This is a genomic window from Enterobacter cloacae (genome assembly GCF_011078175.1).
Taxonomy (GTDB): Bacteria; Pseudomonadota; Gammaproteobacteria; order Enterobacterales; family Enterobacteriaceae; genus Enterobacter; species Enterobacter cloacae_Q.
On record NZ_JAALCJ010000004.1, the window covers coordinates 281,215 to 393,541 of the forward strand.

At 55.6% G+C, this 112,327-nt stretch carries 118 protein-coding genes, 2 tRNA genes, 3 other RNA genes and 1 riboswitch (2 of these 124 running past the window's edge); of the genes, 51 read left to right on the forward strand and 72 right to left on the reverse strand.

Annotation, left to right across the window (positions count from 1 at the left end; all coding sequences use genetic code 11):
• On the forward strand, nt 1–208 hold the 3' portion of the coding sequence (ldtC, locus tag G6Q29_RS11030; RefSeq protein ID WP_165465634.1) for a L,D-transpeptidase LdtC. 758 nt of this gene lie to the left of the window's left edge; 208 of the gene's 966 nt are visible here — the last part of the coding sequence; the start codon falls outside the window, past its left edge; its stop codon occupies nt 206–208.
• Between the two features lie 77 nt (nt 209–285).
• Here ldtC and bhsA read toward each other — a convergent pair whose 3' ends face one another.
• Complete coding sequence (bhsA, locus tag G6Q29_RS11035; protein ID WP_006809234.1) at nt 286–543, reverse strand: multiple stress resistance protein BhsA; 258 nt, start codon at nt 541–543, stop codon at nt 286–288.
• A 245-nt stretch (nt 544–788) separates the two neighbouring features.
• Between bhsA and G6Q29_RS11040 the strand changes: the two genes are divergently transcribed.
• On the forward strand, nt 789–1,424 hold the full coding sequence (locus tag G6Q29_RS11040; RefSeq protein WP_165465635.1) for a TetR/AcrR family transcriptional regulator: 636 nt from the start codon (nt 789–791) through the stop codon (nt 1,422–1,424).
• A 59-nt stretch (nt 1,425–1,483) separates the two neighbouring features.
• Here the strand turns inward: G6Q29_RS11040 and G6Q29_RS11045 are convergent, their stop codons facing one another.
• The 8 genes from G6Q29_RS11045 to hinT all read right to left on the reverse strand — a co-directional run bounded on the left by G6Q29_RS11045 (nt 1,484) and on the right by hinT (nt 7,567).
• Nucleotides 1,484–2,023 (reverse strand): glycine zipper 2TM domain-containing protein, encoded by a 540-nt coding sequence (locus G6Q29_RS11045; protein WP_017384715.1) that lies wholly within the window; start codon nt 2,021–2,023, stop codon nt 1,484–1,486.
• A 193-nt stretch (nt 2,024–2,216) separates the two neighbouring features.
• The gene (locus G6Q29_RS11050) at nt 2,217–3,521 is read right to left on the reverse strand and encodes an NAD(P)/FAD-dependent oxidoreductase (RefSeq protein WP_017693633.1); all 1,305 of its coding nucleotides are present in this window, start codon (nt 3,519–3,521) and stop codon (nt 2,217–2,219) included.
• Nucleotides 3,522–3,757: 236 nt separating this feature from the next.
• Nucleotides 3,758–4,300: an alpha/beta hydrolase YcfP gene (gene ycfP / locus G6Q29_RS11055; protein WP_006809239.1), complete on the reverse strand. Its 543-nt coding sequence runs from the start codon at nt 4,298–4,300 to the stop codon at nt 3,758–3,760.
• A 31-nt stretch (nt 4,301–4,331) separates the two neighbouring features.
• Entirely contained in the window at nt 4,332–5,357 is a 1,026-nt protein-coding gene (gene nagZ / locus G6Q29_RS11060) for a beta-N-acetylhexosaminidase (protein WP_165465636.1), read from the reverse strand.
• A gap of 11 nt (nt 5,358–5,368) precedes the next feature.
• Entirely contained in the window at nt 5,369–6,193 is an 825-nt protein-coding gene (gene thiK / locus G6Q29_RS11065; RefSeq protein ID WP_165465637.1) for a thiamine kinase, read from the reverse strand.
• The gene (gene lpoB / locus G6Q29_RS11070) at nt 6,174–6,818 is read right to left on the reverse strand and encodes a penicillin-binding protein activator LpoB (RefSeq protein ID WP_085929697.1); all 645 of its coding nucleotides are present in this window, start codon (nt 6,816–6,818) and stop codon (nt 6,174–6,176) included. Before lpoB ends, thiK begins: the two co-directional genes overlap by 20 nt.
• Before the next feature lie 13 nt (nt 6,819–6,831).
• Nucleotides 6,832–7,206: a YcfL family protein gene (locus tag G6Q29_RS11075; RefSeq protein ID WP_165465638.1), complete on the reverse strand. Its 375-nt coding sequence runs from the start codon at nt 7,204–7,206 to the stop codon at nt 6,832–6,834.
• 1 nt (nt 7,207) lies between these two features.
• A complete protein-coding gene (gene hinT, locus G6Q29_RS11080) occupies nt 7,208–7,567 on the reverse strand; it encodes a purine nucleoside phosphoramidase (protein WP_006809243.1) in 360 nt (119 codons plus the stop codon).
• A gap of 353 nt (nt 7,568–7,920) precedes the next feature.
• Between hinT and fhuE the strand changes: the two genes are divergently transcribed.
• On the forward strand, nt 7,921–10,110 hold the full coding sequence (gene fhuE, locus G6Q29_RS11085; RefSeq protein WP_165465639.1) for a ferric-rhodotorulic acid/ferric-coprogen receptor FhuE: 2,190 nt from the start codon (nt 7,921–7,923) through the stop codon (nt 10,108–10,110).
• 141 nt (nt 10,111–10,251) lie between these two features.
• Here the strand turns inward: fhuE and ptsG are convergent, their stop codons facing one another.
• The 14 genes from ptsG to yceD all read right to left on the reverse strand — a co-directional run bounded on the left by ptsG (nt 10,252) and on the right by yceD (nt 22,577).
• Nucleotides 10,252–11,685, reverse strand: coding sequence for a PTS glucose transporter subunit IIBC (gene ptsG, locus G6Q29_RS11090; RefSeq protein ID WP_006809245.1), 1,434 nt, complete (start codon nt 11,683–11,685; stop codon nt 10,252–10,254).
• Between the two features lie 296 nt (nt 11,686–11,981).
• A complete protein-coding gene (locus G6Q29_RS11095) occupies nt 11,982–12,776 on the reverse strand; it encodes a metal-dependent hydrolase (protein WP_165465640.1) in 795 nt (264 codons plus the stop codon).
• A 10-nt stretch (nt 12,777–12,786) separates the two neighbouring features.
• Complete coding sequence (holB, locus tag G6Q29_RS11100; protein ID WP_165465641.1) at nt 12,787–13,791, reverse strand: DNA polymerase III subunit delta'; 1,005 nt, start codon at nt 13,789–13,791, stop codon at nt 12,787–12,789.
• Entirely contained in the window at nt 13,788–14,429 is a 642-nt protein-coding gene (gene tmk, locus G6Q29_RS11105; protein ID WP_165465642.1) for a dTMP kinase, read from the reverse strand. Before tmk ends, holB begins: the two co-directional genes overlap by 4 nt.
• On the reverse strand, nt 14,419–15,441 hold the full coding sequence (gene yceG, locus G6Q29_RS11110; protein ID WP_165465643.1) for a cell division protein YceG: 1,023 nt from the start codon (nt 15,439–15,441) through the stop codon (nt 14,419–14,421). Before yceG ends, tmk begins: the two co-directional genes overlap by 11 nt.
• A 2-nt stretch (nt 15,442–15,443) precedes the next feature.
• Entirely contained in the window at nt 15,444–16,253 is an 810-nt protein-coding gene (gene pabC, locus G6Q29_RS11115; RefSeq protein ID WP_165465644.1) for an aminodeoxychorismate lyase, read from the reverse strand.
• 120 nt (nt 16,254–16,373) lie between these two features.
• Nucleotides 16,374–17,615 carry a beta-ketoacyl-ACP synthase II gene (fabF, locus tag G6Q29_RS11120; protein WP_165465645.1) on the reverse strand — a complete coding sequence of 414 codons (1,242 nt, stop codon included), beginning with the start codon at nt 17,613–17,615 and terminating at the stop codon, nt 16,374–16,376.
• A 91-nt stretch (nt 17,616–17,706) separates the two neighbouring features.
• Nucleotides 17,707–17,943 (reverse strand): acyl carrier protein, encoded by a 237-nt coding sequence (acpP, locus tag G6Q29_RS11125; protein WP_003857954.1) that lies wholly within the window; start codon nt 17,941–17,943, stop codon nt 17,707–17,709.
• 154 nt (nt 17,944–18,097) lie between these two features.
• Entirely contained in the window at nt 18,098–18,832 is a 735-nt protein-coding gene (gene fabG, locus G6Q29_RS11130) for a 3-oxoacyl-ACP reductase FabG (protein ID WP_165465646.1), read from the reverse strand.
• Nucleotides 18,833–18,844: 12 nt separating this feature from the next.
• A complete protein-coding gene (fabD, locus tag G6Q29_RS11135; protein WP_165465647.1) occupies nt 18,845–19,774 on the reverse strand; it encodes an ACP S-malonyltransferase in 930 nt (309 codons plus the stop codon).
• Between the two features lie 15 nt (nt 19,775–19,789).
• Nucleotides 19,790–20,743 carry a beta-ketoacyl-ACP synthase III gene (locus G6Q29_RS11140; protein WP_165465648.1) on the reverse strand — a complete coding sequence of 318 codons (954 nt, stop codon included), beginning with the start codon at nt 20,741–20,743 and terminating at the stop codon, nt 19,790–19,792.
• Nucleotides 20,744–20,749: 6 nt separating this feature from the next.
• Complete coding sequence (gene plsX / locus G6Q29_RS11145; protein WP_207309791.1) at nt 20,750–21,784, reverse strand: phosphate acyltransferase PlsX; 1,035 nt, start codon at nt 21,782–21,784, stop codon at nt 20,750–20,752.
• 81 nt (nt 21,785–21,865) lie between these two features.
• Nucleotides 21,866–22,039: a 50S ribosomal protein L32 gene (gene rpmF, locus G6Q29_RS11150; protein ID WP_003857964.1), complete on the reverse strand. Its 174-nt coding sequence runs from the start codon at nt 22,037–22,039 to the stop codon at nt 21,866–21,868.
• Nucleotides 22,040–22,055: 16 nt separating this feature from the next.
• A complete protein-coding gene (yceD, locus tag G6Q29_RS11155; RefSeq protein ID WP_126543712.1) occupies nt 22,056–22,577 on the reverse strand; it encodes a 23S rRNA accumulation protein YceD in 522 nt (173 codons plus the stop codon).
• A 140-nt stretch (nt 22,578–22,717) separates the two neighbouring features.
• On the opposite strand from yceD, the gene G6Q29_RS11160 reads away from it, so the two are divergent.
• Complete coding sequence (locus tag G6Q29_RS11160; protein ID WP_032653209.1) at nt 22,718–23,302, forward strand: Maf family protein; 585 nt, start codon at nt 22,718–22,720, stop codon at nt 23,300–23,302.
• A gap of 83 nt (nt 23,303–23,385) precedes the next feature.
• On the opposite strand, the gene rluC is transcribed toward G6Q29_RS11160, so the two are convergent.
• Nucleotides 23,386–24,333, reverse strand: a complete 948-nt coding sequence (rluC, locus tag G6Q29_RS11165) for a 23S rRNA pseudouridine(955/2504/2580) synthase RluC (RefSeq protein ID WP_165465650.1) — start codon at nt 24,331–24,333, stop codon at nt 23,386–23,388.
• Nucleotides 24,334–24,903: 570 nt separating this feature from the next.
• Between rluC and rne the strand changes: the two genes are divergently transcribed.
• Nucleotides 24,904–28,035, forward strand: coding sequence for a ribonuclease E (gene rne, locus G6Q29_RS11170; RefSeq protein WP_165465651.1), 3,132 nt, complete (start codon nt 24,904–24,906; stop codon nt 28,033–28,035).
• A 40-nt stretch (nt 28,036–28,075) separates the two neighbouring features.
• Here the strand turns inward: rne and G6Q29_RS11175 are convergent, their stop codons facing one another.
• Entirely contained in the window at nt 28,076–29,014 is a 939-nt protein-coding gene (locus G6Q29_RS11175) for a LysR family transcriptional regulator (protein ID WP_165465652.1), read from the reverse strand.
• Between the two features lie 109 nt (nt 29,015–29,123).
• Here G6Q29_RS11175 and G6Q29_RS11180 point away from each other — a divergent pair, with 109 nt between their 5' ends.
• The gene (locus G6Q29_RS11180) at nt 29,124–30,335 is read left to right on the forward strand and encodes an MFS transporter (protein WP_165465653.1); all 1,212 of its coding nucleotides are present in this window, start codon (nt 29,124–29,126) and stop codon (nt 30,333–30,335) included.
• 74 nt (nt 30,336–30,409) lie between these two features.
• Here G6Q29_RS11180 and flgL read toward each other — a convergent pair whose 3' ends face one another.
• The 11 genes from flgL to flgB form a co-directional block, all read right to left on the reverse strand.
• Nucleotides 30,410–31,363: a flagellar hook-associated protein FlgL gene (gene flgL / locus G6Q29_RS11185; protein WP_165465654.1), complete on the reverse strand. Its 954-nt coding sequence runs from the start codon at nt 31,361–31,363 to the stop codon at nt 30,410–30,412.
• 15 nt (nt 31,364–31,378) lie between these two features.
• Nucleotides 31,379–33,019, reverse strand: coding sequence for a flagellar hook-associated protein FlgK (gene flgK, locus G6Q29_RS11190; protein WP_165465655.1), 1,641 nt, complete (start codon nt 33,017–33,019; stop codon nt 31,379–31,381).
• A 74-nt stretch (nt 33,020–33,093) separates the two neighbouring features.
• Nucleotides 33,094–34,047, reverse strand: a complete 954-nt coding sequence (flgJ, locus tag G6Q29_RS11195) for a flagellar assembly peptidoglycan hydrolase FlgJ (protein ID WP_165465656.1) — start codon at nt 34,045–34,047, stop codon at nt 33,094–33,096.
• Nucleotides 34,048–35,145 (reverse strand): flagellar basal body P-ring protein FlgI, encoded by a 1,098-nt coding sequence (locus G6Q29_RS11200; RefSeq protein WP_165465657.1) that lies wholly within the window; start codon nt 35,143–35,145, stop codon nt 34,048–34,050.
• 12 nt (nt 35,146–35,157) lie between these two features.
• Nucleotides 35,158–35,856, reverse strand: coding sequence for a flagellar basal body L-ring protein FlgH (gene flgH, locus G6Q29_RS11205; RefSeq protein ID WP_126513963.1), 699 nt, complete (start codon nt 35,854–35,856; stop codon nt 35,158–35,160).
• A gap of 57 nt (nt 35,857–35,913) precedes the next feature.
• Nucleotides 35,914–36,696, reverse strand: a complete 783-nt coding sequence (flgG, locus tag G6Q29_RS11210) for a flagellar basal-body rod protein FlgG (protein ID WP_000625853.1) — start codon at nt 36,694–36,696, stop codon at nt 35,914–35,916.
• A gap of 11 nt (nt 36,697–36,707) precedes the next feature.
• Nucleotides 36,708–37,463, reverse strand: a complete 756-nt coding sequence (locus tag G6Q29_RS11215) for a flagellar basal body rod protein FlgF (protein WP_165465658.1) — start codon at nt 37,461–37,463, stop codon at nt 36,708–36,710.
• Nucleotides 37,464–37,483: 20 nt separating this feature from the next.
• The gene (gene flgE / locus G6Q29_RS11220) at nt 37,484–38,692 is read right to left on the reverse strand and encodes a flagellar hook protein FlgE (RefSeq protein ID WP_165465659.1); all 1,209 of its coding nucleotides are present in this window, start codon (nt 38,690–38,692) and stop codon (nt 37,484–37,486) included.
• 26 nt (nt 38,693–38,718) lie between these two features.
• Nucleotides 38,719–39,429 carry a flagellar hook assembly protein FlgD gene (gene flgD / locus G6Q29_RS11225; protein WP_165465660.1) on the reverse strand — a complete coding sequence of 237 codons (711 nt, stop codon included), beginning with the start codon at nt 39,427–39,429 and terminating at the stop codon, nt 38,719–38,721.
• An 11-nt stretch (nt 39,430–39,440) separates the two neighbouring features.
• Nucleotides 39,441–39,845, reverse strand: coding sequence for a flagellar basal body rod protein FlgC (gene flgC, locus G6Q29_RS11230; RefSeq protein ID WP_003857997.1), 405 nt, complete (start codon nt 39,843–39,845; stop codon nt 39,441–39,443).
• Between the two features lie 3 nt (nt 39,846–39,848).
• Nucleotides 39,849–40,265: a flagellar basal body rod protein FlgB gene (flgB, locus tag G6Q29_RS11235; RefSeq protein WP_003857999.1), complete on the reverse strand. Its 417-nt coding sequence runs from the start codon at nt 40,263–40,265 to the stop codon at nt 39,849–39,851.
• 157 nt (nt 40,266–40,422) lie between these two features.
• On the opposite strand from flgB, the gene flgA reads away from it, so the two are divergent.
• The 3 genes from flgA (at nt 40,423) to flgN (ending at nt 41,899) form a co-directional block, all read left to right on the forward strand.
• Complete coding sequence (gene flgA, locus G6Q29_RS11240) at nt 40,423–41,082, forward strand: flagellar basal body P-ring formation chaperone FlgA (RefSeq protein ID WP_165465661.1); 660 nt, start codon at nt 40,423–40,425, stop codon at nt 41,080–41,082.
• A 93-nt stretch (nt 41,083–41,175) separates the two neighbouring features.
• A complete protein-coding gene (gene flgM, locus G6Q29_RS11245; RefSeq protein WP_165465662.1) occupies nt 41,176–41,469 on the forward strand; it encodes a flagellar biosynthesis anti-sigma factor FlgM in 294 nt (97 codons plus the stop codon).
• A gap of 4 nt (nt 41,470–41,473) precedes the next feature.
• Nucleotides 41,474–41,899 carry a flagella biosynthesis chaperone FlgN gene (flgN, locus tag G6Q29_RS11250; protein WP_003858003.1) on the forward strand — a complete coding sequence of 142 codons (426 nt, stop codon included), beginning with the start codon at nt 41,474–41,476 and terminating at the stop codon, nt 41,897–41,899.
• 59 nt (nt 41,900–41,958) lie between these two features.
• Here flgN and murJ read toward each other — a convergent pair whose 3' ends face one another.
• The 4 genes from murJ to rimJ form a co-directional block, all read right to left on the reverse strand.
• Nucleotides 41,959–43,494 carry a murein biosynthesis integral membrane protein MurJ gene (gene murJ, locus G6Q29_RS11255; RefSeq protein WP_165465663.1) on the reverse strand — a complete coding sequence of 512 codons (1,536 nt, stop codon included), beginning with the start codon at nt 43,492–43,494 and terminating at the stop codon, nt 41,959–41,961.
• 129 nt (nt 43,495–43,623) lie between these two features.
• On the reverse strand, nt 43,624–44,547 hold the full coding sequence (locus G6Q29_RS11260) for a Gfo/Idh/MocA family protein (protein WP_165465664.1): 924 nt from the start codon (nt 44,545–44,547) through the stop codon (nt 43,624–43,626).
• A gap of 2 nt (nt 44,548–44,549) precedes the next feature.
• Nucleotides 44,550–45,200 (reverse strand): YceH family protein, encoded by a 651-nt coding sequence (locus tag G6Q29_RS11265; RefSeq protein ID WP_165465665.1) that lies wholly within the window; start codon nt 45,198–45,200, stop codon nt 44,550–44,552.
• Between the two features lie 9 nt (nt 45,201–45,209).
• Nucleotides 45,210–45,794 carry a ribosomal protein S5-alanine N-acetyltransferase gene (rimJ, locus tag G6Q29_RS11270; RefSeq protein WP_165465666.1) on the reverse strand — a complete coding sequence of 195 codons (585 nt, stop codon included), beginning with the start codon at nt 45,792–45,794 and terminating at the stop codon, nt 45,210–45,212.
• Nucleotides 45,795–46,030: 236 nt separating this feature from the next.
• Between rimJ and mdtH the strand changes: the two genes are divergently transcribed.
• The 9 genes from mdtH to G6Q29_RS11315 all read left to right on the forward strand — a co-directional run bounded on the left by mdtH (nt 46,031) and on the right by G6Q29_RS11315 (nt 52,693).
• Entirely contained in the window at nt 46,031–47,239 is a 1,209-nt protein-coding gene (gene mdtH, locus G6Q29_RS11275) for a multidrug efflux MFS transporter MdtH (protein WP_165465667.1), read from the forward strand.
• Nucleotides 47,240–47,338: 99 nt separating this feature from the next.
• Nucleotides 47,339–47,899 (forward strand): lipoprotein, encoded by a 561-nt coding sequence (locus G6Q29_RS11280; protein ID WP_023305855.1) that lies wholly within the window; start codon nt 47,339–47,341, stop codon nt 47,897–47,899.
• A 128-nt stretch (nt 47,900–48,027) separates the two neighbouring features.
• A complete protein-coding gene (gene pyrC, locus G6Q29_RS11285; protein WP_165465668.1) occupies nt 48,028–49,074 on the forward strand; it encodes a dihydroorotase in 1,047 nt (348 codons plus the stop codon).
• A 74-nt stretch (nt 49,075–49,148) separates the two neighbouring features.
• Nucleotides 49,149–49,394, forward strand: a complete 246-nt coding sequence (dinI, locus tag G6Q29_RS11290; protein WP_165465669.1) for a DNA damage-inducible protein I — start codon at nt 49,149–49,151, stop codon at nt 49,392–49,394.
• 275 nt (nt 49,395–49,669) lie between these two features.
• The gene (gene bssS, locus G6Q29_RS11295) at nt 49,670–49,924 is read left to right on the forward strand and encodes a biofilm formation regulator BssS (protein ID WP_015570838.1); all 255 of its coding nucleotides are present in this window, start codon (nt 49,670–49,672) and stop codon (nt 49,922–49,924) included.
• Between the two features lie 113 nt (nt 49,925–50,037).
• Nucleotides 50,038–51,156, forward strand: coding sequence for an N-methyl-L-tryptophan oxidase (solA, locus tag G6Q29_RS11300; protein ID WP_165465670.1), 1,119 nt, complete (start codon nt 50,038–50,040; stop codon nt 51,154–51,156).
• Nucleotides 51,157–51,206: 50 nt separating this feature from the next.
• Nucleotides 51,207–51,320 (forward strand): YceO family protein, encoded by a 114-nt coding sequence (locus G6Q29_RS11305; protein ID WP_063449457.1) that lies wholly within the window; start codon nt 51,207–51,209, stop codon nt 51,318–51,320.
• A gap of 226 nt (nt 51,321–51,546) precedes the next feature.
• The gene (locus G6Q29_RS11310; RefSeq protein ID WP_165465671.1) at nt 51,547–52,113 is read left to right on the forward strand and encodes a cytochrome b; all 567 of its coding nucleotides are present in this window, start codon (nt 51,547–51,549) and stop codon (nt 52,111–52,113) included.
• A 1-nt stretch (nt 52,114) separates the two neighbouring features.
• Nucleotides 52,115–52,693, forward strand: coding sequence for a YceI family protein (locus tag G6Q29_RS11315; protein ID WP_017384744.1), 579 nt, complete (start codon nt 52,115–52,117; stop codon nt 52,691–52,693).
• A gap of 38 nt (nt 52,694–52,731) precedes the next feature.
• Here G6Q29_RS11315 and G6Q29_RS11320 read toward each other — a convergent pair whose 3' ends face one another.
• Nucleotides 52,732–53,781: a rhodanese-related sulfurtransferase gene (locus G6Q29_RS11320; protein WP_165465672.1), complete on the reverse strand. Its 1,050-nt coding sequence runs from the start codon at nt 53,779–53,781 to the stop codon at nt 52,732–52,734.
• A gap of 218 nt (nt 53,782–53,999) precedes the next feature.
• Here G6Q29_RS11320 and G6Q29_RS11325 point away from each other — a divergent pair, with 218 nt between their 5' ends.
• From G6Q29_RS11325 to G6Q29_RS11335, 3 genes are all read left to right on the forward strand, one after another.
• Nucleotides 54,000–54,926 carry a Kdo(2)-lipid IV(A) acyltransferase gene (locus G6Q29_RS11325; protein ID WP_165465673.1) on the forward strand — a complete coding sequence of 309 codons (927 nt, stop codon included), beginning with the start codon at nt 54,000–54,002 and terminating at the stop codon, nt 54,924–54,926.
• A gap of 141 nt (nt 54,927–55,067) precedes the next feature.
• Nucleotides 55,068–56,303, forward strand: coding sequence for a multidrug efflux MFS transporter MdtG (gene mdtG, locus G6Q29_RS11330; protein WP_165465674.1), 1,236 nt, complete (start codon nt 55,068–55,070; stop codon nt 56,301–56,303).
• A 79-nt stretch (nt 56,304–56,382) separates the two neighbouring features.
• Nucleotides 56,383–56,757, forward strand: a complete 375-nt coding sequence (locus tag G6Q29_RS11335; RefSeq protein WP_003858026.1) for a MysB family protein — start codon at nt 56,383–56,385, stop codon at nt 56,755–56,757.
• Between the two features lie 7 nt (nt 56,758–56,764).
• Here G6Q29_RS11335 and G6Q29_RS11340 read toward each other — a convergent pair whose 3' ends face one another.
• The 3 genes from G6Q29_RS11340 to mdoG all read right to left on the reverse strand — a co-directional run bounded on the left by G6Q29_RS11340 (nt 56,765) and on the right by mdoG (nt 61,130).
• Nucleotides 56,765–56,992, reverse strand: a complete 228-nt coding sequence (locus tag G6Q29_RS11340; RefSeq protein ID WP_165465675.1) for a YceK/YidQ family lipoprotein — start codon at nt 56,990–56,992, stop codon at nt 56,765–56,767.
• Between the two features lie 63 nt (nt 56,993–57,055).
• Nucleotides 57,056–59,584 (reverse strand): glucans biosynthesis glucosyltransferase MdoH, encoded by a 2,529-nt coding sequence (gene mdoH / locus G6Q29_RS11345; RefSeq protein WP_003858032.1) that lies wholly within the window; start codon nt 59,582–59,584, stop codon nt 57,056–57,058.
• Nucleotides 59,577–61,130, reverse strand: coding sequence for a glucans biosynthesis protein MdoG (gene mdoG / locus G6Q29_RS11350; RefSeq protein ID WP_165465676.1), 1,554 nt, complete (start codon nt 61,128–61,130; stop codon nt 59,577–59,579). Before mdoG ends, mdoH begins: the two co-directional genes overlap by 8 nt.
• A 255-nt stretch (nt 61,131–61,385) precedes the next feature.
• On the opposite strand from mdoG, the gene mdoC reads away from it, so the two are divergent.
• Nucleotides 61,386–62,525 carry a glucans biosynthesis protein MdoC gene (gene mdoC, locus G6Q29_RS11355; RefSeq protein WP_165465677.1) on the forward strand — a complete coding sequence of 380 codons (1,140 nt, stop codon included), beginning with the start codon at nt 61,386–61,388 and terminating at the stop codon, nt 62,523–62,525.
• A gap of 41 nt (nt 62,526–62,566) precedes the next feature.
• On the opposite strand, the gene ymdB is transcribed toward mdoC, so the two are convergent.
• The 5 genes from ymdB to csgB form a co-directional block, all read right to left on the reverse strand.
• Nucleotides 62,567–63,103, reverse strand: a complete 537-nt coding sequence (gene ymdB / locus G6Q29_RS11360) for an O-acetyl-ADP-ribose deacetylase (protein WP_165465678.1) — start codon at nt 63,101–63,103, stop codon at nt 62,567–62,569.
• Nucleotides 63,104–63,183: 80 nt separating this feature from the next.
• Nucleotides 63,184–63,504, reverse strand: coding sequence for a type 1 fimbrial protein (locus G6Q29_RS11365; RefSeq protein WP_003858038.1), 321 nt, complete (start codon nt 63,502–63,504; stop codon nt 63,184–63,186).
• Nucleotides 63,505–63,657: 153 nt separating this feature from the next.
• Complete coding sequence (gene csgC / locus G6Q29_RS11370) at nt 63,658–63,990, reverse strand: curli assembly chaperone CsgC (protein ID WP_165465679.1); 333 nt, start codon at nt 63,988–63,990, stop codon at nt 63,658–63,660.
• A 56-nt stretch (nt 63,991–64,046) separates the two neighbouring features.
• Nucleotides 64,047–64,502 carry a curli major subunit CsgA gene (csgA, locus tag G6Q29_RS11375; protein ID WP_003858043.1) on the reverse strand — a complete coding sequence of 152 codons (456 nt, stop codon included), beginning with the start codon at nt 64,500–64,502 and terminating at the stop codon, nt 64,047–64,049.
• A 39-nt stretch (nt 64,503–64,541) separates the two neighbouring features.
• Complete coding sequence (gene csgB, locus G6Q29_RS11380; RefSeq protein ID WP_165465680.1) at nt 64,542–64,997, reverse strand: curli minor subunit CsgB; 456 nt, start codon at nt 64,995–64,997, stop codon at nt 64,542–64,544.
• A gap of 744 nt (nt 64,998–65,741) precedes the next feature.
• Between csgB and csgD the strand changes: the two genes are divergently transcribed.
• From csgD to csgG, 4 genes are read left to right on the forward strand one after another with little or no spacing between them, the layout of a single operon-like run.
• Nucleotides 65,742–66,392, forward strand: a complete 651-nt coding sequence (gene csgD / locus G6Q29_RS11385; RefSeq protein ID WP_165465681.1) for a biofilm master transcriptional regulator CsgD — start codon at nt 65,742–65,744, stop codon at nt 66,390–66,392.
• Between the two features lie 4 nt (nt 66,393–66,396).
• Entirely contained in the window at nt 66,397–66,786 is a 390-nt protein-coding gene (gene csgE / locus G6Q29_RS11390) for a curli production assembly/transport protein CsgE (RefSeq protein WP_165465682.1), read from the forward strand.
• Between the two features lie 26 nt (nt 66,787–66,812).
• On the forward strand, nt 66,813–67,229 hold the full coding sequence (gene csgF / locus G6Q29_RS11395; protein ID WP_006809295.1) for a curli production assembly/transport protein CsgF: 417 nt from the start codon (nt 66,813–66,815) through the stop codon (nt 67,227–67,229).
• Nucleotides 67,230–67,255: 26 nt separating this feature from the next.
• Nucleotides 67,256–68,089: a curli production assembly/transport protein CsgG gene (gene csgG, locus G6Q29_RS11400; protein WP_003858055.1), complete on the forward strand. Its 834-nt coding sequence runs from the start codon at nt 67,256–67,258 to the stop codon at nt 68,087–68,089.
• A gap of 43 nt (nt 68,090–68,132) precedes the next feature.
• Here the strand turns inward: csgG and G6Q29_RS11405 are convergent, their stop codons facing one another.
• The 4 genes from G6Q29_RS11405 to ghrA form a co-directional block, all read right to left on the reverse strand.
• A complete protein-coding gene (locus tag G6Q29_RS11405; RefSeq protein ID WP_165465683.1) occupies nt 68,133–68,615 on the reverse strand; it encodes a DUF1097 domain-containing protein in 483 nt (160 codons plus the stop codon).
• A 96-nt stretch (nt 68,616–68,711) separates the two neighbouring features.
• Nucleotides 68,712–69,266 carry a TorD/DmsD family molecular chaperone gene (locus tag G6Q29_RS11410; protein ID WP_165465684.1) on the reverse strand — a complete coding sequence of 185 codons (555 nt, stop codon included), beginning with the start codon at nt 69,264–69,266 and terminating at the stop codon, nt 68,712–68,714.
• A gap of 19 nt (nt 69,267–69,285) precedes the next feature.
• Nucleotides 69,286–70,023 (reverse strand): phosphatase, encoded by a 738-nt coding sequence (locus G6Q29_RS11415; protein WP_165465770.1) that lies wholly within the window; start codon nt 70,021–70,023, stop codon nt 69,286–69,288.
• Nucleotides 70,024–70,106: 83 nt separating this feature from the next.
• Nucleotides 70,107–71,045 carry a glyoxylate/hydroxypyruvate reductase GhrA gene (gene ghrA, locus G6Q29_RS11420; protein ID WP_165465685.1) on the reverse strand — a complete coding sequence of 313 codons (939 nt, stop codon included), beginning with the start codon at nt 71,043–71,045 and terminating at the stop codon, nt 70,107–70,109.
• 229 nt (nt 71,046–71,274) lie between these two features.
• On the opposite strand from ghrA, the gene G6Q29_RS11425 reads away from it, so the two are divergent.
• From G6Q29_RS11425 to G6Q29_RS11435, 3 genes are all read left to right on the forward strand, one after another.
• A tRNA-Ser gene (locus G6Q29_RS11425) sits at nt 71,275–71,362 on the forward strand.
• Nucleotides 71,363–71,406: 44 nt separating this feature from the next.
• Nucleotides 71,407–71,542, forward strand: a non-coding RNA gene (locus tag G6Q29_RS11430) — RtT sRNA.
• Nucleotides 71,543–71,587: 45 nt separating this feature from the next.
• Nucleotides 71,588–71,725, forward strand: a non-coding RNA gene (locus G6Q29_RS11435) — RtT sRNA.
• A 119-nt stretch (nt 71,726–71,844) separates the two neighbouring features.
• Here the strand turns inward: G6Q29_RS11435 and G6Q29_RS11440 are convergent.
• Nucleotides 71,845–72,750: a LysR family transcriptional regulator gene (locus G6Q29_RS11440; protein ID WP_165465686.1), complete on the reverse strand. Its 906-nt coding sequence runs from the start codon at nt 72,748–72,750 to the stop codon at nt 71,845–71,847.
• A gap of 109 nt (nt 72,751–72,859) precedes the next feature.
• Between G6Q29_RS11440 and G6Q29_RS11445 the strand changes: the two genes are divergently transcribed.
• The 4 genes from G6Q29_RS11445 to G6Q29_RS11460 all read left to right on the forward strand — a co-directional run bounded on the left by G6Q29_RS11445 (nt 72,860) and on the right by G6Q29_RS11460 (nt 74,823).
• A complete protein-coding gene (locus tag G6Q29_RS11445; protein ID WP_003858066.1) occupies nt 72,860–73,720 on the forward strand; it encodes a pirin family protein in 861 nt (286 codons plus the stop codon).
• 19 nt (nt 73,721–73,739) lie between these two features.
• Nucleotides 73,740–74,417 (forward strand): isochorismatase family protein, encoded by a 678-nt coding sequence (locus tag G6Q29_RS11450; protein ID WP_003858068.1) that lies wholly within the window; start codon nt 73,740–73,742, stop codon nt 74,415–74,417.
• 137 nt (nt 74,418–74,554) lie between these two features.
• A tRNA-Ser gene (locus G6Q29_RS11455) sits at nt 74,555–74,642 on the forward strand.
• A 44-nt stretch (nt 74,643–74,686) separates the two neighbouring features.
• Nucleotides 74,687–74,823: non-coding RNA, RtT sRNA (locus G6Q29_RS11460), on the forward strand.
• A 294-nt stretch (nt 74,824–75,117) separates the two neighbouring features.
• Here G6Q29_RS11460 and phoH read toward each other — a convergent pair.
• The 4 genes from phoH to efeU form a co-directional block, all read right to left on the reverse strand.
• A complete protein-coding gene (gene phoH / locus G6Q29_RS11465) occupies nt 75,118–75,906 on the reverse strand; it encodes a phosphate starvation-inducible protein PhoH (RefSeq protein ID WP_207309792.1) in 789 nt (262 codons plus the stop codon).
• A gap of 499 nt (nt 75,907–76,405) precedes the next feature.
• Entirely contained in the window at nt 76,406–77,689 is a 1,284-nt protein-coding gene (efeB, locus tag G6Q29_RS11470; protein ID WP_165465687.1) for an iron uptake transporter deferrochelatase/peroxidase subunit, read from the reverse strand.
• 3 nt (nt 77,690–77,692) lie between these two features.
• Nucleotides 77,693–78,820, reverse strand: coding sequence for an iron uptake system protein EfeO (gene efeO / locus G6Q29_RS11475; protein ID WP_165465688.1), 1,128 nt, complete (start codon nt 78,818–78,820; stop codon nt 77,693–77,695).
• A 40-nt stretch (nt 78,821–78,860) separates the two neighbouring features.
• Nucleotides 78,861–79,694, reverse strand: coding sequence for an iron uptake transporter permease EfeU (gene efeU, locus G6Q29_RS11480; protein WP_165465689.1), 834 nt, complete (start codon nt 79,692–79,694; stop codon nt 78,861–78,863).
• 251 nt (nt 79,695–79,945) lie between these two features.
• On the opposite strand from efeU, the gene G6Q29_RS11485 reads away from it, so the two are divergent.
• Complete coding sequence (locus tag G6Q29_RS11485) at nt 79,946–81,130, forward strand: NupC/NupG family nucleoside CNT transporter (RefSeq protein WP_165465690.1); 1,185 nt, start codon at nt 79,946–79,948, stop codon at nt 81,128–81,130.
• Nucleotides 81,131–81,212: 82 nt separating this feature from the next.
• On the opposite strand, the gene G6Q29_RS11490 is transcribed toward G6Q29_RS11485, so the two are convergent.
• Nucleotides 81,213–81,632 (reverse strand): DUF3574 domain-containing protein, encoded by a 420-nt coding sequence (locus G6Q29_RS11490; protein WP_165465691.1) that lies wholly within the window; start codon nt 81,630–81,632, stop codon nt 81,213–81,215.
• 72 nt (nt 81,633–81,704) lie between these two features.
• Nucleotides 81,705–83,213, reverse strand: coding sequence for a sodium/proline symporter PutP (gene putP / locus G6Q29_RS11495; protein ID WP_165465692.1), 1,509 nt, complete (start codon nt 83,211–83,213; stop codon nt 81,705–81,707).
• Between the two features lie 422 nt (nt 83,214–83,635).
• Between putP and putA the strand changes: the two genes are divergently transcribed.
• The gene (putA, locus tag G6Q29_RS11500; protein WP_165465693.1) at nt 83,636–87,598 is read left to right on the forward strand and encodes a trifunctional transcriptional regulator/proline dehydrogenase/L-glutamate gamma-semialdehyde dehydrogenase; all 3,963 of its coding nucleotides are present in this window, start codon (nt 83,636–83,638) and stop codon (nt 87,596–87,598) included.
• 100 nt (nt 87,599–87,698) lie between these two features.
• Nucleotides 87,699–88,091 (forward strand): lysozyme inhibitor LprI family protein, encoded by a 393-nt coding sequence (locus G6Q29_RS11505; protein ID WP_165465694.1) that lies wholly within the window; start codon nt 87,699–87,701, stop codon nt 88,089–88,091.
• 52 nt (nt 88,092–88,143) lie between these two features.
• Here G6Q29_RS11505 and rutR read toward each other — a convergent pair whose 3' ends face one another.
• A complete protein-coding gene (rutR, locus tag G6Q29_RS11510; protein WP_165465695.1) occupies nt 88,144–88,782 on the reverse strand; it encodes an HTH-type transcriptional regulator RutR in 639 nt (212 codons plus the stop codon).
• 244 nt (nt 88,783–89,026) lie between these two features.
• On the opposite strand from rutR, the gene rutA reads away from it, so the two are divergent.
• The 7 genes from rutA to rutG are packed head-to-tail and all read left to right on the forward strand — an operon-like array spanning nt 89,027 to nt 94,465.
• Entirely contained in the window at nt 89,027–90,118 is a 1,092-nt protein-coding gene (gene rutA, locus G6Q29_RS11515) for a pyrimidine utilization protein A (protein WP_165465696.1), read from the forward strand.
• Entirely contained in the window at nt 90,118–90,807 is a 690-nt protein-coding gene (gene rutB / locus G6Q29_RS11520; RefSeq protein ID WP_165465697.1) for a pyrimidine utilization protein B, read from the forward strand. The genes rutA and rutB overlap by 1 nt, the downstream gene beginning before the upstream one ends.
• Nucleotides 90,808–90,818: 11 nt before the next feature.
• Nucleotides 90,819–91,205, forward strand: coding sequence for a pyrimidine utilization protein C (rutC, locus tag G6Q29_RS11525; protein WP_032608979.1), 387 nt, complete (start codon nt 90,819–90,821; stop codon nt 91,203–91,205).
• Nucleotides 91,206–91,212: 7 nt separating this feature from the next.
• Nucleotides 91,213–92,013: a pyrimidine utilization protein D gene (gene rutD / locus G6Q29_RS11530; protein ID WP_165465698.1), complete on the forward strand. Its 801-nt coding sequence runs from the start codon at nt 91,213–91,215 to the stop codon at nt 92,011–92,013.
• Nucleotides 92,014–92,022: 9 nt separating this feature from the next.
• Nucleotides 92,023–92,613 (forward strand): malonic semialdehyde reductase, encoded by a 591-nt coding sequence (locus G6Q29_RS11535; RefSeq protein ID WP_165465699.1) that lies wholly within the window; start codon nt 92,023–92,025, stop codon nt 92,611–92,613.
• A 13-nt stretch (nt 92,614–92,626) separates the two neighbouring features.
• Nucleotides 92,627–93,121: an NADH-dependent FMN reductase RutF gene (gene rutF / locus G6Q29_RS11540; RefSeq protein WP_165465700.1), complete on the forward strand. Its 495-nt coding sequence runs from the start codon at nt 92,627–92,629 to the stop codon at nt 93,119–93,121.
• A 21-nt stretch (nt 93,122–93,142) separates the two neighbouring features.
• Nucleotides 93,143–94,465 carry a pyrimidine utilization transport protein G gene (gene rutG, locus G6Q29_RS11545; protein ID WP_165465701.1) on the forward strand — a complete coding sequence of 441 codons (1,323 nt, stop codon included), beginning with the start codon at nt 93,143–93,145 and terminating at the stop codon, nt 94,463–94,465.
• A 110-nt stretch (nt 94,466–94,575) separates the two neighbouring features.
• Here the strand turns inward: rutG and G6Q29_RS11550 are convergent, their stop codons facing one another.
• The gene (locus G6Q29_RS11550) at nt 94,576–95,496 is read right to left on the reverse strand and encodes a DMT family transporter (RefSeq protein WP_165465702.1); all 921 of its coding nucleotides are present in this window, start codon (nt 95,494–95,496) and stop codon (nt 94,576–94,578) included.
• 116 nt (nt 95,497–95,612) lie between these two features.
• On the reverse strand, nt 95,613–95,783 hold the full coding sequence (locus G6Q29_RS11555) for a general stress protein (RefSeq protein ID WP_001273664.1): 171 nt from the start codon (nt 95,781–95,783) through the stop codon (nt 95,613–95,615).
• 391 nt (nt 95,784–96,174) lie between these two features.
• On the opposite strand from G6Q29_RS11555, the gene wrbA reads away from it, so the two are divergent.
• Complete coding sequence (gene wrbA / locus G6Q29_RS11560) at nt 96,175–96,771, forward strand: NAD(P)H:quinone oxidoreductase (RefSeq protein ID WP_165465703.1); 597 nt, start codon at nt 96,175–96,177, stop codon at nt 96,769–96,771.
• 18 nt (nt 96,772–96,789) lie between these two features.
• Entirely contained in the window at nt 96,790–97,017 is a 228-nt protein-coding gene (locus tag G6Q29_RS11565; protein ID WP_006809324.1) for a YccJ family protein, read from the forward strand.
• A gap of 32 nt (nt 97,018–97,049) precedes the next feature.
• On the opposite strand, the gene agp is transcribed toward G6Q29_RS11565, so the two are convergent.
• A complete protein-coding gene (gene agp, locus G6Q29_RS11570; protein ID WP_165465704.1) occupies nt 97,050–98,291 on the reverse strand; it encodes a bifunctional glucose-1-phosphatase/inositol phosphatase in 1,242 nt (413 codons plus the stop codon).
• 153 nt (nt 98,292–98,444) lie between these two features.
• On the opposite strand from agp, the gene G6Q29_RS11575 reads away from it, so the two are divergent.
• Together G6Q29_RS11575 and G6Q29_RS11580 are read left to right on the forward strand one after the other, a co-directional pair.
• A complete protein-coding gene (locus G6Q29_RS11575; protein ID WP_047650821.1) occupies nt 98,445–98,888 on the forward strand; it encodes a winged helix-turn-helix transcriptional regulator in 444 nt (147 codons plus the stop codon).
• Nucleotides 98,889–99,013: 125 nt separating this feature from the next.
• Nucleotides 99,014–99,808: an SDR family NAD(P)-dependent oxidoreductase gene (locus tag G6Q29_RS11580; protein WP_165465705.1), complete on the forward strand. Its 795-nt coding sequence runs from the start codon at nt 99,014–99,016 to the stop codon at nt 99,806–99,808.
• A gap of 48 nt (nt 99,809–99,856) precedes the next feature.
• Here the strand turns inward: G6Q29_RS11580 and G6Q29_RS11585 are convergent, their stop codons facing one another.
• The 6 genes from G6Q29_RS11585 to G6Q29_RS11610 all read right to left on the reverse strand — a co-directional run bounded on the left by G6Q29_RS11585 (nt 99,857) and on the right by G6Q29_RS11610 (nt 105,468).
• Nucleotides 99,857–100,360, reverse strand: coding sequence for a DedA family protein (locus G6Q29_RS11585; protein WP_165465706.1), 504 nt, complete (start codon nt 100,358–100,360; stop codon nt 99,857–99,859).
• Nucleotides 100,361–100,432: 72 nt separating this feature from the next.
• A complete protein-coding gene (locus G6Q29_RS11590) occupies nt 100,433–101,752 on the reverse strand; it encodes an NAD(P)/FAD-dependent oxidoreductase (RefSeq protein ID WP_165465707.1) in 1,320 nt (439 codons plus the stop codon).
• A 248-nt stretch (nt 101,753–102,000) separates the two neighbouring features.
• Nucleotides 102,001–102,690 (reverse strand): GntR family transcriptional regulator, encoded by a 690-nt coding sequence (locus tag G6Q29_RS11595; protein ID WP_165465708.1) that lies wholly within the window; start codon nt 102,688–102,690, stop codon nt 102,001–102,003.
• A gap of 83 nt (nt 102,691–102,773) precedes the next feature.
• Nucleotides 102,774–103,079 (reverse strand): hypothetical protein, encoded by a 306-nt coding sequence (locus G6Q29_RS11600; protein WP_242637211.1) that lies wholly within the window; start codon nt 103,077–103,079, stop codon nt 102,774–102,776.
• Nucleotides 103,057–104,556 (reverse strand): aldehyde dehydrogenase, encoded by a 1,500-nt coding sequence (locus tag G6Q29_RS11605; RefSeq protein WP_165465709.1) that lies wholly within the window; start codon nt 104,554–104,556, stop codon nt 103,057–103,059. Before G6Q29_RS11605 ends, G6Q29_RS11600 begins: the two co-directional genes overlap by 23 nt.
• Nucleotides 104,557–104,565: 9 nt before the next feature.
• Complete coding sequence (locus G6Q29_RS11610; protein WP_165465710.1) at nt 104,566–105,468, reverse strand: dihydrodipicolinate synthase family protein; 903 nt, start codon at nt 105,466–105,468, stop codon at nt 104,566–104,568.
• A gap of 383 nt (nt 105,469–105,851) precedes the next feature.
• Between G6Q29_RS11610 and yddG the strand changes: the two genes are divergently transcribed.
• Both yddG and G6Q29_RS11620 read left to right on the forward strand, forming a co-directional pair.
• On the forward strand, nt 105,852–106,769 hold the full coding sequence (gene yddG, locus G6Q29_RS11615; RefSeq protein WP_165465711.1) for an aromatic amino acid DMT transporter YddG: 918 nt from the start codon (nt 105,852–105,854) through the stop codon (nt 106,767–106,769).
• Between the two features lie 216 nt (nt 106,770–106,985).
• On the forward strand, nt 106,986–108,371 hold the full coding sequence (locus tag G6Q29_RS11620) for an MFS transporter (protein WP_165465712.1): 1,386 nt from the start codon (nt 106,986–106,988) through the stop codon (nt 108,369–108,371).
• Nucleotides 108,372–108,416: 45 nt separating this feature from the next.
• Here G6Q29_RS11620 and G6Q29_RS11625 read toward each other — a convergent pair whose 3' ends face one another.
• Together G6Q29_RS11625 and G6Q29_RS11630 are read right to left on the reverse strand one after the other, a co-directional pair.
• On the reverse strand, nt 108,417–109,430 hold the full coding sequence (locus G6Q29_RS11625) for a GlxA family transcriptional regulator (RefSeq protein ID WP_148388892.1): 1,014 nt from the start codon (nt 109,428–109,430) through the stop codon (nt 108,417–108,419).
• Entirely contained in the window at nt 109,421–109,894 is a 474-nt protein-coding gene (locus tag G6Q29_RS11630) for a MarR family winged helix-turn-helix transcriptional regulator (RefSeq protein ID WP_165465713.1), read from the reverse strand. The genes G6Q29_RS11625 and G6Q29_RS11630 overlap by 10 nt, the downstream gene beginning before the upstream one ends.
• Nucleotides 109,895–110,023: 129 nt before the next feature.
• On the opposite strand from G6Q29_RS11630, the gene G6Q29_RS11635 reads away from it, so the two are divergent.
• Nucleotides 110,024–111,481 (forward strand): UbiD family decarboxylase, encoded by a 1,458-nt coding sequence (locus G6Q29_RS11635; protein WP_165465714.1) that lies wholly within the window; start codon nt 110,024–110,026, stop codon nt 111,479–111,481.
• 138 nt (nt 111,482–111,619) lie between these two features.
• Nucleotides 111,620–111,789: riboswitch (M-box (ykoK) riboswitch) on the forward strand.
• Nucleotides 111,790–111,849: 60 nt separating this feature from the next.
• A protein-coding gene (locus tag G6Q29_RS11640; RefSeq protein WP_165465715.1) for a magnesium transporter crosses the window boundary here: on the forward strand, nt 111,850–112,327 show its start. 524 nt of this gene lie beyond the right edge of the window; only the first 478 of its 1,002 coding nucleotides appear in the window; it begins with the start codon at nt 111,850–111,852; the stop codon falls past the right edge of the window.

Genomic DNA, 112,327 nt, shown 5'->3' on the forward strand with positions numbered 1-112,327 from the left:
CGTCCGTCTGGTTGAGATCCACCAGCCGCTATCGAAAAACATCAATGACGATCCGCAGACGCTGCCAATTAATCTGAATGCCTCTATGGTGAGCTTTAAAACGAATGCCAACACCGATGGCGCGGTAATGGAGCGGGCGATGGACGCGCGCTCGGGGATGCCAACCGACGTCACGCGGCATCATGAGGTTGCTCAGCAGTCAATGTAAAGCAGTGATAACGACAAACGCCCTGCATCAGCAGGGCGTTTTTTATTGCAGTGGCATAACGGAGGGTTGCGTTACGCTTATTTGTAGATAACTGCGGTACCGTGCAGGGTGTTAGGACCGGTCACAGAGGTGATGCGGAATGATTTCGCACCCATTTCGTCAGCTTTTTGCGCCAGCTGATCTTCCAGAGAGCCCAGGTTAGTCCCGGCAGTGGCAGAGATGGTACCGACTTTCTGCTGGTCTGCTGGCGTGGATTGCACTTCAACAGCAGCGAAGCTTGCGAAAGAGAGTGAACTCAGAACGGCGGCAGCGATGAGGGTTTTAACGTTTTTCATGATTTTATACCTTTAGGCAGATGATGTAGTGGTCGTTAGTTATTTAGTTAACGATCGATAGGTAAATGATAGGTGTGATCCAGGTCACACGTCAACCCATTTTTATAATGACCGTTAAAATAATTTCATTTGCCTTATAATTCATAAAGATAAAATTAAATTATTTTTCAGAAATCACCGCTGGTCGTGGCAGACGTTTATTTTTATAATGACTATTCAACAAAACAACAGAGGACCAACGGCACATGACAACCGATGTCACGCGTTGCGCAAAGAAAAGCCGTGGCCGACCAAAAGTGTTCGACAGGGATGCGGCGCTCGATAAGGCCATGACGCTCTTCTGGCAGCATGGGTATGAAGCCACGTCGCTTTCCGATCTCGTGGAAGCCACGGGCGCGAAAGCCCCTACCCTATACGCAGAGTTCACCAACAAAGAAGGCTTATTCCGGGCCGTTCTGGACAGATACATCTCGCGCTTCGCAGCAAAACATGAAGCCCAGCTGTTCTGTGAAGAAAAAACGGTTGAGCAGGCATTGCAGGATTATTTCACGGCAACCGCGACCTGCTATACCAGCAAGGACACGCCTGCGGGCTGTTTTATGATCAACACCTCCGCGACCCTCGCGGCATCGTCTAAAGAGATTGCCAACACGGTTAAATCGCGGCATGCGATGCAGGAGGAGACGCTCAGCACGTTTCTGACCCAGCGTCAGCAGCGCGGCGAAATCCCGGCGCATTGCCGTCCGCAGGAGCTGGCCCAGTATCTGAGCTGTATTTTACAGGGGATGTCCATCAGCGCGCGTGAAGGCGCGACGCTTGATAAATTGCAGGGGATTACGCAAACCACGCTGCGCCTGTGGCCTGAACTTCTTAAACTCTGACGCAAAAAAAAGCTCCTCAGCCTGAGCGCATGAGGAGCCAAGTTCAGAGAACATCTTTTTTACACTTTGTTATTCAGTATCAGCTGACCATTGCTGTCGAGAGGGATCTGCGTACCAGGATCTTTATCCATGCGGATTTTGCCCTGCTGATCGCCAATTTTGTAGGTTACGTCGTAGCCCAACATTTTTTCAGACTTGTCATACACGGTTTTACACCGCTGCTGCGTTGTGGTGTAGGTATCATTTTCCTGCATCGCGCCCTGCACTTGGTTACCGGCATAACCGCCACCCAGCGCACCAACCACCGTCGCGACATCCTTACCACGGCCACCGCCAAACTGATGACCAATCACCCCACCGGCAACCGCGCCCAGCACGGAGCCAGCGATACGGTTTTCATCCTGAACCGGGCGACGATGGGTGACAGAAACATTACGGCACTCCTGACGAGGCGTCTTGACCGTCTCTTTGATCGGCGTAGCGGAAACCACCTGCGCATACTGCGGGCCACGATCAAGTACGTTCAGACTGGCAACGGCAGCCACACCTAACGCAGCTGCGACGCCAATCCCTATACCCGCCAACATTGATTTATTCACGGGACTTCCTCCTTTGTTGCAATTGGTAGCAATTTTGCAGCGCAATATACGCTCCGCCAATAAGATAAAGGATCAAAACCAGCGTTGTTGGCCGGGACAACGTGGGTTTAAGAGAACTCTTAAGCGTCAGGAGGGAAATGCACAGCATGATGTGCTAAGAATTCCCTCCGGAGGGCCCGGAGGGAGAGAGACGTTAGTGCAGCTTCAGGCGTGGACGGATCACGCGGTTGATGCGGCCAACCAGCATCATCAGGCCGGTTTTGAAGTAGCCGTGTAGCGCAATCTGGTGCATACGGTACAGAGAAATGTAGACGAAGCGGGCGATGCGCCCTTCCACCATCATGGAGCCGCGCATCAGGTTACCCATCAGGCTGCCTACGGTGGAGAAGTTTGAGAGCGACACCAGAGAGCCATGGTCTTTGTAGACATAGGCTTTCATCGGTTTGCCTTTCATCTGCGCCAGGATGTTATGCAGCACGAGGCTTGCCATCTGGTGCGCGGCCTGAGCGCGAGGCGGTACAAATCCGCCTTCCGGACGTGCGCAGGAGGCACAGTCGCCAATGGCGAAGATGTCCGGATCGCGCGTGGTTTGCAGCGTCGGCTCTGTCACCAGCTGGTTAATGCGGTTTGTCTCCAGCCCACCGATATCTTTCATGAAATCAGGCGCTTTGATCCCCGCAGCCCAGACCATCAGGTCGGCCTGGATATATTCGCCGTCTTTGGTATGCAGGCCGCCCTCATCCGCGCTGGTCACCATGGTCTGGGTCAGCACGCGCACGCCCAGTTTGGTCAGCTCGTTGTGCGCCGCGCCGGAAATACGCGGCGGCAGCGCAGGCAGAATGCGTTCACCTGCTTCCACCAGCGTCACATTCAGCGCTTCGTTAGTCAGCCCTTTATAGCCGTAGCTGTGCAGCTGTTTGACCGCATTGTGCAACTCCGCCGATAATTCAACGCCCGTCGCGCCGCCGCCCACGATAGCAATATTAACCTTGCCGTTAGCACCCATGTTATTGGTGTACTTCAGGAACAGGTTAAGCATCTCCTGATGGAAACGCCGCGCCTGATGCGGGTTATCCAGGAAGATGCAGTGCTCCTTCACGCCAGGGGTGTTGAAATCATTGGAGGTACTGCCCAGAGCCATCACCAGCGTGTCATAGGCCAGCTTGCGCTCAGGAACCAGCAACTCGCCTTTATCGTCACGCAGCTCAGCCAGCGTGATGGTTTTGTTTTCACGATTGATGTCCACTACCGAACCCAGCTGGAACTGGAAGTGGTGGTTACGCGCATGCGCCAGATAGCTCAGCGCATCCACGCCCTCATCCAGCGACCCGGTCGCCACTTCGTGCAGCAGCGGCTTCCACAGGTGGCTATGGTTACGATCCACCAGCGTGATTTTGGCTTTCTTACCGCGACCCAGCTTCTTACCCAGCTGTGTCGCCAGCTCCAGTCCGCCAGCACCACCGCCGACAATCACTATCTTTTTCAATGGCGTAGTCAACGTGACCCCCTCAAATTATTAACCAATTGTTAATTAAAAGTTATATAAATAACCCTTAATTAACAACAGGTTACTGCGCTGAAACCATTCAGATTCATTGAGAATAGCACGTCAGGCGCATTGGTCATACCAAAATTGATATGTATCAAGTTTTGATGGTTTAAAAGTAGACAACTCTGACAAAAAAGAGGCCCGGTACGCTTTCACGTACCGGGCCTTTAGCAGGTTCAGGGAGATCAGCCCAGCGTTTTAAAGGCTTTAATACGCTGCAAGTGCGGGGAGATGTTTTTGAACTTGTGGGTCTGCTCTTCGTCCCAGACAATTTCGTAGTAATGGTGCAGAAGCTCGGCGGCGCGGGAGCTGTTTAGCGCTTCATCGTTGCGGGAGAGGATCACCAGACACCGGTCGCGATTCTTTTCACGGAAATTGCTCACGCATTTGGTTGCAATGTCGGCGTACTCCTCCGGGCGATCGATTTTGCCTTCCATGTTTTCGTTCGGAAACAGGTTAGGATTAAAGATGACCTGACGGATATCGCACAAAAAACCGATGCGCTCTGCCCAGTATCCCCCTAACCCCACGCCGCAGATCAGCGGGCGATCGTCGATATTGAGCTGCAACATTTTGTCCACTTCTTTAAGCAGATGCTGCATGTCATGTTTCGGATGACGCGTGCTGTAACTGATCAGCCGGACATCCGGATCGATAAACTGCAATTGCAGCACTTTCTCATGATTACCAGGACTGTTTGAGTCAAAACCGTGTAAATAAATGATCATCGTCTCACCACGCTACGCCTTCCGGGATGAATTAAAGGGCTGCTTTATGTGCCTGCCAGCGCTCGTTCAGGGCTTCAAGCCGGGCGTTTACCGTTTTCCAGCGCGCCGAGTCCATCAGCTCCTGACGACTAAATGAACCTTTATGATACAATTGTGTAACACGTTCAGCATTGATCGGCGACAGGTTATCCAGCACGCTCACCGCCCCTTTACGATTATTGCAGACGAGGATCATATCGCAACCCGCATCCAGCGAAGCCTGCCCACGTTCGGCATAGCTTCCCATAATCGCCGCCCCTTCCATGGATAAATCGTCAGAGAAAATTACGCCATTGAAGCCTAACTCCTGACGCAGCACGGTTTTCAGCCAGTGTGGAGAGCCGCTGGCCGGACGCGGATCGACCTCACTGTAAATGACGTGCGCAGGCATGATGGCGTCCAGCTTGTTATCAGCGATCAGCGAGCGGAATACCGACATGTCTTTCGCGCGAATGTCTGCTTCCGGGCGCGGGTCGCGCGGGGTTTCTTTATGGGAATCCGCCGTTACCGCCCCGTGGCCCGGGAAATGTTTGCCGGTGGTTTTCATGCCCGCAGCGTGCATACCGTCAATAAAGCGCGTCGCCATTGCCAGCGCGATGCGCGGATCGTCATGATAAGAACGCTCACCAATTGCCGCGCTAATGTGTCCTACGTCCAGCACCGGGGCGAAGCTGATGTCGATATCCATGGCGATCATCTCGCTGGCCATCAGCCAGCCGGCGTCCTGCGCCAGTTGACCGCCCTCTTCAGTACCCAGCAGCGCAGCAAAAGATTGCGCGGCGGGTAAACGGGTAAACCCTTCGCGGAAACGCTGCACGCGTCCACCTTCCTGGTCTACGGCCACCACCAGGTGATTGCGCGACGCCGCGCGGATCTGGCGAACCAGCTCACGCAACTGCTCCGGATCATGATAGTTGCGGGTGAAAAGAATCAGTCCCCCTACCAGCGGATGCGCCAGAATTTCGCGCTCTTCCGCATCCAGCTCAAACCCTTCAACATCCAACATTACTGGACCCACACCAACCTCTCTTATCCTTTCGTTTGTAACTGACGCCAGGCATCATTTGCCAGCGCAATAAATTGTTTGTCATTTGTCTGCTGAAGGCGCATTTCAAACCATCCCGCCATCAGCATCAGCACCCACGGACGCCAGCGCGCGACCTGTCGCGAAAGGGTAAGCGCATTGATGTTGGCGTTTCGGGCATAGGCGGTTATCAGCTGCTCGCGCGACGCCTCATCAGGCATCCAGACCGAAGCGAGTTCGAGCGCCACGTCACCGTCACCGGCATATTCCCAGTCGATAAGTTTCTCGCCTGCCGTGGTATGAACGATATTCCCCGCGTGGACATCCATGTGCAGCGGCGCCAGACGTAACGCCTGCGGCTCTCCCGCTCTGCGCAGCCGCTTAAGCTGCGCCAGCCAGTAGGGCGTGCGTCGTTCAGGCGCAGCCTGCTGCCAGTAGCGATCCAGCAAAGGAAGCAACGTTACCCGCCAGCCCAGACGCGGCTGGCGATGCAGATGATACAGCATGGCTGCAAGCGTAGGCGTATCGGGAAGCTCGCTTTTGATCTCACCCGCAATAAACGCCACCGCCATCCAGTCTCTGATAAAGAGATGAGGTTGTGGCGCAAGGTCGGCGGGCAGGCGCTTCAGGGCGCGGAACTGGCGACGAAAATGGGAAGCAGGCGCAGCGGCATCGTGATGCTGACGTAAAACCAGCCGATGGTCGCCACGCTCAATAATGCAACTCGCGCCGCCAAGCCCGGCGGGGGCTTGCGGCGCGATAATACGGTACTGAGGGAAATAACGCGTCAGGACATCATGACGCGTGCGCTTATTGTTGCGTAACGGCACCTTTACCTGACCAGATAATTTCGCCGGTCTGAACCAGCATTAACTGCATCTGCAACGACGGCGTGTTCACGTTGCCTGTCGCGTTAGAATAAAGGACATACTGCGCGCCAACGTTGCGGGCGATACCAATCGCTTTACTGCGCGAACCCAGGCTGTCCTGAGGCGACAGACCAAGCTGCTGCTTGGCGACCGCGAGCTGCTGGGCTGAGACCAGCGTAAATTTACCGTTGTTTGCCAGCGCGTTGCGCAGGGTTTCCGTCGCTTCTCCCGCATTCAGGGAACCGTTTGTACGGTTGTTCACGCTGTCCACCAGCAGCACGCTGCCGGGCGTAACGCCCTGAGCCTGCAACATTTTGCCCACCATCGGCTGCATCGCGCCGTTCCAGTCATAGTGGCGTACTCGCGGCGCAGGCTGTGCGGTGTCGTCCGGATGTTCGATAGGACCAGGCTGCGCCGGAATGGTCGGTACAGACGGCACGGTTGGAACAGGCTGCGCTGGCGTTGTTGGCTGTTCCGTTCCCGGCTTCGCCTGATCCACCGGTGCAGGTTCTTCCGTTCGCGTCACACAACCCGCCAGAAAGAGTGCAAAGGCACTCAGGAGCGCATAACGGCTCATTGTTTTAATCAAGGTTCACTCCTTACAAATAAAGATAAAGTCTCACCTTATGTGCACCCAGATAGCTGGCACTGCCGAAGAGCGTGACCGACGATCTTGCCGGAATGGTCACGCTGCGCGGCGCCTCAAGCGGGTGCATCTCAAGACCTCTCACGTCATACCAGTAGAAGCGATAATGTACCGTCACTGGCTCTTGCCTTTCGTTATAGAGCGTAGAGGAGGCTGAAGACTGGATTTCACTTATGGTCAGCGAAGGCTTCTCCGCCGTGATGCCCGCAGCAAGCACTGAGGACTCCATCACCAGCGTCTGTTCTTCACTGACCGGGATGGCGGGACGCGCGCTGCACCCAACCATTACCAGCGTCACGATCAGCGCTGCAATACGCCCAGTTAACATATTAAAGACCTTTATGTGCCAGCATCGGCCCCAGTGGACGTCCACCCAGCAGATGCATATGAATATGATAGACTTCCTGGCCGCCATGGCGATTACAGTTCATGATCAGACGGTATCCGTCTTCAGCAATGCCTTCCTGCTCTGCGATTTTCGCGGCCACCGTAAGCATACGGCCCAGCGCCACTTCATGCTCGGTTTTAACGTCATTAACGGTCGGGATCAAAATATTGGGAATAATAAGGATGTGCGTCGGCGCCTGGGGAGAAATGTCGCGGAAAGCCGTGACCAGTTCATCCTGATAGACAATATCCGATGGAATTTCGCGGCGGATAATTTTACTGAAAATCGTTTCTTCAGCCATGACCTTTTCCTTTTAAGTTTAATCTGGCGTCGTGCGTCCGTTGTTAACACACATTGTCTGTTTTACTGCGTGACACAAGACAAGAGTATGAGCGAGTTTCTCCTGTCCTTTCAACCTTCTCCCGTGATTTCTTTCCTGATTGTCCCCCATCTGGCTGAAGAGGCATCGCTTTAGGACATTTCTTTTCTGAAACCTTATTTCAGTTCATCCCGAAACATCTGTTTACAGCGTTAATCACAATGCGTATATTTCGCATTTGCATTTTCATGCGCATTTTTAACATAGAAAACGACGACAGCCCGTGCTAGTGGGACTGTCGCGCATTACCTTCACCATTCACTAAGGGTTTGATGATGTCTTTCATTAATCACACCAGGGATGGGCAACGTCAGCCTGCCGCAACACCTTCGTTGCTGGCCGCCTGCATTGCTTTGGCATTGACGCCAACCGCCGCTTTCGCTGCTTCAACAACCGAAGATACCGTCGTCGTAGACGGGGGTTTTGACAACACACAGGATCTTTCTGCCAGCCAGGATCAGGATTACAGCGTAAAAACCACCACCACCGGCACCAAACTGTTGCTGGTCCCCCGGGACATCCCACAGTCCGTCAGCGTTATCAGCCAGCAACGTATGGCTGACCAGAATCTGCAATCCATCGGACAGGTGCTGACGAACACCACGGGCATTACGGCCCAGGTGCAGGACAGCGACCGTACCGTGTTTTACTCACGCGGCTTTTTCGTCAGCAACTACGCCTATGACGACCTGCCAACCTCCATCAGTGAAGTGTGGAACTTCGGTGATACCGCCGCGGATACCGCGATTTATGACCGCATCGAAGTGGTTCGCGGCGCCACCGGCCTGATGTCGGGCACGGGCAACCCGGCGGCGTACGTTAATATGGTGCGTAAGCACGCGGACAGCCCGGAATTTAAAGGTAACGTCTCCGCCAGCTACGGCAGCTGGGACAAGCAGCGCTACGTGCTGGATCTCCAGGCGCCGCTGGTGGAATCAGGTAAGGTACGGGGCCGTCTGATCACCGGTTATCAGGATAACGACAGCTTCGTGGATAACTACCACTACCGGAAGAAATTCCTCTACGGCGTGATGGACGCGGATGTCACCGACAGCACCACCCTCTCGGTAGGGTATGAATATCAGGAAAGCCATACCGCCGACCCGACATGGGGCGGGCTGCCGACCTGGTACAGCGACGGAAGTAAGACCCACTACAATCGCAGCCAGACCGTCGCGCCTGACTGGGCTTATTCAGATAAAGACAGCACCCGCATCTTCGCTAACCTGACTCAGCGTTTCGAAAACGGCTGGGAAGCGCACATTAACGGCATGCATGCTGAAACCAACTTCGACTCCAAACTGATGTATATGTCCGGCTATCCGGATAAAGAGACCGGTGCGGGTCTTGTAGGTTACGGCGGCTGGAACCGTGGGGAACGTAAACAGGATGCGGTTGACGCCTTCCTGCGCGGCGGCTTCGATCTCTTTGGCCGTCAGCACGAAATGATGTTCGGCGGCAGCTTCAGCCGTCAGCGTAACCATTACGACAACTCCATGCCGGATGCGGTATACGGCATGGTTGATGTCGGCAACTTTAAGAACTGGAACGGGAACATTGCCGATCCGCAGTGGACGCCGTGGAAACTCTACAGCAAGGATGATATTCGCCAGTCTTCAGCCTATTCTTCGGCTCGTTTCTCGCTGGCCGATCCGCTGCACCTAATCCTGGGCGCGCGCTACACCCAATATAACATTCGTTATAACCCGGCAGGATCGCCTAATACCCGTCTGGAAAGCACCAAAGATGATGTGACGCCGTACGCTGGCCTGGTGTATGACATTAATGAGGACTGGTCGACCTACGTCAGCTATACCTCTATCTTCCAGCCGCAGGACAAACGCGATGCCAGCGGACGTTATCTGGATCCTACAACGGGTAAAAGCTACGAAGCCGGGGTAAAAGCGGACTGGTTTAATACCCGCCTCACCACCTCGCTGGCGATTTTCCGCATTGAGCAGGATAACGTAGCCAGCAACACTTATACCTACATGCCGAGCGGTGAGTCGATCTATGAATCGCTGGACGGGGTGGTCAGCAAAGGGGTCGAGTTCGAGCTCAACGGTGCCCTGACCGATAACTGGCAGCTGACCTTCGGCGCGACGCGTTACATTGCGGAAGATAAGAATGGCAACGCCGTCAGCGCCGATCAGCCGCGCACAACCATGAAGCTCTTCACCCGCTATCAGTTGCCAATGCTGCCGGAACTGACCGTGGGCGGTGGCGTAAACTGGCAGAACAAAGTGTGGACGGACGTGGAAGGCGGCCCGGCAGGACGTTCCCGCGCGGAGCAAGGCAGCTATGGGCTGGTGAACCTGTTCAGCCGTTATCAGGTTACTAATGATTTTTCGGTGCAGGCTAATGTTAACAACCTGTTCGACAAAGAGTATTACGATTACGTCGGATCGTATGTGGTGTATGGCGCGCCGCTAAACGTCTCGGTGAGCGCGAGCTACGACTTCTGAGTGACAGAAGCCCGGTGGCGCTGCGCTTACCGGGCCTACCCATCACGTAGGCCCGGTAAGGTGCCGCCGCCACCCGGCACCATAAACCGCAGTAATAAAAAAGGCAGCCATTCGGCTGCCTTAGTCTCCCCAGGTCACAACTTAGTTGTTGCGGATGTACTCATCCATTTCGGTTTTCAGGTTATCGGATTTCGTCCCGAAGATTGCCTGAACGCCAGAACCTGCAACAACGACGCCCGCTGCGCCCAGTTTTTTCAGACCCGGCTGGTCTACTTTCGCCACGTCGGCAACGCTCACACGCAGACGAGTAATACACGCATCCAGGTTAGTGATGTTTTCTTTACCGCCGAAGGCCGCTACCAGAGCAGGTGCCATTTCGCTGGTCACACCGGCTTTGCTATCTTCAGTTGCATCTTCGCGACCCGGCGTTTTCAGGTCCAGTGCTTTGATCAGCACACGGAAGACGGTGTAGTACACCACTGCATAGCCCGCACCCACGATTGGGAACAGCCACAGCTTGCTGCTGTTACCGGACAGAACGATGAAGTCGATCAGGCCATGAGAGAAGGACGTACCGTCACGCATACCCAGCAGGATACAGATTGGGAATGCCAGACCTGCCAGTACCGCGTGGATGATGTACAGGATCGGCGCAACGAACATGAAGGAGAACTCGATCGGCTCGGTGATACCGGTCAGGAACGAGGTCAGCGCTGCGGAGATCATGATACCGCCCACTTTTGCACGGTTCTCTGGTTTAGCAGAGTGCCAGATAGCAATAGCTGCGGCTGGCAGACCGTACATTTTGAACAGGAAGCCACCAGACAGTTTACCCGCCGTTGGGTCACCCGCCATATAGCGAGGGATATCACCGTGGAATACCTGACCTGCTGCGTTGGTGTATTCACCAATTTGCATCTGGAATGGAACGTTCCAGATGTGGTGCAGACCAAATGGTACCAGGCAGCGCTCAATGAAGCCGTAGATACCGAACGCCACAACCGGGTTCTGGTAAGCCGCCCACTGAGAGAAGGTCTGGATTGCCGTACCGATTGGTGGCCAGATGAAGGACAGGACTACACCGGTGAAAATCGCGGCCAGACCAGAAATGATCGGCACAAAACGTTTACCCGCGAAGAAGCCCAGATACTCAGGCAGCTTGATGCGATAGAAGCGGTTAAACATATACGCTGCAATCGCACCGGAGATGATACCACCGAGAACACCGGTGTCAGCCAGGTGCTTAGCGGCAATCTCTTCAGCAGGTAAATGCAGTACCAGCGGCGCAACCACAGCCATGGTTTTCACCATGATGCCGTAAGCAACAACGGACGCCAGAGCGGATACACCGTCGTTATTGGTGAAGCCCAGAGCAACACCGATAGCGAAGATCAGCGGCATGTTAGCAAAAACAGAACCGCCTGCTTCGGCCATCACGTGGGAAACTACGGCTGGCAGCCAGCTGAAGTTTGCAGAACCGACACCCAGCAGGATACCTGCGATAGGCAGTACGGATACTGGCAGCATCAGCGATTTACCGACCTTTTGCAGGTTAGCAAATGCATTCTTAAACATAATTGAGAGTGCTCCTGAGTATTTGTGCTTTTTTACGCTTTCACGCATTGGCCCGGGGGGAGTACCGCGCCGTGGACAGGACATCTAAGCGCCCTTTATTTATTACACAGAGTAAAATAATTCCCTCTGAGTTTGTTTGACGGCTATCACGTTTCAGTTCAAGACGGCCAAAAAACTTGCAGATATTTACATAAAGCATGTCTGGATGTGTCTAAAAACGCCATCACCGCCCCAAATGAGGCGGTGAACTTTACTCGCTTTACTTATTAATTACGAGCCTAAAAATAACAGGTGTATCAGACAGATTGCAGGCGGGAGGCGTCGATATGGAACAGACTGGCGAAGTTTTCCGTTGTCACGCGAGCCAGTTCTTCAATACTGACACCTTTCAGAACGGCCATATACTCAGCGACATCCCGGGTCATCGCTGGCTGATTCTCTTTACCACGATGAGGCACCGGTGCCAGGTACGGGGAATCGGTTTCCACCAGAATACGATCCAGCGGAACATAACGCGCCGCATCACGCAGTTGCTCAGCATTGCGGAACGTGACGATCCCCGAGAACGAGATATAAAAGCCTAAATCTAGCAGCTTTCCCGCCGTTTCTCTGTCTTCTGTGAAACAGTGTAGTACGCCACCGCAATCCGTCACCTTTTCTTCACGCAGGATCTCCAGCGTGTCGGCACGTGCATCGCGGGTATGAACGATAACCGGCTTATTCAGTTCACGGCCAATACGGATGTGGTTGCGGAAGGATTCCTGCTGGCGAGGTTTAGTTTCCGGAGTATAGAAATAGTCGAGACCGGTCTCGCCCATCGCTACGACGCCCTCTTCTGCGGCAAGGCGGCGTAAGTCCTCAACGTCATACTTCTCGTCCTGATTCAGCGGATGTACGCCACAGGAGAAGACGACATTATCGCGCTCGCCAACCAGTTCACGCATGGAGCGGTAACCCGGCAGCGTGGTCGCCACGGCCAGGCAAAATTTCACATCGCGCGCGGCGGCTTTCGCCAGCACGTCGTCCACATTTTTATGCAGGGATTGATAATCCAGGCCATCGAGATGGCAGTGTGAGTCGACTAAAAACATAATGTCTCTCTCAGAGGTGGGAAACCGGCGGTATGACGCCCGGTTGCAGGTAGTGTTCGATACGCAGTAACTGGTCGGTCAGTAAAAGCTCGCGATTGAGACCGGTCACTGTCAATAGTTGTTCACGACTCTGGCAGATATCATGAAGGATAGCGTGCAGCGACTGCCCTGACAGGCGATTCGCCAGCGTGTTGACCAGCGCCCACACGTCAGGGTTAGTCAGAAGCGTCGCCCCCTGCTGGATTTTGAGCGCATCCAGCAGCAGTGCGGCCAGCCAGTGCAGCCGTTCCGGTGCCCGATCGCTGTTCAGCGCTGGCAGCACGCTCAGCCAGTCATGGCTGTCGAGGGCTGATTCAACCGCACGACACAGCGTTTCACGCTGGGACCACACCTCCGGCTGCAATAAGGCCAGCGCAGCCGCAGGCGCACCGCTGCACAAGCGCAACGCCGAGCGCGCCGCATCTTGTGACACCGTCACTTCTCGCTCAAGCCAGGCGAGCGCCCAGGATTCCTGAGGAACAGCGAGGTGGTGAAGAAGGCAGCGACTGCGCAGCGTCGCCAGCAAGCGTTCCGGCTCACGGCAGGAGAGGAAAAACCAGGTATTCTCTGGCGGCTCTTCCAGGGTTTTTAACAAGGCGTTGGCTGCCGCTTCCGTGAGCAGTGCGGCGTCTTTCAGCCATACTACTTTCGCCCCGCCCAGACGCGCATATTCGTACAGTTTCTCACTGACCTCACGCACCGCGTCAATACCGAGCGTATTTTTGCCCTTCTCCGGTTCGAGGGTGTAATAGTCAGGATGCGTGCCCGCCTGCATAAGCTGGCAACCCCGGCACTTACCGCAGCTTTTATGCCCTTCCGGCTGTTGGCACATCAGAAAGCGGGTGATGGCGTAAATCAATGCATCATCACCCATTCCCGGCAGCGCCTGGATCAGTAACGCATGATGCCCCCGACCAACCTGATAGCTACCGATCAGCTGTTCAAAGTGTGGGCGCAACCATGGATACCATTTCATGCCTGCTGCTCCTGATGCCACTGCGTAACGGTCAGCTGAATATCACGCGTCACGTCTTCAAGGGATTGCGTCGCATCGATGGTGCGAATGGTCTTGTCCTGCCCTGCCAGTTCCAGATAACGCGCGCGGGTGCGGTTAAAGAAGTCGAAAGACTCCTGTTCAATGCGGTCCAGTTCGCCGCGGGCCCGGGCGCGCTTCAGCCCCACCTCAGGGGTCACGTCCAGATACAGCGTCAGGTCAGGACGAAAATCGCCCAGAACCGCGTCGCGAAGCGTAGCCAACATGGTTTGATCGATACCTCGGCCGCCACCCTGATACGCCTGGGTTGAGAGATCGTGGCGATCGCCAATCACCCATTTCCCTTCAGCCAGAGCGGGCTTGATCACCGTATCCACCAGCTGAACGCGCGCCGCATAGAACATCAGCACTTCCGCTTTATCGGTAATAACTTCATCGCCAACGGATTTGATATCCAGAACCAGGCTGCGCAGTTTTTCCGCCAGCTGCGTACCGCCCGGCTCGCGGGTGAAGACCATGTCGGCGACGCCAAGCGATTGCAGCGTATCAACCACCACGTTACGTGCGGTGGTTTTACCCGCCCCTTCGAGTCCCTCAATGACAATGTATTTACTGCGCATTTTTTTCCTTAAGTGCCTTCAGATAGTCCTGAACGGAGCGATTGTGGCTGGCCAGGTTAGTATTGAACGTGTGCCCCCCTTTTCCATCAGCCACAAAATAGAGATACGGGGTTTTGGCCGGATGCGCTGCGGCCTTCAACGATGCTTCACTCGGCGTCGCAATCGGTCCAGGCGGCAGGCCGCTAATTACGTAGGTATTATACGCCGTTGGCGTCTCCAGATCTTTTCTGGAAATTCTACCGTTGTAGTTTTCGCCCATGCCGTAGATGACGGTAGGATCGGTTTGCAACCGCATGCCGATGCGGAGCCGGTTAATAAACACCGAGGCAACCTGATCGCGTTCGGCAGCAACGGCCGTCTCTTTCTCGATGATCGAGGCCATCGTCATGAACTGGTTTTGATCTTTATAAGGCAGACCCTCCGCTCGCCCTTTCCAGGCAGTTCCTACCGCCGCGACCATCTTGTTGTGCGCGCGCTTCAGAATTGCCACATCCGTCGTGCCTGCCGTATACATCCACGTATCGGGCCAGAACCAGCCTTCCACCCACTCGGGATGTTCGAATTTTAAGGCTTCTGCCACGGTCTGGTAGCGGTCATCTTTCAGCGTATGCTTGATGTACGGCGCGTCTCGCAACTGCCTGAGGTAATCGCTCAGACGCATACCTTCGACAAAACGCAGCGGAAACTGGGCTTCTTTACCACTTTCCAGCAGTTGCAGCATCTCGCGCACGGTCATGCCTGGGGTAAAGCGATAGGTGCCCGCCTTGAAGTGGGACAGTTCCGGCTCAATACGAAGCAGCCACTGGAATACGCGTGGGCGATTGATAATTTTGTCGCCATACAGCTGCTGACCAAGCGCCTGCCGCCCGGTCCCCGCTTTCAGGGTAAAAATCGTCTCGTCTTTAATCAGGATTTCACTGTCCGCCAGTTGGCGAACTTTCCATACTCCCGCTCCGCCAGCGATACCCAACGCAGCAATAAGGAGAAGGACAAAGCGCAACATTTTCTTCATGACTATCTGGTTTGCTCACAAATCGGGGCTAAAAACTGGAACAGCTCGCGGGATGACCAGCACTGGTGACCATAAGCGCGAACGGGGACAACGGGCATCAGCGCATTGCAGATAACGACTTCATCAGCGACCCGCAGCGCCTCTTCCTTAGCGTTGACTTCAGCAACGCGAAAGCCTGCGCGTGCCAGCTGATGCATACAAAACTGCCGCATAATGCCGTTGACTCCGGCCTGCTCCAGCGAAGGCGTGAACACGTCACTACCCTTCCGCCAGAGTAAATTAGCCGCACAGCATTCCGTAATGTACCCTTCGCTGTCAAGAACCAGCGCCTCCCCGGCCTCCGTCTGCTCAAGATGAGTACGAATAAGCACCTGCTCAAGGCGGTTGAGATGTTTTATGCCAGCGAGACTCGGGTTTCGCCCCAAACGTACCGGGCTGAGCGCCAGGACTACGCCCTCTTTACGCCAGCGCGCGTAATGGGAAGGGTAATCAGACACGGAAAGAATACGCGTAGGATGCAGGCAAGCAGCGCCGCTATAGCCCCTGCCTCCGCTGCCGCGACTAATGATAACTTTCAGGACACCGTGGGCTTTATCAGACGCGAGCCGCCGCATTTCACCTTCAAGAATGTCCCACTGCGAAAAGGGGATCAGTAATGATTCGCAGGCTTTTTGTAAACGACGGATATGGGCCCCGAGCAGGCACACGCCACCGTCGAGAATACGCGCAGTTGTGAAACAGCCATCGCCAAACTGGGTCGCCCTGTCGCTGGCCGGCAGCGTTTCTTGCTCAAGGCCATTAATTAAAAACATTGTGGCTCCTTATGCATGGAGGCTCAGTCTGGCAGGATGTTGGTAGCCCGACAAGGGGATTTCACCTAATAAAAAAGGCCCGTCAAGCGGACCTTTTTTATTGACAGCGACGAATCAGACTCAGACCTTTTTGAAGATCAGAGAACCGTTTGTGCCACCGAAGCCGAAGGAGTTACACAGGGTGTATTCCATACCGCTGACCTGGCGCGCTTCGTGAGGAACGAAGTCCAAATCGCAACCTTCATCCGGATTATCCAGGTTAATGGTTGGCGGTACAGCCTGATCGCGCAGTGCGAGAATAGAGTAAATTGACTCTACTGCCCCCGCTGCACCCAACAGGTGACCGGTCATGGATTTCGTGGAGCTCACCAGTACACGGCTGGCCGATTCGCCGAAGATAGACTTAACCGCCTGCGCTTCTGCTTTATCGCCTGCTGGCGTAGAAGTGCCATGCGCGTTAACGTAGCCAATCTGTGCCGGCGTAATGCCCGCATCACGGATGGCGTTTTCCATCGCCAGCGCAGCACCTGCGCCGTTCTCTGGAGGAGACGTCATGTGATAAGCATCGCTGCTCATGCCAAAGCCAACGACTTCAGCATAAATTTTCGCGCCGCGTTTTTTCGCGTGTTCGTACTCTTCCAGCACAAGCATGCCTGCACCGTCACCCAATACAAAACCGTCACGGTCTTTATCCCACGGACGGCTTGCCGCCTGAGGATTATCGTTACGGGTAGAGAGCGCACGCGCTGCACCGAAGCCACCGACGCCCAGTGGGGTACTGGCTTTTTCAGCACCGCCCGCAACCATAGCATCTGCATCACCATACGCGATGATACGCGCGGCCTGGCCGATATTATGCACGCCAGACGTACAGGCAGTCGCGATTGAGATGCTTGGGCCACGCAGGCCGAACATGATGGTCAGGTGACCTGCCACCATGTTGACAATCGTAGACGGAACGAAGAACGGGCTGATTTTACGCGGGCCACCATTCATCAGGGATGAGTGGTTTTCCTCGATCAGGCCAAGACCGCCAATCCCGGAGCCGATAGCGGCACCAATACGGGTTGCGTTCTCTTCCGTAATTTCAAGGCCAGAATCCTGCATGGCCTGAACGCCAGCGACAATTCCATATTGAATGAAGGCATCCATCTTGCGCTGTTCTTTGCGCGAGATGATCTCTTCACAGTTAAAATCCTTTACTAAGCCAGCAAATTTCGTTGCATAGGCGCTAGTATCGAAATGGTCGATTAGGCTGATGCCGCTCTGACCGGCAAGAAGAGCTTTCCAGGTGGACTCTACGGTATTGCCGACAGGAGACAACATGCCAAGTCCGGTCACAACTACACGACGCTTAGACACGTTTGTCCTCCAGGGAGGGATAAAAAAAGAGATTCGTGGGACAAAAAAAGATAAAACTCAGGCGGTCGAATGACCGCCTGGAGATGTTCACTTACGCCTGGTGACCGTTGATGTAATCAATGGCAGCCTGAACGGTGGTGATCTTCTCAGCTTCTTCGTCCGGAATCTCAGTATCAAACTCTTCTTCCAGAGCCATTACCAGCTCAACGGTGTCAAGAGAATCTGCGCCCAGGTCTTCAACGAAGGAAGCGGAGTTCACAACTTCTTCCTGCTTAACGCCCAGCTGTTCGCCGATAATTTTCTTAACGCGTTCTTCGATAGTGCTCATACTCTTAAATTTCCTATCAAAACTCGCTTTCGCGATGGTTTTCGTAGTGTATAAAATGTTGAAAAATTTGCAACTAAATCCCGGCAGGTCTTACCACGATTTTACGTTATTTTGAGGCCATTTGCCCAAATAACGCAAATATTTTCGATCGTGATTAAACCATGTACATCCCGCCGTTGACGTGGAGGGTTTCACCAGTGATGTAACCCGCTTCGTCAGAGGCTAAAAATGCAACCGCGCTGGCGATTTCTTTAGGGTCGCCAAGACGACCCGCCGGAACTGCCGCCAGCGTACCCGCACGCTGTTCTTCAGTTAGCGCACGCGTCATGTCCGTTTCAATAAAGCCCGGAGCAACAACGTTTACAGTAATTCCGCGGGACGCGACTTCACGCGCCAGCGACTTACTGAAACCGATCAGACCTGCTTTCGCCGCAGCGTAGTTAGCCTGACCAGCATTTCCCATGGTACCAACCACAGAACCTACAGTGATAATACGACCATGACGCTTTTTCATCATAGCGCGCATTACCGCTTTTGACAGACGGAATACAGATGACAGGTTGGTTTCGATAATATCGTTCCACTCGTCATCTTTCATTCGCATCAGCAGGTTGTCGCGAGTGATCCCGGCATTATTGACCAGAATATCCACTTCGCCAAACTCTGCGCGAATATTTTCCAGAACAGATTCGATAGATGCTGGTTCAGTCACATTCAGAACCAGACCTTTACCGTTCGCACCCAGATAGTCGCTGATGGCCTGTGCGCCATTCTCGCTTGTCGCAGTCCCGATCACCGTCGCGCCGCGCGCAACCAGTGTTTCAGCAATAGCGCGCCCAATACCGCGGCTAGCGCCGGTCACCAGTGCAATTTTTCCTTCAAAACTCATGGTATTCCTCTTTTATTGCGAGAGTGCCGCTTTCATTGCTTCCGGCTCGTTAATCGCCGAGGCAGTCAGGGTGTCTACAATACGTTTTGTCAGGCCGGTAAGTACCTTACCAGGTCCGACTTCATACAGATGTTCAACGCCCTGAGACGCCATAAACTCAACGGTTTTGGTCCACTGCACCGGGCTGTATAGCTGACGAACCAGCGCGTTACGGATCGCGTCGGGTGCGGTTTCGCACTTCACATCGACGTTATTCACAACGGAAATCGTCGGTGCGTTAAAGGTCATTTTTTCCAGCTCAACCGCCAGCTTATCGGCAGCAGGCTTCATCAGCGCACAGTGAGAAGGTACGCTCACCGGCAATGGCAGAGCACGTTTTGCACCCGCAGCTTTACAGGCCGCACCAGCGCGCTCAACCGCCTCTTTATGACCGGCGATAACCACCTGGCCTGGCGAGTTAAAGTTTACCGGAGAAACGACCTGACCTTCAGCAGATTCTTCACAGGCTTTAGCGATAGAAGCATCATCCAGGCCAATAATGGCAGACATGCCGCCCGTGCCTTCTGGCACCGCTTCCTGCATGAATTTACCACGCATTTCAACCAGACGTACCGCGTCAGCGAAGGTAATCACGCCTGCGCAAACCAGCGCAGAGTATTCACCCAGACTGTGACCCGCCATCAGCGTCGGCGCTTTGCCGCCCTGCTGCTGCCATACGCGCCACAATGCGACGGATGCCGCCAGCAGTGCCGGTTGAGTCTGCCAGGTTTTATTCAGCTCTTCGGCCGGACCCTGTTGAGTCAGCGCCCACAGATCATAACCCAGCGCGTCAGAAGCTTCACGGAAAGTCTCTTCAATAACCGGATAGTTTGCTGCCATTTCAGACAACATCCCAACAGTTTGCGAGCCCTGTCCTGGGAACACAAAAGCAAATTGCGTCATTTTTTAATCCTTATCCTAGAAACGAACCAGCGCGGAACCCCAGGTGAACCCACCACCAAAGGCTTCAAGCAAGACCAGTTGGCCCCGTTTAATTCGCCCATCGCGTACCGCTTCGTCAAATGCGCATGGTACCGATGCCGCAGAGGTGTTGCCGTGGCGATCGAGCGTTACCACAACATTATCCATAGACATGCCCAGCTTCTTCGCCGTCGCGCTGATAATACGCAGGTTAGCCTGATGCGGTACCAGCCAGTCGAGGGCGGCGCGATCCAGATTGTTCGCTTCCAGTGTCTCATCAACAATGTGAGCGAGTTCAGTCACGGCGACTTTGAACACCTCGTTACCTGCCATGGTCAGATAAATCGAACTGTCCGGATTAACGCGATCGGCGTTAGGCAGCGTTAACAGCTCGCCATAGCGACCGTCAGCATGCAGATGCGTGGAGATGATACCCGGCTCTTCGGACTGCCCCAGCAGCACCGCGCCCGCACCATCGCCAAAAATAATGATCGTGCCGCGATCGGCTGGATCGCAGGTCCGCGCCAGCACGTCAGCACCGATCACCAGCGCATATTGTACGGCGCCCGATTTTACGTACTGATCGGCGATGCTCAGCGCATAGGTAAAGCCCGCGCACGCAGCGGCAACGTCAAATGCCGGGCAGCCTTTAATGCCGAGCATGTTCTGCACCTGGCACGCTGCGCTTGGAAAGGCATGCGTGGCCGAGGTGGTCGCCACCACGATAAGCCCGATCTGTTCTTTATCAATGCCCGCCATCTCAAGCGCACGCTGTGCGGCTTCGTAGCCCATGGTGGACACGGTTTCGTCTGGCGCGGCGATACGACGTTCACGGATACCTGTGCGCGTGACAATCCACTCGTCAGACGTATCTACCATTTTTTCAAGATCGGCGTTGGTACGCACTTGTTTTGGCAGGTAGCTGCCGGTACCTAAAATCTTCGTATACATGTACGCTCAGTCACTTTTAGCTAATACAGATCCCAGGCGAGCGGCAATCCTCTGAGGGACTTGTCGCTGCACCGCCTGCACTGCCTGTTCAATCGCGACGGTAAATGCTCGCTGATTGGCGGCCCCATGACTCTTAATCACGATGCCGCGCAATCCTAACAGACAGGCGCCATTATACTGGTCGGGGTTGAGGTGACTGAATCGCCGCGTCAGGCTTTTTTGTAACCAACGCTTTAATATAATCAGCCACCAGGACCTTTTTTTACCTTCTCCCTGCGATTTCAGCAGAGAAAGAAACATTCTTACGACCCCTTCCATGGTCTTCAACGTTACGTTTCCGGTGAAGCCATCACACACTAATACATCCGTTTTGCCCGTCAGCAACTCATTGGCTTCGAGATAACCAATATAGTTGATGGAGGGGACCTGCTTGAGTATCTCCGCAGCGTCGCGAATACTGTCCAGGCCTTTGGTCTCTTCTTCACCGATATTCAATAGCGCAACGCGGGGATTGTTAATCCCGACCACGTCTTCTGCCAGCACCGACCCCATAACGGCAAACTGAGCCAGCATTGTACTATCACAATCTACGTTAGCACCCAAATCGAGCACCACCGTTTTGCCCTTCTGCTGATGCGGTAACACCGTCACCAGCGCCGGGCGCTCAATGCCCTCAATCGGCTTGAGCAATAATTTCGACAGTCCCATCAACGCGCCAGTATTTCCCGCGCTGACGCAAGCCTGTGCGCGCCCCTCTTTCACCAGCTCCAGCGCCGTTCGCATAGAGCTGCCACGGCTATTACGAATAGCCTGCGATGGCCGGGCATCACTGGCAATAACTGACTGCGCAGGAATAATCTGCAGACGCGAACGTTGTTCAAAGTCAGCTTTTGCAAGTAATGGCGTGATTGTGTCGGGGTTACCGACTAAAAGAAGTGTGAGTTGCGAATTAGAATTCAGTGCCTGCAATGCTGCAGGCACTGTCACGGTAGGGCCAAAATCTCCCCCCATGACATCTAACGCCAGGGTTAGACGTGTCAAGGTATCGTCGCAGCCTGGTTCGGTAAACTCCCCGTTTGCACGGGGAAGTTCCTCACTAAGCCTAATCACGCTAACGCGTGATTACTTAGTGATAACCTTGCGGCCGCGGTAGAAACCGTCAGCGGTGATGTGGTGACGCAGGTGTTTCTCACCAGAAGTCTTGTCTACAGACAGGCTGGTAACTGCGGTCAGCGCGTCATGGGAACGACGCATGCCACGTTTGGAACGGGTTGGTTTATTCTGTTGTACGGCCATGGACCTTACTCCTCAATTACTTACGCTTTAAGCTGGCTAATACGGCAAATGGGTTTGGTTTTTGCGCTTCATCAGGCAGTTCCCCAAAGACCATGTCCGCCTCGGACACTTCACAGTGTTCAGAATCATGCACCGGAACGACTGGCAAGGAGAGGATGATTTCATCTTCAACCAGCGCCAGAAGATCGATTTCACCGAATTCGTTAACCTCAATCGGCTCATACGCTTCCGGGAGTGCCTCAGCCTGTTCGTCAGAACGAACCGGACTGAAACAATACGTTGTGTGAACATGCTGTACAAACGGTTTCCCGCAACGCTGACATTCGAGCGTTACCGTCACCTTCGCATCACCGGTTAACACGGCGAGTCGCTGGTTGTCGATAGCGAACGACATGGAGCATTCTACATCACTGTCCACACTGACTACAGATTCGGCAATACGCTCAGCCTGATCGGAAGAATAGATTCCTTCGTAATCGAGGCGTTTTTGAGCCGTACGAACCGGATCAAGAGTCAGGGGTAATTTTACCTTTTGCATAGGGCGCGCATATTAACTTTGTAACGTCATAGAGTCAAAGAAAAAGGCAACCAGAGCTGCCTTTTGCCAATTATTCGCACACATTGCGGCCTGTAGTTTAAAATGGCTGGCATCGATTCGCTATATCTGGTGATAAAAATATGCCAAATCTCGTCCTTGCTTCCACTTCACCTTATCGCCGAATGCTGCTGGAAAAGCTCGGGATCCCGTTTGAATGTGCCGCGCCGGAAGTGGATGAGACGCCACAGCCGGGCGAGTCGCCGCGTCATCTGGTGACCCGTCTCGCGAAGGAGAAAGCACAGTCTCTGGCCGTACGTTACCCCGCTCATCTGATTATAGGCTCCGATCAGGTTTGTGTGCTGGACGGCGAAATTACCGGTAAACCGCATACGGAAGAAAACGCCTGCCAGCAGCTTCTACGTGCGCGAGGCAGTATCGTGACTTTTTATACGGGTCTGGCACTTTATAATTCGGCCTCAGGCCATCTGCAAACCGAATGCGAGCCGTTTGATGTCCATTTCCGCCATCTCAGCGAGCAGGAGATTATGGATTACGTGCGACGGGAACGTCCGCTGAACTGTGCGGGGAGCTTTAAAAGTGAAGGACTAGGGATTGCGCTCTTCGATAAGCTGGACGGACGCGATCCGAATACACTGGTGGGGTTGCCGCTGATTGCGCTGTGCCAAATGTTAAGGCGAGAAGAGTGTAATCCGCTGACGATGTGACCGTTGCGGCCTGATGCCCTCACCCCAGCCCTCTGGGAGAAAAACATGTAGGCCGGGTAAGCGCAGCGCCACCCGGCACAAAATCAGCCGCGCAGAACTTTCAGACAGCGTTTGAGCTGCTCATCCAGCGGCGCTTCAATACGGATAACTTCGCCGGTATTAGGATGGGTGAACTTCAGCGCTGCCGCATGCAGGAACAGACGCGACAGCCCCGTTCCCGCCAGCTGCTTATCAAATTCGCGATCGCCATAGCGGTCATCAAACGCAATCGGATGGCCAGCAAACTGGGTATGGACGCGAATCTGGTGGGTACGCCCCGTCACCGGACTACAGCGCACCAGCGTGGCAAATTCGTAGCGCTCTTCGATTTTAAAGCGTGTCTCAGACGGTTTCCCTTCCTGATTAACACGAACAATGCGCTCGCCGCTTTGCAGAATATTTTTCAGCAGCGGCGCCTGCACCACCTTCACGTGGGACTGCCACTGGCCGCGCACCAGCGCCAGATAATCTTTCTGCATTCCTTTTTCACGCAGCTGTTCATGCAGGGAACGCAGCGCAGAACGTTTTTTCGCTACCAGCAGCACGCCAGAGGTATCACGGTCAAGACGGTGAACCAGTTCGAGGAAACGCGTTTCCGGGCGCAGCGCGCGTAGCCCTTCAATCACGCCGAAGCTCAGACCGCTCCCGCCGTGCACCGCCGTTCCGGACGGTTTATTCAGCACCAGAATGTGGTCGTCCTCATAAAGGATAACGTCGCTCAGGGCCGCGACTTTTTGCAGCTTCGGAGAAACGACCTCTTCTTCACGCTCTGCAACACGTACCGGCGGAATGCGGACTTCATCGCCCGCCTCGAGCTTATACTCGGGCTTCACGCGTTTTTTGTTCACCCGCACCTCGCCCTTACGCAAGATGCGATAAATCATACTTTTTGGCACGCCCTTCAACTGGGTGCGCAAAAAATTATCGATACGTTGCCCCGCGTCATCGTCGGCGATGGCAACCATTTTTACGGCTGGAGTCTCTGTTTTCATGGTTGGCGATTCTAAATAGCGTCAGGCATTAGCGCCACTCATTTTTCTATGCTTATATTTACTTTTATCCGGACCACTCCCCTTTCGCGCAATCGATTTGGTGGTTATTAAACCAATCACCCCGTTGAAGTGAAGAAACTGTGAGTAACCGGGTGATAATTGGTAAAAGTCATCTTGCTATAACCCGGCGAGCAGTGGAATAATGAATCCGTTTTCCGCGTTAAATCCGGGTTTTGTAAGGATATCGACGGAATGACCAATTTTGTCTGACCGATCATCCACGCAGCAATGGCGTAAGACGTATTGATCTTTCAGGCAGTTAGCGGGCTGCGGGTTGCAGTACTTCCCGGTATAAGGATTGTTCTCTGGAGAGTTTTCCCAGGCAATTCCCCTGATAATTGCGCTGTGTTTCCGTATGAAATACAGGCAACCGACACTCTGCGCCTCTTAAGCGAGCGACAACCGTGAGGTTGGCGACGTGAACAGACACGAGGCCATCGGTTCATACCCCGGAAAGCGTCACCTTGCCCGCAGCTTTGTCGTCAATGTAAGAATAACGAGTAAGTTACGATGAAAAGAATGTTAATCAACGCAACTCAGCAAGAAGAGTTGCGTGTCGCCCTTGTGGATGGGCAGCGCCTGTACGATCTGGATATCGAAAGTCCTGGACACGAACAGAAAAAAGCGAACATTTACAAAGGCAAAATCACCCGCATTGAACCAAGCCTTGAAGCTGCATTTGTCGATTACGGTGCTGAGCGTCACGGTTTCCTTCCTCTCAAAGAAATCGCCCGCGAATATTTCCCTGCAAACTACAACTCCCATGGCCGTCCGAACATTAAAGATGTTCTGCGCGAAGGTCAGGAAGTTATCGTCCAGATCGATAAAGAAGAGCGTGGCAACAAAGGTGCCGCACTGACCACCTTTATCAGTCTGGCAGGAAGCTATCTGGTATTGATGCCAAACAACCCGCGTGCGGGTGGCATCTCTCGCCGTATCGAAGGCGATGACCGTACCGAGCTGAAAGAAGCGCTGGCAAGTCTTGAGCTGCCAGACGGCATGGGCCTTATCGTGCGCACCGCAGGCGTCGGCAAATCTGCCGAAGCATTACAGTGGGACCTGAGCTTCCGCCTGAAGCACTGGGAAGCCATTAAGAAAGCGGCTGAAAGCCGTCCTGCTCCGTTCCTGATCCACCAGGAAAGCAACGTTATTGTGCGTGCCTTCCGTGATTATCTGCGTCAGGACATCGGTGAAATTCTGATTGATAACCCGAAAGTGCTCGAGCTGGCTCGCCAGCATATCGCCGCGCTGGGTCGCCCGGATTTCACCAGCAAAATTAAACTGTACACCGGTGAAATCCCGCTGTTCAGCCACTATCAGATTGAATCTCAGATCGAGTCGGCCTTCCAGCGTGAAGTGCGTCTGCCGTCTGGCGGCTCTATCGTTATCGATACCACCGAAGCGCTGACCGCTATCGACATCAACTCCGCGCGTGCAACCCGCGGCGGCGACATCGAAGAGACGGCGTTCAACACCAACCTCGAAGCGGCAGACGAGATTGCACGTCAGCTGCGCCTGCGTGACCTGGGTGGTCTGATCGTTATCGACTTCATTGATATGACCCCGGTTCGCCACCAGCGTGCGGTTGAAAACCGTCTGCGTGAAGCGGTGCGCCAGGATCGTGCGCGTATTCAGATCAGCCATATTTCACGCTTTGGCCTGCTGGAAATGTCCCGTCAGCGCCTCAGTCCGTCACTCGGCGAGTCCAGCCATCACGTCTGCCCGCGTTGTTCCGGCACGGGTACGGTGCGTGACAATGAATCCCTCTCCCTCTCTATCCTGCGTCTGATTGAAGAAGAAGCGCTGAAAGAGAATACCAAAGAGGTTCACGCTATTGTTCCGGTGCCGATTGCCTCCTACCTGCTGAACGAAAAACGTGCAGCGGTAAGCGCAATCGAAGCGCGTCAGGGCGGCGTTCGCTGCATCATCGTGCCAAACGACGAGATGCAAACCCCGCACTATCACGTGCTGCGCGTGCGTAAAGGCGAAGAGACCAGCACCCTCAGCTACCTGCTGCCGAAGCTGCATGAAGAAGAAATGGCGCTGCCGTCGGATGAAGAGCCTGCCGAGCGTAAACTGCCTGAGCAGCCTGCATTAGCAACCTTCATTATGCCGGAAGCCCCGCCGGAAGCGACGCTGGAAAAACCAGCGGCAAAACCTGCTGTGCAAAAAACGGCCCCTGCCGCGCTAAAAGCGCAGCCTGAGCAGCCGGGTCTCCTGAGCCGCTTCTTCGGCGCGCTGAAAAAAATGTTTGCTGGCGAAGAAGTTCAGCCTGAGCAGCCGAAAGAAGCGCCAAAAGAAGCGAAACCAGAGCGTCAACAGGACCGTCGTAAGCGTCAGAACAATCGTCGCGATCGTAATGACCGCAACGACCGTAGCGATCGTAACGAGCGCCGTGATAATCGTTCCGAGAACAACGAAGGTCGTGAACAACGCGAGGACAACCGTCGCAACCGTCGCGAGAAGCAACAGCAGAACGTTGAAGATCGTGAAATTCGCCAGCAGGCGGGCGACGAGTCCGAAAAGAGCAAACAGCGTGACGAGCAGCAGCCTCGCCGCGAGCGTAACCGTCGTCGTAACGACGAGAAACGCCAGGCGCAGCAGGAAGTCAAAAACCTGAACCGCGAAGCGCCTGTAGAACAGCCGGACGCTGAGCAGGAAGAGCGCACTCAGGTTATGCCGCGTCGTAAGCAGCGTCAGCTTACCCAGAAAGTACGTGTGGGTGCTGTTCAGGCGGAAGAAAGCGAAGTCATCGCGGTCGAAGCGCCAGAAACCACAACGGGTACACAGGTTGCGAAAGTTGATCTGCCAGCCGTGGTGGAAAATCAGGTTGAGCAGGACGAGAGCAGCGAAAACCGTGACAACGCAGGTATGCCGCGTCGCTCCCGCCGTTCTCCACGTCACCTGCGCGTGAGCGGCCAGCGTCGTCGTCGCTACCGTGACGAGCGTTACCCGACTCAGTCGCCAATGCCGCTGACCGTGGCGTGCGCGTCACCTGAGATGGCCTCCGGTAAAGTCTGGATCCGCTATCCGGTTGCTCGCCCTGAGCAGGCTGTTGAAGAGCAGGCTGTAACCGAAGAGGTAATTGCACCGGTAGCCGCGGCAGAAAACGTCGTGACTGAAGCGGCAACCGTGGCAGAGCCGCAGGTTGTTGAGCCTCATGCTGTTGAAACGGCCGCACCAAAGGCTGTGGAAGTGGAAACGACCCATCCTGAAGTGATTGCTGCACCGGTTGATGCCGCCCCGCAGATTATCGCCGAAGAAGATGCCGTAGTGGCTGAAGAGGTCGTGGCACACGCTGAACCTGCACCAGCAGTGGAAGAAACCGCAGACGTTGCCGTCGAAACGGTTACCGAAGAGGTGGTTCAGGACGTCGAGATTCAGGTTGAACCTGTTGTCGAAGAAGTGAAAGCGCCTGAAGTGAAGCCTGCGCCGGTTGAGCCCGTTGCCGCGCCAGCGCACGCTCACGTTGCTACCGCGCCGATGACTCGCGCCCCGGCACCTGAGTATGTACCTGAAGCGCCACGCCATAGCGACTGGATTCGTCCCGAATTCAACTTCGAAGGTAAAGGTGCTGCCGGTGGTCACAGTGCAACGCACATGGCGACTGCCCCTGCTACACGCCCTCAGCCTGTGGAATAACGCACGCTAAGACTGAAAGCCGACCTTCGGGTCGGCTTTTTTATGGCTGTTGCAGGGGCTTTCTCATCCCGGTGACCCCCGGCATTATCTGCCGCATCAACTCCAGAAAACGCCGCAAGCGCGCCGGATAATAACGAGACCAGGGGTAAACCAGATGTACAGGTAGCGCTGCCGGCTGCCACTCTGGAAGTAAATGCACCAGTCGCCCTTCCCGAATATCATCCTGTACCGTCCAGCTGGATACCACCGCCACGCCAAGCCCGGTGAGTGCCGTATTGCGCGCCACATACAGGCTGTCGGTACTCAGGCGTGGAGTAATGGTAACCCGCGCCGGGGCAGATGATGCATCGTGGAAAAGGTCCACATGGCGTTGATAAAAAGAGCTGATGGCAATCCAGGGAAGCTGTTGCAAATCTTCCGGCGTTTTAACAGCGGGATAACGGGCCAGTAATTCCGGTGACGCCACCACCGAGCGCGGCACTTCAGCCAGCAGCACGGATACGGTCGCCGGATCGACGTCCACTCCCACCCGAATAGCACAGTCAAGGTTGTCGCCGAGGAAATCAACCGAACGATCGTTGAGCATCCACTCAACGGACAACTGCGGATAGCGCTGTAAAAATTCGGTTAACGGTTTCAGAAGCTGCTCCTGGCCAAATGCGTGCGGCGCGCGCACCCTTAGCACCCCAACCGGTTCATCTTCCGTCTGCCCTACCTCGTCTTCCAGCGCCAGCCAGCTGTCAATCACCCGTCGGGCATGCTGATAGCAGCGTTCGCCGTCATCGGTCAGCCGGGTCGTATGGGTTGTGCGCAGCATCAGGCGTACTCCCAGCATGGTCTCAAGCGTTTGCAACCGACGGCTCACCGTGGCCTGGGTTGTTGCCAGCTGACGTGCTGCCGCAGAAAGAGACCCCGCCTCCACAATGCGAACAAACGTTCGCATCAGTTCTACCCGATCTATACGCTCAGACCTTTTCATATCATTTTAGCCCATACGCTACACGTATAAGCGTTTTACCACCGCGCCCGCTACCGTCGCAAGGCGTACTGATAAAAAATAGCCGCACACGACGAATGAGGAACATCTTATGAACACAACTACGACCCGGGCCGTAAGCCGCTGGGTAATCTTAATGCTGTCGCTCGGTGCGGGCTTTAGCGTGGCATCCATCTATTATGCCCAGCCTCTGCTGCCGCTGATGGGCTTAGACCTGCACCTGAGCATCGAAGGCATGGGTATGGTCCCGACGCTTACCCAGGCGGGTTATGCCTTAGGTATCCTGTTTCTGCTCCCGCTCGGCGATCGTCATGACCGCAGAACGCTGATCCTGATAAAAAGTGCGGCTCTGGCGCTGTTCCTGCTGGGCTGTAGCCTGACCGGACAGCTGCACTCACTGCTGCTCACCAGCCTGCTGATTGGCATGGCTGCCACCATGGCGCAGGATATTGTGCCAGCGGCAGCGATCCTGGCACCGGAAGGCAGGCAGGGTAAGACGGTCGGCACGGTGATGACCGGCCTGCTGCTGGGGATTTTGCTCTCCAGAACCGTGAGCGGCGTGGTGGGTGAAGCCTTTGGCTGGCGGGTGATGTATCAGCTGGCCGCCGCAAGTATTGCCTTTATCGGCGTGGTGATGTGGGCCGTACTTCCCCGCTTCGCCGTTCACTCCACGCTAAGCTACCCGGCGCTGATGCGCTCCATGGAACACCTCTGGCGTCGCTACCCGGCGCTGCGTCGGGCCGCACTGGCCCAGGGTTTTCTGTCGATTGCCTTTAGCGCATTCTGGTCAACGCTGGCGGTTATGCTGCTGGAACGGTATCACCTCGGCAGCGCCGTAGCGGGTGGGTTTGGTATTGCCGGTGCCGCAGGCGCGCTTGCCGCACCGCTGGCAGGTGGTCTGGCGGATAAGCTGGGTGCCGGTAAAGTGACCCAACTGGGTGCTGCGCTGGTGACCCTTTCGTTTGCCCTGATGTTCCTGATGCCGGCACTGGGTGTACACGGTCAGTTGATCCTGATAGCCCTTTCCGCGGTCGGTTTCGATCTCGGGTTGCAGTCCAGTCTCGTGGCCCACCAGAACCTGGTTTACAGCCTTGAGCCACAGGCACGTGGACGGCTTAACGCCCTGCTGTTTACCGTCATTTTCATCGGAATGGCGCTGGGTTCAGCATTAGGCAGCAATATCTATACGCTGGCGGGTTGGACTGGCGTGGTGGCGCTGGCAACCCTGTGCGGTGCCATTGCGCTGGCTATCAGAGTGATTGAAAGCGCCCGGGTGCTGTCCGCACAGGCAGAGAGTGTGTAAAAAAATGCCCAACCCGGACGGGTTGGGCAGTCAAAACATGCCCAGTTTCAAGACATGTTAAACAGGTCAGAGTCTTATTTGTTCATCTGGAACAAAGACATACCCTGCATATCGCTAAAGGCTTTATACGAGGCCTGCAATGCCGCCTGCTGCATGGTGTAGGACGAAATCACCGAGTTCCAGTCCACGTCAACAAGGTTACTCATCTGCTGGGTTTGACCCAGCGCGCGGTCTTCACCCAGAGCGTCCAGCTTGCCAAGCTCATCCAGCTTGATGCCGAGGTCGGCGCGCACGGTCAAAACGTTGTTGAGGGAGTTACTCAGGCCACGGTTAGCTTTATCAATCGCCGCGGTAAACGCTTCAGCCTTCGTTTCGTCATCGCCAATCGGTGTATTCAGCGCACCAATGGCAGCGTCGAGGATCTTGAACAAATTCGTTTCCTGGGTACTCCCCGCCGGCTCTGGTTTCGCATTGCTGGTGAAGCTGGCGAAAACTTCAGCGCCCGTATGGCTGATTTGCATCGTGCGCGCGGAGTCAACCTGCTGGCTGATGGGTGTTCCGCCGCCCTGATACGTACCGGTAGCCTGATCGAAAGCCGCTGCTTCGGTTTTGTAGCCGGAAAAAATATAGCGACCGTTACCGTCCGTGCTGTTAGCCAGGTTCATGAGCTGATCGCGGATACCTTGCAGGTTCGTTGCCAGCGAAGCGCGGTCATCGTCGCTTAACGTGCCATTACCCGCATTAACAATCTTTTCCTGAGCAGCCTGGATAGCGGTTGTCACTTGCGATAACACGTTCTCTTCCAGCGAGACTTTCGTCGTAGCGAAGGAGCGCGCCAGCGCATACTGGCTGTTTTGCGTTTGAGCCTGAGAGAGCACAACGGCCTGCGAGGCGGCAATAGGATCGTCAGACGGACGGTTGATGCGCTTCCCCGTAGACATCTGCTCGCCGTAGCTGAGCCAGAGACTTTGGGAATTCGTCACGCCGCGCATGCTTTGCTCATACATCATTTGTGTACTAATACGCATTTTTTTGCCTCAGCCTTAGCGGATATTGATCAATGCATCAAACAGCGTGCTCGCCGTTTGCAGCACCTGCGCATTCGCCAGATAGTACTGCTGATAGCGTTGCAGGTTGCCATACTCTTCATCCAGGTTAACCCCGGAGATTGACTGCTGTTGTTTGGTCAGCTGCGTCACCACGTTAACTTTGGTTTCGCTGCTGGTTTTCAGCGACGCCGTGGTGCTGCCCACCGTACTGACCAGTGCGGCATAAGCATCGTTAAAGGTTTTGTTCCCCCCCACCAGTTTGGCGCTCTGCAAATCCAGCAGCTTTTGGCCATTGGTATTGTCGCTTTCGCCGCTTCCTTTCGCGGAGGCCATCGCCAGTTTGGATTCGTCGCTGATCGCAACGTCCATATTCACAATGACGTCATTCACCGGTTTGACGATGAAACTGTCTTTATTATTGGCTTTGCCGCTAATCTTAACGTTGAGACCATCAAACGACAGATTACCGCTGGTATCAGGTTTGGCGGTAAAGCTGGTGTTGTCTGACAGACGCGTGATTGTCCAGTCAGTACCGTTGTACTCAACCTTGTAATTTGTCGCCTGGACCTTTGTACTGTCCGTCATTGTGGCCGTAACGGACGCGCCCCCGGTGTTTTTGCCGTTACTCAGTACTGCCGGAGAGCCAAAATCAAACAGCTTGCCGCCTTTATCCCCGTTGGCATCAAAGCCCGCCTGGTGCTGGGTGTTCATGGCATCAGCAAACGCCAGCGCCATCTGGTTAAGCGTATTTCGCGCCTGATCCAGATCCTGAGAACGGAACGTTAACAGCCCCCCAAGCGACCCCGTGGCGATCTGTTTTTCTGAGATCTCTACATTGCCCGCTGCGGCATCCACATACGCAATCGTTGTACGCGCTGGGTCCGCACTGGATTTCACCGCCGCCAGCTGGCTGGCGTTACTGCCCTGAACCAGGGTGTAACCGTTGGCGATAGAGATGTTGTAGGTGCCGCTGTCCTGAACGGTGACGTCCACACCGACAATCTTGTTCAGTTCACTCACCAGCTGATCGCGCTGATCGAGCAGCTCATTCGGGGATGCGCCCGCACCGACGCCAGTCAGTCGGGAGATCTGATCGTTAAGATTGGCAATCTGTTTCGCGTAGTTATTGATCTGATCGACACTGGTAGAAATTGCGGTATTAACCTGCGCATCCTGATCGCGGAGATATTGATCGTTGGTTTTAAACTGATTTACCAGACCATCCGCTTTCCCCAGTACCGTCTGGCGTGCAGCCGGATCTTCTGCGTTACTGACCAGCGTTTGCAGGCTTTTAAAGAAATCCTGGAGGTTAGCAGAAAGCGAGTTCGCGGTATCCGAGAGCACGTCGTCAATTTTTGACATCTGCTGGTAGCGCGTGGTCAGCCCACTGCTCTGGTTCTGCGCCGCGCGTAGCTGGTTGGTGATAAACGCATCATATTCACGCTGAACACCGGAGACATAGACCCCGTTACCCACCCAGCCGCCACCGGTCAGGGTGCTGTTGGATGCCCCCAGTATGGTGGTCTGGCGGGTATAACCAGCCACGTTATAACTTGAAATATTATTACTGACGGTATTGAGTGCCGACTGCGCAGCACTGAGGCCACTCATGGCGCTGTTAATCAAACTGGACATGGGGTTCCTTTTATACGTTCAGACACGAGTCCTGATGAAGGTTATCGGCAACCTCCACGGGGACTTGAGAACTTTCAGAACAGATTTTCGAGATCTGTGCTATAGGCTTTGCTGACCTTCTCAGTCATGGATTTAAGTTGCTGGATCATGCTGGTTAGCTTACGCGCATAGTTTGGATCGGTCGCGTAACCGGCATTCTGCAATGCCTGAGCGCCCTGCTCTGGCGTGGCGGCCTGAGTCACGGCGGTATAGCGTGGATTCCGGCTCAGCAGCCCGACATAATCCGACAACGCTTCCAGATACGAGCTGTAGACGCGGAATTTGGCTTTCACCTTCACTGCCGCACCATTTTCATATTCGGTGGTGGTGATTTCCGTGGTCGGCCCCTTCCAGCTGGAGGTGGCTTTCACGCCGAAGATGTTGAAGCTCGGCTCGCCGTTCTCCCTGCGGATCTGACGTTGCCCCCAGCCCGACTCCAGCGCCGCCTGCGCCAGAATCAGATGGTGCGGTACGCCACTCTCTTCACTGGCCAGACGCGCCGGCAGGGAGAGTTGCGCCAGGAAGTCTTTGCTGTCCCCAGAGAGCGGCTCGTCACGCGTATCTGCTGGCTTCGGCATCGCCTTACGCACCATTTGCGTTAGCGCCTGATTTTGATAACTGGTCACCTTTTCCAGATCAAACTTCAGCGGCACCTGCGGCGGGGCCTCTTCAGGCGACAGCCCTTGAGCGGCTGCGGTCTGCTTCACAATCATGTCCGCCAGACCGAGTCCCTTTCCGGCGGTCATTTGCTGGGCAATCTGCTGATCGTACATGCTGGTGTAAAGCCGCGTGGAATCGCTGCTGAACATGCCATCTTTCGGCAGGGTTTCACGCATGCTTTTCAACATCATCTGCACGAACATACCTTCCACCTGACGGGCAACCGGGCGGATATTCGCCGCCGGATCCTTGCCCGCCTTGGTTTTCAGCTCGTTGAGCGACTGGGCATCCCAGGCGGCACTGGTCAACAGTTTGCTATCTGTCAGCATTTAGATGATTTCCAGTTTGGCGCGCAGGCAGCCTGCACTTTGCATGGATTGCAGAATGGACATCAGATCCATTGGCGTTGCACCCAGCGCGTTCAGGGCGCGCACCACGCTGTTCAGGTTGGCGCTGGAGCGCACGCTCTGCAACGAACCACCGCTCTGCCGTAAATCAATCTGCGTTTGCGGGGTCACTACCGTCTGACCGCCACCAAACGGCGTATCCGGCTGGCTGACGTTGGCCGAACGGTTAACCGTGACGGAGAGGTTACCCTGCGCCACGGCACAGCTGTCCAGCGTCACTTCGCGGTTCATCACCACCGAGCCGGTACGGGAATTGATAATGACTTTCGCATCCTGAACCGGCACGTTTACTTCCATATTCTGGATATCGGCCAGCATCCGCACCTGGTTGCTGCTGCCGGTTGACGTGCGGATCTGCACGGTGCGGGCATCCAGCGCGGTGGCGCTACCATAGCCACGGCTGCGGTTGATGGTGTCAGCGATCTGCTGCGCCATCGTAAAGTCTTCGTTATTCAGTTGCAGGTTAATGGTGTTGCCGGTGCCGAACTGGGTCGGCAGCTCTCGTTCGATGATCGCACCGTTGGTAATACGTCCGCCGTTCAGCTGGTTCACCTGCACGCTGCTACCGCCCGCCGCCGCACCTGCTCCCCCCACCAGTATGTTGCCCTGTGCCAGCGCATACACCTGGCTGTCTACGCCTTTCAGCGGGGTCATGAGTAGCGTTCCGCCGCGCAGGCTTTTGGCGTTACCCATCGACGAGACAACCACGTCGATGGTCTGCCCCTGACGCGCAAAGGCCGGATAAGACGCGGTCACCATTACGGCCGCCACGTTTTTCAGCTGCATGTTGGTCCCGGCCGGGACGGTAATACCGAGCTGAGAGAGCATGTTATTCAGGCTCTGGGTGGTGAACGGTGTCTGGGTCGTCTGGTCACCTGTGCCATCGAGCCCCACCACCAGGCCGTAGCCAATCAGGGAGTTTTCACGCACGCCCTGGACGCTGGTGAGATCGCGTATGCGATCGGCCTGCGCAACGGTGGCAACCAGCGACAGTGCCACGGCGAAGAGAAATTTATACATAGGTCACCTCGCTTACATCGGCGATAAGTTAAGGAAGAAGCGTTGCAGCCAGCCCATATTTTGCGCTTCGTTAATATAGCCGTTGCCGACGTACTCAATGCGCGCATCCGCCACCTGGGTGGACGGTACGGTGTTGGTGCCGCTGATGGTGCGAGGGTTAACCACACCGGAGAAGCGAATGAATTCCGTACCCTGGTTAATGGCGATCTGTTTTTCGCCCACCACGTGCAGGTTGCCGTTCACCAGAACCTGGTCAACCGTTACCGTCAGCGTTCCGCTGAAGGTATTGCTGGCGTTCGCGCCACCTTTACCGTTAAAGGTGTTGCCGCCAGAGGCTTCCACATCCGCACGGGCGTTGCCGAACAGCCCTTGCAGATAGCGCGGTACGGTGTCGAAGCCAAAATTGGTTTTGCCGTCGCGGCTGGCGTTCGCCGACGAGCTCTTGCTCGCACTGACGTTTTCCTGCAACACAATGGTCAGCGTATCGCCAACGTTACGCGGACGACGGTCTTCAAACAGCGGCTGATAACCGTAGTTAATCGGCTGTGCGGTCTGGAAAATAGAGCCGTTCACCACCGGCGCGGGGCCGGGAACGGGTTGGGCGGTAGTCGCACCCTGTACCAATGGTTTAGACGGGATCCAGGCACACCCGCTGAGGGTGACGGCCAGAACAGTCAGGATCGGATAACGAAACGCCGCGTTTTTATGCATTGCCTTCATCTTCGAAAACAGGGAGCCGGTGCGACGTTTACCGCACCGGGCTACACCTTAGAGTTGCGTCAGTTTTTGCAGCATCTGGTCGGTCGTCGACACTGCTTTACTGTTAATTTCATAGGCACGTTGAACCTGGATCATATTCACCAGCTCTTCCGCCACGTTAACGTTCGAGGTTTCCACATACCCCTGATACAGCAGCCCCGCCCCGTTCAGGCCCGGGGTACTTTCATTTGGCGTGCCGGAAGATTGCGTTTCGGTGTAGAGATTCTCACCGATGCTTTCCAGTCCGGTATCGTTCATGAATGTCGTCAGGTTGAGCTGACCAACCTGGACCGGCGCGGCCTGACCTTGCTGAGTGACGCTGACGATACCGTCGCGGCCAATGGTGATGCTTAGCGCGTTCGCCGGGATGGTGATGGCAGGTTGTACCTGAAAGCCGCCCGCCGTCACCAGTTGACCATTCTGGTCCACCTGGAATGAACCGTCGCGGGTATAGGCAGAGGTTCCGTCAGGTAGCTGCACCTGAAAGAAACCCTGACCTTTGATGGCAACGTCTTTACTGTTGTTGGTCTGGGACAGGTTGCCCTGGCTGTGCAGACGCTCGGTGGCGACCGGGCGTACGCCGGTACCAATTTGCAGACCGGACGGCAGCGTGGTTTGCTCAGAAGACTGCGCCCCTGGCTGACGAATCGTTTGATAAAGCAAATCTTCGAAAACCGCACGCTGGCGCTTGAAACCATTGGTGCTGACGTTTGCCAGGTTGTTGGCAATCACATCCATATTGGTTTGCTGTGCGTCCAGACCGGTTTTCGCGATCCATAAAGAACTGATCATAGGGAGTCCTGTTAACTCATAGCCAGAAGTTGGTTAGCCTTGCCCGCGTTTTCATCAACGCTGCTGATAATTTTCATCTGCATTTCGAAGCGGCGGGCGCTGGCGATCATGTCGGTCATGGCTTCTACCGGTTTGACGTTACTGCCTTCCAGCACGCCGGACATCACGCGGATGGTCGGGTCGGCCTGTAACGTGGCGCCACGCGTGGCCTGCGCCGCCTGGGTCAGACGGAACATCCCGTCATCACCACGCTGCACTTCGTTGCCTTCCGCTTTCACCAGCTTCAGACGACCGACAGGCGCAACGGTGTTAGCCGGGTCGCCCGGGTTTAACGCCGAAATCGTCCCGTCTGCCGCGATGGTCAATTCGGACCCTTCCGGCACCGTCAACGGACCGGCTTCGCCCATCACCGGATGCCCCTGAATCATCAGCTGCCCGGTGGCGCTCACCTGGATATTACCGTTGCGGGTATACCCTTCCCCGCCGTCAGCCGTTTGCACCGCCAGCCAGCCGTCCTGCTGAAGGGCAACGTCCAGCGGACGCGCGGTGTAATCCATCTGGCCTGGCGTCATATCGGCACCCGGCGTGGAGGCGGTGACCAGCGTACGCGTGGGCAATGACAGCCCTTCTACCGGCACCGCACGCAGCGCGTTTAACTGCGCACGAAAACCTGGCGTGGAGGCGTTTGCCAGGTTGCTGGCGGTAACAGCCTGCTGATTGAGCGTCTGGCTTGCTGCGCCCATCGCTGTATATATTGCGTGATCCATTGCGCTTTCCCGTCAGCTGCTTAACGCAGGTTAACCAGCGTGTTGAGGATCTGATCCTGAGTTTTGATGGTCTGCGCGTTGGACTGGTAGTTACGTTGCGCGACGATCATGTTCACCAGCTCTTTACTCAGATCGACGTTCGAGGCTTCCAGCGCGCCATTGGTCAGCGTGCCGAAGTTACCGGAACCCGCGGTACCCAGCAGGGCAACACCGGAGGACTGCGTGGCAGACCAGACGTTATCCCCTTCGGACTTCAGGCCTTCGTTGTTGGCGAAGTTTGCCAGTACGATCTGGCCCAGCACCTGGGTCTGTTCGTTCGAATAGTTACCGACAACGGTACCGTCATCGTTGATCTGGTAGCTCACCAGATCGCCCGGCTTATAACCATTCTGGCTCGTCGCCACGATGTTGTTCGCACCGGTGTTCTGCTGCATGGAGTTGGCGAAACTCATGTCAAACGTGGCTGGCGTCGCACCCGGAACAGTACCCGTTCTGATCTTGATATCATCGCCACCCGTCAACACGCCGCTCGCGTTAAAGGTCAGCGTCGTTGCCAGTTTCGCAGCGTCTCCCGCTACGCTGCCGTCCTGCGAATACACCTTCCAGGAGTTAGCTGGCGTCGCGTTTTTGACATAAAACAGGTTCATGTTGTGCGCGTTACCCTGGCTGTCAAACACCGTCACGGTGCCTTTCTTGTTGTAAGAGTCAGGGTTGGCCGGATCGAAGGCGACGGTTGGCGCGGTATCGGTGGAGTTCAGGTTGATCTGCTGAGAAGCCGTGGTGGTAGACTTCGCCGCCATCAGCGTCGTTGGAATGGAGATCGCCTGCGGATTGGCACCGGTTTGCACCGTAGGCGGCGTACCGGCAACCGGATAACCGGTTAACTGAAGCCCCTGCATGTTCACCAGGTTACGGTTTTCATCCAGCTTGAACTGGCCGTTGCGGCTATAGAACACGGAACCGTTGGCATCCACCATACGGAAGAAACCGTTCTGGCTGATGGCGACGTCCAGACCACGACCGGTGTTGGTGGTCGTCCCGTCGGTGAAGTCCTGGGTGATACCCGCAACCTTCACGCCCAGGCCCACTTTAGAGCCTGCAAACATATCTGCAAAAGACGCAGAACCGGATTTAAAACCATAGGTCGCGGAGTTGGCGATGTTGTTGCCAATGACGTCCAGGTTGGTGGCCGCAGCATTCAGGCCGCTGACCGCTTGAGAAAAGGCCATGACTTACTCCTGATAAGTATGAAGGCTTAGATAATCTGCCGAACTTCGTCGAGTGTGGTGGTACCGGAGGTACCCAAATCCAGTTTGTTGCCATCGCTGCCTTTGATGACGCCCTGAACCAGGGCAAACTGTAGCGGCTGAGCCACCAGTTGGGTCGTACCGCTGCTGGCGCCGATCGCCACGTTGTAAGAGCCGTTTGGCGCTTTGGTGCCATCGGTCAGGCTGCCATCCCAGGTAAAGGTATGAACGCCTGCTTTCAATTCTCCGATATCAATGGTGCGAACCACTGCCCCGGTAGAATCAGTAATCGTTGCGGTGACTTTGTCAGCCGGCTGCTGCAACTCAACGCCAAACGGCGTCGTCGTGGTAGTAGACGTGCCCTCGGTGGTGCTGGTGCCCGCCAGAATCGTGGTTCCCGGGATCATCACCCCGTGACCGATCAGGTTGGCGGCCTGCAAGGACTGGCTGTTATCGATTTGACCGGAGACCGAGCCGAGAGTGGTGTTCAGTTTCTCAATGCCGCTGACGGTACTGATCTGCGCGAGCTGCGTGGTCAGTTCGTTGTTCTGCATCGGATTGGTCGGGTCCTGATTTTTCAGCTGCGCCACCAGCAGGGTCAGAAAGCTGCTCTGTAAATCGGAGGCATTGCTCCCGGTGAGAGAGCTGGAACCGGTCGCACTGCTGGTGCTGTTGACGCCGGTATTTGTCGGGTCATTCACGTTTACGGCGATGGACATGCGTGTCTCCTTTACTGGCCGAGAGTGAGTGTTTTGAGCATCATGCTCTTCACGGTATTAAGCACTTCGACGTTTGCCTGGTAGCTGCGCGACGCGGACATAGAGTTCACCATCTCCCCGACCACATCCACGTTCGGCATTTTCACGTAGCCGCTGGCATCTGCGAGCGGGTTGCCTGGCTCGTAAACCAGCTTGTCGGGCGCCTGGCTCTCCACCACGTCCGCCACTTTCACGCCGCCCGTTGCCGCACCTGGTGCAGCATCTACCTGAAAGACGACCTGTTTAGCGCGATACGGTTGCCCGTCAGGGCCGGTCACGCTGTCGGCGTTGGCCAGATTACTGGCGGCCACGTTCAGTCGTTTGGACTGCGCCGTTAATGCCGAACCGGCGATATCAAAAATATTCAGCAAGGCCATTTACTAATTGCCCCCCTGGAGGACGGTCATCATGCCTTTGATTTGCCCGCCGAGAAGCGTCAGGCCTGTCTGGTATTGCAGGCTGTTATCGGCAAACTGTGTGCGCTCCCGGTCCATGTCGACGGTGTTACCATCAAGCGAAGGCTGATCGGGAATGCGATAAAGCAGGTCGGTCGTTGGCGCGGTCATCGCCTGAGCGGGAATATGACGTGAGGATGTCAGGGCCAGTGAGACACCCGTTCCTTCGGCACGTCCGCGCTCCATCACTTTTTTGAGTTCACTGGAAAAATCGATATCGCGCGCCTGATACCCGGGGGTATCCGCGTTGGCGATATTGGCGGCTAAAATCTCCTGCCGCTGGGCGCGTAAGTTGAGCGCTTCCTGCTGAAAACGTAACGCGGCGTCGAGTTTATCGAGCATGTCTCCTCCGCTGATGAGAAAATTTCAGTTCACAGCTTAAATCTCCCCCCGTCTCCCCTATCGACGGAATAAGCGCAAAATGCGTCGCTATTTGTTGCGTTGATGGAAAACCACTGCGGGTAGAATTTGCTTAATTCTGGACATGGTGGAACGTGCGATGCGGACTTTTAAACGTGGCCTGGCGGCGACCTTACTGCTTTTAAGCCCTCTGGTGCAGGCTGAGGGGTTAGAGGACCAGCTCAATGCATTCTTTGCGCAGAAGCTGGCCGGTTTCAGCGATGACGTACGCGTGACCGTGCGCACCCCGCCTAACCTTTACCCTTCCTGCGAAACCCCGTCCTTTAGCGTGACCGGCACTACCCGGTTATGGGGCAACGTGAACGTGCTGGCGCGTTGCGCCAATGAAAAACGGTATTTACAGGTTGCGGTTCAGGCGACGGGCAATTATGTTGTCGCCGCCGTTCCCATTCCGCGGGGCAGCCTGCTGCAACCTGACAGCGTAACGCTGAAGCGAGGCCGTCTGGATCAGCTTCCACCGCGGACAATGCTGGATATCAACCAGGCTCAGGAGGCGGTCAGCCTGCGCGATGTCGCCCCTGGACAGGCGATACAGCTATCCATGCTGCGCCAGGCGTGGCGGGTGAAAGCGGGTCAACAGGTGATGGTGGTCGCCAATGGCGAAGGCTTTAGTATCAACAGTGAAGGAAAAGCGCTGAATAATGCCGCTGTGGCGCAAAATGCCCGGGTCAGAATGTCCTCAGGCCAGGTGGTCAGCGGCACGGTCGGTCCTGATGGGAATATTCTGATTAACCTGTAATCTTTTTAAAGATTTCGCGGCGACTGCCGATAAATATTCAACAAATGATAATGTCAGGCGCAAACGCCGCGAACCCTCGATGAGGACAACACTATGAGCATTGATCGTACATCAGCCCTGAAGCCGGTTAGCACTGTACAACCTCGCGAAACGAATGAGGCTGTCCCGCAAAAAACGCGTCTGGAAAAAACGTCGACGGCAAACAGCACCAGCGTTACGCTGAGCGATGCGCAGTCGAAGCTGATGCAGCCAGGCAGCAGCGATATCAACATGGAACGTGTTGAAGCGCTAAAAACGGCTATCCGTAACGGCGAACTGAAAATGGATACCAGCAAAATCGCTGATGCGCTGATTCAGGACGCGCAGAGTTTCCTCCAGAGTAACTAATCGTATGAGTCGACTGTCAGAAATACTGGATCAGATGACGGTGGTCCTGAACGACCTGAAAACGGTGATGGACGCAGAACAGCACCACCTCTCTTCTGGTCAAATCAACGGCAGCGCGTTGCAACGCATTACTGAAGATAAAAGCTCGCTGTTAGCGACCCTGGATTATCTGGAAAAACAGCGACGCGCTGAACAAGACGCGAAACGCAGCGCCAATGATGAGATCAATGAACGCTGGCAAACCATTACAGAAAAAACCCAGCATCTTCGCGATCTCAACCAGCATAACGGCTGGCTGCTGGAAGGTCAGATTATCCGTAATCAGCAGGCACTAGAGGTGTTAAAGCCCTATAAAGAGCCGGGGCTATACGGTGCGGATGGTCAGACGGCCACGGCGCGTATCACGGGCGGGAAAAAGATTTCGATTTGACGCAGTAGCGGCAAATCATAAAACGGGGAGCACCTTCTGGTGAACTCCCCTTTTGGCGTTTATACCGTGCGGCGGGTGAACTCTTTCACCTTGAAGCCAAGCACCGCCAGCGTGGCAAAGTACGCGACCACACCGACGGCCACCACGGCCATCAGACGCATCAGGCGGTAAGGCATGGTGCCCTGCGCCCAGTCAGGCATGACATACAACATACCAACCAGCGCTGCTGCCATCACCACTACCGCGATCGCCAGACGCAGCAGGAAGCTTGCCCAGCCCGGCTGCGGGGTGAAGATATCCTGCTTGCGCAGCTGCCAGTACAGCAGCCCGGCGTTCACACAGGCCGCCAGACCAATCGATAATGACAGACCGGCGTGTTTCAGCGGTCCGATAAACGCCAGGTTCATCAGCTGCGTCATGATCAGCGTCACAATGGCAATCTTAACCGGCGTTTTTATGTCCTGACGTGAATAGAAACCCGGCGCAAGCACCTTCACGACAATCAGCCCCATCAGCCCCACCGAGTAGGCCACGAGCGCACGCTGGGTCATGGCGGCATCAAAGGCGGTGAATTTCCCATACTGGAACAGCGACACCGTCAGCGGTTTCGCCAGGATCCCCAGCGCCACTGCGCTTGGGAGCGCCAGCAGAAAACAGAGACGCAGGCCCCAGTCCATCAGGCGACAGTATTCATCGTGGTTGCCGCTGGCGAAACTTTTTGACAGCGACGGTAGCAGAATAGTCCCGAGCGCCACGCCCAGCACTCCGGACGGAAATTCCATCAGACGGTCGGCATAGTACATCCAGGACACCGAGCCCGACACCAGGAAAGAGGCGAAGATGGTATTGATAATGAGCGAGATCTGGCTGACGGACACGCCAAGTATCGCGGGTCCCATCTGTTTGATCACGCGCATTGCGCCTGCATCTTTGAAATTAATGCGCGGCAGAACCAGCATGCCGATCTTTTTCAGATGCGGAAGCTGATAAGCAAGCTGTAACACCCCACCAACGGTTACGGCCCAGGCCAGCGCCAGCACCGGTGGGTTAAAATGCGGCGCGGCGAACAGCGCAAAGCCAATCATGCTGACGTTGAGGAACGTAGGGGCAAAGGCCGGAACGGAAAAGCGGTTCCAGGTATTCAGGATGGCACCCACCAGCGACGCCAGGGAAATCAGCAGGATATAGGGGAAGGTTATACGCAGCAGTTGCGTTGTCAGGGCAAATTTATCCGCCGTGTCGGCAAAACCCGGCGCCGTCACCATGATCACCCAGGGCGCTGCCAGCATCCCCAGGACGGTTACGATCGCCAGCGCCAGCGTCAGTAATCCGGAAACGTAGGCCACAAAGACGCGGGTGGCATCTTCGCCCTGCTTGCTTTTATATTCCGCGAGGATCGGGACAAACGCCTGTGAGAAAGCCCCTTCGGCAAAAATACGGCGCAGCAGGTTCGGCAGCTTGAACGCAACGAAAAAGGCGTCAGTCGCCATCCCTGCGCCAAAAACCCTTGCCACAATGGCATCGCGCGCAAAGCCAAGCACGCGGGAAAACATGGTCATCGAGCTGACGGCCGCCAGCGATTTTAATAAGTTCATTAACGTGAAGTTCCACAACCCTACGGATTTCCAGGACGGGTAAGCGGTAGCGCCACCCGGCAAAGCCAACAAGCGGCGCTTAGTCTAACCGGATTTCAACGAATTACTATCGGCAGATGTAACAGTGAATTATTCGCTCATGGCTTCGCGCCAGAGTCGTTCCACAATGCGCTGCGCCAGAATAGCCTGCTCCCCGGACGTTTCAGGAACCGTCTGATTCTGCACGCAGGTGATGAAATGACGTGCGCAGCCCACAAAGCCACGCTGTTCCAGGGTGCTCTGCCAGCCGGGAACGGGTAACGCAACCACGCCATTGCCCTTCTCTTCCCGCCACTCTCGCATATCGGTGACGTCATACAGTGCGCCATCCGTAACGGCCTGCACGGACTCGCGCTGGCTGCCCGCCCGACGATGCATGCTGGTCGTCACTTGTAAATGCTCAACGGCAAAATGATGTTCGGCGTAAACCATCTCACCCTGCTCGTTGGTCAACAGCGTACCGCTTTGCAGCTGGGCTTTTCCGTTACTCAGCCACAGGGCCGTATCCACAACGTGGAGATAATCATCCAGCAGCGTGAAGCGCAGATCGTTCGGCCCCACGCTGTCGGTACGGTGCTTATCCATTCGCAAAGAGGCAAACGAGTCAGACCGGGTCTTAAGCTGCTGGTAGAGTGGTGCAAAACGCCGGTTGAAGCCAACCATCAGCGTCAGCTTTTTCCGCGCGGCCAGTTCAATCAGACGTTCAGCATCCGGTACATTCTCCGCCAGGGGTTTATCCACGCAGACGTGAACGCCTGCGTTCAGCAACTCGCTCACCACCTGGTAGTGCGTCGCGGTTGAGGTATGGACAAATACCGCATCGCATTCACGGGCTAAATCCTGAAGCGAGCTGGCATAAGGGATGCGCCAGGTTTTGCAGATGCGCTCTGCTTTCTCGCGGGTAGGCGACCACGCCCCTTGCAGCGTCCAGTCGGACGCGGCGCCTAAAACAGGCAGCCAGGCTTTCTGGGCAATCCCCCCCAGCCCCACAACACCTATACGTAATGTTGTCACGATTAATCTCCCAGATGTGCGAGTAAGGCATCCAGACGCTGTTTCAACCCGGCCACCTCGTCTTCGAGGGCGGCCACCCGCGCGGTCAGGCTGTCGTTGGATGCTGGCGTGTCGGATTCTTCGGCCGGCGCAGAGGGCTCCACGTCGCCGCTAAACAGGTGCATATAACGGCTTTCACGCTTGCCCGGCTCGCGGGCCAGACGGACGACGTAAGGACCGTCGTCTCGTAAGACTAATCCCTCCAGGGTCTGTTCAACTTCCTGCATATCCTGAAATTCATGCATGCGGGAGGCACGCGTGCGCAGTTCGCCCGGCGTCTGCGCCCCGCGCAGCAGCAGCGTTGTAATAATCGCCACTTCTGCGGCGCTGAGTTTTAAATCGCCAAATTCAGAATTACAAAAGCGTTGTTCATATTTAGTGACGCGATTACCGAAGCCGCTGACGGTGCGCAGGTAGTGGCGCTTTACCAGCTCATCAAGAATATCCTGCACCTCGTGCTCGCCAAGGTTCATCACCGGTTCACGGTTTGTCTTCTGGTTGCAGGCCATCGTGACGGCATTCACGGACAGAGGATACTGTTCCGGCGTCGTGACCTGCTTTTCCAGAAGGCAGCCGATCACGCGCGCTTCGTCGCCATTTAACTGATATTTCATTTTTTCTCCTTAACGACCCGGGGTCCATTCCTGGGTGGTGAGCGCGGTGAGCACATGGTCCCGCCACTCGCCGTCAATCAGCAGATAATCTTTGGCATAGCCCTCTTTCTCAAACCCCAGGCGGGCCAGCAGATCGCCGCTGCGCTTATTGTGCGGCATGTAGTTCGCCATAATGCGATGGATATGTTGCGTGCGCTGCATGTAGCGAATCGCCGCCGTCAGCGCCTCAAACATGAGCCCCTGCCCCTGCCATTTCTGACCGATGGAATACCCGAGATAGCAGGCGTGAAACGACCCGCGTACCACGTTTGAAAAATTGGCAATGCCAACGATCTCTTTCTCTTCCGGATCGAGAAGCGCGAAATAAAACGCACTTCCCTGCTTATGAAATTCCGCAATCATACTGAGGCGCGCCTGCCAGCCAGAGGGGTAGCAGTGGCTCTCGTCCCGAACGGGTTCCCAGGGTTTTAAAAACTGGCGATTCTCGGCGTAATAATCCGCCAGACGCCAGGCATCACGCTCATGCACCAGACGAACGACCAGCCTGTCCGTCGTCAGACGCACTTTTGGCACATTACTGCGATAGCCAAACATCGTTACCACTCCTTCCCGTCGCTTCTGCTCTGCCTGTTAGCTTTACTATACCTGTGCCTGTGCCTTCTGTGAAAACAGTGACATACCATTTTGATCGCTTTTCACATTTTTCGATGAGAACTCTCTATCAAAGCCCCTTTTTGATAAAAAAATATTGTCGCCACCGGGTATGGGAAAAAGCGCGGCGACACCGCAGAATGTTAGCGTGCTCACCTTTTATTTTCCCTGGAGGGAAAATGTCCCGCGTATCACAGGCCAGGAGCCTGGGTAAATATTTCCTGCTCGTCGATAACATGCTGGTCGTGCTCGGCTTTTTTGTCGTTTTTCCGCTTATATCGATTCGTTTTGTCGATCAAATGGGCTGGGCGGCATTGATGGTCGGGATCGCGCTGGGTCTACGCCAGTTTGTACAACAGGGTCTGGGCGTGTTTGGCGGTGCAATAGCCGACCGCTTCGGCGCGAAACCGATGATCGTCACCGGCATGCTGCTACGTGCGGCGGGATTCGCCACCATGGCAATCGCGCATGAACCCTGGCTACTGTGGTTCTCCTGTTTTCTTTCCGGGATTGGCGGCACTCTTTTCGATCCCCCGCGTACCGCGCTGGTGGTGAAGCTTATCCGACCGCAACACCGGGGGCGCTTCTTCTCGATTTTGATGATGCAGGACAGCGCTGGCGCGGTGGTGGGCGCCCTGCTGGGGAGCTGGCTGCTGCAATACGATTTCCGCCTGGTCTGCGCCACAGGCGCGGTACTGTTTATTCTCTGCGCGCTGTTTAATGGTCTGTTTCTTCCAGCGTGGAAGCTGTCGACGGTTAAAGCGCCAGTACGGGAAGGGCTTGACCGCGTGCTGAACGATAAGCGCTTCGTCACCTATGTGTTAACGCTGACCGGCTACTATATGCTCGCCGTGCAGGTCATGCTAATGCTGCCAATTATGGTTAACGATATTGCCGGCACGCCGGCAGCGGTGAAATGGATGTATGCCATTGAAGCCTGCCTCTCTCTGACCCTGCTCTACCCAATTGCCCGATGGAGCGAGCGCCGTTTCCGGCTTGAGCACCGTCTGATGGCCGGGCTGCTGCTGATGACGCTGAGCATGATGCCCATCGGTCTGGTGAGTTCGCTTCAGCAGCTGTTTATGCTGATATGCACCTTCTACATTGGCTCAATCATTGCCGAGCCAGCCCGCGAAACGCTGAGCGCGTCACTTGCTGACGCCCGGGCCCGTGGCAGCTACATGGGATTTAGCCGTCTCGGACTGGCGCTTGGCGGCGCACTGGGCTATACCGGTGGCGGCTGGCTGTTCGATGCCGGTAAAACGCTCCATCAGCCGGAGCTGCCGTGGGTCATGCTCGGCATGGTCGGCTTTATGACGCTGATTGCCCTCTGGTGGCAGTTCAGCGATAAACGCAGCACCCGCGGGATGCTGGAGCCTGGCGCCTGAGCTCCTTACACTATCAGTTTTTTCTGCTGGTTTCTGTAGGATCACCCTGACATACTGGCGTATCAGGACAGATGCGCCGATTTTATGTTGAGGAACGCCATGAAAAAGATCGTTATTGCCGCTGCGTTAATTGTCAGCGGTCTGCTGGTGGGTTGTAACCAGCTTACGCAGTACACCGTCAGTGAGCAGGAAATTAATCAGGCGCTGGAAAAACATAATAATTTTTCAAAAGATATCGGCGTCCCTGGTCTTGCGGACGCACACATCGTCCTGACGAATCTCGCCAGCCAGATTGGGCGCGAGGAGCCAAACAAAGTCACCCTTTCCGGCGATGCCAGCCTGGACATGACCTCGCTCTTCGGCAACCAAAAAGCGGACATCAAGCTGAAGCTTAAGGCGCTGCCTGTTTTTAATAAAGAGAAAGGGGCAATATTCCTGCAAGAGATGGAAATCGTCGATGCGGTTGTCACGCCGGATAAAATGAAACCGGTGCTGCAAACGCTAATGCCTTATCTCAACCAGTCGTTGCAGAACTACTTTAACCAACAGCCAGCCTATGTTCTGAGCGAAGACAAGAGCAAAGGCGAATCTCTGGCGAAAAAATATGCCAAAGGGATTGAGGTGAAACCGGGTGAAATCATCATACCTTTCACCGACTAAACACGCCGGGCGCTCAGGCGCCCGTTTTTTTTATCGGAATAGTGTGCAAACGAAAACGTTTCCGCTTATGATTTGTGTCCGGCAAAAACAGCCATCTTATGACTGATCCCTTTCAAGCCGGAGCTTCCATGACTGTACAATCCCAGGTTCTCAAAATCCGCCGCCCAGACGACTGGCATATCCATCTTCGTGATGGCGACATGCTGAAAACCGTCGTACCGTATACCAGCGAAATTTATGGCCGTGCGATTGTTATGCCTAACCTGGTACCGCCAGTCACTACCGTCGAGGCCGCGATTGCCTATCGCCAGCGTATCCTTGACGCCGTTCCGGCCGGGCACGATTTTATCCCATTGATGACCTGCTACCTGACGGACTCGCTGGATCCCAATGAGGTTGAGCGCGGGTTTAACGAAGGTGTGTTCACCGCCGCGAAGCTCTACCCGGCAAATGCCACCACTAACTCCAGCCATGGGGTGACCAGCATTGATGCCATCATGCCCGTCCTGGAGCGTATGCAAAAACTGGGGATGCCGCTGCTGGTACACGGTGAAGTGACCCACGCTGACATTGATATTTTCGATCGCGAAGCACGTTTTATTGAAACGGTCATGGAGCCGCTGCGCCAGCGCCTTCCGGGGCTGAAGGTGGTGTTTGAACACATTACAACTAAAGATGCCGCAGAGTATGTCCGGGATGGCAATGAGCTGATTGCCGCCACCATCACCCCTCAGCACCTGATGTTTAACCGCAACCACATGCTGGTGGGCGGTGTTCGACCACATCTGTACTGTCTGCCGATCCTTAAGCGCAATGTCCATCAGCAGGCACTACGCGAGCTGGTTGCCAGCGGCTTCCCGCGCGCGTTCCTCGGCACAGATTCCGCCCCACATGCCCGTCACCGAAAAGAGGCGAGCTGCGGCTGTGCAGGCTGCTTCAACGCGCCTACCGCCCTTGCAAGTTACGCAACCGTGTTTGAAGAAATGAATGCGTTAGACCATTTCGAAGCCTTCTGCTCCCTCAACGGCCCACGTTTCTACGGTCTGCCGGTCAATGACACGTTCATTGAGCTGGAGCGTAAAGAAAGCCAGGTTGAAGAGTCGATTGCCCTCACCGACGATACCCTGATCCCCTTCCTGGCCGGTGAAACCGTAAACTGGTCGGTAAAACGCTAAAAAAATCGCGCCCCCTGTTGCCAGACAGACAATATAACTGTATAAATAAACAGTATATTACACAGGGGGCATTTATGCGTATTGAAGTCACCATTGCCAAAACCACCGTCCTGCCTGCTGGCGCACTCGACGCACTGGCGGGTGAGCTATCCCGACGTATTAACAGCACTTTTCCTGAAAACGAGGGCGCCGTAACGGTACGTTATGCAACGGCAAACCATCTTTCCGTCATCGGCGGCGCGAAAGAAGATAAAGTACGCATAAGCGAAATTTTGCAGGAAACATGGGAGAGCGCCGACGACTGGTTTATCACTGATTAATATTTGCTCCCTCATTGTGTTTTTTTTGCCGGGTCGCCCCGGCTTTTTTTCGTTTCGTTTCCTGAAAGTTCAAATTATTTCAGCATCTTCTTAGAAAATCGTGAACAAGATGGCGTTTTATTGTTCGAACAATCCTAAAAAGCAGAAAAATGTGTTGCTACCCGTTTATTTTTTCCTTCTGAACCCCTATTAATTGATATACTGAAATTGCTTTCAGAAAAACATGCATTGAACCTCAAAGTCGTTGTCTTCTAACACGCATTAAGGGGGTTATAATGGAAAAGAATAGCGAAGTCATCCAGACCCATCCGCTCGTTGGCTGGGATATCAGCACCGTAGACAGCTACGATGCGCTGATGCTGCGTTTGCACTACCAGACCCCAAATCAGCAAAACCGCGATGAAGCGGAAGTTGGACAGACGCTGTGGCTTACAACAGACGTCGCCCGTCAGTTTATCTCTATTTTGGAAGCAGGCATCGCAAAAATAGAATCTGGCGACTATCAGGAAAACGAGTATAAACGGCATTGACCTTATGCCCCTTACACTCAACAGGCACCCTCGCGGTGCCTTATTTATTTCCTTCTTGTATAAGCCCACGTAGTTAATTACTCTGCTAACAAAGCGTTAGTAAAGAGAAGCCTATGAAATACGATTTGATCATTATCGGAAGCGGCTCCGTAGGATCTGCCGCCGGTTATTACGCAACGCAGGCGGGTCTGAATGTGCTGATGATTGACGCCCACCTTCCCCCCCACTCTGAAGGCAGCCATCACGGCGATACCCGTCTGATCCGTCACGCTTACGGTGAAGGTGAACGCTATGTACCGTTGGTGCTTCGGGCTCAGACGCTGTGGGATGAACTGGCGGCACTCACCGAAGAGCGCATTTTTGAGCGCACCGGGATCGTTAACCTGGGGCCTGCCAACTCCACGTTTCTGGCGAACGTCGAGGAGAGCGCGAAAGCCTACCGCCTGGACGTTGAGCGTCTGGATGCGAACGGCATTATGGCGCGCTGGCCGGAAATTTCTGTCCCTGGAGATTACATTGGATTGTTTGAAGCCAATTCCGGGGTACTGCACAGCGAAACGGCCATTAAAACATGGATCGATCTCGCCGCCAAAGCGGGCTGTGCGCAGTTGTTCAACTGTCCGGTCACGGGCATCTCTCACCATGCAGACGGTTCAACCGTCACCACGTCTGAGGGTGAATATACCGCTACGCGCCTGCTGGTAAGTGCGGGAACGTGGGTGACGAAACTGCTGCCGGAACTGCCCATTCAGCCGGTCCGCAAAGTCTTCTCCTGGTTTCAGTCTGACGGGCGTTACAGCAGCCAGAACAAATTCCCGGCGTTTACAGGCGAATTACCCAATGGCGATCAATTCTACGGTTTCCCCTCTGAAAAAGACGCGCTCAAGATTGGCAAACATAACGGTGGACAGTTAATTTCCTCGTCTGAAGAGCGCAAGCCGTACGGCGCTTATCCGCAGGATGGTTCCGAAGCCTTCACGTTCCTGCGTAATATCCTACCGGGCGTAGGCGGGTTGCTTTACGGCGCAGCGTGCACCTACGACAACACGCCGGATGAAGACTTCATCATCGATACCCTGCCCGGACACGACAATACCCTGCTTGTAACCGGGCTCAGCGGTCACGGGTTTAAATTTGCCTCGGTGTTAGGTGAAATCGCCGCCCAGTTTGCTCAAGGCATCACGCCTTCGTTTGATCTCAAGCCCTTCGCGCTCTCGCGCTTTAACCGATAATACCGCTACAGGCTCCGAATAACCGGAGCCTGTTTAGGGAGAGGGACGAGATGCGCAGACTGGTGAATTACCTTATCAATAACATCCGCGAGCATTTCATGCTCTACATTGTTCTTTGGTCGCTGCTGGCGATCGTTGACGTTATCTATATTGTATTCTTCTGAAAATCCTCGCTGACGTTTATTGACACTCCTTTAAATTTATTTAACTTATATTTTTTAAAAAAAGTCACCTCAAATTTATTGAACGAAGCGATTGAAATACATTGCGGAAACACATTCAAATTCGCTGAAATAAATTAAATAAAAAACATTATTCATTTTTTTCAGTTGCATTATTTATTTAACCCGTCCATTTTTATTGCTCAGTCATTTGAGAACGGAAATTCATATGCAATGGCGTAACTCCTCCCGTCGCTACGGAATAATATCCATGTGTTTACACTGGCTATTTGCACTTGCCGTCTATGCCATGTTTGGTCTCGGCCTCTGGATGGTGACATTAAGCTATTATGACGGTTGGTATCATCAGGCCCCCGAATTGCACAAGAGCATCGGGGTTCTTCTGATGATGGGTCTGGTTTTTCGCGTGATCTGGCGACATATTTCTCCGCCCCCTCCAGCGCCCAAAAGCCATGGACGACTTACCCGCTTAAGCGCTGTTAGCGCGCATATCGCACTCTATGCCCTGCTGTTCGCCATTCTGATCAGCGGCTATCTCATTTCGACCGCAGACGGCAAACCTATCAGCGTGTTTGGGCTTTTTGACGTCCCAGCCACGCTGGCTGACGCCGGTTCACAGGCTGACACCGCAGGTGTGGTTCATCTGTGGCTGGCATGGAGCGTAGTGATCCTCTCTGTCCTGCACGGCCTTGCGGCCCTGAAACACCACTTTATTGATAAAGACGATACGCTGAAGCGCATGCTTGGCCGTTCGTCAGTTGACTCTGGAGCATAAAATGAAAAAACGCCTGTTGGGTATCGCATTAGGTTCGCTGCTATTTACCACCGGTTCGGCCATTGCCGCTGACTATAAAATTGATAAGGAAGGCCAGCATGCCTTCGTCAATTTCCGTATTCAGCATCTGGGTTACAGCTGGTTATATGGCACGTTCAATGATTTCGATGGCACATTTACTTTCGACGAGAAAAACCCTGCTGCCGATAAAGTGAACGTCACCATTAATACTAACAGCGTCGACACTAATCACGCCGAGCGTGATAAACATCTGCGCAGCGCTGAATTCCTGAACGTGGGCAAATTCCCGCAAGCTACTTTCGCGTCGACAGAGGTGAAGAAAGACGGCGATAAGCTCGCGATTACCGGTAATCTGACGCTGAACGGCGTAACAAAACCGGTCACACTGGATGCCAAATTAATTGGACAGGGCGACGATCCGTGGGGTGGCAAACGTGCTGGCTTTGAAGCCGCAGGCAAAATTCATCTGAAAGATTTTAATATCACCACGGATTTAGGCCCGGCATCGCAGGATGTAGAGCTGATTATTTCGGTGGAAGGCGTTCAGCAGAAGTCATAAAACAGGCCCGGCAGGCTTGTGAGCCGCCGGGCATTGTTTTACTCCGGGTCAGGAATACCCAGTTTGGTATTCAGCCGGCCCCGGGATTTATTAAAGATCTTGTTCCCGTTCTCGCGCCCGGCACGGCGGCGACGTTGCTCTTCTTCTGGCAAGATACTCTCTTCACTGCACAGCTCGCTACAGCAGCCATTAAACTTCTCGGCACATGCAGGGCACTGAATAAACAGCAGATGACACCCGTCGTTTTTGCAGTTGGTATGCGTGTCGCACGGCGTACCGCACTGGTGGCAGTGCGCGATCACGTCCTCTGAAATGCGCTCGCCCATACGCTCATCAAAAACAAAGTTCTTACCGATAAAACGCACCGGTAAACCCTGCTCGCGAGCGCGGCGGGCATATTCAATGATCCCACCCTCAATGTGCCAGACTTTATTAAAACCGTTGTGCTTCATCCAGGCGCTGGCTTTTTCGCAGCGGATCCCCCCGGTACAGTACATAACGATCTTTTTGTCTTTATGCTCCTGCATCATCTCAACGGCTTTCGGCAGTTGTTCGCGGAAGGTATCGGCAGGAATTTCCATCGCATTTTCGAAGTGCCCCACTTCATATTCGTAGTGGTTACGCATATCGATGAACACCGCATCCGGATCGTCAAGCATCGCGTTCACTTCAGCGGCCTTGAGGTACTCCCCCACATTAGCAGCATTAAAGCTCGGATCCTCAATACCATCCGCCACAATGCGCTCACGCACCTTCATGCGCAGCACCCAGAATGATTTGCCGTCATCATCCAGCGCAATGTTCAGGCGTAAGCCGTTAAGCGCCGGATCAAATCCGTAGAGGAGATCGCGGAAGGCGCTGACCTTGCTTTCAGGCACGCTGATCTGCGCGTTAATCCCCTCACGCGCGAGATAGACGCGACCAAACACGTTCAGGGCGGTGAAAGCCTGGTAAAGCGCATCGCGGGTCGCCTGTGGATCGTCGATGGTGAAATACTTATAGAAAGAGATCGTTGTGCGCGGTTCGGTTTCGGCCAACATACGCGCTTTCAACATCTCATTCGAAACGCGGTTGTGTAACACTGGCATGGTGTACAAGTCCTGCAATCGTTGAGAATTAAAAATCGGTCGGCATGATATAGCAAACAAAGACAATTTACATCCACACAATTTACGCTACATTTCAGTCAACCTGATTAATCAGACTTAACATTTGCATATTCTTTCATGTTTCGATGACAGACATTTTGGCTATGCCTTAAAAAATGAGACAATAGCCCTTCAGGACGTTAGAACACAGGACAGACATGACCCAGTTACCGAAATTTACTGCCGCGCTTTTGCATCCCCGCTATTGGTTAACATGGTCAGGCATTGGCTTGTTGTGGCTAATTGTACAGCTGCCTTATCCCGTCATCTTCCGCATGGGTAAAGGGCTGGGCCGCATTGCTCAGCAGTTTATGAAGCGTCGCGCCAGGATCGCGTATCGCAACCTTGAGCTTTGCTTTCCTCAGATGAGCGAATCTGAGCGCCACGACATGGTGGTTAAAAACTTCGAATCTGTCGGCATGGGGCTGATGGAGACCGGTATGGCCTGGTTCTGGTCGGATAAGCGCATGGCGCGCTGGACGGAAGTGGCCGGAACCGGCATGGATCCTGTGCATAATCTCCAGGCCAACCAGACTGGCGTTCTGCTGATTGGCGTTCATTTCCTGACGCTCGAAATTGGCGCGCGCATGTTCGGCATGCAGGCGCCGGGTATTGGCGTTTATCGTCCTAACGATAATCCGGTGATCGATTTGATCCAGACCAACGGGCGCATGCGCTCCAATAAAAGCATGATCGATCGCAAAGACCTGAAAGGAATGATCCGCGCCCTGAAATCAGGTGAAGTCGTCTGGTATGCCCCGGATCATGACTATGGCCCGCAATCCAGCGTGTTTGTCCCGTTCTTTGCGGTGGAAGATGCCGCGACGACCACCGGGACCTGGATGCTGGCGCGAATGTCCAAAGCGGCTATCGTGCCGTTTGTGCCGCGCCGTAAACCAGACGGTTCAGGCTATCAGCTCATCATGCTGGAGCCGGAACTCGCGCCGCCGCTGATTGATGCAGAAACCACCGCGCGCTGGATGAACGGCATTGTCGAGAAATGCATTATGCTCGCCCCGGAGCAGTATATGTGGCTGCATCGCCGCTTCAAAACCCGGCCTCAGGGCGTTCCTTCCCGGTATTAATCTGCATGCGGCCTTCCGGGCCGCATGTTGTTTTAGCTTTAAAAGCTCCCCGTCATTGCGGCAATCATACCCTGGGCGCATAATTAGCAGGCTTATTACCTCACTGTTCACGGTGCCCTGCACCTCATTATGCGGATAGTTATGTCCCCCACAGATGCTCCCATAAACTGGAAACGTAACCTGACGGTTGCGTGGCTGGGTTGTTTTCTCACTGGCGCTGCCTTTAGCCTGGTGATGCCCTTCCTGCCCCTCTACGTTGAACAGCTCGGCGTCACCGGCCATAGCGCACTGAATATGTGGTCCGGGCTGGTGTTCAGCATTACGTTCCTGTTCTCCGCCATTGCGTCGCCCTTCTGGGGTGGGCTGGCGGATCGCAAAGGCCGCAAGATTATGCTGCTGCGCTCTGCGCTCGGCATGGCGATCATTATGCTGCTGATGGGGGTGGCGCAGAACGTCTGGCAGTTCCTGATATTACGCGCGTTCCTGGGCCTGCTCGGGGGATTTATCCCTAACGCCAACGCCCTGATCGCCACCCAAATACCGCGCCAGAAAAGCGGATGGGCGTTGGGCACGCTCTCCACTGGCGGCGTAAGCGGCGCGCTGCTGGGCCCGCTGGCGGGCGGGCTGCTGGCCGACCACTACGGACTGCGGCCGGTATTCTTCATTACCGCCAGCGTGCTATTCCTCTGCTTCCTGGTGACGCTTATCTGTATCCGCGAGAATTTCACGCCCGTGGCCAAAAAAGAGATGCTGCACGCCCGGGATGTGCTGGCCTCGCTGAAAAACCCAAAGCTGGTGCTGAGCCTGTTTGTCACCACCATGATTATCCAGGTGGCCACCGGTTCAATCGCGCCTATACTGACGCTCTATGTACGCGACCTGGCCGGCAACGCCAGCAATATCGCCTTTATCAGCGGCCTGATCGCCTCTGTTCCCGGCGTGGCGGCGCTACTGAGCGCGCCGAGGCTTGGCAAGCTGGGAGACCGTATCGGCCCGGAAAAAATCCTGATCTGCGCCCTGATCGTCTCCGTCCTGCTTCTGATCCCCATGGCGATGGTGCAGTCTCCGTGGCAGCTCGGCGTCCTGCGCTTCCTGCTGGGGGCTGCGGATGGTGCGCTACTCCCGGCCGTACAGACGCTGCTGGTCTATAACTCCACCAACCAGATAGCCGGTCGTATTTTCAGCTATAACCAGTCGTTTCGCGATCTGGGTAACGTCACCGGACCGCTGGTCGGCGCGGGAATTTCGGCCAGTTTCGGTTTCCGGGCGGTCTTTATCGTGACGGCAGGCGTCGTGCTGTTCAACGCCGTTTATTCGTGGCTCAGCTTATCCCGGGCGCTACGCCCGGCGCGAATAAGACCACATCGTGACGGCTAATTTACGCATTCATACTTGCAAAATCATATAATCAGCTATTCTTTCCCTGAATACCTTCACGAAAAACAGGGAGACACCAATGACCATGTACGCCACGCTGGAAGAAGCAATTGATGCCGCTCGCGAAGAGTTCCTCGCCGATAATCCCGGCATTGAGGAAGAAGATGCTGACGTGCAACAACTCAATATCCAAAAATACGTCCTCCAGGACGGCGATATTATGTGGCAGGCCGAATTCTTTGCTGATGAAGGTGAAGATGGTGAATGTCTGCCGATACTGAGTGGTGAAGGTGCGCAGGCGGTATTCGACGGCGACTATGACGAAATTGAGTTACGTCAGGAGTGGCTGGAAGAAAATACGCTGCACGAATGGGACGAAGGTGAGTTTCAGCTCGAACCGCCGCTGGATACCGAAGAGGGTCAGGCCGCAGCGGACGAATGGGACGAGCGATAAGTCACCGCTACTCGTAGGGGCCGTGGCTGGCATCGATGGGCAGCAGTAGCGTGTCGAAAATCAGCGAAAACGGCAGATCGAGCACGGTGAGATAGCGCCATGCGGAATCACGGATATCCCACTGTACGCCGGGGTAGTACTGATTCCCGTGGCCCTGCCCGGGGATGGTGCGGCTGATAATGCTGCCGCAGCCGCTGAGCAGGCATGCCATCATGATTACAATGACGACTTTCATTGTTAAACCTCTAAAAAAATACCGGCGCTTAAGCCGGTATTTTATTTGGCGGGCAAAGAAGCGTTACTTCGCCTTCAGGGCCAGCGGATTGAGCTTCACGTCCTTGTAGTAGTTCACCCACGAAGAGTATCTCTCCGGAGAGGACCACACGCGGTAGTGAAGCCGTGCCATCGTCACCGGATCGCTCAACAGCACCAGACGACGGTCGCGGTTAAGCTTTTCTGGCGTCTCGTTCAGCGCCTGCTCAACGTGGCGATCGCGGGCGATCTCCAGCACCTGGCTGGCGCGGTGACGCGCAGTCGCCATCGCGGTTGCCAGCGCGTTGAATGACGGGTTAAACACGGCATGCATAAAGCCATCATCCAGCGTGCGTTTGCGGTTCTGCTCCAGATAGGTATCGGTATCCACCAGCACCTGCGGCGGAGAATACTCTTCCGGAATCAGGAACAGCTTCCAGCGTTTGGTACGCAGGCCCACCGTGGAACGGCTGGAGATCACCGACACAAACGGCGACAGGATCAGCGAGAAGACGATTGGCGCCAGCCAGAACAGGAATCGCAGATCCAGCCAGGCCATACCCACGGCCCACACCAGGCCCAGCAGCAGCTGAGAGCCGTGGCGCATAAAGGCTTCACTCCACGGCGTAGAGTCATCGTCACGCTGCGGTGAATTCCACACCACTTCCCATCCCAGGAACGCGCTCACCACAAACACCGTATGGAACAGCATACGCACCGGCGCAAGCAGGACCGAGAACAGCACTTCCAGCAGCAGGGAGAGAGTCACGCGGCAGAAACCACCGTACTCCTTCGAACCTTTGCACCAGATCAGAATGATACTGAGCAGCTTAGGCAGGAACAGCAGCACCATGGTCGACGCGAACAGCGCTATCGCCAGCTCCGGACGCCACTGCGGCCACACCGGGAACAGCTGGCGCGGTTGCAGGAAGTACTGCGGCTCCGTCAGGGCATGCACAACCTGCAATGCGGTCGAGAGCGCGAGGAACATAAACCACAGCGGCGCAGACAGATAGGACATAACGCCCGTCAGGAACACCGCCCGGTGAACAGGGTGCATCCCTTTCACCAGGAACAGGCGGAAGTTCATCAGGTTACCGTGACACCAGCGGCGGTCGCGTTTGAGCTCATCCAGCAGGTTCGGCGGAAGCTCTTCATACGAGCCAGGCAGATCGTAGGCAATCCAGACGCCCCACCCTGCACGACGCATCAGCGCGGCTTCCACAAAGTCATGCGACAGAATGGACCCGGCAAACGACCCTTCACCCGGCAGCGGCGCCAGGGCGCAGTGCTCGATGAATGGCTTCACGCGGATGATGGCGTTGTGGCCCCAGTAGTGAGATTCTCCCAACTGCCAGAAGTGTAGACCGGCAGTAAACAGCGGCCCGTAGACGCGGGTCGCAAACTGCTGGCAGCGCGCATACAGCGTGTCCATACCGGACGCTTTTGGCGAGGACTGAATAATACCCGCATTCGGGTTGGCCTCCATCAAACGGACCAGCCCACTCAGGCAGTCGCCGCTCATCACGGAGTCCGCATCCAGTACCACCATGTAGCTGTACTGATTACCCCAGCGACGACAGAAGTCATCAATGTTCCCGCTCTTACGCTTCACACGACGACGACGACGACGGTAGAAGATCTGCCCTTCGCCCTGCACTTCGGCAATCAGCTCCATCCAGGCTTTTTGCTCTGCCACGCAGATGTCCGGGTTGTAGCTGTCGCTCAAGATATAGACGTCGAAATGCGCTGCATTACCGGTCGCCTTTACAGACTCCCAGGTAGCGCGCAGCCCTGCGAATACGCGGTCAACGTCTTCGTTACAGATAGGCATGATCAGCGCGGTACGGTGCTCAGGGTTGAGGGGTTCATCCCCAACCGTAGACGCCGAAATACTGTATTTGTCACGCCCCATCAGCAGTTGCAGGAAGCCCATTAGCGCTGTCCAGAACCCGGCCGAGACCCAACAGAACAGCACGGCGAACAGCAGAAGGATGCCGCTCTGTAAAATATACGGCAGCAGCTGCATGAAGGAGACCCAGATATCCTGGCCAATCATGTCGGCAGGGTTGATCAACGCCCAGCCCTGGTACGGCAGAATGGTTTTCATGTACCAGGTGGCGACAACCGTCTGCGCCAGCGTCAGCAGCAGCAGAATGTAACGACGAATCGTGCCTACGGTACGCCATTTCTGCTCGGAGGCCTGCTGTTCTTTGGTCAGACGTGACAGATAGCGCGGCGTCACGTCTCGCCCACGCAGGCGATCCCAGAAGCGGCCCACCGGGTTGGTGCGCCACGGATCGGGGAACATGGAGGAACGCGTGGCCTTCGGCATCGCCTGTAGCTGGTCACGCCCTTCGTCATCCTTGATTAACTGCCCTTCTGCCAGCGAGTCCGGCCATGCCTGCTCCAGACGTGCCTTCACTGACCCCAGCGGCGTATCATCATCACGGGAAAAGTGACGATGTTCACCATCCAGCGCGGTGTGAACCGCGCGGATGTCGCTCGCTGGGAGTGCCGCTTTTTCAATGTCCGTCAGCGGCATGGCATCAATATATTCAGATGTATTATTCATTGGCAGGTAGCTGATAGCTCCAGGTTTCACTCAGCGGCTTATCGTTACTGACCAGCGCGGCGCGCATTTCAGTGGTCTGTTTCGGATCTTTCACCTTCACGCGCAGTGTCAGACGCCACCCTTTGGTGACCGGATTGTACCGCACGGCGTTCTCAACGATTTCACCGTTATCGCCAATGCTGGCCTGTGCCGTCACGGCAGTATCCGGCGCCAGTTTTTTCATATCCTGCCCGGCGAAATCCACGATAAATGCCAGCGTGCCATCCGGCTGACGAATCAGATTGGACTGCTTCACGTCACCCGTCGAACGCCGCGTTTGCATCACGTACGCGTTATCCGGTGCGTGCAGTTTGTCTTCGTCACGGCTGAAGGTGATCGCATACTTGAAGTTCATCTCTTTACCGGCTTCCGGCAGCTGATCCGGTGTCCAGTACGCTACGATGTTATCGTTGGTTTCATCGTTAGTTGGAATTTCAACCAGCTCAACTTTGCCTTTACCCCAGTCGCCTTTCGGCGTAACCCAGGCGCTTGGACGCAGATCGTAGCGGTCATCCAGATCTTCAAAGCGGGAGAACTGACGGCCACGTTGCAGCAGACCAAAGCCCTGCGGGTTTTCCATCGCAAAGCTGCTGACGGCGAGGTGTTTCGGGTTGTTCAGCGGACGCCAGATCCATTCGCCATTATCCGCATGAATGGAAAGACCGTTGGAATCATGCAGTTCAGGACGGAAGTTGGTCGCCGGAGACGGCTGGTTCGGCCCGAACAGGAACATGCTGGTCAGCGGCGCGACGCCCAGTTTGCCCACTTTGTCGCGCAGGTAAACTTTAGACTGTACGTCAACCACCGTGTCACGCCCTGGCATGATCACGAAGCGATAAGCGCCTGTCGCACGAGGGGAGTCCAGCAGCGCATAAATTGTCAGGCGTTTGTCGGTGGGTTTTGGACGTTCGATCCAGAACTCGCGAAAACGTGGAAACTCTTCACCTGATGGCAGCGCGGTATCAATTGCCAGACCGCGCGCAGAAAGCCCGTACACCTGCCCCGCGCCAATCACGCGGAAGTAGCTGGCGCCAAGCATGCTGACGATTTCGTCGTTTTTATCTTTGCTGTTAATCGGGTAAAGCACCTTGAAGCCAGCGAAGCCGAGGTCTTTCACCGTGTCTTTATCGTGCTGCACATCGCCAAAATTGAAATAATCCGGGCTGTACTTGATTTTACGTACCGCGGTCGCCGTCACTTCATTGATGGCAACCGGCGTGTCGAAGTACATACCCTGGTGGTAAAATTCAAGCTTGAACGGGGTTTTAATATTGTTCCAGTACGCTTTATCGTGATTAAACTGGATCTGCTGATAGTCCGCGTATTTCATGTCGCGGAAAACGGAGGGCAGGTTACTTTTTGGCGCTTCATAGCTCTTGCCCGCCATCGATTTAGCCTGTTTTGCGACATCATCGATGTTAAAGGCCAGTGCAGATGAGGTATACAGTGACAACAGCACTGCTACACCCAACCAACGCATTTTCATCATTTGTGGTTTATGTTTCATAATAAGTAAGCACTTCCCCCTTTGTGTGCTTATATCGATCCGATCCATTTTAATGGAAACTCAGGCAATCCGACAACATTATCACTGCTTTGTTCAGCTCGCTGGCTCATGGATTAAGCAAATGAAAGAACCCGCTTTTCACTTTGCGTGCTTATCCTGGAGACAGGGTGTCGGTCTTGGTGTAGGGTTGGCTCCGAATGTAACCATTATGAGCCTTAGGGATAAGGTGAAAAGTCTGAGAATGCGCAAAGTTATATGAGCACAACCCCTGTACAACGTGAATATTTCCTCGACTCGATCCGCGCATGGCTCATGCTATTGGGGATCCCTTTTCATATTTCACTGATCTATTCCAGCCACACCTGGCACGTGAACAGTCAGATGCCCTCCTGGTGGCTTACGCTGTTTAATGATTTTATCCATGCCTTCCGCATGCAGGTGTTTTTTGTCATTTCCGGCTATTTCTCTTACATGCTCTTCTTGCGCTATCCCCTCAAGCGGTGGTGGAAAGTGCGCGTGGAGCGCGTGGGCATACCGATGTTGACGGCCATTCCGCTGCTGACGCTGCCGCAGTTCATCATGTTGCAGCATGTTAAAGGCAAGGCGGAAAACTGGCCGAATCTCTCCTTCTATGAGAAATACAACACCCTGGTCTGGGAGCTGATCTCGCACCTCTGGTTCCTGCTGGTACTGGTGGTGCTCACCACGGTGAGTTTGCTGATCTTCAGCCAGCTGCGCCAGCGCGCGAGTAGCGCATCCTCCACCTTCTTCGCCAACATCACCCTGGGCAAGCTGTCGCTGCTGTTTCTTGCGCTGGGGGTCGCGTATGCCGCCGTCAGGCGTACCCTGTTTATTGTCTACCCTCCCATTCTGAGCGATGGGCTGTTTAATTTCGTGGTAATGCAGACGCTGTTCTACATTCCCTTCTTCCTGATCGGGGCACTGGCATTTATTCATCCCCGGCTTAAAGCGCTGTTTACCACCCCCTCCCCCTGGTGTGCAGTGGGTGCAGCGCTGGCCTTTGCCGCCTATCTTCTCAATCAACGCTACGGCAGCGGCGACGCGTGGATGTATGAGACGGAGAGCGTGATAACGATGCTGATGGGCCTGTGGATGGTTAACGTGGTGTTCGCCCTTGGCCATCGTCTGCTGAATTTTAAATCCAGCCGCGTCACCTATTTCGTTAATGCTTCGCTGTTTATCTACCTGGTTCACCATCCGCTGACGCTGTTTTTCGGGGCGTACATTACGCCGCATATCGCCTCGAATGCGCTGGGCTTCTTCACCGGCCTGGTCTTTGTGGTTGGCATTGCCATCGTGTTGTATGAAATACACCTGCGGATCCCGCTTTTGCGTTTCCTGTTCTCAGGCAAACCTCAGGTTAAAGCGGGATAACAAAACGGCGCCTCCAGGGCGCCGTTTTTGCATTTCAGGCATCAAAATGCCTGGCTACGCTCGGTCAAAATCCGCTGATACAGGTCGGCAGTTTGCTCATCGAAACAGACGAAAGTCACTTTTTCCGGCATGGGTTTGAGGGAAAGGTAGTGATAAACGGTATTCACGGCGATCGTAGCTGCCGCTTCCTTTGGATAACCGTAAACCCCCGTGCTGATAGCGGGAAACGCCATGGTCTTATACCCGTTATCCGCCGCAAGCCGCAGGCAGTTACGATACGCCTGCTCCAGAATCTCAGCCTCATGGCGGTCGCCACCGTGCCAGACGGGTCCAACAGTGTGGATCACCGCTTTGGCGGGGAGATCGCCCGCAAGCGTAATAACAGCATGCCCCGGCGGGCACTCTCCCTGCTGCTGACGCACGGTTTTGCATGCTTCAAGGAGTTGAGGCCCTGCGGCACGGTGAATGGCACCGTCCACCCCGCCCCCACCCATCAGGGAGGAGTTGGCTGCGTTGACGATCACGTCAACGTGCACCGTCGTAATATCGCCATGAATAACGTCGATTTGCGGTCTCATAAACACCCTCTGCAACCCGCCTTTTTCATCAGTGTATCGCAGAGGAAGAAGGAGAAAAACTGCCGCGAAAAAAACGTCGGTTAGCGGTAATCCACCTGAACGACCGCCAGCGTTTTCTGCTCATTCAGGTATTTCATGCTGACAGCGGCCAGAGCTGAATGAGGATGATGGCCCCGGAGCGCCTCGTCATAACTGATGGTATGCGTTTTCATACGGTTATTTTCCGGACAGGAGATTGCAAACTGCTGATGCCGGGGAGTGACTTCGCACGGATCAGCGACCACCGCGCCACGAAAATGAATCACCCCACCATTTTCTATAGTTGCTGAATATGCCGGAGAAAAAAAAGAGGACAGGATCAGTCCCAGACCAGAAATAATACACGCTGCGGATTTGAACATTATTTGTACTCCTCAATGAAATTCGTCCTTGAGGTGTAAAAACGCTCCGTTATGACATATCAAATCAAGCAACCCGAGTGCTGGGTTCTTGATATCAGCATAGCGTAATTGTGCAGCGCCGCCACTTTATTAACTCATTGATTTCATGAATGTTTAAAGCGTATCTGTCGGTGCGTTCCACTGTTGTGATAAATGAAGCGATTTTCCATCGGAAACGGTGACAATTATTTTTACCGCATCCCCTGAGCGAATATTAAAACTGATTCGCGTTAAATCAATCGGCTGATTAGCGGGTATAAAAAGAGTATTTTTCTGCCGCGATGTACTTTGTCCCCCCTGCCCCTGTCGGACAGATAACACCTCAACCTGACATTCGCAGGCGTCTGCCAGAGTGACCTGAGGAATAATGGTTGTCATATTTGCCTGCTGTGAGGCGCTGAACGTTATCTGGCTGGCAAGCGCGGCAAGGAGAATGAATGTGCTCATGAGATCCTCCCGAAAAAAAACAGGGCGCATGCCCTGTTTTTTGGTACAGAAATGAATCAGTACTGGTGTGCGGTCGCGTTGTTGCCGAAGCCAACCTGGTGCACAGTCACCGTTGAGCCGGACGCTGTCTGGTCTACCGCCGCGCCGTTGCCGCCGCCGAACTGTTTCACGTTGATAACAGAGTCTTTGCTATTCCACTGGTCGATGGTGGCGCTGTTACCAAAGCCTTTTTGCAGCAGATCGATAGAACTGTCATCAGAGCCCTGGCCAACATCTGCGCCGTTACCGCCACCGTGCTGGGTAATGGTCAATTCAGAATCTCGCGCGTCCGTCTGCAAAGCAAGCGCGGAGTTACCGCCGCCGTACTGGTAAATGCTCAGGGTTGAGTCAGGGCCGTTATTGCCGCCACCCCAGCCACCACCGTGGCCGCCGCCAAATTGTGGTACCGCACCTGCGAAAGCACTGCCAGAAACTACGATTGCTGCAATAACTGCCACTTTGAAAAGTTTCATGGTAAACCCCCATCGGATTGATTAAGGCGTCACACATCGCTAGCGTTGAATAACGCGAATAGCCATTTGCGACTGTCTCTGTACTACGATTGCTGTTTTCTGCGTACCATACTGCGTTATATTCGCCCTGTTACCCGAGCCTTTCTGGATAATCAGGGCGGTGTTGCCAAAAGCGCCCTGCTTAATACTCGCATCGTTGCCGTTGCCGGTCTGATCGATATAAGCAAGGTTATACGTCCCTGACTGACCAACATTCGCTCGGTTATTTCCGCCCTCCTGGGAAATAACGGACAGTAATTTAGAACCGCCCTGGCGGACATCAGCATTATTTCCTGAGCCCTGTTGACCAATAATGGCTGCCTGATTGTATGAAGCTTGACTTAATTCATTTATCGCAAAATTATATTCAGCACTGGCTAAATCTGAATCACCTGCGATGACAAACCCAGGCGAACCCAGTAATGTAAACATCATAAACAACGTTTTGTTTTTCATGCTGTCACCCTGGACCTGGCTGTAAAAAAGGTATTCCTTATTCCGTTAACGCGATTCGTTTTGTTAACGCCGCGTTACGGAAAAGAGTATGTCTGCCGATACATGTTTAATATCTCACCCGTGCGCCTTATTTTTATATTCTCCTTCACCTCAAAGTCGTAAATCTCGCCTGAAACGACGCGACACACGCTTAAAGTAGAAACCAAAAATGTCTTCCTGCGCTTGTACAGCAGCGAGACAGGCTGTCCAACCTGTACCGGCTTCTTCAGACAAAAAGGACAATGCCCTTTGCCACGCGCGTGACACGAAGCAAGTTTTCTTAAGAAAAAATTCTGGCTTAGGGAAGTCTTATGTTTTTAGCAGAGTTCATACTTTTTACCGTCTGGCTTACAATAATAAAAAGACAAATAATTCAATTAATTATAATATATTGCATGGTTTTTAAAATCTGTGCACGTTTATACACCTGTACAACTTTCCCATTATCTTGAAATCTATTAGCCCTGCAAAATACACAACTTAATATCGAATTTTACATTATGTTACATGATTAACACTTGCTTTAAAGTTTGCAATAGCTAGATTGAAAACAGCAGTACGTTATTTGTTTTTTAAATTTACCGCCTCCTTTTGGGAGGGGGTTTTAACTACACACAGCAATACCACACCTGTCAGTACTTCTGGTGCCCTTTACATATTACGAAGGGCAGCTGCTGGGTGTCATCAATAACGTGGGGTTTCATCATGTTTAATGAATTCCATAGCTTACCCGGTCATACACTATTGTTGATTACAAAACCTTCCTTACAAGCGACAGCGTTATTGCAACATTTAAAGCAATGTCTGTCGCTTAACGGAAAACTGCACAATATTCAACGTTCTTTTGATGATATCGCTCCTGGCAGCATCATTCTTCTCGATATGATGGAAGCGGATAAAAAACTTATCCATTACTGGCAAGTTAATTTAAGCAGGAAAAACAGTAATATCCGCGTGTTATTATTGAATACTCCTGATGAGTATCCTTTCCGCGACATTGAGAGCTGGCCGCATATCAACGGCGTGTTTTACGTCACTGAGGAAGAAAACCGTGTCGTGGAGGGGTTACAGGGCATATTGCGGGGGGAGTGTTATTTTTCGCAAAAGCTGGCCAGCTACCTCATAACCCACTCCGGAAATTACCGCTATAACAGTACAGAATCGGCACTTCTGACGCACCGTGAGAAAGAGATCCTGAACAAACTGCGTATTGGTGCTTCAAATATTGAAATCGCCCGTTCGTTATTTATCAGCGAAAATACGGTTAAGACGCATCTTTATAATCTTTTCAAAAAGATAGCTGTTAAAAATCGCACGCAGGCGGTGTCGTGGGCAAACGATAACCTCAGGCGTTAATAGCATGAAACGCACCCTAAGTTGGATTACCGCCGCGGGCATTATGCTTGCTGCCGGAAATCTTCAGGCTGTTGAGGTGGAAGTTCCCGGACTGTTGACCGACCACACCGTCACCTCTGTCGGACACGATTTTTATCGTGCCTTCAGCGATAAGTGGGAAAGCGATTATCCGGGTAACTTAACCATCAACGAACGGCCCAGTGCGCGGTGGGGAAGCTGGATCACAATAACCGCTAATCAGGACGTTATTTACCAGACTTTTTTATTCCCAACGAAAAGGGACTTCGACCAGAACGTCGCTTTCGCACTGGCACAAACAGAAGAAGCTATTAACCGCCTACAGTTGGACAAAGCCCTTTTGAGCACAGGCGATTTAGCAAAAGATGAGTTCTAGCAACGACACCTATTTCGGAGGCTGTAATGCGTCTCGCACACACAGTGATTTCGTTAATGCTCATTGCGCCGTTGAGCTGGGCCGGAAATATGACATTCCAGTTCCGCAACCCTAACTTTGGCGGCAACCCGAATAACGGAGCCTTTATGCTTAACCAGGCTCAGGCTCAAAACTCCTATAAAGATCCCAGCTATGACGATGATTTCGGTATCGAGACCCCGTCAGCACTGGATAATTTCACTCAGGCCATTCAGTCGCAAATATTAGGTGGCTTATTAACCAATATTAATACCGGAAAACCCGGCCGGATGGTCACTAACGACTTTATCGTCGATATTGCCAATAAAGACGGGCAGCTTCAGTTAAATGTGACAGACCGAAAAACCGGTAGAACCTCGACCATCCAGGTTTCCGGTTTGCAAACCAGTTCAACTGATTTCTAAACAACCCCAAAATAAGGACAATTATCATGCAGCGCTTTTTTATTTTAGTTGCAGTGTGCTTATTAAGCGGTTGTTTAACTGCCCCGCCAAAAGAAGCCGCTAAACCCACCTTAATGCCCCGTGCCCAGAGCTATCGGGATCTGACGCACCTGCCGGTTCCTACCGGCAAGATCTTCGTCTCGGTCTATAACATTCAGGATGAGACGGGCCAGTTCAAACCGTATCCGGCCAGTAATTTCTCGACGGCCGTGCCGCAGAGCGCCACCGCGATGCTGGTTACCGCCCTGAAAGATTCTCGCTGGTTTATCCCGCTGGAACGTCAGGGGCTGCAAAACCTGCTTAACGAACGAAAAATCATTCGTGCCGCGCAGGAGAATGGTACCGTTGGCGTCAATAACCGCATGCCGCTACAGTCTCTCACCGCAGCCAATATCATGGTGGAAGGCTCGATTATCGGCTACGAAAGTAACGTGAAATCGGGCGGCGCGGGTGCGCGTTACTTTGGCATCGGGGCCGACACGCAGTATCAGCTGGATCAGATAGCCGTCAACCTGCGCGTGGTTAACGTGAGCACGGGTGAGATATTATCCTCCGTGACCACCAGCAAAACGATTCTCTCTTATGAAGTGCAGGCCGGGGTATTCCGCTTTATCGATTACCAGCGTCTGCTGGAGGGTGAAATTGGCTATACCTCTAACGAGCCGGTCATGCTGTGTTTGATGTCGGCCATCGAAACCGGCGTGATTTTCCTGATTAATGACGGTATCGATCGCGGCTTGTGGGATCTTCAGAATAAAAGTGACGTGAGTAATGCGGTGCTGGTGAAATACCGTGAGATGTCGGTGCCGCCGGAGTCATAATCGGCGGCGCACAAAAAAGGCGAGATTTCCGTCTCGCCTTTTTTTATTTACTTACTGCTGGAACGCTCTGGCTCTTCTCGCGCCGGGCCGCAAGCCAGAGACCGCTGTTCTTCATGGCGTAGCCAAACAGTAATCCCAGCATGAGCGAAGGGACCACCAGCTTCCAGTCACCCTGCCCTGCAAAGGCCGCGCAGGCACCCATAAACGTGCCGGGCACAAAGGACAACAGCAGATGTTTTGCCTGAATGCACATCAGAAAGGCCACAATACCGGTCATGACGTACCCCAGGATTTCCACATGCGGCGCCAGCGCGCTGCCTTTCATAATGACCAGCGCCCAGACCACGCCACTCAGTAACGTGCAGCCTGAAATAAACAGCCCTTTGAGGCCACCCTGCGGGCAGGCGAAATAGGCCGTGCAGCCAAGAAAACCGGCCCAGCTCAATAAGCCGAGAGATACAGCCACCCAACCCCAGAGGCCGGAGAGGATGCCAGTCGTGATTGCAATACAAAGTAATATGTTCATGGTGCGCATCTTAGCAGATGCGCACCTTAGAAATGAGATCAGAAGCACATTACGTGCAAGTTGAAATGTATCGTTGCAGAATTTTTGTGATTCAAATCACTCTTCATTCTCTTCTTCCAGCTCGTCCCACATGGCAGCGATAGCGTCACGCGTCAGCGGAGCCAGCGTTCTCCAGAATGGCGAGGCGGCATGGGCTTCAACTTTGCCCAGGAAGGTGCCAACCCACGGTAGCAGATATGTTTCGAAGAGGGTTTCAATCGCTTCGTTCTCATCATCACCTGCATTATCTTCAATCCAGGAGGCTGCCAGCAGCAGGGTACCGATATGATCGGCAGGCATATCCGTCAGCGGCATGCCGCGTTCCGAAAGAAACGCCCGTACTTCCGCTTCGGTCGCACCTTCCTGCCAGGCAGAACGATACGGCGACACGCGACACTCTTCCCCCACGAACAGCGCGTTGTAATCCGTTGAAATCTGCTGCATATCGCAGCTTTTTTGCAAGCGCTCCAGCAATTCATCCTGTTCCAGCGGCCAGCTCTGCGCCAGTTTACCTTCACGAATCAGGGTAAACAGCGGAACCAGCAGCGGATCCTGCGGCTGGCGGTAATATAGGGTGCCCAGCACGCGGCAAAGGATGGAAAACTCATTCATGTTTTTATTCCGTTATTAATTAAAGATCGGCAAATTCATCAATCGGCGCCATGCCGCGCGACTCAAGGAAGTCGAGCATACGGCGCGGCGTGACGTTCAGGATCTGTTCTTCCGGGAAATTCACGTCCCGCAATATTTTCAGGCACTCGCTGAAATCACCCAGCGTGAAGGCCGTGTGTGAATCAGAGCCCAGCGCCACCATGCCGCCCGCGTCACGCACGGCCGCCGCCACTTCGCGGCAGTTGGCTTCACTGCCCTTACGCGAGTGAACAAAGGAGGAGTTGTTAATCTCCAGCGCCACGCGGTGCTTCGCTGCCGCCTGCGCCACGGCCTGAATATCAATCGGGTATTTAGGATTTCCCGGGTGGCTGATAATGTGCACGTTGCCGCTGGCAATGGTGGCAATCATCGCCGCGGTGTTGGTCTCCTTATTCTGGGGCGCAAAGACCGGCTCGTGGAAGCCCGCGAGGATCAGATCTAACGAGGTCAGCATCGGGCCCGTACAGTCAATTTCACCGTCAGTATTTTTGATGTTCGCCTCGATGCCGCGCAGTATCCCGATACCGTCCACCAGGCGTGGCCAGATACGCATATTCACAAAATGCCAGTAGTGCGGCGCATCCGCCATATCCGGACCGTGATCGGTTATCGCGAACAGCTTAATGCCTTTCAGCTTCGCCTGAGCGATATAATCATGGAGGTTACTGTAAGCGTGGGTACTGGCGACGGTGTGCATATGCAGGTCAACGGGATACATCATTCTCTCCTCTGCGGTTTTTCCAAAGGATAGCAGTTATCAGCGGCGAATATTATAAAAACCCGGCGAACGCCGGGTTTCTCTCAGTAGCCTCGCTGTCTGTCGACCTGTCCGGTCACCGCGTTGCCCTTCTCTAATTCGCTGATGGTATGCGAGATGTACGCCACGGCCTCCGCCGGTCGCGTCACGGCGGCGACATGCGGGGTCATTGCCACGCGAGGGTGTCGCCACAGTGGGCTTTCTTCAGGCAGCGGCTCGCGGCTGTAGACATCCAGCATTGCGCCTTTCAGTTTACCGTTATCCAGCGCCTTCAGCAGATCGTCTTCCACAACGTGTACCCCGCGCGCCAGGTTCATTAAGTAGCTGTCTTCTGCCAACTGGTTGAGGAGCGTGCCATTGATAATGCCGACCGTTTCCGCCGTATTCGGCAGCAGGTTAATGAGGACGCGAGTCCCTTTCAGGAACGCCGGGAGTTCGTCCGTTCCGGCAAAGCTCTCGACGCCTGGATATTCCTTACGGCTCCGGCTCCAGCAGCGCAGTGGGAAGCCCCACGGGGCGAGCGCTTCGGCGACTTTCGAACCCAGTACACCCGCGCCGAGGATGCCGATGGTGAAATCTTCATGCTGATAATCCGGAAGCGGTTCCCAGTGGGATTGCTGTTTGAACGCCTGATAATCGTCGAAACGTCGGAACCAGTGCAGCACCTGGCTCACGGCATATTCCTGCATCTGCCGCCCCATACCGGTATCTTCCAGACGAAACAGGGGAATATCCTCCGGCAGCATTTCAGGGTGTGCCTTCAGCTTACTGAGAATAGAGTCCACCCCCGCACCAAGAGCAAACACCGCCTTCAAACGGCGTCCCTGGAGCATTTCGACCGGGGGATGCCAGACCAGCGCGTAATCGGCATGTTCATTGTCGCCCTCTATCCACTCGCGAATGCGCGCACCAGGCAGTGCCGCCGTGAGTGCATTAATCCAGTAAGCCGTATCAAATGTAGGGTGATAGAAAATAATATCCATAGTCATTGCCTTTTATTGCGCTGTTTTATTTTCATTTTCAACTGAATTGCCAGCATACCAAATTTATCGCTAAACCGCGTTGTTGATAAAAGAGGCGCTTTTCGCACATTTCGGAATCAGGTTGCCTGAAGTTTGTCTAAACACGCTAAATTACTGAAAAAGTGAGTTGACGGCAGTACGGCTTTTCCTTACATTAGCGCCCGTCCCGACAACAACGGGATGACAATATGGTGAGGTGTCCGAGTGGCTGAAGGAGCACGCCTGGAAAGTGTGTATACGGCAACGTATCGGGGGTTCGAATCCCCCCCTCACCGCCATATTCAAGATGAAAGCTCGTACGAAAGTACGGGCTTTTTTCTTTTATATTCTCCAACAGGGGGGGATGAGAATCCCCGACCGGGGTTCGACAACTGGCGCAGCCAGTTGGACAGACTGTGAGCGTTGCGAACAGGCTGCCCGCAGGGCGAGCGAAGCGAGTCAATCCCCCCCCCTCACCGCCATATTCAAGATGAGAGCTCGTACGAAAGTACGGGCTTTTTTCTTTTATATTCTCGTAAGGGGGGATGAGAATCCCCGACCGGGGTTCGACAACTGGCGCAGCCAGTTGGACAGACTGAGAGCGAAGCGAACAGACTGCCCGCAGGGCGAGCGAAGCGAGTCAATCCCCCCCCTCACCGCCATATTTAAAGAAGAGCCCGTACGAAAGTACGGGCTTTTTTCTTTTATATTCTCCATAAGGGAATTCGCCCCCTGCGCCCTTTATGCCGGGTGGCGCTACGCTTACCCCACCTACGAAAAGCTAATCTTCAACCATCTTTGCATACTCGTCAGTGAGAAAATCCACCAGCGTCCTGACCGACGGCAGCAGGCCGCGCCGGGAAGGATACACCGCGTGGATCACTTCCCGTCTTGGCTCCCACGCATTCAGCACCCGAACAAGTTGACCTGAAGCCAACTGATCCTTCACCATCAAAATCGGCAGTTGCACCACGCCTACGCCCGCCATCGCCGCCTCACGCAGCGCCAGCATGTCGGTGGTCACCAGGCGCGGCGTAAAGTGAATTTCTGCTTTTGCGCCCTCCGGCCCGCTCAATGCCCACTTATGCAGGTGCTTGCCCGCCCCCATACTTAACCCCGGCCACTCGCTGAGTTCAGAGGGCATCGCCGGGTTTCCCATCCGTTCAATCAGTGCCGGCCCGGCAACCAGACAGTGCCCCCTGTCCGCCAGTACTCTTAATACCAGATCGCTGTCATCAAACGGGCGCGGACGAACGCGGATCGCCACATCCACCCCCTCCGCCACCAGATCGACCCGGCGGTTGGTGGCTTCGAGCTGGAGGTTGATCCCCGGATATCGCGCCATAAACCGCGCCAGCATGGGCCCCACGTGAACGTGCAGCAAGGTGACAGGACAGGTGAGCCTGACCATACCGCGCGGCTCAGCCTGTAAAGCAGCCACCGCCTCTTCCGCAGCTTCAGCCTCCACCAGCATGGCTTTACAGTGCTGATAGAACGTCTGCCCCACCTCCGTCACCGCAAACTGCCGCGTGGTACGTTGTATCAACCGAACTCCCAGGCGTTCTTCCAGCTGCGCAATCCGACGGCTCAGTTTCGACTTAGGCTGATCGAGCGCCCGACCCGCCGCCGCAAAACCACCATGCTCCACCACCTTCACAAACCATACGAAATCATTGAGATCCTGCATACGCCTCCATTGTTCCATTAAAAGAACAGTGAATGTCATTTTTGCTATCTACCGGGTTATTAACCCTGAATATAAGCTAATTACAACAACAGGACATCAGGAGTTAATCATGAAAAACGTAACAGGCGTGTATACCGCACCTCGTCCGCACTGGGTCGGTGACGGTTTCCCGGTTCGTTCGATGTTTTCTTACCAGACGCACGGCGAGCCCCTGAGCCCGTTCCTGCTGCTGGACTACGCCGGACCACATACCTTCCCGGCAGACGGCGCGAAACGCGGCGTGGGCGAGCATCCTCATCGCGGCTTTGAAACGGTGACCATCGTCTACTCAGGCGAAGTGGAGCACCGTGATTCCACTGGAAGAGGCGGCGTTATCGGCCCAGGCGACGTGCAGTGGATGACGGCGGGCGCAGGCATTTTGCACGAGGAGTTCCACTCCAGCGCGTTCTCGCAGAAAGGCGGTGAACTGAAAATGATGCAGCTGTGGGTCAACCTGCCTGCCAAAGACAAAATGGCGACGCCTGGCTACCAGAGCATCACTCAGGCGGATATCCCGGTGGTCACCCTGCCGGATAACAGCGGAACATTGCGCGTGATTGCTGGCCGTTTTGGAGAGGTAACCGGCCCGGCGCATACCTTCTCACCGCTGAACGTGTGGGATCTCGCGCTGCACCAGGGTAGCCATCTGACGCTCAATCAGCCCGAAGGCTGGAGCACGGCGCTGGTTGTCGTTGAAGGCAGCGTGACGGTGAACGGCACCACGCCTGCCGGAGAGGCGCAACTGGTCGTGCTGAGTCAGAGCGGTGACAAACTGCATCTCGAAGCCAGCAGCGATGCCAAAGTACTGCTGATGGCCGGGGAGCCGCTGAATGAACCCATCGTGGGCTATGGCCCGTTTGTGATGAACAGTAAAACCGAAATTGCCGAGGCTATTCGCGATTTCAACTCCGGCCGCTTTGGCCAAATCTAAACGTAATAAGGAGCGCATTATATCTACCCCTGCAAACTTCAACGGTGCACGTCCCGTTATTGACGTAAACGATGCCGTTATGCTGCTTATCGATCACCAGAGCGGGCTATTCCAGACCGTAGGAGACATGCCAATGCCTGAGCTGCGCGCCCGTGCAGCGGCGCTGGCAAAAATCGCCTCGCTGGCGAAGATCCCGGTGATCACCACGGCGTCGGTTCCACAGGGACCGAACGGCCCGCTTATCCCGGAGATCCACGCCAACGCGCCGCACGCACAGTATGTGGCACGCAAGGGTGAGATCAACGCCTGGGATAACCCGGAGTTCGTGGCGGCGGTGAAAGCCACCGGGCGCAAAACGCTGATTATCGCCGGGACGATCACCAGCGTCTGCATGGCCTTCCCGTCCATTAGCGCGGTGGCGGACGGATATAAAGTGTTTGCGGTGATTGATGCCTCCGGCACCTACAGCAAAATGGCGCAGGAGATCACCCTGGCGCGCGTGGTGCAGGCAGGCGTGGTACCGATGGACACGGCTGCTGTTGCTTCCGAAATTCAGCGCACGTGGAACCGTGAAGACGCGGGTGAATGGGCTGAGGTGTACACACATATCTTCCCGGCCTACCAACTGCTGATCGAAAGCTACAGCAAAGCGCAGGACGTGGTGAAAAATAGCGAAGTGCTCGATTCACAGCGTTAATCCTGCGCGTTGCGATATAAGCTGATTAAGGCTTAACCGAACAAGCACGAATGCTGAAAATCTGCTTGACCGTTTTAGCGCAACTCCCTATAGTAGCGCCCCGTTGCCCCCCAAGCGGTCAGGCAGCAAAACAATATGGTGAGGTGTCCGAGTGGCTGAAGGAGCACGCCTGGAAAGTGTGTATACGGCAACGTATCGGGGGTTCGAATCCCCCCCTCACCGCCATATTCAAGATGAGAGCTCGTACGAAAGTACGGGCTTTTTTCTTTTATATTCTCCAACAGGGGGGATGAGAACCCCCGACCGGGGTTCGACAACTGGCGACAGCCGGTTGGACAGACTGAGAGCGTAGCGAACAAGCTGCCCGCAGGGCGAGCGTAGCGAGTCAATCCCCCCCTCACCGCCATATTTAAAGAAGAGCTCGCATGAAAATGCGGGCTTTTTTTTCGCATGTTGCACGCCTGTAGGGGGGATGAGAACCCCCGACCGGGGTTCGACAACTGGCGCAGCCAGTTGGACAGACTGAGAGCGAAGCGAACAGACTGCCCGCAGGGCGAGCGAAGCGAGTCAATCCCCCCCGGTGCTATATGCAGCTCAGTGCGGCCTGAGCCCCTCACCCTAACCCTCTCCCCAGGGAAGAGGGGATAAAATGCACAAAAAACAAAGCCCGGTTTCCCGGGCCTTGAACACAACAGCATATTCAATAATACGCTTGTAGCGTGCGCTGGCAGAGCGCTGAGCGTACGCAATCCTCTTTCGTGAAGCGGACCACCCCTATCATCTCGTCTTCCTCAAAACGTGACATAGCATCGCTCAGGCCGGACTTCACGCCCGACGGCAGGTCACACTGGGTAATATCGCCGTTGACGATAACCGTCACGTTCTCCCCGAGGCGCGTTAAAAACATCTTCATTTGCGCAGCGGTCACGTTCTGAGCCTCGTCAAGAATAACGACCGCATTTTCAAAGGTACGTCCGCGCATATAGGCGAACGGCGCGATTTCCACCTTGCCAATCTCTGGTCGCAGGCAGTACTGCATAAAGGAAGCGCCCAACCGCTTCACCAGCACGTCATAGACGGGCCTGAAGTACGGGGCAAACTTCTCGGAAATATCGCCGGGCAGGAAGCCCAGATCTTCATCCGCTTGCAGTACCGGACGGGTAACGATGATCCTTTCCACGTCCTTATGAATCAGCGCCTCCGCCGCTTTGGCGGCGCTGATCCAGGTTTTCCCGCATCCGGCTTCCCCGGTTGCAAAGATGAGCTGTTTACTCTCGATAGCATTCAGGTAGTGCGCCTGAGCTTCATTCCGCGCCACAATTGGCGATGCATCGCGGCAGTCCCGCGCCATGCCAATGGATTCTACGCCGCTCATCTGCACAAGCGAGGTGACCGATTCTTCTTCACGCTGTTTATGACTACGTGAATCCCGTCTCAGCACACGTTTTGCTTCGCGACGAGCTTTGATCACTGCTTTCTGTCTTCCCATGGATAGCACCTTGAGTTGTTGGTATTCATCACACGCGCCAGCATCGGCACGATTATGCGCACGAACATCAGAGGGTTGGCTTCCTTGTAAGCCATTGCTTGCATTACCGGATGACGATATACAACGGCTACGCGCACCGTTATGCACGTCGGTAGAAAAAGGTGTTGAGGTGAAGGAGAGAATTTGGTGGTGAGGAAATCGCTGCCGGAGTCTGAGCCTCCGCGCCGGGTACTGCGGTTGATATGTTTACCTTGTCCAGTACAGGACGCAACCATTCGCGATCTCCATAGGGAGTTAACATCACTGCCGGGAACTACCGCTGTCTTATCTTAAGTACATCAGGAATTATCATAAATTCAACATTTATTTTACCACAATGCAACTTTTCAGACTGCCCCTACATGGAAAATCAGTCTTATATAGAAATATTACAGAAATATAACAATAAGATAGTTATGTGGAAAAATAGTGTCCCCGCGAACTGTCGCAGGGACAATTATCAGGCTTCTATAAGACCCTGAGCGAGCCAGCCGTTCGCATCACGCGCGCCGGGCAGGGCAAAGAAATAGCCGCCGCCGATGGGCTTAACGTACTCCTCCAGCGCTTCGCCGTTGAGCCGCTTCTGCACGGTGAGGAAACCCTTATCCAGATCGTGCTGATAGCAGACAAACAGCAGTCCCATATCAAGCTGACCGGAGTTGGTCACCCCCAGCGAGTAGCTGTAGCCCCTGCGCATCATCAGGCTGGACTGCGTCTCCCTGGTGCGCGGATTGGCGAGGCGAATATGGCTGTCCAGGGCGATGACATCCCCGTTCGGATCCCGGGCGTAGTCGGGTTCATCGTGCTCGTGCTTCATGCCGAGCGGTGCGCCAGTTTGCTTATCGCGACCGAAGATCGTCTGCTGCTCTTTCAGCGGCGTGCGGTCCCAGAACTCCACGTGGAACTGAATGATACGCACCGCCTGATAGCTGCCGCCCACCGCCCAGGCCGGTTCGCCCTGATCCGCCGTCACCCAGACCACGTTTTTCATCAGCGCGGCATTGCTGCTGTCCGGGTTGGCAGTACCGTCTTTGAAGCCCAGCAGGTTGACCGGCGTCTCTTTTCCTTTACTGCGCGCGGCGTGATCGGAGATAAATCCTTCCCGCTTCCAGCGTACGCTTAGCAGATCCGGGGTGTGCTTAATGATATCGCGCAGGGCGTGGATCACCGTATCCTGGGTGTTGGCGCAGATCTGCAACAGCAGATCGCCGTGGCACAGCGCCGCGTCGAGAGAGTCATTCGGGAATCGCGTCATCTTTTGCAGCGCTTTCGGCTTCTGCTTCGCCAGTCCGTAGCGATCATCAAACAGCGATTCCCCCACCGACACGGTAATGGTCAGGTTATCGGGCGCGGTAAACGCGCCCAGGATCCCGGAATCCATCGGCGGCAGGCGCGGATTCGGTGTTTCCGGCGCCGGGCCACCCGCGGTGAGAAAGGCAATGCGCGTGGTCAACAGCCTGAACAGACGCTCAAGGTCGGCCTTATCACTCGCCAGCGAATCGAAAGCTACCAGCATCATTGAAGCCTGCTGCGGCGTCAGAATCCCCGCCTGGTGCTCGCCATAAAACGGCTGCGTCTCCATACGCGCATCCGGGGAGAGCGTGCCGGGGGCGCTTTGCGATTTTGCCGCATGCGCCACCGGACAGCCTCCCGCCAGGGCAAACGCGCCGCCCAACGCCCCTACCCCTTTTAACAACCGACGTCGGGTAGGTTCCGCGACGTCGTACTCGTCATGCTTGTTCATCGCTTAGTCCAGACCCAGTACGCCACGCAGCAGGGAGAGATCTTCCGCCAGCGTCGTAACCGGGCCTTTCAGCGCGTTACGGTCAGCATCGGTCAGCTTGTCGTAGGTTTCGAAGCCGTCTTTGGTGCGGTATTTCGCCAGGATGGCGTCAACTTTCTTAAAGTTGGCATCCACTTTCGCCAGCAGTTCGCCGTTCTCTTTTTGCAGCTGAGGCCGCAGCAGATCGACAATTTTCTGTGCGCCGTCGACGTTGGCCTGGAAGTCCCACAGGTCGGTGTGGCTGTAACGATCTTCTTCACCGCTGATTTTGCTCGCGGCCACTTCTTCAATCAGGCCCGCTGCGCCACCCACCACTTTCGACGGCGGGAAAGCCAGCTCGGCGATGCGTTTTTGCAGCTCCAGCACGTCGCTGTTGAGCTGTTCGGCATATTTCTCCATCCCTTTGGTGGAGCTATCGCCAAACAGCGCTTTTTCCAGGCGGTGGAAGCCGGTGAATTTCGGATCGGCGGCCTTCTGCTCGTAGTCATCTTCGCGGGCGTCAATGCTGCCATCGAGGTCAGAGAACAGTTCGGCAATCGGCTCGATGCGCTCGTAGTGCTGACGGGTAGGCGCATACAGGGATTTCGCTTTTTCGATATCGCCCGCCTTCACCGCGTCGGTAAAGGCTTTGGTGCCTGCCACCAGGTCCGCCGTCTCTTTGGTGACGTAGGCTTTATAGGCGGCAATAGCGTCGCCGAGGCTCAACAGCGCCGTGCCTTTGGCCGCATCCTCCGTCGCTGCGCCTTTGACAATCAGCTTACCTTTCGGGTTAGTCAGCAGGCCGCAGGTCATCTCATATTCCCCGGGCTGAAGGTTTGCGGTCATCTTCTGGCTGAAGCCCGGCGCGATATTCTCGCGCTCTTCCACCACCATCACGTCTTTGAGGATCTCCCACTCCAGCGCCTTCTGGCTGTGGTTCTGAATAATAAACTGCGTTTTACCGCTGTTAACCGTGATGGTCATCGGCTCGCACTGTTTATCGTTGACGGTGACTTTTACCTGCGGAATATCTGCCGCCTGAGCGTTGAAGGCAGACACGAACAGCGCGGCAATGCCTGCGCATAACGCACTACGACGGAACTGAATGGCCATGACTCTTCCCTTTAAAAGTATGTTGTAACTAAAACAGCACTTACGGCGCAACGCGAGACGCCTGCGAGCCGGTACGCGGCGGCATAGCGAACAGGATCAGCGCCGGAACCAGATAGATAAAGTACATCGCCACTTCGCTGACGCTCGGCGTTTCCTGGTAGCCGAAGATCCCTTCGAGCAGGGTGCCGGTCAGTGAATGGGTCGACAGGACGTTGCTGAGATCGAACGCCACGTCCTGGAAGTGGTTCCACAGACCCGCTTCGTGGAAGGCGCGGATCGCACCTGCTGCCAGCCCTGCGGCCACCAGCAGAATAAACAGGCTGGTCCACTTGAAGAACACGCCCAGGTTAAGACGAATGCCGCCCCAGTAGAGCAGGAAGCCAAGCACGACGGCGGTTGCCAGCCCGAGCATGGCGCCCAGCGGCGGCCAGATGCCCACGTCCTGCTGAAAAGCCGCGAGCAGGAAGAACACTGACTCCAGGCCTTCACGCGCCACGGCGAAAAAGACCATCATGATCAGCGCCCAGCCGTGGTGGTTGCCTTTTTGCAGGGCGTTATCCACCGCCTGCTCAAGCTGTACCTTCACGTTTCGGGAGACCTTGCGCATCCAGAATACCATCCACGTCAGGATTAACACCGCAATCACGGCGACGATACCTTCAAAAAGCTCCTGCTCTTTCTGTGGGAATTCACCAGTGGTTTCGTTAATAAGGATCCCCAGCCCCAGGCAGAGCGCCGCGGCAAGGAAAACGCCCACCCACATCACGCCAATCCAGCGCCCGCGCTGGGTGCGCTTCAGATAACTGGCAATAAGGCTAACAATCAGGGCCGCTTCAAGGCCTTCACGTAACATAATGAGAAAAGGAACAAACATGCCGACACCTTAAATGTTTATCGCGGTCAACTGATGCAAAGAAAGGTAAATTCTTGTGATAGTGATTATCATTACGGCAACAAGAAAAACAAGCGAAATGTGTTGCGTTTTGATGACCAGATGTAAACGTGTTGCAGAGTAATAATTGCCTGAGTAACCGTTACGTTTATAAGGTATAACGAAAATGCCCATTTACGGTTAACCGGGGCTGTGGCTAAATGTCCACCTCGAAAACCAACTGAAAATAAACCATGTTTAAAATTGTCCATTTCCTGCTGGCGCTGGTGATTATTCTTGCCCTCGCCTGGCTGGTGAGTTTCGACCGCCGGAAAATTCGTATTCGTTTTGTTTTACAGCTGATCGTGATTGAAATTGCGCTGGCGTTCTTTTTCCTGCATGCAGAAAGCGGCCTGTTTATTATTAAATACGTCTCCGGTTTCTTTGAGTCGCTGCTTAAATTCGCTGCCGAAGGGACGAATTTTGTCTTTGGCGGGATGGGTGAAAAAGGGCTGGCGTTTATTTTCCTTGGCGTGCTCTGCCCCATTATTTTTATCTCGGCGCTGATTGGTATTCTTCAGCACTGGCGCATTCTACCGATCTTTATTCGGGCGATCGGGACGCTGCTGTCAAAACTGAACGGCATGGGCAAGCTGGAATCCTTTAACGCGGTGAGCTCGCTGATCCTCGGTCAGTCGGAAAACTTCATTGCCTACAAGGGCGTACTCGGGGATCTCTCCTCGCGTCGTCTGTTTACGATGGCTGCCACGGCCATGTCGACGGTGTCGCTGTCGATTGTCGGCGCTTACATGACCATGCTCGACGCCAAATTTGTCGTCGCGGCGCTGATCCTGAACATGTTCAGCACCTTTATTATTCTCTCCGTCATTAATCCGGTGCGTCCGGAAGCGGAGCCGGATATCAGGCTGGAAAAACTGCACGAATCCCAGAGCTTCTTTGAAATGCTGGGAGAGTATATTCTGGCCGGTTTTAAGGTGGCGATGATTATTCTGGCGATGCTGATTGGCTTTATCGCGCTTATTAGCGCCGTTAACGCCCTCTTCTCCGGCATATTTGGCATGAGCTTCCAGCAGATTCTGGGTTATGTGTTTTATCCGCTGGCGTGGCTTATTGGTATTCCGCTGAGCGATGCCCTAAGCGCGGGGAGCATTATGGCAACCAAGCTGGTGGCGAATGAATTTGTGGCGATGATCGAGCTGCAAAAAATAGCCCATCAAATGTCACCGCGCGGGCTGGGTATTTTGTCCGTGTTCCTGGTATCGTTCGCTAACTTCGCTTCCATTGGCATTGTGGCGGGGGCAATAAAAGGTCTGAACGAGCAACAGGGTAACGTGGTGTCGCGGTTTGGTTTACGCCTGGTGTACGGGGCAACGCTGGTAAGCCTGCTGTCGGCGAGCTTTGCGGGGTTGGTATTGTAAGTTTTGTGCGGTTAATGCCCGGCGGCGCTTCGCTTGCACGGGCCTACGATACAACAACGGCGGGATTTCCCGCCGTTTTTCATTAAAACTGCACGCACACCGGCTGGTCGACACGCATCACCGACTCCTGCGCGAAGCGTGACTTATAGATCCCGCGCAACGCTTCAATATTCCTCTCACTCAGCGCGTCTTTGGGGTGGATCAGCATCAGCGCCTTGCTCGGCTCGCGCGCCACCTTACCGTCGTTACCCAGCCACTGACCACGGGCATCAAACACCGTTAAGCCATCGCGAAAGCGTGGCGTCACGTCCTGGTCGACAAACTGCTGCCATTCGTTGCCTGTGATTTGCGCCCCGGCAGGACGGTTTAAACCGAAATAGAGCGTGGTTTGCTGCATCTGATTTTCTGCTTTGCAGGTTTCCACTGCCGCGTGCTGCGAGGGTGCGCTACAGCCCGCCAGCATCACGAATGCTGCCACCATTACCCCTGTTTTGATTCTCATTGATGAAGACTCACATAGGTGAAAGGACTATTCCCTCTCCCCGGCGGGGAGAGGGTTAGGGCGAGGGGGAAATTACTCAGCCTGGAGCTTAGACGGCGGCGCTGAGTGATAGTGCGCGTCCGCCTCCGCAAAGCGTTTCTGCATGGCGGCAGACGGCGCTTTACCCAGCAGGCTAAACACCACAATGCCGATGCTGCCGAAAATGAAGCCTGGAATGATTTCATACAGGCCCAGCCACGCGAACTGTTTCCAGACGATAACGGTCACCGCACCGATGATCATCCCCGCCAGCGCGCCGTTACGGGTCATGCGTGACCACAGTACAGAGAACAGCACCACCGGACCAAATGCGGCACCGAAGCCCGCCCATGCGTAGCTCACGAGACCCAGCACGCGGTTTTCCGGGTTAGCCGCCAGCGCAATGGCCACCAGCGCAACCAGCAGCACCATAAAGCGCCCTACCCACACCAGCTCTTTCTGGCTCGCGCCCTTACGCAGGAAGGCTTTGTAAAGGTCTTCGGTGATGGCGCTGGAGCACACCAGCAGCTGACAGCTCAGGGTGGACATTACCGCCGCGAGGATTGCAGAGAGCAGGATACCGGCAATCCATGGGTTGAACAGGATCTGCGCCAGCTCGATGAACACGCGCTCGGCGTTCTGGTTCACCGCGCCCGCCTGCGCCGGGTTGTTGTTGAAGTACGCAATGCCGAAGAAGCCAACCGCACACGCCCCCGCCAGACACAGGATCATCCACGTCATACTGATGCGACGCGCGTGAACGATGGTGTGGTGAGAATCCGCCGCCATGAAGCGCGCCAGAATGTGCGGCTGACCGAAGTAGCCCAGGCCCCAGCCCATCAGGGAGACAATGGCGACGAAGTTCAGACCTTTGAGCATATCGACGTTTTCGATGCTCTTCTGCTTGATCACTTCCAGCGATTCACCAAAGCCGCCGACGGTGAAAATGACAATCACCGGGGTCAGGATCAGGGCGAAGATCATCAGGCTCGCCTGCACGGTATCGGTCCAGCTTACCGCCAGGAATCCGCCCACGAAGGTGTAGAGGATAGTTGCGGCCGCACCGGCCCAGAGCGCCGTTTCATAGCTCATGCCGAAGGTGCTTTCGAACAGGCGCGCACCCGCCACGATGCCGGAGGCACAGTAGATGGTGAAGAACAGCAGGATCACCACCGCGGAGATAATGCGAAGAATGCGGCTGTTATCCTCAAAGCGTCCGGTGAAGTAATCCGGCAGCGTCAGGGCGTTGTTGTTGGCTTCGGTATGCACGCGCAGACGGCCTGCCACCAGCTTCCAGTTGATCCACGCGCCAACGGTCAGGCCAATGGCGATCCAGCTTTCGGAGATACCGGAGATGAAAATCGCGCCCGGCAGCCCCATCAGCAGCCAGCCGCTCATGTCGGAAGCGCCCGCAGAGAGTGCGGTAACCATCGGGCCTAAGCTGCGCCCGCCGAGGATGTAGTCGTCAAAGTTTTTAGTGGAACGCCATGCCAAAAACCCTATCAGGATCATGCCAAAAATATAAACGAGAAATGTCACCAGCATCGGTGTGCTAATAGCCATTCAAATTCTCCAAAATGTCGAGCGACAACCGTCCGGGTTGCCTTGTTATGTCATCACCGGAACGTAGTGATGTGTGTATGTGTTTCCGTTGGGCGCGCTATCCTGCCGTATACGCATCCCACTGACAAACGATTTAACACTGCATTTACATGAATTTCATCCCTGGTTTTATACGTCTTTCCTATAGGTTGCACTCGCTCACGCTTTTACGGGTTGCACCTTCAAAAAGTGTTAAGCCCCGCATAAAAACTGGGCTCAGAAACGGCCGCACGTCCTTTTCCACAGCTAACTAATCGTTAACAATCCATTCATTTTCCAGCTTGCAGACCAGGTCACATTTAACACGGTTGCACAAAGTTGCAACATGGTGGATATTTCACGCTATCAACAGAACGCTATTACAGAACAACAGGAGTTTTGGCATGGGGATGACCACCATGGGGGTTAAGCTGGATGACGCTACCCGCGAAAGGATTAAAACCGCTGCGACACGCATCGACCGCACACCGCACTGGTTAATCAAGCAGGCGATTTTTAACTATCTGGAAAGACTGGAGAGTGAAGAAGGTCTGCCGGAGCTGCCTGCCCTGCTGGCGGGCGCAGCGAACGAAAGCGAAGAGGCCGCGACGGCCGTTGAAGAGAACCACCAGCCGTTCCTGGAATTTGCCGAGCAGATCCTGCCGCAGTCCGTCAGCCGCGCCGCCATTACCGGCGCCTACCGCCGTGCCGAAACCGACGCCGTACCGATGCTCCTGGAGCAGGCGCGCCTGCCGGAAGCCGTTGCCGCCCAGGCGCACAGCCTGGCGTATCAGCTCGCCGACAAGCTGCGTAACCAGAAAACCGCCAGCGGACGTGCCGGTATGGTGCAGGGTCTGTTGCAGGAGTTCTCCCTCTCCTCCCAGGAAGGCGTGGCGCTGATGTGTCTGGCGGAAGCGCTGCTGCGTATCCCGGATAAAGCCACCCGCGACGCACTGATCCGCGACAAGATCAGCAACGGCAACTGGCACTCCCACATTGGCCGCAGTCCATCCCTGTTCGTTAACGCCGCCACCTGGGGCCTGCTGTTTACCGGCAAGCTGGTCTCAACCCATAACGAGGCCAACCTGTCGCGTTCTCTGAACCGCATCATCGGCAAGAGTGGCGAGCCTTTGATCCGCAAAGGCGTGGACATGGCGATGCGCCTGATGGGCGAGCAGTTCGTCACCGGTGAAACCATTGCCGAAGCGCTGGCGAACGCCCGCAAGCTGGAAGACAAAGGTTTCCGCTACTCCTACGACATGCTGGGCGAAGCGGCGCTGACCGCCGCCGACGCGCAGGCCTACATGGTCTCTTACCAGCAGGCGATCCACGCCATCGGTAAAGCGTCCAACGGTCGCGGTATTTATGAAGGGCCGGGCATCTCCATCAAGCTTTCCGCCCTGCACCCGCGCTACAGCCGCGCGCAGTACGACCGCGTGATGGAAGAGCTGTACCCGCGCCTGAAGTCCCTGACCCTGCTGGCGCGCCAGTATGACATCGGCATCAATATCGACGCCGAAGAGGCGGATCGTCTGGAGATTTCCCTCGATCTGCTGGAAAAACTGTGCTTCGAGCCGGAGCTGGCGGGCTGGAACGGGATTGGTTTCGTTATTCAGGCCTATCAGAAACGCTGTCCGTTCGTCATTGATTACCTGATCGACCTCGCCAGCCGCAGCCGTCGCCGTCTGATGATCCGACTGGTGAAAGGCGCTTACTGGGACAGCGAAATCAAGCGCGCCCAGATGGAAGGTCTGGAGGGCTATCCGGTCTATACCCGTAAGGTGTACACCGACGTCTCTTATCTCGCCTGTGCGAAAAAACTGCTCGGCGTACCGAACCTGATTTATCCGCAGTTCGCCACCCACAACGCCCATACTCTGGCGGCGATCTACACCCTGGCCGGGCAGAACTATTATCCGGGCCAGTATGAGTTCCAGTGTCTGCACGGCATGGGTGAACCGCTGTACGAACAGGTGACCGGTAAAGTGGCCGACGGCAAACTGAACCGTCCGTGCCGCATCTATGCGCCTGTGGGCACCCACGAAACCCTGCTGGCCTACCTGGTACGTCGTCTGCTGGAGAACGGGGCGAACACCTCCTTCGTTAACCGCATCGCCGACGCCACGCTGCCGCTGGACGAACTGGTGGCCGATCCGGTGCAGGCCGTAGAGAAGATGGCGGCGCAGGAAGGCCAGATTGGTCTGCCGCATCCGAAGATCGCCCTGCCGCGCGAGCTGTATGGTGCAGGTCGCGTCAACTCGGCGGGTCTGGATCTCGCCAACGAACACCGTCTGGCGTCGCTCTCTTCTGCCCTGCTAAACAGCGCATTGCAGAAGTGGCAGGCCAGGCCGATCCTTGAGCAGTCCGTTGAGGACGGTGAAATGCAGCCGGTGATTAACCCGGCGGAGCCGAAGGATATCGTAGGCTACGCGCGCGAAGCCACGGAAGCGGAAGTGGAGCAGGCCCTGGAAAGCGCGGTGAACAACGCACCAATCTGGTTCGCCACCCCACCGCAGGAACGTGCTGCCATTCTGGAACGCGCAGCGGTGCTGATGGAAGACCAGATGCAGCAGCTTATCGGCATTCTGGTGCGTGAAGCGGGTAAAACCTTCAGCAACGCCATCGCCGAAGTGCGCGAGGCCGTCGACTTCCTGCACTACTACGCGGGTCAGGTGCGTGATGATTTCGATAACGAAACCCACCGCCCGCTCGGCCCGGTGGTGTGTATCAGCCCGTGGAACTTCCCGCTGGCGATCTTCACCGGCCAGATTGCCGCCGCCCTTGCCGCAGGCAACAGCGTGCTGGCGAAACCGGCGGAGCAAACCCCGCTGATTGCCGCTCAGGGCATTAACATTCTGCTGGAAGCGGGCGTACCGGCGGGCGTGGTGCAACTGCTGCCTGGGCGCGGTGAAACGGTAGGTGCCAAACTGACGTCCGATAATCGCGTGCGCGGCGTGATGTTTACCGGTTCGACCGAAGTGGCCTCCCTGCTGCAACGCAACATCGCCACCCGTCTGGATGCGCAGGGTCGTCCAACGCCGCTGATCGCCGAAACCGGCGGCATGAACGCCATGATCGTCGACTCCTCCGCGCTCACCGAGCAGGTCGTTGTTGACGTGCTGGCCTCTGCCTTCGACAGCGCGGGCCAACGCTGCTCCGCCCTGCGCGTGCTGTGCTTACAGGATGACGTGGCTGACCACACGCTGAAGATGCTGCGCGGCGCAATGGCGGAATGCCGCATGGGCAACCCGGGCCGTCTCACCACCGACATCGGGCCGGTGATCGACGCGGAAGCCAAAGCCAACATTGAAAACCACATTCAGGCCATGCGTGCCAAAGGCCGCCCGGTGTTCCAGGCGGTGCGCGAGAACAGCGAAGATGCCCGCGAGTGGCAGACCGGCACCTTCGTGCCGCCAACGCTGATTGAGCTGGCAAGCTTCGACGAGCTGAAAAAAGAGGTCTTCGGTCCGGTGCTGCACGTGGTGCGCTACAACCGTAACAACCTCAATGAACTGATCGATCAGATCAACGCCTCGGGTTACGGCCTGACGCTCGGGGTGCATACCCGTATCGACGAAACCATTGCCCAGGTAACCGGCAATGCCAAAGTCGGCAACCTGTACGTCAACCGCAACATGGTCGGCGCAGTCGTGGGCGTGCAGCCGTTCGGCGGTGAAGGTCTCTCCGGCACCGGCCCGAAAGCGGGAGGTCCGCTCTATCTGTACCGCCTGCTGGCAAACCGTCCGGAAAATGCGCTGGGCGTAACGCTGGCGCGTCAGGACGCGGAATATCCGGTGGATGCGCAGGTGAAAGCCGTGTTGACCCAGCCGCTGGACGCGCTGATTCAGTGGGCTGAAAAGCGTCCTGAGCTGCGTGCGATTGCGCAGCAGTACGGCGAGCTGGCGCAGGCGGGAACACAGCGTCTGCTGCCGGGTCCAACCGGCGAGCGCAACACCTGGACGCTGATGCCGCGCGAGCGTGTGCTGTGCGTGGCGGATAACGAACAGGATGCGCTGGTGCAGCTGGCAGCCGCGACGGCGACGGGCTGCGAGGTGCTGTGGCCGGAAGATGCCCTGCATCGCGATCTCGCCAAACAGCTGCCAAAAGCGGTCTCGGCCCGCATTCGCTTTGCGAAGGCCGATGCCCTGCTGGCCCAGCCGTTTGACGCGGTGATCTACCACGGTGATTCCGACCAGCTGCGCGAACTGTGCGAGCAGGTGGCGGCCCGCAGCGGGGCGATTGTCTCGGTGCAAGGCTTTGCGCGCGGGGAAACCAACCTGCTGCTGGAGCGCCTGTACGTTGAGCGTTCGCTCAGCGTTAACACCGCGGCGGCGGGCGGTAACGCCAGCCTGATGACCATCGGTTAATCGTGTAAACTCTCCCCGGTGACGCTACGCTTACCGGGGCAACAAAACAGCCCAGGCCGGATAAGCACAGCGTATCCGGCTTTTTTACATGGAGGGGATGATGAAAAGAGTATTTCTCGCAGGTACAGCCCTGCTCATGAGCGCCAGCGCGCTGGCCGACGAGTGCGACAACGCGACCACCCAGCTTGAACTGAACACCTGTAGCGCGCAGCAGTACCAGGCTGCCGATAAAAAGCTCAACGAGACGTATCAGGCCGCCATCAAACGTGCGGCGCCCCCCCAACGTGACCTGCTGAAAAAAGCGCAACAGGCGTGGATTACCCTGCGGGATGCAGACTGCGCGTTTATCGGTTCGGGTACGGAAGGCGGGAGCGTTCAGCCAATGATTGTGAACCAGTGTCTGGCGGAGAAGACCGCGGAGCGCGAAGCGTTTCTGTCCACGCTGATGCAGTGTGAAGAGGGCGACCTAAGCTGTCCCCTCCCGCCGGGCTGACGAGGCACGGAACTATTCCCTCCCCCTTGGGAGAGGGTTAGGGTGAGGGAAACTAGCGCACGCGGATCCCTTCGATAATCATCCGCTGTACGTTTTCCAGGGTGCTCTGGAAAAACGCCTCGTCCTGGAGCGTTTTACCGGTCACCGCCTCGACCTGAGCCGCGAAGTCAGCGTAGTGCTGGGTTGACGCCCAAATCAGGAAGATCAGATGATGCGGATCGACGGGCGCCAGTTTGCCGCTGGCGACCCATCCGGCAATAATGGCCGATTTATCGTCCACCAGCTGCTTTAGGTCTCCCGTCAGCTCCGCCTGCAACAGCGGCGCGCCCTGCAACATCTCCAGACAAAACAGCCTTGATGCCTGCGGGTAATCGCGCGATACCTCCAGCTTCAGGCGGATGTACTCTTTTATCGCCACCAGCGGGGTCAGCTCTTCGCGAAACGCCTTGAGAGGTGCCAGCCAGATATCGAGGATCTGCTGCATCACCGCCACATACAGCGCCTCTTTCGACGGGTAGTAGTAGAGCAGATTGGTCTTGGAAACCCCGGCCTGCTCCGCCACCTGCTCAAGGCGCGTGCCGTGAATACCAAACTGCGAAAATGTCTCCAGCGCGGCGCTGAGGATCGCCTGTTTCTTGGCGCTCACCGCCTGTGAACGTTTACCGGGTGTTTTCACTGCGCCTTGTGTCATTTTCGCTCTCCTTTTTCTGTCCTGCGCTCAGCATAGCAAAACCCTCGTCTCGCCACGATCTTCTGCACCCTCAGCGCGCATGAACGCCTGTTTTCTGTGCAATGATTTTGACCACTTAGTCCACTTTTCCGTTGTTAATTTTCACAACTTCACTTAACACATTAATACTAAAGTAATTTTCAAAACTGGCACTCCCTTTGCAAAAACATCGTGACACCTGCGACGTAATGAAGAGAGGTTCGTGATGAAAATTGGCGTATTTGTACCGATCGGCAACAACGGCTGGCTTATCTCGACCACTGCCCCGCAATACATGCCGACCTTTGAGCTGAATAAAGCCATCGTGCAGAAAGCGGAGCACTACCACTTCGATTTTGCGCTCTCGATGATCAAGCTGCGCGGCTTTGGCGGCAAAACCGAATTCTGGGATCACAACCTGGAGTCCTTCACCCTGATGGCAGGACTGGCCGCGGTCACCTCGCGGATTCAGATCTACGCCACTGCCGCCACGCTCACCCTTCCCCCGGCAATCGTGGCGCGGATGGCCTCCACCATCGACTCCATCTCCGGCGGCCGCTTTGGCGTTAACCTGGTCACCGGCTGGCAAAAGCCGGAGTACGAGCAGATGGGGATCTGGCCGGGGGACGATTACTTCTCCCGTCGCTACGACTACCTGACTGAATATGTGCAGGTGCTGCGCGATCTGTGGGGCTTCGGCAAAAGCGATTTCAAAGGCGACTTCTTCACCATGAACGACTGCCGCGTCAGCCCGCAGCCGTCGGTGCCGATGAAGGTTATCTGCGCCGGGCAGAGCGACGCGGGAATGGAATTCTCGGCGAAATACGCCGACTTCAACTTCTGCTTCGGCAAAGGCGTTAACACCCCTGCCGCCTTCGCGCCTACCGCGGCACGCATGAAAGCGGCCGCCGACAAAACCGGGCGCGACGTAGGCTCCTACGTGCTGTTTATGGTGATTGCCGACGAAACCGACGACGCCGCGCGCGCCAAATGGGAACGATACAAGGACGGCGCGGATGACGACGCGCTGAGCTGGCTTACCGAGCAGAGCCAGAAGGATACTCGCTCCGGCGCGGACACCAACGTTCGCCAGATGGCCGACCCGACGTCTGCCGTCAATATCAACATGGGCACCCTGGTTGGCTCTTATGCCAGCGTCGCCAGAATGCTCGACGAAGTGGCTGCCGTTCCCGGCGCCGAAGGCGTGCTGCTGACCTTCGATGAATTTCTCACCGGCGTGGAAACCTTCGGCGAGCGCATTCAGCCGCTGATGCAGTGCCGCGCCCACATCCCTGCCGTGACGAAGGAGGTGGCGTAATGACGACCCTCCACGCTCGCCCGGAAGCCATTACCTTTGACGCGCAGCGCAGCGCGCTGATCGTAGTGGACATGCAAAACGCCTATGCCAGTAAAGGCGGGTATCTGGATCTGGCCGGGTTTGACGTCTCCGCCACGCAGCCGGTGATTGAGAACATCAACACCGCCGTGAGCGCCGCACGGGCTGCGGGCATGCTGATCGTCTGGTTCCAGAACGGCTGGGACGACCAGTACGTCGAAGCTGGCGGTCCCGGCTCACCCAACTTTCACAAATCCAACGCTCTGAAAACCATGCGCCAACGTCCCGAACTCCAGGGCACGCTGCTGGCGAAAGGCGGCTGGGATTATCAGCTGGTGGATGCACTGGTACCGGAAGCTGGCGATATCGTGCTGCCGAAACCGCGCTACAGCGGCTTTTTCAATACCCCGCTCGACAGCCTGCTGCGCAGCCGGGGCATTCGTCATCTGATCTTTACGGGCATTGCCACCAACGTGTGCGTGGAGTCGACCCTGCGCGACGGCTTTTTCCTCGAGTATTTTGGGGTGGTGCTGGAGGATGCCACCCATCAGGCCGGGCCGGATTTTGCCCAGAAAGCCGCCCTGTTCAATATCGAAACCTTTTTTGGCTGGGTCAGTAACGTCAATGATTTCTGCGACGCGCTGGATCCCCCGCTCGCCCGCATCGCCTGAGGAGAACCGCTATGCCGAAATCCGTGATTATTCCGCCGGGCACCAGCACCCCGATTGCCCCGTTTGTCCCCGGCACCCTCGCCGACGGCGTGGTGTATGTCTCGGGCACGCTGCCGTTTGATAAAGACAACAACGTGGTGTTTATCGATGACCCAAAGGCGCAAACCCGCCACGTGCTGGAGACGATCAAAACCGTGATCGAAACGGCGGGTGGCACGATGGAGGACGTGACCTTCAACAGCATCTTTATCACCGACTGGAAAAACTACGCCGCGATTAACGAGATCTACGCGGAGTTTTTCCCCGGCGATAAACCGGCGCGGTTTTGCATCCAGTGCGGGCTGGTAAAGCCGGACGCGCTGGTTGAAATTGCCACCGTTGCGCACATTGCGAAGTGAGGCAGCCATGAAACTGTCCATTTCCCCGCCCCCCTATGCGGACGCGCCCGTGGTGGTGCTGATTGCCGGTCTTGGCGGCAGCGGGAGCTACTGGCTGCCTCAGCTCGCCGTGCTGGGGCAGGAGTATCAGGTGGTGTGCTACGACCAGCGGGGCACGGGGAATAACCCGGATACCCTGCCGGAAGACTACACCCTCGCACACATGGCCGACGAGCTTGCGCTGGCGTTAGCCGGGGCCGGGATCGCCCGTTACTGCGTGGTCGGCCACGCGCTGGGGGCGCTGGTCGGCCTACGGCTGGCCATCGATAAGCCCGGCGCCCTCACCGCGCTGGTCTGCGTCAACGGCTGGCTGACCCTCAATGCCCATACCCGCCGCTGTTTTGACGTTCGCGAACGTCTGCTGCATGCGGGCGGCGCGCAGGCGTGGGTAGAGGCACAGCCGCTGTTTCTCTACCCGGCAGACTGGATGGCCGCCCGCGCCCCGCAGTTGGAGGCGGAAGAAGCGCTGGCGCTGGCCCATTTTCAGGGCAAAGCCAATCTGCTGCGCAGGCTGCATGCGCTGAAGCAGGCCGATTTCAGCCGCCACGCTGCACGCGTTCGCTGCCCCGTGCAGATTATCTGTTCCACCGACGATCTGCTGGTGCCGTCCGTCTGTTCTGATGAACTGCACGCCGCACTCCCGCAGGCCCGCAAAACGGTCATGCGCCAGGGCGGGCATGCCTGCAACGTGACCGCGCCGGACACCTTTAACACTCTGCTGCTGAACGGGCTTGCCAGCCTGCTGCACAGCCCAGAACCCGCTTTATAAGGAGCCTGAATGAGCGAAGCCATCACGCCCGCCGCGCTGGAAACGCTGTTTACCGGCGCACGCACCCATAACGGCTGGCTGGATATTCCGGTCAGCGACGAGACGCTGCGCGAGATTTATGACCTGATGAAATGGGGGCCGACGTCCGCCAACTGCTCCCCGGCGCGCATTGTGTTTGTGCGAAGCCCGGAAGGAAAAGAGAAGCTGCGCCCGGCGCTCTCCAGCGGCAACCTTGAGAAAACGCTCGCCGCGCCGGTCACGGCGATTGTCGCCTGGGACAGCGATTTTTATGAACGCCTGCCTGAGCTGTTCCCGCACGGCGATGCAAAGAGCTGGTTTACCTCCAGCCCCGCGCTGGCGGAAGAAACCGCCTTTCGCAACAGCTCAATGCAGGCTGCATATCTGATTTTCGCCTGTCGCGCCCTGGGGCTGGACACCGGGCCGATGTCGGGCTTTGACCGGGAAAAAGTAGATGCGGCCTTTTTCACGGGCACGCTGCTCAAAAGTAATCTGCTGATTAACATCGGCTATGGCGATATGAGCACAGTTTATGGGCGCTTACCGCGTCTGACCTTCGAAGACGCCTGCGGGCTGGCGTAAATAAGGAGCCATCATGACGACACTCGATCAACAAACGTTCCGTGATGCCATGGCCTGCGTCGGTGCGGCAGTCAACATCATCACCACCGACGGCCCGGCGGGAATAGCGGGCTTTACCGCAAGCGCGGTATGCAGCGTGACTGATTCCCCGCCCACTCTGCTGGTTTGCCTCAACCGTGGCGCGTCCGTCTGGCCGATTTTCAACGAGAACCGCAGCCTGTGCGTTAACACGCTAAGCGCCGGACAGGAGCCATTATCCAACCTGTTTGGCGGTAAAACGCCGATGGCAGAACGTTTTGCGGCCGCTCGCTGGCAGACGGGGGAAACGGGCTGCCCGCGTCTGGAGGCGGCCCTGGCCTCATTCGACTGCCGCATCAGCCAGGTGGTGAGCGTCGGCACCCACGACATTCTGTTTTGCGACATTGTATCGATTATCCGCCACCCGGCGCCGCAAGGGCTGGTGTGGTTCGACCGCGGCTATCACGCGCTTATGCGACCCGCCTGTTAATCCGCATTCAGGAGACAGATTATGTTCGGACTTCCCCACTGGCAGTTGAAATCGACCTCCACAGAAGAAGGCGTGGTCGCGCCGGATGAAAGGCTCCCGCTCGGGCAGACGATGGTGATGGGCGTGCAGCATGCGGTCTCGATGTTTGGCGCGACGGTGCTGATGCCCATGCTGATGGGGCTGGATCCTAACCTCGCCATTTTGATGTCGGGTATCGGTACCCTGCTGTTCTTTTTTGTCACCGGCGGGCGCGTGCCCAGCTACCTGGGCTCCAGCGCCGCCTTCGTTGGGGTGGTCATTGCAGCGACCGGGTTTAACGGTCAGGGTATTAATCCCAACCTGAGCGTGGCTCTCGGCGGCATTATCGCCTGTGGGCTGGTCTACACCCTGATCGGTCTGGTGGTGATGAAAGTCGGCACGCGCTGGATCGAGCGGATGATGCCGCCCGTCGTCACCGGGGCGGTGGTGATGGCGATAGGCCTGAACCTCGCGCCGATTGCGGTAAAGAGCGTTTCCGGCTCACCGTTTGAAAGCTGGATGGCGGTGATAACGGTGCTGTGCATCGGCGTGGTGGCGGTCTTTACGCGCGGCATGATCCAGCGGCTGCTGATCCTGGTCGGGCTGATTGCGGCCTGTCTGGTTTACGCGCTGCTGGCGAACGCGTTCGGGCTGGGCAAACCGGTTGATTTCACGCTGATTCACCAGGCCGCCTGGTTTGGCCTGCCGCAGTTAACCTCGCCCACCTTTAACGTTCAGGCAATGATGCTCATCGCGCCTGTCGCGGTGATTCTGGTGGCTGAAAACCTGGGCCACCTGAAAGCCGTCGCGGAAATGACCGGGCGCAATATGGACCCGTACATGGGCCGGGCGTTTGTGGGAGACGGTCTGGCGACCATGCTCTCCGGTTCGGTCGGTGGTAGCGGCGTGACGACCTACGCGGAAAACATCGGGGTGATGGCGGTGACCAAAGTTTACTCGACGCTGGTCTTCGTGGCGGCAGCGGTCATGGCGATGCTGCTCGGTTTTTCCCCGAAATTCGGCGCGCTGATCCACACCATTCCGGCTCCCGTCATTGGCGGCGCCTCGATTGTGGTATTTGGTCTGATTGCCGTCGCGGGGGCACGCATCTGGGTGCAGAACCATGTTGATCTGAGCCAGAACGGTAACCTGATCATGGTGGCCGTGACGCTGGTGCTGGGGGCGGGTGATTTCGCCCTGACGCTGGGCGGGTTTACAATTGGTGGGATTGGTACGGCGACCTTCGGCGCGATCCTGCTTAACGCCCTGCTGAGCCGTCGGAAAGGGGAAGATACGCAAGGAGAAGCGATCACCCCTTCAATCTGAAATAAGCTCACCTTTCATGCCGGGTGGCGCTACGCTTACCCGGCCTACAATGAGCATGTAGGCCCGCGCAAGCGTAGCGCCGCCGGGCAAAACGAACAATAAGTACGTTGTCAGCTGTCAGCCCCTTGTTCAGTACCCAACCCGGCAACTGCCTTGCGTCGCTTCCTGAGCTTTAACTCACTCACCAGCACCCCGGCGATAATAAACGCCGCACCCACTAACGCCAGCAGCGGCAGACGCTCCCCGGCGAGTCGCCCGAAAATACCCGCCCAGACCGGTTCACCGGTATAAATGACCGTCGCCCGTGTCGGGGATACGCTGCGCTGCGCCCAGTTCATGGTGACCTGGATAATGGCGCTGAAAATGCCCAGCCCCAGCGCCACGACGATAAGCCCGGTAGACATCGGCGGGACGGTCTCCCCAGCCGGCACCATCGTCGCGAACGCCACCAGCGACGCAGTGGCAAGCTGCACGACGGTCACCCGCTTAACGTCCACTTTCCCTGCCCAGGCGCTAATCAGAATAATTTCAGCCGCAATGGCAACGGCCCCCACCAGAGTGATGATCTCCCCCGGCCCCAACGCCAGCAGATTATTTTCCGGCCCGGCTAATAAAATAAGGCCGATGAACGCCAGCACAATGCCAATGCACGACATCAGTCCCGGCATTTTGCCGAGGCACAGCCACTGCAACAGCGGCACCAGCGGCACGTACATGGCGGTGATAAAGGCAGATTTACTGCTGGAAATAGACTGGAGCCCCCACGTTTGCAGGCTGTAACCCATGGCAATCGCCACACCAATAGCGATACCGGCTTTAAGCTCTCTCAGGGTTAAACCGCGCAGGGTTTTCAGCGAAATAAGCGCCACGGCAACCGCCGCGGTTGCAAAGCGCAGCCCCACGAAGAAAAACGGGTCGCTCATCGTGACCGCGTACTGAACGGCGAGAAAGGTTCCGCCCCAGAACATGGTGATTAAAATCAGGATGGCTTCCTGAGGCTTAATGGAGAAGGTAAAACGGGAAACGGACATGGGACACCAGCACAAAGAATCAATCCCGTAGTGTGCGATGCCTTTCATTACAGTTCAATGTAGCAGACATAAAAAAACCGCCGGGAAACCCGGCGGCAGGGCGTTAACCCGGCGTACTACTTGTTGCTGCCGTGGCTATTTTTGCCCCCTTTTTTACCAGCCTCTGATGCACGCTGAGGGTCGTTTTTAAAGTTACCCCCGCTAGACTGGCCACCTTTACGACCTGCTTCTGATGCTCTTTCACGGTCTTCAGCGAAATTACCTGAACCACCACGATGGTTTGCCATCTCTAACCTCCAGAGTGTGAAACATTAGACATCATATTGCATTCAGTAAAAGAGGATTCTTTCACCTCGCGGCTCAAGGACAGTGCCTTTATCTGTGCCGCGTGAAACTAAGCTTAGTGTAATGCGGCTATCCGGCAAGCGAGAGGTAATATTCTGCAACATGATCTCAGCCTTTCGTATGAAATATCTGAGAAGGCATTCATAAGCCGTTCTTATACTTTGAAAAATGCGCGCCGCGAAAGTTGTTTCATTTTGCTACAAGGCACGTAAACAAAAGATATTGTTATATATCAAATAAATGCCGTTCATTTTTGCAGTCTGGCCGTGATGTCATATCTTTAAAGGAACGCAGCGATCCGCTGTAAGAAAAACCAACGAGGAGTGATGCAAAATGGCAAAAGTTCTGGTGCTCTATTATTCCATGTATGGACACATTGAAACCATGGCTCACGCAGTTGCGGAAGGCGCAAACAGAGTAGACGGCGTTGAGGTCGTGGTGAAACGCGTACCGGAAACCATGCAGGCGGAAGCCTTCGCCAAAGCCGGGGGGAAAGCACAAAACGCCCCGGTCGCTACGCCGCAGGAGCTCGCGGACTATGATGCCATTATCTTCGGCACCCCGACCCGCTTCGGCAATATGTCCGGCCAGATGCGTACCTTCCTCGACCAGACGGGGGGACTTTGGGCCTCCGGCGCATTATACGGCAAGCTTGCCAGCGTGTTCAGCTCTACCGGCACGGGCGGCGGTCAGGAGCAGACGATTACCTCAACCTGGACTACCCTTGCTCATCATGGGATGGTGATTGTGCCGATCGGCTACGGCGCGCAGGAGCTGTTCGATGTTTCCCAGGTGCGCGGCGGTACGCCGTACGGTGCAACCACTATTGCCGGCGGGGATGGTTCACGTCAGCCAAGCAATGAAGAACTTTCAATCGCTCGTTATCAGGGTGAATACGTCGCAGGTCTTGCCAAAAAACTGAACGGATAACCCAACAGGAGGACATGTATGCCAACTCAAGAATCCAAAGCTCACCACGTGGGCGAATGGGCAAGTTTACGCAACACCTCTCCGGAGATTGCCGAAGCTATCTTTGAAGTCGCCAATTATGACGAAAAGCTGGCTGAGCAGATTTGGGAAGAAGGCAACGATGAAGTGCTGGTTCGCGCCTTCGAAAAAACCGACAAAGACTCGCTCTTCTGGGGCGAGCAAACCATCGAACGTAAAAACGTCTGAACCTTCCCCCCGCCCGTGCGGGGGGATTTCTGCTATTTCGCCGCGTTGTTCATTACCGCATTGAATTTATCGATCGGACAGAAGCCATTGCCATCCACCGGACAGCCCTTCAGCTCCAGCGTCACGCGCTGCGCAGGGGATTGCAGCGACAGCACGCTGGCGTTACGCAACTGCTCTGAGCTTTGGTAGACATACTCAATTTTCATCAGCTCCTGGTTGGCATTTTTGTCATGCCAGCGCTGGAAGACAATCTTGCCGCCAATCGGAGTACGCTCCTGCTGGTCGTGCAGCTGGTACGGTTTGAAATCGAGGGCGGTCAGCAGCGAAGCGATGTTCGAGTCATGCCCCACCAGCAGGGTGATTTTTGGCGCCTTCGCCTGTTCGGTCACCAGCGCGTTATCAATGTACTTCACCAGCGGTTTAGCCACGTTCTGCGCCACGTCCGTCGAGGTAAACAGCGAGTCCTGGTAGCCATTTTTCAGCTTCGACAGCACGCGCCACTGCTGGTCGGTCTTGATTTCGCCCCAGGCCACCTGGTCGGCCGGGAAGCCTTCGTAGTACTGAAGCGTGAACGCGTCCACCAGCGAGTTACCCACCTTCAGCGGCCCGGATACGCCAGGCTCTTTTTCATAATCGGCGCTGAACGTATCTTTCGCCTCCGTCAGGGAGCAGACTTTTTTCTCCTTGCAGGACGGCGAGTCGCCGTAGTTGGTCAGCTGTTCCAGCAGTTTGTAGCTTTCATCCAGCTGCATTTTCTGCCGTTCCGTCTCCATCGCCTTCAGCGCTTTCTCGCGAAACTCAGGCGAGTTATCGGTAATGACCGGATTGAAGGTGGGGTCCATAGTGCCCATTTTTTCCTGATGATGTACAGGAACATCGCACCCGGGGAACGCGCCGGTGATAAAGAACTGCGCGGTCGCCACGGTGCGCTGGAGGCTATTGGCGTAGGCATAGACGGTATCCGCTGGCGGGCATTCACCCGTCTTCACCATCCCCTGCTCTGCCAGCCACTCACGCATATAGTGACCCATATACACTTCCAGTACGCCGCCTTTGGTGGTGAGCTGTCCACCCGGGACGTCCCACTCCGGCCACTGCTTCGGCGTGGACTGCTCCAGCACGCTGCCGTTATTGGCAAGCGGCGCGCGCAGGTTGTGGCGGCTCATGATGAGCACCTGTTCCAGCTGATAGCCGTCCGGCGTGTCCTGCGCCTGTGCGCCAAAGGTCACGGAAAGGGTACCTGCCACGGCAACTGCGAGTAGTGCTTTTCTCATCCCTAATTCCTCACACGTTTTTTAATGTCTCACTGAGTGTGACAGATTCGTGACAGGTTTTTCGGGAAGCATTTCTCAAACTGATGATTAACGTGCTCACGGCGTGTGCCGATTAGTTTTATAATAAAACCAAACCCCACCGGAGAATTCGCTGTGAAACGTACCCGCCTTGAAGAGAGCACCTGCCCCGTCGCCCGTTCGCTGGATATTATCGGCGACTGGTGGTCGCTGCTGATTGTTCGCGATGCGCTGCGCGGCATTAAACGCTTCGGCGAATTCCAGAAAAGCCTCGGCATCGCTAAAAATATGCTGACCACGCGGCTTAAGTTGCTGGTGGATGAAGGCATCCTCCGGCTTCAGCCCGCGTCCGACGGCAGCGCCTGGCAGGAGTACGTCCTGACCGAAAAGGGACGTGCACTGCAAACCGTGCTGGTTGCCCTGTCACAGTGGGGGAATGAATTTTTGTTTGCGGAAAACGAATGCGGCACCGTGCTGGTTGATGCCGAACAGCGCAAACCCCTGCGCAAGCTGGCGCTTATCGCCGACGATGGGCGCGAACTGACGCCGGAAGAGATCGTGGCAAAACTTCCCTCCTGATCGTGCCCAACGGCAAAAGCACAAAACGATCGCCAACATGGTTGCATTATAAAACCAAATAGCGGAGAGTTAATTAAGTTTCATATTGAAACCAAATGTCCCCCTTTGCTTTGAGGTAACACACGATGACTACGCAAATCACCACCACCCTGATCACCGGCGCCTCTTCCGGGATCGGTGCCGTCTATGCCGATCGCCTTGCCGCGCGCGGCGCGAACCTGGTGCTGGTCGCCCGCCGCGAGGATCGCCTGAAAACCCTCGCCGCCGACCTGCGTGCGCGCTACGGGGTCGCAGTCGATATTCTGGTGGCCGATCTCACCGACGAAGCCGGGATCCGCGCCGTAGAAGAGGAGCTGCGCCGTAATACCGCCATTGATACGCTCATTAACAACGCGGGCACCGCGCAGATGGCACCATTCCTCGCGGGCGAGGTGGCGCAGCATCAGGCCATCAACACCCTGAACACCACGGCGCTGATGCGTTTAACCTACGCCATCCTGCCCCGCCTGGCGCAGAACAACCGCGGCACGCTGATCAATATTGCCTCCGTGCTGGCCCTGCACGTCCGCGCCGGCAGCGCGCTCTACAGCGCCACCAAGGCGTGGGTACTGAGCTTTACCCGTGGGTTACAGGAAGAATTTGCCGACAGCAACGTGCGCATTCAGGCCGTGCTGCCCGCCGCCACGGCGACAGAAATCTGGAGCCATTCCGGCGTCACGGTGAACGATCTGCCGGAAGGATCGGTGATGACCACCGACGATATGGTGGATGCGTCGCTGGCGGGTCTGGATCAAGGTGAACCGATCACCATCCCGCCGATGCATGACGCTGGCCTGTGGGAGCGCTACGAAGCGGCGCGCCTTGAGCTGTTCAACAGCGCGCGCACCGGCATTCCTGCACCGCGCTACGTGAAGCCGTAGCCCGGCGCTCTATCTGGCGTTCACACGGTGGAATAGAGAGTTTGTCACTCAGAAGGCGGTGATGCCGGTGACGATGCCGACATACAGCGCCGCCCACGCGCAGGCGGAAAGCAGGCTGACGGCGTAGACCTTGACGGCGTTCAGCCTGAGCATCCCCGCCGCCAGCGGCACGATGTAACGCAGCACCGCCAGAAAGCGCGACGTAAACAGTGCGATGACACCGTTCTTTTGCAGCTGATGCTGTACCCGCAAGAACTTACCGGCATGCTTCGACGTGATGCGCGTGACCATCCGGGTATGCCCCATTAGCTGGCCGATATGGTAATTCAGCACCGATCCCGCCGTTGCCCCTAGTACCACGGCCAGCCACGCCAGCGCAGGATGCATGCTCGCCTGGCTAACGCTGATACCCGCCAGCAGCATCACCGATGCGGGCGGCAGCACGGAGGAGATCAGCACCGTCGATTTACTCAGCGCCATCACCAGTAACAGTGCAAACAGATGTGCCGGATAGAGCGCAAAATGATCCAGCAGATTATCAAACCACGCCATACCCCACTCCGGATCGTTGTTTCTTCATAAAGGCTATTAGAAACGACCGATCTTAAATGAGGTTTCAACCGGTCAGACTTCCAGTCCCGCCCGGTATTGACCCCATTTCAGCACCGAGTTGACGCCGATGGAGAGGAACGGCTCCGGCGGGGTTTTGTTCGGGCCCGGCGAGGCGGTCAGGAAGTCGATCAGCTCGTTGCGTTCGCCCGCGATCATATCCGCCAGCAGTTTGCCGGTGGCGGTGCCCCGGGTGATCCCCAGCCCGTTACAGCACAGCGCACCGTAGACGTTCGGTGCCAGCTGGCCGAAGAAACCCTCATGGTTTTCCGACAGACAAATCGCTCCGCTCCATGAATATTCAAAATCAACCTTATCGAGCATCGGGAAGCGGCGTTCAAACGACTTACGGTGGTTAGCGATAAAACTCTTAAGATGCTGCTCGCGTGGGCGGCCGTCCGGGTGGAAGCTAAAGCTGTTGCGCACCAGAATACGGTTATCTACCGTCCGACGTACGGTGCTGCCAAACGGATGCGCCGGGATCACCCCCCAGACCGGTTTGCCGCCGAGCAGAGCCTGTTCATCCGCCGTCAGCGGGCGTGTCAGGCTGCCGTACAGGAAGGTTGGCAGCAGACGCCCGCGCAGAAAGCCAAAATGCGAGGCAAACGCGTTATTCGCCAGAATCAGTTTATCCGCCGTGATGCTGCCTTTGTCATGCACCAGCGTCACCCTGTCGCCGTAGTTAATGGCGGTAATCGGCGTGTATTCATAAAGCGTCACGTTCGACGGCAGGCTGTCAGCCAGTCCCTTCACCAGCGCCGACGGCTGAAGAAGGATCGTCCCCGGAATATAAAGCGCCTGTTTGTAGTAGGAGGTGCCGATATGATCGGGCAGGTCGTTGCCCGCAATCATCTGCGTTTCACGGCCAATCTTCTCCAGACCGCGGCGGTAGGCTTCGAGGATCGCCACGCCCTGCTCACCCACCGCCGCCTGATATTTGCCGGATTCGGACATCTGGCACGCAATGCCGTGCTCCTCCACGATGCCGCGCAGGACGTTCTGTCCCAGGGTGTTGAGCTTGAGGATCAGTCTGGCGGTGGTGACATCGCCAATATAGTCCTTGGCACCGATGTCGTGCGGCACGTCAATGGCAAAGCCTGCATTGCGTCCGGCCGGGCCGTATCCTACCTCCTGCGCCTCAATCAGTACGATTTCGTCGTCTGGAAAATTGAGTGCCATCTGGCGGGCGGCGGCAAGCCCGGTTAATCCGGCCCCCACAATGGCCCAGCGGGCATGTTTTTGCCCAACGTGGGCAGGACGCGGGGTGCGCGATGGACTGGTGTGATACCACCCTGGTAGGGCGTCATCAGCAGGAAGAGAGGTGATCTTTTGCACGTTGATTACTCCAGTACGCTGTCATTTTTTCTTTCGCTTGCGAGGATCCGTAAGCGCTGCTGATGTCATGGTAGCCAGGTAAACAAGTTGAATACGTGATGTATATCTCATGTATACAACAAGTATAAAAATAGTTAATTTACTGTTAATTCAGGCGTAAAAACGCCCCCGAGTACTCGGCGACAGAGGGGATGGATTCGGTGATTTTTGCCCGCCAGCACGTCCGGCAGGCGTCGTGTCAGGCAGGTTTATTCCGTAGACTGGACGCGCTCGTCGGCTTTTAGCCCCTGCGGCGCGATAAAGATCTCCATGTTTTCCCGGGATAGCTCCCAGTGCTCGAACACCAGATCCACCACGGTCTGCTCATCCCGTGCTTCCAGCGCGGCGATAAACGCATCGTGGTGAGCGGCGGACAGTTGCAAACGCCGCTCCATGTCATCATTTTGCGGACGGAAAAAGGTGTGACCGATGCGGCAATGATCTATCAGCAAACGACCGAGGCTCGGTTGCAGGTAGGGATTCGCCGCCATCTCACCCATGATCTCGTGAAAGCGATTGTTTTCCAGAGCTAACGCTTCGGCGTCATGGCTCTGGACCGCTTTACGAAAGCGTTTCTGCGTCTCCTTCAGCGCCTTTAGCTGCGCGGGCTTGTAATGCTGGACCGCAAGACGTCCAATGGCCGCATAGATCATCGGTGCCACCAGAAAGAAGTTACGCAGCGTGGCATGGCTCATGGGGATCACCCGCACGCCCCGCTTTTCAACAATCTCCAGATACCCTTCCCCGGCCAGACGCTGGAAAACTTCGCGCACCGGCGTGCGCGAAAGACCGTATTGCGCAGTCAGGCTGGCTTCATCCAGCAGCGCGTCCGGGTCCAGTTCCATGGTTAAGATCAGGCGCTTGAGATCCTCATACAGCGCAGCCTTCCCCGTTCTCATTCCCGCCTCCTTAAAATCGACCTGTGATGCTGCTTAACCTACAGATAAAGGCGCGCGACGGCAAAAATTATCCATAGCCGCGATCACGTTCTGCGCATCTCGCTGGCCGTCTGGTAGATCAACATCAGGAGCGGCTCCGGATCCCGGTCAGGTGGATGACGCAGGATCTCCCCGCGCAGCCAGATAATTTCACTGCTGGCGCGCTGGCGAAACGAGGCGACCTGCCCGGCATTTTTTAGCCACTTCAATATAAAGGCATTTTTCTGCCGGTTAGAGGCGATGCGTCCCTGCTTCCTCGACAGCCCTACCGCCACCAAAAGACAGAAATAGAAATGAATTCTCTCTTCCAGGCCGTTAAACACGGCTTCAGGCGTGGTCTTCTGCAACATCAATCCAGATGGTCTTCAGTTCGGTGTACTGATCGAGCGCGAACACGGATTTATCCCGCCCGCCGAAACCGGACTGCTTATAGCCCCCAAACGGCGTGGTGGCGTCACCTTCCCCGAAGCAGTTCACGGTCACGGTTCCGGCGCGAACGGCACGCGATACGCGGATGGCGCGATTAAGCGTGCCGGTATAGACCGACGCCGCCAGTCCGTAAGGGGTATCGTTCGCCAGCGCGATGGCCTCCTCTTCAGTTTTAAAGGTGGAGACGCACAGCACCGGGCCGAAAATCTCTTCGCGGAACAGCGCGCTTTCCGGCGTGACGCCGTCAATCACCGTCGGCTGGACGTAAGCCCCCTGTTCGGTATTACCGCCGTGCAGCACGCGCAGACCTTCCTGACGCGCCGTATTGAGGTAGCTGCTCACCTTGCTGAAATGCTCGGGCGAGACCATCGAGCCCAGACGGTTGTTGGGGTCGAGCGGGTTGCCCATTTTCCAGCTACCGATCTGCTTCGCCATCTCTGCCAGCAGCGCCTCTTTCACCTCTTCCTGCACCAGCAGGCGCGAGGTGGCCGAGCAGTTCTCGCCCATGTTCCAGAACGCGCCGTTAAGCACGTGTCCCGCCACCGCAGCAATATCGTCGGCATCGTTAAACACCAGCGCCGGGTTTTTCCCGCCGCACTCCAGCACCACCTTTTTCAGGTTTGACTCTGCCGCATAGTGCAGGAAGCGACGCCCGGTCGCGGTCGAACCGGTAAAGCTGACCATATCGATATCCGGATGCAGGCCTATCGGCTCACCCACTTCTTTCCCGGTGCCGGTAACGATGTTAAGCACCCCTGCCGGTATGCCTGCTTCAAACGCCAGTTCCGCAATACGCAACGCCGTGAGTGATGTCTGCTCAGCCGGTTTCACAATAATCGAACAGCCGGCCGCCAGCGCCGGGCCAATTTTCCAGGCCAGCATCAGCAGCGGGAAGTTCCACGGCAGAACGCAACCCACCACGCCAATCGGCTCACGGACCACCAGCGCCAGCGCATTGCCCGTCGGTGCCGTGTGGTCGTATAGCTTGTCGATGGCTTCCGCATGCCACTTCAGCACATGGATGGTTTCCGGCACGTCTACCGTCAGGCACTCGCTGACCGGCTTGCCGCTGTCGAGGCTTTCCAGCACGGCGAGGGATTCGGTCTCCTGCTCCATCAGCGCCGCCAGTTTGAGCAGGACCGCCTTGCGCTCGCCTGGTGCCCGCTTGCGCCAGCTTCCAGCTTCAAAGGCGGCGCGCGCCGCACTCACCGCCGCGTTAACGTCAGACTCATCGCACGCAGCAAGCGTTCCGATGGCTTCACCGGTCGCCGGGTTGTACGTCGTCAGGGTTTGACCGGAACGCGCCGGGGAGAAACGGCCATCGATAAACGCCTTGTCCGGAAGCGTAAGTTCATGCGCCAGGCGCGTGACATCGTTGAGTGTCTGAAGCTGTTTCATCCTGCCCCCTTACGCTGCCGTAACCGCTGCCACGTTGCGTTTCACCCCGGCAATCACCGCCTTCAGCTGTGCTTTCTCTTCTTCGTCGAGGCTTTGCAGCGGCGCACGCACCTGACCCGAGGTCAGACCGTTCAGCTCGCAGCCGTAGCGGATAGACTGCACAAACTTGCCGCCGTCGAGGAAGTTCATGAGTGGCATCATCGCCGCCATGATCTTGCGACCTTTCTCAAAGTCTTTTTCGACCACGCAAGCCTCATACAGCGCAACGTGTTCACGCGGAATGAAGTTAGACCCGGCACATACCCAGCTGCGTGCGCCCCAGGCGAAGAACTCCAGCGCCTGATCGTCCCAGCCGCAGGAGAGAGTGATATTGGGGAATTTGCAGGCCAGAAGATGCAGGTTATTAAAATCACCGGAGCTTTCTTTAATGGCGACCACGTTGGACGAACGGCTCACCGCGCGGAAGTAGGTTTCACCCATGGTGATCCCCATTCGGCCCGGGTAGTTGTAGAGCATAATCGGCAGCTGCGCGGCTTTATCCACCGTCAGCGCGTGATGCGCATTTTCCAGCTCGGTAGGCAGCGCGTACGGCGGCGACGTAACCAGAATGGCGTCAGCCTTTATTTCGCGGGCGTGCTTCGCATAGTCCACGGCATCTTCCGTACGGATAGCACCGGTACCGACAATCAGCGGCAGCCGGTTGCCTATCACCTGACGCGCATGTTCGGCCAGCGCCTTACGCTCTTCTGCGCTCTGGGCATAGTATTCCCCCGTTGAACCACCAATGATAATGCCGTGCACGCGCCCCTCGATCAGCGACTCCAGCACATCCGCAAACCGCGCAAAATCAATGCTGCCATCGGCGGCATAGGGGGTAATTGCCGGGGTGTAGATACCTTCAAATGTGAACACGATAACCTCCAGGGAAAATCTTTATGGGACTGCATGTGCAACAGCCAGACAGGCTGCGTTTGTTAAAAATTTGCACAGAGGAGCGAAAGAGGTCAATGCGTGAATATTTTTTGTATACATAGTAAATACAACATAAATACGTACAAGTAGTAAATTCCTACCGATGACAAAAAATTATTTATTAATATTCAATAAATTAAAAACATTATTCAGGCGTAGTAATTTTCTACATGTTTTCAGATAACGATCACATTCTGGAATTATTGCTCCTGGAGACGTATTTACAGCGTCAAAACGGCGGCATAGCTTTACAGCAATATTTAACCAGAATTTAACAGCCAGCCGCTTTGGTTGTAATGAAAATGTAAACAGAGGTACAGGGTATGCCCCAGAAGAAAGCCACACTCATCGGACTGATTGCCATCCTGCTGTGGAGCGCCATCGTTGGGTTGATCAAAAGCGTGAGTGAAGGCTTCGGCCCGGTTGGCGGCGCGGCGCTGATTTACACCTGTAGCGCCATTCTTCTGCTGTTCACCGTGGGCTTTCCGACACTAAGTCGATTTCCCCGCAGCTACCTCATTTTCGGCAGTATTCTGTTCGTCTGCTACGAACTCTGTCTGTCGCTGTCCCTGGGCTTCACCCATTCTGGCCGCCAGGCTATTGAAGTCGGGATGGTGAACTATCTCTGGCCGAGTATGACCATACTGCTGTCAGTTATCGTGAACCGACAAAAGACCAGCCCGCTGATTATTCCCGGCATCATTTTAGCCGTCGCCGGAATTTGCCGGGTATTAGGCGGCGATAAGGGTTTTTCTTTCACCGGGATGAGCCATAACGTCATGGAAAATCCGCTCAGTTATGGCCTGGCCTTTAGCGGTGCCATTATTTGGGCAATATATTGTGTGGTCACCAAAATTATCGCTAAAGGCAATAACGGGATCACCTTGTTCTTTATTTTGACCGCGATGACATTATGGGTTAAATACCTCATCTCCCCTCAGCCAGAGTTTATTCTTTCCTGGCATGCATGGATAAGTTTATTGCTGGCCGCCATCGCCATGGGCTTTGGTTATGCCGCCTGGAACGTCGGCATTCTGCACGGCAACGTGACGATGCTGGCAGCCGCCTCATATTTTATCCCTGTTATCTCAGCGGTACTGGCCGCGGTTATGTTGAATTCACACCTGACGATCGCGTTCTGGCAAGGCACTGCCATGGTGAGTCTGGGCTCGCTGATCTGCTGGTGGTCTACCCGCAGCACTGCACCGAAAGCCGTACCTGTTATAAGAGAAAGCAAGTAAGACCCTAATAACAATAAAGCCTCTTACCCGACCATCCTGCATCGGAGGAATATTTATAATGAACTGCCCGATTTAACAGAAAAAATATTTATTACGTTCGCTTTAACACTATTACCTGACCTACATTTAAACCGCGATCGACGGATGAGCGGCAATGGCTTTTGTGCCCGTTGCAGGCCGTTAATCCGACGACATCGGGGAAAGACAGGAGTTACCATGTCAAATACCATTTCTGTAGAAGACGTCCCTCTTAACCGCTTTCACCGGTTGCTGACCGTGCGTTCAGGCGGCGGATCCTTTGTCGATGGATACGTGCTCAGTATTATCGGCATCGCCATGATGAAAGTCTCCCCCGCCCTCGGACTGAGCGCATTCTGGGAAGGATTGATTGCCGCCTCGGCGCTGATCGGTATCTTCTTCGGCGGCTTTATCGGCGGTGCGCTAACGGATCGTCTTGGCCGACGCGTTCTCTATTTCGTGGGCCCAACCCTTTTCGTCGTCTGCTCTGTCGCACAATACTGGGTACAAAGCGGCGAAATGCTGTTTGCGCTGCGCTTTATGAATGGCGTTGCCGTCGGGATTGAATACCCGGTCGCGACCGCTTTCCTGGTGGAGTTTCTGCCGAAGAAAAACCGTGGACCGTGTCTCGCGACGCTGACCATCCTCTGGTTTGCGGGCGCAGCCGTGGCGTATCTGACCGGCGAAGCCATTCTTAATTTTGGTGGCCCCGACGCCTGGCGCCTGACGCTGGCCAGTACCGCCATCATCGGCGCTCTGCTGTTCATCGTCCGCCTGGGCACCCCGGAATCGCCGCGCTGGTTAATGAGCAAAGGCCGCCATGCCGAGGCCGAAGCGATTATCCGCCGCGTTTACGGCCCTGAATTTGGTCTGGATAACTTACCGGTGCAGGCTGAAAGTAAAAACCTCTCGTTTGCCAACCTGCTTCATTCTGGCTACGGAAAACGCATGGCGTTTGTGACGGTTTTCTGGACGTGTTCGGTGATCCCGGTGTTTGCCGTCTATGCCTTTGCGCCAAAGGTGCTGGACGCGCTGCATCTGAGCGGTAACTGGGCCTCTTACGGCTCGGTGGCGATCACCCTGCTGTTCGTGGTCGGCTGCGTCATTGCCACCCGCCTGGTCAATATCCTGGGGCGTCGTAAGCTGCTGCTACACAGCTTCCTGTGGTCCGGGCTGGCGCTGCTGCTGTTAGGTTTTCTGCGTGACGGGCCGTCTGCGGTGATCCTGCTGATGTTTGGCCTGTACGCGCTGTTTATTGGCGGGGCGCAGGTTCTGCAATTGGTCTACCCGAACGAGATTTTCCCGACGGAAATCCGCGCGGGGGCCGTGGGCGTTGGCACATCGCTGTCGCGTATTGGCGCGGCAGTCGGCACCTGGCTGGTACCGGTGTCGCTACAGAGCCTCGGCATTGGCCCGACGATGTATATCGCCGCTGCAATCACCTTCTTTGGTCTGGCGGTGTCGTGGTTCCTCGCACCGGAAACGAACGCTCGCAGCCTGGAGGATGCCTCCTCGCTTGAGGAAACGCCCTCGCGTGAAAAGCCCCCGATGCAGGCGGTGATGCCGAAGCGTCAAAGCCTGTAAAACCTGTTGCCGGGTGGCGCTGCGCTTGCCCGGCCTACCGATACTCTACTCTTTGACCAGCTTTTCCACTTCCCTGCGACGTTTGCGGAAAGAACTCGGCGTTTCACCGTACTGTTTGCGAAACCATGAGATCAAATGCGACGCGTCCGAAAACCCGGTCGCAGCGGCTATCGCATTAATGCTGTTGCTTGAATCCGCCATCAGCTTACGCGCCTGCTCAAGGCGCATGCTGCGCCAGTAAACGGCCGCCGAGTGGCCGGTGCATTTAGTAAAAATCAGGTTTAACTGACGGAAGGTGACCCCGGCAAAATCCGCCACGTCCGCCAGCGGAATCGGCGAATCAAGATGATGCTTCATAAACCCAATCACCTTGCTGACCAGTTCGTTTTCATACACCTCCGGCGCAGTGAGCGAGGCCTTCTGCCTCCCTTTGCTGGCAGGCTGAGGGGTGTCATCCACCAACAGATACTTCAGCACTTTTTGGGAGCGTACCAGACCGCAATGGCGACGGATCAGATCCGCCGCGAGATCAATCGCCGTGCCGCCCGGGCACGAGATAATGCCGCCGTCCTTGATATAGGTTTTGTCGATCACCGGAATCGCTTTCGGAAAGCGCTGCCGGAATTCGTCACGGGTGGTGAAATGGATCGCGCAGTGGCGTCCGTCCAGCAGTCCGGCGTTCCCGGCCACAAACGCCCCGCTGCACAAGGTGATGATAGGAATGTTTCGCGCATGCAGTTCGCGCAGTGCCTGTAACAGCCATTCGGGGGGATGGCGCGTCTCTTCAAGCAACCCGCCCGCCACCACGAAGTAATCCCACGCCTTGCTGAAATCCAGCTTTGCCGTAGGCGAAACCGGCAGCCCACAGCTGGCCGTGACCGGCTGGTCGTCACAGGTCATCCACTCCCAGCGGCAAAAGATTTGCCGGCTGGAGAAGGATTCGTCCGCCGCAAAACGCAACGACTCCACCAGCCCGGCAACCGAGGCCAGGGTGAACTGGCGCATCAGCAAAAAACCGATGGTCAAATCGGGCTTCGGCTCATCGTCGGCTAAGGGCATGACTCTGGCTCCTGCAATCCACCCAGCTTGCTCAGCAGGCGTTTTAGATCGGTTATATCCTGCGCATCCAGCCCCGCCGTAATCATCTTTTCGGCGCTTTTCGCCTGCTCAATCATCTGTGCGAGCATCGCTTCGCCGTCTGCGGTCATCGTCACCCGTTTGCGGCGGCGGTTTGTCGGGTCGGTCTCTACATTCAACAAACCACTTTTGGTCATGCGGTCGATCACATAAGTCCCCGTCGCTTTATCAAACCCGGCGCGGTTGCCCAACGTTTGCTGATCGCAGGTAGTTTCTTCGGCTAATACCACCAGTATGGCGTACTGTACCGCCGAAAGCCCGCTATCAACGCACTGCGTCCAGCACATCGTTGAGTGCTGCCCTGCCCGACGCACCAGATGCATTAACGAACTGTCTCCGTGGGGCCAGAGCGGCGCGGCATGAATGAGATCGTGATTTTCTGACATCAGTTGTGTTGACTCCTGAAAACGGGAAACATATAGTTTGAACTCAAACTGTTTGACTACAAACTATAGCCATAAAGGACTTTATCGCATTCTACAGGATGTTTCCATGGCAGGCCTGAGGAGTGCCGCATGAAATATTACGATGATTTGAGAAGTTTTATCGATGCGCTGGATGCGATGGGCGACATCATGCATGTGACCCGGGAAGTCGACGGAGATTTTGAACCCAGCGCCATAACCCGCCGCAGCTATGAGCTCCAGTCGCCTGCGCCGCTGTTCCATAAGGTTGCAGGCGTTGCGCCTGGCTTTAGATTGTTTGGCGCGCCAGCCAGCCTCTCCTCACGGGCCGATATGGCTTACGCCCGCGTGGCGATGTCACTGGGACTGGCCCCCGAATCTACCGGGCCGGAGATCATTGAAGCGCTCTCTGCGGCGCGCAGTAAACCCGGCATTCCTCCCGTTCGGGTAAACGCTGCCGATGCCGCATGCCAGCAGAACATTTTGCGCGGAGATGACGCCAGCCTGGACCGTTTTCCCATCCCGTTTGCTCACGATAAAGACGGTGGGCGCTACGCCAACACCTGGGGCACGCTGATTGTCACAACGCCCGACGGCAAGTGGGTGAACTGGTCGATTGCCCGCGTCATGAAAGTTGACGGCAAACGAATGGTGGGACTGATTGTGCCAGGCCAGCACATCGGACAGATCTGGACCGAGTGGGTCAATATCGGTCAGCCCATGCCTTACGCCCTGGTGCAGGGGCCGGCTCCCGCGATCTCCTGCGTCTCCGGCATCCCGATCCCGGCACATGCGGATGAAGCGGATTACATCGGCACGCTCGCAGGCGCGCCGGTACCGGTCGTCAAGGCTGTGAGTATCGACCTTGATGTGCCCGCAACGGCAGAAATAGTCATCGAGGGGCACGTGTCCATCACCCGCGACTGTCAGGAAGGCCCGTATGGCGAATACGGCGGATATCTGGGCGAGGGCTCTTCGGCCCAGCCCACCTTCCACGTCGAGACCATCACCCATCGCGACGATCCTATCTGGCCAATGTCAATCACCGGACGCCCGACGGACGAGTCCCATACGCTATGGGCGATGGGGCTGGCGGCCGATGCGTTAACGCACCTGCGTGAAGCTAATCTACCGGTTAAAACCGCATGGATCCCGGAAGATTCCACCGTGCACTGGCTGCTGGTTGTCATCCCGCAGAACTGGCGCGAACGGCTGCCGGGAGTGACCAGTGAGGCGCTGACTCAGCGCATCGGCGAAGTTCTTTTCAACACCGACTCGATGGTCTTTATTCCAAAAGTGTACGTGGTGGATGATGATTTCGACCCGACCAACCTGCGCGAAGTGGTGTGGGTGCTGTCAACCCGCGTCCACCCGGTTGGCCATCGAGCAGTGTTTAATGACCAGCGCGTAATCCGTCTGCCGCAGTGCTACGACGAAGAGGAATACGTGGCGGGTAAAGGGGCGAAAGTGGTCTTTGATACCCTGCAAACCAAACGCCATCTGCATGCCTCATTTGACCAGGGATATCCTGAAGAGATTCGCCAGCGCGTGCTGGATAACTGGGAATAAATAATGGACGCCTCTGCGGAGGCGTCATTAAACGGTCCGTCAACGCTGTAAAAATAATTATTCTTCTAAACATTTCATAAACGCTAATTAAATTCCAGAGCAGAGTTTAAAAAGAGGCGTATTATCCCTCACGTTTTACAACGATCTCGTTATGGCGAGGCTCCTGTACAAATACACGTTATCGCTCTGGTGGGTTCGAGAGAACCGGCACAGGGTAAAACAGGCACTGTCGAATCAAGGCTTTGTCAGTATAACTTCCCTTGCGGGATACGGTGTACAGTGCTGAACCCAGGACGTGGGGATCTCCTTTCCGACATGCCCTGTCTTGCTCGCCCCTGAGAGATTTTATTATTCAAAGGGAATTTACTATGTCTTACGCAATTCACAACCAAAACCTGGCTTTTAATGATAGCGCCATCGCGCAATATATGAATACCGATTTTATCGTTATCGATATTACATTATGTGTGGCTCTGGCACGCGAGCAGTTCTTTGAAAAATTAAAAGATGATGATATTCCGTCACATATTTTTATCGAAGATAACGGTCGACTCGCGGGTTTGATTGCCGTACGCAAATTATTGCAGGCCACGAATACCGTGCAGCCCGTTAGGGCGCTGATGATATCGGATTTTATCCAGCTTAAACCGGAAGATGAGCGGGCATATGTCGCCGGGCTGCTGGCGCACGCGGGTGCGGATGTCGTACCGGTGGTGACCCACGGTAAGCTGGTGGGTTGCCTGACCGAACGTGAAATCGCCCATCTGCTGGAAGATGACGTTACTGAAGATGCCCAGCTTCAGGGGGCGACGCTGCCGCTGGAGAAACCCTATCTGGAAACCAGCG

Excerpts from the sequence above, each read along its gene's own strand:
- bhsA (WP_006809234.1), bottom strand. The coding sequence starts at position 543 with ATGAAAAACGTTAAAACCCTCATCGCTGCCGCCGTTCTGAGTTCACTC.
- G6Q29_RS11040 (WP_165465635.1), top strand. The coding sequence starts at position 789 with ATGACAACCGATGTCACGCGTTGCGCAAAGAAAAGCCGTGGCCGACCA.
- ycfP (WP_006809239.1), bottom strand. The coding sequence starts at position 4,300 with ATGATCATTTATTTACACGGTTTTGACTCAAACAGTCCTGGTAATCAT.
- G6Q29_RS11075 (WP_165465638.1), bottom strand. The coding sequence starts at position 7,206 with ATGTTAACTGGGCGTATTGCAGCGCTGATCGTGACGCTGGTAATGGTT.
- hinT (WP_006809243.1), bottom strand. The coding sequence starts at position 7,567 with ATGGCTGAAGAAACGATTTTCAGTAAAATTATCCGCCGCGAAATTCCA.
- fhuE (WP_165465639.1), top strand. The coding sequence starts at position 7,921 with ATGTCTTTCATTAATCACACCAGGGATGGGCAACGTCAGCCTGCCGCA.
- ptsG (WP_006809245.1), bottom strand. The coding sequence starts at position 11,685 with ATGTTTAAGAATGCATTTGCTAACCTGCAAAAGGTCGGTAAATCGCTG.
- G6Q29_RS11095 (WP_165465640.1), bottom strand. The coding sequence starts at position 12,776 with ATGTTTTTAGTCGACTCACACTGCCATCTCGATGGCCTGGATTATCAA.
- holB (WP_165465641.1), bottom strand. The coding sequence starts at position 13,791 with ATGAAATGGTATCCATGGTTGCGCCCACACTTTGAACAGCTGATCGGT.
- tmk (WP_165465642.1), bottom strand. The coding sequence starts at position 14,429 with ATGCGCAGTAAATACATTGTCATTGAGGGACTCGAAGGGGCGGGTAAA.
- yceG (WP_165465643.1), bottom strand. The coding sequence starts at position 15,441 with ATGAAGAAAATGTTGCGCTTTGTCCTTCTCCTTATTGCTGCGTTGGGT.
- pabC (WP_165465644.1), bottom strand. The coding sequence starts at position 16,253 with ATGTTTTTAATTAATGGCCTTGAGCAAGAAACGCTGCCGGCCAGCGAC.
- acpP (WP_003857954.1), bottom strand. The coding sequence starts at position 17,943 with ATGAGCACTATCGAAGAACGCGTTAAGAAAATTATCGGCGAACAGCTG.
- fabG (WP_165465646.1), bottom strand. The coding sequence starts at position 18,832 with ATGAGTTTTGAAGGAAAAATTGCACTGGTGACCGGCGCTAGCCGCGGT.
- fabD (WP_165465647.1), bottom strand. The coding sequence starts at position 19,774 with ATGACGCAATTTGCTTTTGTGTTCCCAGGACAGGGCTCGCAAACTGTT.
- G6Q29_RS11140 (WP_165465648.1), bottom strand. The coding sequence starts at position 20,743 with ATGTATACGAAGATTTTAGGTACCGGCAGCTACCTGCCAAAACAAGTG.
- rpmF (WP_003857964.1), bottom strand. The coding sequence starts at position 22,039 with ATGGCCGTACAACAGAATAAACCAACCCGTTCCAAACGTGGCATGCGT.
- yceD (WP_126543712.1), bottom strand. The coding sequence starts at position 22,577 with ATGCAAAAGGTAAAATTACCCCTGACTCTTGATCCGGTTCGTACGGCT.
- G6Q29_RS11160 (WP_032653209.1), top strand. The coding sequence starts at position 22,718 with ATGCCAAATCTCGTCCTTGCTTCCACTTCACCTTATCGCCGAATGCTG.
- rluC (WP_165465650.1), bottom strand. The coding sequence starts at position 24,333 with ATGAAAACAGAGACTCCAGCCGTAAAAATGGTTGCCATCGCCGACGAT.
- rne (WP_165465651.1), top strand. The coding sequence starts at position 24,904 with ATGAAAAGAATGTTAATCAACGCAACTCAGCAAGAAGAGTTGCGTGTC.
- G6Q29_RS11175 (WP_165465652.1), bottom strand. The coding sequence starts at position 29,014 with ATGAAAAGGTCTGAGCGTATAGATCGGGTAGAACTGATGCGAACGTTT.
- G6Q29_RS11180 (WP_165465653.1), top strand. The coding sequence starts at position 29,124 with ATGAACACAACTACGACCCGGGCCGTAAGCCGCTGGGTAATCTTAATG.
- flgL (WP_165465654.1), bottom strand. The coding sequence starts at position 31,363 with ATGCGTATTAGTACACAAATGATGTATGAGCAAAGCATGCGCGGCGTG.
- flgK (WP_165465655.1), bottom strand. The coding sequence starts at position 33,019 with ATGTCCAGTTTGATTAACAGCGCCATGAGTGGCCTCAGTGCTGCGCAG.
- flgJ (WP_165465656.1), bottom strand. The coding sequence starts at position 34,047 with ATGCTGACAGATAGCAAACTGTTGACCAGTGCCGCCTGGGATGCCCAG.
- G6Q29_RS11200 (WP_165465657.1), bottom strand. The coding sequence starts at position 35,145 with ATGTATAAATTTCTCTTCGCCGTGGCACTGTCGCTGGTTGCCACCGTT.
- flgH (WP_126513963.1), bottom strand. The coding sequence starts at position 35,856 with ATGCATAAAAACGCGGCGTTTCGTTATCCGATCCTGACTGTTCTGGCC.
- flgG (WP_000625853.1), bottom strand. The coding sequence starts at position 36,696 with ATGATCAGTTCTTTATGGATCGCGAAAACCGGTCTGGACGCACAGCAA.
- G6Q29_RS11215 (WP_165465658.1), bottom strand. The coding sequence starts at position 37,463 with ATGGATCACGCAATATATACAGCGATGGGCGCAGCAAGCCAGACGCTC.
- flgE (WP_165465659.1), bottom strand. The coding sequence starts at position 38,692 with ATGGCCTTTTCTCAAGCGGTCAGCGGCCTGAATGCTGCGGCCACCAAC.
- flgD (WP_165465660.1), bottom strand. The coding sequence starts at position 39,429 with ATGTCCATCGCCGTAAACGTGAATGACCCGACAAATACCGGCGTCAAC.
- flgC (WP_003857997.1), bottom strand. The coding sequence starts at position 39,845 with ATGGCCTTGCTGAATATTTTTGATATCGCCGGTTCGGCATTAACGGCG.
- flgB (WP_003857999.1), bottom strand. The coding sequence starts at position 40,265 with ATGCTCGATAAACTCGACGCCGCGTTACGTTTTCAGCAGGAAGCGCTC.
- flgA (WP_165465661.1), top strand. The coding sequence starts at position 40,423 with ATGCGGACTTTTAAACGTGGCCTGGCGGCGACCTTACTGCTTTTAAGC.
- flgM (WP_165465662.1), top strand. The coding sequence starts at position 41,176 with ATGAGCATTGATCGTACATCAGCCCTGAAGCCGGTTAGCACTGTACAA.
- flgN (WP_003858003.1), top strand. The coding sequence starts at position 41,474 with ATGAGTCGACTGTCAGAAATACTGGATCAGATGACGGTGGTCCTGAAC.
- murJ (WP_165465663.1), bottom strand. The coding sequence starts at position 43,494 with ATGAACTTATTAAAATCGCTGGCGGCCGTCAGCTCGATGACCATGTTT.
- G6Q29_RS11265 (WP_165465665.1), bottom strand. The coding sequence starts at position 45,200 with ATGAAATATCAGTTAAATGGCGACGAAGCGCGCGTGATCGGCTGCCTT.
- rimJ (WP_165465666.1), bottom strand. The coding sequence starts at position 45,794 with ATGTTTGGCTATCGCAGTAATGTGCCAAAAGTGCGTCTGACGACGGAC.
- mdtH (WP_165465667.1), top strand. The coding sequence starts at position 46,031 with ATGTCCCGCGTATCACAGGCCAGGAGCCTGGGTAAATATTTCCTGCTC.
- G6Q29_RS11280 (WP_023305855.1), top strand. The coding sequence starts at position 47,339 with ATGAAAAAGATCGTTATTGCCGCTGCGTTAATTGTCAGCGGTCTGCTG.
- pyrC (WP_165465668.1), top strand. The coding sequence starts at position 48,028 with ATGACTGTACAATCCCAGGTTCTCAAAATCCGCCGCCCAGACGACTGG.
- dinI (WP_165465669.1), top strand. The coding sequence starts at position 49,149 with ATGCGTATTGAAGTCACCATTGCCAAAACCACCGTCCTGCCTGCTGGC.
- bssS (WP_015570838.1), top strand. The coding sequence starts at position 49,670 with ATGGAAAAGAATAGCGAAGTCATCCAGACCCATCCGCTCGTTGGCTGG.
- solA (WP_165465670.1), top strand. The coding sequence starts at position 50,038 with ATGAAATACGATTTGATCATTATCGGAAGCGGCTCCGTAGGATCTGCC.
- G6Q29_RS11305 (WP_063449457.1), top strand. The coding sequence starts at position 51,207 with ATGCGCAGACTGGTGAATTACCTTATCAATAACATCCGCGAGCATTTC.
- G6Q29_RS11310 (WP_165465671.1), top strand. The coding sequence starts at position 51,547 with ATGCAATGGCGTAACTCCTCCCGTCGCTACGGAATAATATCCATGTGT.
- G6Q29_RS11315 (WP_017384744.1), top strand. The coding sequence starts at position 52,115 with ATGAAAAAACGCCTGTTGGGTATCGCATTAGGTTCGCTGCTATTTACC.
- G6Q29_RS11320 (WP_165465672.1), bottom strand. The coding sequence starts at position 53,781 with ATGCCAGTGTTACACAACCGCGTTTCGAATGAGATGTTGAAAGCGCGT.
- G6Q29_RS11325 (WP_165465673.1), top strand. The coding sequence starts at position 54,000 with ATGACCCAGTTACCGAAATTTACTGCCGCGCTTTTGCATCCCCGCTAT.
- mdtG (WP_165465674.1), top strand. The coding sequence starts at position 55,068 with ATGTCCCCCACAGATGCTCCCATAAACTGGAAACGTAACCTGACGGTT.
- G6Q29_RS11335 (WP_003858026.1), top strand. The coding sequence starts at position 56,383 with ATGACCATGTACGCCACGCTGGAAGAAGCAATTGATGCCGCTCGCGAA.
- G6Q29_RS11340 (WP_165465675.1), bottom strand. The coding sequence starts at position 56,992 with ATGAAAGTCGTCATTGTAATCATGATGGCATGCCTGCTCAGCGGCTGC.
- mdoH (WP_003858032.1), bottom strand. The coding sequence starts at position 59,584 with ATGAATAATACATCTGAATATATTGATGCCATGCCGCTGACGGACATT.
- mdoG (WP_165465676.1), bottom strand. The coding sequence starts at position 61,130 with ATGAAACATAAACCACAAATGATGAAAATGCGTTGGTTGGGTGTAGCA.
- mdoC (WP_165465677.1), top strand. The coding sequence starts at position 61,386 with ATGAGCACAACCCCTGTACAACGTGAATATTTCCTCGACTCGATCCGC.
- ymdB (WP_165465678.1), bottom strand. The coding sequence starts at position 63,103 with ATGAGACCGCAAATCGACGTTATTCATGGCGATATTACGACGGTGCAC.
- G6Q29_RS11365 (WP_003858038.1), bottom strand. The coding sequence starts at position 63,504 with ATGTTCAAATCCGCAGCGTGTATTATTTCTGGTCTGGGACTGATCCTG.
- csgC (WP_165465679.1), bottom strand. The coding sequence starts at position 63,990 with ATGAGCACATTCATTCTCCTTGCCGCGCTTGCCAGCCAGATAACGTTC.
- csgA (WP_003858043.1), bottom strand. The coding sequence starts at position 64,502 with ATGAAACTTTTCAAAGTGGCAGTTATTGCAGCAATCGTAGTTTCTGGC.
- csgB (WP_165465680.1), bottom strand. The coding sequence starts at position 64,997 with ATGAAAAACAAAACGTTGTTTATGATGTTTACATTACTGGGTTCGCCT.
- csgD (WP_165465681.1), top strand. The coding sequence starts at position 65,742 with ATGTTTAATGAATTCCATAGCTTACCCGGTCATACACTATTGTTGATT.
- csgE (WP_165465682.1), top strand. The coding sequence starts at position 66,397 with ATGAAACGCACCCTAAGTTGGATTACCGCCGCGGGCATTATGCTTGCT.
- csgF (WP_006809295.1), top strand. The coding sequence starts at position 66,813 with ATGCGTCTCGCACACACAGTGATTTCGTTAATGCTCATTGCGCCGTTG.
- csgG (WP_003858055.1), top strand. The coding sequence starts at position 67,256 with ATGCAGCGCTTTTTTATTTTAGTTGCAGTGTGCTTATTAAGCGGTTGT.
- G6Q29_RS11405 (WP_165465683.1), bottom strand. The coding sequence starts at position 68,615 with ATGAACATATTACTTTGTATTGCAATCACGACTGGCATCCTCTCCGGC.
- G6Q29_RS11410 (WP_165465684.1), bottom strand. The coding sequence starts at position 69,266 with ATGAATGAGTTTTCCATCCTTTGCCGCGTGCTGGGCACCCTATATTAC.
- G6Q29_RS11415 (WP_165465770.1), bottom strand. The coding sequence starts at position 70,023 with ATGTATCCCGTTGACCTGCATATGCACACCGTCGCCAGTACCCACGCT.
- ghrA (WP_165465685.1), bottom strand. The coding sequence starts at position 71,045 with ATGGATATTATTTTCTATCACCCTACATTTGATACGGCTTACTGGATT.
- G6Q29_RS11440 (WP_165465686.1), bottom strand. The coding sequence starts at position 72,750 with ATGCAGGATCTCAATGATTTCGTATGGTTTGTGAAGGTGGTGGAGCAT.
- G6Q29_RS11445 (WP_003858066.1), top strand. The coding sequence starts at position 72,860 with ATGAAAAACGTAACAGGCGTGTATACCGCACCTCGTCCGCACTGGGTC.
- phoH (WP_207309792.1), bottom strand. The coding sequence starts at position 75,906 with ATGGGAAGACAGAAAGCAGTGATCAAAGCTCGTCGCGAAGCAAAACGT.
- efeB (WP_165465687.1), bottom strand. The coding sequence starts at position 77,689 with ATGAACAAGCATGACGAGTACGACGTCGCGGAACCTACCCGACGTCGG.
- efeO (WP_165465688.1), bottom strand. The coding sequence starts at position 78,820 with ATGGCCATTCAGTTCCGTCGTAGTGCGTTATGCGCAGGCATTGCCGCG.
- efeU (WP_165465689.1), bottom strand. The coding sequence starts at position 79,694 with ATGTTTGTTCCTTTTCTCATTATGTTACGTGAAGGCCTTGAAGCGGCC.
- G6Q29_RS11485 (WP_165465690.1), top strand. The coding sequence starts at position 79,946 with ATGTTTAAAATTGTCCATTTCCTGCTGGCGCTGGTGATTATTCTTGCC.
- G6Q29_RS11490 (WP_165465691.1), bottom strand. The coding sequence starts at position 81,632 with ATGAGAATCAAAACAGGGGTAATGGTGGCAGCATTCGTGATGCTGGCG.
- putP (WP_165465692.1), bottom strand. The coding sequence starts at position 83,213 with ATGGCTATTAGCACACCGATGCTGGTGACATTTCTCGTTTATATTTTT.
- putA (WP_165465693.1), top strand. The coding sequence starts at position 83,636 with ATGGGGATGACCACCATGGGGGTTAAGCTGGATGACGCTACCCGCGAA.
- G6Q29_RS11505 (WP_165465694.1), top strand. The coding sequence starts at position 87,699 with ATGAAAAGAGTATTTCTCGCAGGTACAGCCCTGCTCATGAGCGCCAGC.
- rutR (WP_165465695.1), bottom strand. The coding sequence starts at position 88,782 with ATGACACAAGGCGCAGTGAAAACACCCGGTAAACGTTCACAGGCGGTG.
- rutA (WP_165465696.1), top strand. The coding sequence starts at position 89,027 with ATGAAAATTGGCGTATTTGTACCGATCGGCAACAACGGCTGGCTTATC.
- rutB (WP_165465697.1), top strand. The coding sequence starts at position 90,118 with ATGACGACCCTCCACGCTCGCCCGGAAGCCATTACCTTTGACGCGCAG.
- rutC (WP_032608979.1), top strand. The coding sequence starts at position 90,819 with ATGCCGAAATCCGTGATTATTCCGCCGGGCACCAGCACCCCGATTGCC.
- rutD (WP_165465698.1), top strand. The coding sequence starts at position 91,213 with ATGAAACTGTCCATTTCCCCGCCCCCCTATGCGGACGCGCCCGTGGTG.
- G6Q29_RS11535 (WP_165465699.1), top strand. The coding sequence starts at position 92,023 with ATGAGCGAAGCCATCACGCCCGCCGCGCTGGAAACGCTGTTTACCGGC.
- rutF (WP_165465700.1), top strand. The coding sequence starts at position 92,627 with ATGACGACACTCGATCAACAAACGTTCCGTGATGCCATGGCCTGCGTC.
- rutG (WP_165465701.1), top strand. The coding sequence starts at position 93,143 with ATGTTCGGACTTCCCCACTGGCAGTTGAAATCGACCTCCACAGAAGAA.
- G6Q29_RS11550 (WP_165465702.1), bottom strand. The coding sequence starts at position 95,496 with ATGTCCGTTTCCCGTTTTACCTTCTCCATTAAGCCTCAGGAAGCCATC.
- G6Q29_RS11555 (WP_001273664.1), bottom strand. The coding sequence starts at position 95,783 with ATGGCAAACCATCGTGGTGGTTCAGGTAATTTCGCTGAAGACCGTGAA.
- wrbA (WP_165465703.1), top strand. The coding sequence starts at position 96,175 with ATGGCAAAAGTTCTGGTGCTCTATTATTCCATGTATGGACACATTGAA.
- G6Q29_RS11565 (WP_006809324.1), top strand. The coding sequence starts at position 96,790 with ATGCCAACTCAAGAATCCAAAGCTCACCACGTGGGCGAATGGGCAAGT.
- agp (WP_165465704.1), bottom strand. The coding sequence starts at position 98,291 with ATGAGAAAAGCACTACTCGCAGTTGCCGTGGCAGGTACCCTTTCCGTG.
- G6Q29_RS11580 (WP_165465705.1), top strand. The coding sequence starts at position 99,014 with ATGACTACGCAAATCACCACCACCCTGATCACCGGCGCCTCTTCCGGG.
- G6Q29_RS11585 (WP_165465706.1), bottom strand. The coding sequence starts at position 100,360 with ATGGCGTGGTTTGATAATCTGCTGGATCATTTTGCGCTCTATCCGGCA.
- G6Q29_RS11595 (WP_165465708.1), bottom strand. The coding sequence starts at position 102,690 with ATGAGAACGGGGAAGGCTGCGCTGTATGAGGATCTCAAGCGCCTGATC.
- G6Q29_RS11600 (WP_242637211.1), bottom strand. The coding sequence starts at position 103,079 with ATGTTGCAGAAGACCACGCCTGAAGCCGTGTTTAACGGCCTGGAAGAG.
- G6Q29_RS11605 (WP_165465709.1), bottom strand. The coding sequence starts at position 104,556 with ATGAAACAGCTTCAGACACTCAACGATGTCACGCGCCTGGCGCATGAA.
- yddG (WP_165465711.1), top strand. The coding sequence starts at position 105,852 with ATGCCCCAGAAGAAAGCCACACTCATCGGACTGATTGCCATCCTGCTG.
- G6Q29_RS11620 (WP_165465712.1), top strand. The coding sequence starts at position 106,986 with ATGTCAAATACCATTTCTGTAGAAGACGTCCCTCTTAACCGCTTTCAC.
- G6Q29_RS11625 (WP_148388892.1), bottom strand. The coding sequence starts at position 109,430 with ATGCCCTTAGCCGACGATGAGCCGAAGCCCGATTTGACCATCGGTTTT.
- G6Q29_RS11630 (WP_165465713.1), bottom strand. The coding sequence starts at position 109,894 with ATGTCAGAAAATCACGATCTCATTCATGCCGCGCCGCTCTGGCCCCAC.
- G6Q29_RS11635 (WP_165465714.1), top strand. The coding sequence starts at position 110,024 with ATGAAATATTACGATGATTTGAGAAGTTTTATCGATGCGCTGGATGCG.